This is a genomic window from Marinobacter shengliensis, from assembly GCF_003007715.1.
GTDB lineage: Bacteria > Pseudomonadota > Gammaproteobacteria > Pseudomonadales > Oleiphilaceae > Marinobacter > Marinobacter shengliensis.
This window is the reverse complement of record NZ_PXNO01000023.1, coordinates 569,646-684,988: the sequence shown is the minus strand read 5'-3', so window position 1 is coordinate 684,988 and position 115,343 is coordinate 569,646. Positions and strand designations below refer to the sequence as shown.

General features: G+C 54.9%; 103 protein-coding genes (1 of these 103 only partly in view). 29 read left to right on the top strand and 74 right to left on the bottom strand.

The annotated features are described in order from the left end of the window. The 27 genes from C7H10_RS12415 to C7H10_RS12285 all read right to left on the bottom strand — a co-directional run. Window positions 1-650, bottom strand: the 5' portion of a protein-coding gene (locus C7H10_RS12415) for a hypothetical protein (protein WP_106695107.1). 475 nt of this gene lie to the left of the window's left edge; 650 of the gene's 1,125 nt are visible here — the first part of the coding sequence; its start codon is at window positions 648-650; its stop codon lies beyond the left edge, outside the window. 1 nt (window position 651) lies between these two features. Then, on the bottom strand, window positions 652-1,527 hold the full coding sequence (locus tag C7H10_RS12410) for a hypothetical protein (protein ID WP_106695106.1): 876 nt from the start codon (window positions 1,525-1,527) through the stop codon (window positions 652-654). Beyond that, complete coding sequence (locus C7H10_RS12405) at window positions 1,520-2,290, bottom strand: hypothetical protein (protein ID WP_146136813.1); 771 nt, start codon at window positions 2,288-2,290, stop codon at window positions 1,520-1,522. Before C7H10_RS12405 ends, C7H10_RS12410 begins: the two co-directional genes overlap by 8 nt. Further along, the gene (gene fcl / locus C7H10_RS12400; protein WP_106695104.1) at window positions 2,277-3,236 is read right to left on the bottom strand and encodes a GDP-L-fucose synthase; all 960 of its coding nucleotides are present in this window, start codon (window positions 3,234-3,236) and stop codon (window positions 2,277-2,279) included. Before fcl ends, C7H10_RS12405 begins: the two co-directional genes overlap by 14 nt. Window position 3,237: 1 nt before the next feature. Further along, a complete protein-coding gene (gene gmd / locus C7H10_RS12395) occupies window positions 3,238-4,356 on the bottom strand; it encodes a GDP-mannose 4,6-dehydratase (protein WP_106695103.1) in 1,119 nt (372 codons plus the stop codon). Between the two features lie 169 nt (window positions 4,357-4,525). Continuing rightward, window positions 4,526-5,410, bottom strand: coding sequence for a dTDP-4-dehydrorhamnose reductase (rfbD, locus tag C7H10_RS12390; RefSeq protein ID WP_106695102.1), 885 nt, complete (start codon window positions 5,408-5,410; stop codon window positions 4,526-4,528). Further along, window positions 5,407-5,949, bottom strand: a complete 543-nt coding sequence (gene rfbC, locus C7H10_RS12385; RefSeq protein WP_106695101.1) for a dTDP-4-dehydrorhamnose 3,5-epimerase — start codon at window positions 5,947-5,949, stop codon at window positions 5,407-5,409. Before rfbC ends, rfbD begins: the two co-directional genes overlap by 4 nt. Beyond that, complete coding sequence (rfbA, locus tag C7H10_RS12380) at window positions 5,946-6,818, bottom strand: glucose-1-phosphate thymidylyltransferase RfbA (RefSeq protein WP_106695100.1); 873 nt, start codon at window positions 6,816-6,818, stop codon at window positions 5,946-5,948. The genes rfbC and rfbA overlap by 4 nt, the downstream gene beginning before the upstream one ends. Then, window positions 6,815-7,906: a dTDP-glucose 4,6-dehydratase gene (rfbB, locus tag C7H10_RS12375; RefSeq protein ID WP_106695099.1), complete on the bottom strand. Its 1,092-nt coding sequence runs from the start codon at window positions 7,904-7,906 to the stop codon at window positions 6,815-6,817. The genes rfbA and rfbB overlap by 4 nt, the downstream gene beginning before the upstream one ends. Continuing rightward, window positions 7,903-8,871 carry a glycosyltransferase family 2 protein gene (locus C7H10_RS12370; RefSeq protein WP_106695098.1) on the bottom strand — a complete coding sequence of 323 codons (969 nt, stop codon included), beginning with the start codon at window positions 8,869-8,871 and terminating at the stop codon, window positions 7,903-7,905. Before C7H10_RS12370 ends, rfbB begins: the two co-directional genes overlap by 4 nt. Before the next feature lie 6 nt (window positions 8,872-8,877). Then, window positions 8,878-9,882, bottom strand: coding sequence for an NAD-dependent epimerase/dehydratase family protein (locus C7H10_RS12365; RefSeq protein WP_167392901.1), 1,005 nt, complete (start codon window positions 9,880-9,882; stop codon window positions 8,878-8,880). Between the two features lie 58 nt (window positions 9,883-9,940). After that, window positions 9,941-11,041, bottom strand: a complete 1,101-nt coding sequence (locus C7H10_RS12360; RefSeq protein WP_146136812.1) for a DUF6418 domain-containing protein — start codon at window positions 11,039-11,041, stop codon at window positions 9,941-9,943. A 148-nt stretch (window positions 11,042-11,189) separates the two neighbouring features. Then, window positions 11,190-12,206 (bottom strand): polysialyltransferase family glycosyltransferase, encoded by a 1,017-nt coding sequence (locus C7H10_RS12355; RefSeq protein WP_146136811.1) that lies wholly within the window; start codon window positions 12,204-12,206, stop codon window positions 11,190-11,192. Between the two features lie 194 nt (window positions 12,207-12,400). After that, complete coding sequence (locus C7H10_RS12350; RefSeq protein WP_106695094.1) at window positions 12,401-13,003, bottom strand: hypothetical protein; 603 nt, start codon at window positions 13,001-13,003, stop codon at window positions 12,401-12,403. Between the two features lie 15 nt (window positions 13,004-13,018). Beyond that, on the bottom strand, window positions 13,019-14,026 hold the full coding sequence (pseI, locus tag C7H10_RS12345; RefSeq protein ID WP_106695185.1) for a pseudaminic acid synthase: 1,008 nt from the start codon (window positions 14,024-14,026) through the stop codon (window positions 13,019-13,021). A gap of 7 nt (window positions 14,027-14,033) precedes the next feature. Then, window positions 14,034-14,258 carry an acyl carrier protein gene (locus tag C7H10_RS12340; RefSeq protein ID WP_106695093.1) on the bottom strand — a complete coding sequence of 75 codons (225 nt, stop codon included), beginning with the start codon at window positions 14,256-14,258 and terminating at the stop codon, window positions 14,034-14,036. A gap of 37 nt (window positions 14,259-14,295) precedes the next feature. Continuing rightward, entirely contained in the window at window positions 14,296-15,228 is a 933-nt protein-coding gene (locus C7H10_RS12335) for a ketoacyl-ACP synthase III (RefSeq protein WP_106695092.1), read from the bottom strand. 39 nt (window positions 15,229-15,267) lie between these two features. After that, window positions 15,268-15,918, bottom strand: coding sequence for a PglD-related sugar-binding protein (locus C7H10_RS12330; protein WP_106695091.1), 651 nt, complete (start codon window positions 15,916-15,918; stop codon window positions 15,268-15,270). After that, window positions 15,911-17,065 carry a UDP-2,4-diacetamido-2,4,6-trideoxy-beta-L-altropyranose hydrolase gene (gene pseG, locus C7H10_RS12325; RefSeq protein WP_106695090.1) on the bottom strand — a complete coding sequence of 385 codons (1,155 nt, stop codon included), beginning with the start codon at window positions 17,063-17,065 and terminating at the stop codon, window positions 15,911-15,913. The genes C7H10_RS12330 and pseG overlap by 8 nt, the downstream gene beginning before the upstream one ends. Beyond that, window positions 17,062-17,751, bottom strand: a complete 690-nt coding sequence (gene pseF / locus C7H10_RS12320; RefSeq protein WP_106695089.1) for a pseudaminic acid cytidylyltransferase — start codon at window positions 17,749-17,751, stop codon at window positions 17,062-17,064. The genes pseG and pseF overlap by 4 nt, the downstream gene beginning before the upstream one ends. Beyond that, a complete protein-coding gene (gene pseC / locus C7H10_RS12315; RefSeq protein ID WP_106695088.1) occupies window positions 17,748-18,920 on the bottom strand; it encodes a UDP-4-amino-4,6-dideoxy-N-acetyl-beta-L-altrosamine transaminase in 1,173 nt (390 codons plus the stop codon). The genes pseF and pseC overlap by 4 nt, the downstream gene beginning before the upstream one ends. A gap of 2 nt (window positions 18,921-18,922) precedes the next feature. Beyond that, complete coding sequence (gene pseB, locus C7H10_RS12310) at window positions 18,923-19,921, bottom strand: UDP-N-acetylglucosamine 4,6-dehydratase (inverting) (RefSeq protein WP_106695087.1); 999 nt, start codon at window positions 19,919-19,921, stop codon at window positions 18,923-18,925. A gap of 40 nt (window positions 19,922-19,961) precedes the next feature. Next, complete coding sequence (locus C7H10_RS12305; RefSeq protein WP_106695086.1) at window positions 19,962-21,203, bottom strand: lipopolysaccharide biosynthesis protein; 1,242 nt, start codon at window positions 21,201-21,203, stop codon at window positions 19,962-19,964. Continuing rightward, the gene (locus C7H10_RS12300) at window positions 21,200-22,171 is read right to left on the bottom strand and encodes a Wzz/FepE/Etk N-terminal domain-containing protein (RefSeq protein WP_106695085.1); all 972 of its coding nucleotides are present in this window, start codon (window positions 22,169-22,171) and stop codon (window positions 21,200-21,202) included. The genes C7H10_RS12305 and C7H10_RS12300 overlap by 4 nt, the downstream gene beginning before the upstream one ends. Before the next feature lie 177 nt (window positions 22,172-22,348). After that, window positions 22,349-24,904, bottom strand: a complete 2,556-nt coding sequence (locus C7H10_RS12295) for an SLBB domain-containing protein (RefSeq protein WP_106695184.1) — start codon at window positions 24,902-24,904, stop codon at window positions 22,349-22,351. Window positions 24,905-24,939: 35 nt separating this feature from the next. Further along, window positions 24,940-26,445 (bottom strand): capsule assembly Wzi family protein, encoded by a 1,506-nt coding sequence (locus C7H10_RS12290; protein WP_244178273.1) that lies wholly within the window; start codon window positions 26,443-26,445, stop codon window positions 24,940-24,942. Then, entirely contained in the window at window positions 26,442-27,821 is a 1,380-nt protein-coding gene (locus C7H10_RS12285; RefSeq protein WP_106695183.1) for an undecaprenyl-phosphate glucose phosphotransferase, read from the bottom strand. The genes C7H10_RS12290 and C7H10_RS12285 overlap by 4 nt, the downstream gene beginning before the upstream one ends. Before the next feature lie 990 nt (window positions 27,822-28,811). On the opposite strand from C7H10_RS12285, the gene C7H10_RS12280 reads away from it, so the two are divergent. The 3 genes from C7H10_RS12280 to C7H10_RS12270 all read left to right on the top strand — a co-directional run bounded on the left by C7H10_RS12280 (window position 28,812) and on the right by C7H10_RS12270 (window position 31,932). Continuing rightward, window positions 28,812-29,699, top strand: a complete 888-nt coding sequence (locus C7H10_RS12280) for an EAL domain-containing protein (RefSeq protein WP_106695083.1) — start codon at window positions 28,812-28,814, stop codon at window positions 29,697-29,699. Between the two features lie 90 nt (window positions 29,700-29,789). Next, a complete protein-coding gene (locus C7H10_RS12275; protein ID WP_244178272.1) occupies window positions 29,790-30,875 on the top strand; it encodes a hypothetical protein in 1,086 nt (361 codons plus the stop codon). A gap of 49 nt (window positions 30,876-30,924) precedes the next feature. Further along, window positions 30,925-31,932, top strand: a complete 1,008-nt coding sequence (locus C7H10_RS12270; protein WP_106695082.1) for a putative solute-binding protein — start codon at window positions 30,925-30,927, stop codon at window positions 31,930-31,932. 67 nt (window positions 31,933-31,999) lie between these two features. Here the strand turns inward: C7H10_RS12270 and C7H10_RS12265 are convergent, their stop codons facing one another. The 16 genes from C7H10_RS12265 to C7H10_RS12190 all read right to left on the bottom strand — a co-directional run bounded on the left by C7H10_RS12265 (window position 32,000) and on the right by C7H10_RS12190 (window position 47,347). Then, a complete protein-coding gene (locus C7H10_RS12265) occupies window positions 32,000-32,284 on the bottom strand; it encodes a hypothetical protein (RefSeq protein WP_106695081.1) in 285 nt (94 codons plus the stop codon). 91 nt (window positions 32,285-32,375) lie between these two features. Next, window positions 32,376-32,774, bottom strand: a complete 399-nt coding sequence (locus C7H10_RS12260; protein WP_106695080.1) for a hypothetical protein — start codon at window positions 32,772-32,774, stop codon at window positions 32,376-32,378. A gap of 14 nt (window positions 32,775-32,788) precedes the next feature. Beyond that, the gene (locus tag C7H10_RS12255) at window positions 32,789-33,157 is read right to left on the bottom strand and encodes an STAS domain-containing protein (RefSeq protein ID WP_058089941.1); all 369 of its coding nucleotides are present in this window, start codon (window positions 33,155-33,157) and stop codon (window positions 32,789-32,791) included. Then, window positions 33,148-33,573 carry an ATP-binding protein gene (locus C7H10_RS12250; protein ID WP_106695079.1) on the bottom strand — a complete coding sequence of 142 codons (426 nt, stop codon included), beginning with the start codon at window positions 33,571-33,573 and terminating at the stop codon, window positions 33,148-33,150. Before C7H10_RS12250 ends, C7H10_RS12255 begins: the two co-directional genes overlap by 10 nt. Beyond that, window positions 33,515-35,926 (bottom strand): SpoIIE family protein phosphatase, encoded by a 2,412-nt coding sequence (locus tag C7H10_RS12245; protein ID WP_106695078.1) that lies wholly within the window; start codon window positions 35,924-35,926, stop codon window positions 33,515-33,517. Before C7H10_RS12245 ends, C7H10_RS12250 begins: the two co-directional genes overlap by 59 nt. Before the next feature lie 26 nt (window positions 35,927-35,952). Next, window positions 35,953-37,812: a pilus assembly protein TadG-related protein gene (locus tag C7H10_RS12240; RefSeq protein WP_106695077.1), complete on the bottom strand. Its 1,860-nt coding sequence runs from the start codon at window positions 37,810-37,812 to the stop codon at window positions 35,953-35,955. Beyond that, window positions 37,805-38,677 carry a tetratricopeptide repeat protein gene (locus tag C7H10_RS12235; protein ID WP_106695076.1) on the bottom strand — a complete coding sequence of 291 codons (873 nt, stop codon included), beginning with the start codon at window positions 38,675-38,677 and terminating at the stop codon, window positions 37,805-37,807. The genes C7H10_RS12240 and C7H10_RS12235 overlap by 8 nt, the downstream gene beginning before the upstream one ends. 71 nt (window positions 38,678-38,748) lie before the next feature. Further along, window positions 38,749-39,621, bottom strand: a complete 873-nt coding sequence (locus C7H10_RS12230) for a type II secretion system F family protein (protein WP_106695075.1) — start codon at window positions 39,619-39,621, stop codon at window positions 38,749-38,751. Then, a complete protein-coding gene (locus C7H10_RS12225; RefSeq protein ID WP_106695074.1) occupies window positions 39,614-40,528 on the bottom strand; it encodes a type II secretion system F family protein in 915 nt (304 codons plus the stop codon). The genes C7H10_RS12230 and C7H10_RS12225 overlap by 8 nt, the downstream gene beginning before the upstream one ends. Beyond that, the gene (locus C7H10_RS12220) at window positions 40,525-41,724 is read right to left on the bottom strand and encodes a TadA family conjugal transfer-associated ATPase (protein ID WP_106695073.1); all 1,200 of its coding nucleotides are present in this window, start codon (window positions 41,722-41,724) and stop codon (window positions 40,525-40,527) included. Before C7H10_RS12220 ends, C7H10_RS12225 begins: the two co-directional genes overlap by 4 nt. 11 nt (window positions 41,725-41,735) lie before the next feature. Further along, entirely contained in the window at window positions 41,736-42,911 is a 1,176-nt protein-coding gene (locus C7H10_RS12215) for a CpaE/TadZ family protein (protein WP_106695072.1), read from the bottom strand. A 13-nt stretch (window positions 42,912-42,924) separates the two neighbouring features. Next, window positions 42,925-44,121, bottom strand: coding sequence for a type II and III secretion system protein family protein (locus C7H10_RS12210; protein ID WP_106695071.1), 1,197 nt, complete (start codon window positions 44,119-44,121; stop codon window positions 42,925-42,927). Further along, window positions 44,111-45,007, bottom strand: coding sequence for a Flp pilus assembly protein CpaB (cpaB, locus tag C7H10_RS12205; RefSeq protein ID WP_106695070.1), 897 nt, complete (start codon window positions 45,005-45,007; stop codon window positions 44,111-44,113). Before cpaB ends, C7H10_RS12210 begins: the two co-directional genes overlap by 11 nt. Before the next feature lie 58 nt (window positions 45,008-45,065). Beyond that, a complete protein-coding gene (locus C7H10_RS12200) occupies window positions 45,066-45,506 on the bottom strand; it encodes a TadE/TadG family type IV pilus assembly protein (protein ID WP_106695069.1) in 441 nt (146 codons plus the stop codon). Window positions 45,507-45,554: 48 nt separating this feature from the next. After that, window positions 45,555-45,776, bottom strand: a complete 222-nt coding sequence (locus C7H10_RS12195; protein ID WP_106695068.1) for a hypothetical protein — start codon at window positions 45,774-45,776, stop codon at window positions 45,555-45,557. A 203-nt stretch (window positions 45,777-45,979) separates the two neighbouring features. Continuing rightward, entirely contained in the window at window positions 45,980-47,347 is a 1,368-nt protein-coding gene (locus C7H10_RS12190; protein ID WP_106695067.1) for a hypothetical protein, read from the bottom strand. 220 nt (window positions 47,348-47,567) lie between these two features. Between C7H10_RS12190 and C7H10_RS12185 the strand changes: the two genes are divergently transcribed. The 4 genes from C7H10_RS12185 (at window position 47,568) to C7H10_RS12170 (ending at window position 53,305) form a co-directional block, all read left to right on the top strand. Continuing rightward, window positions 47,568-48,164 carry a hypothetical protein gene (locus tag C7H10_RS12185; protein WP_061331476.1) on the top strand — a complete coding sequence of 199 codons (597 nt, stop codon included), beginning with the start codon at window positions 47,568-47,570 and terminating at the stop codon, window positions 48,162-48,164. Between the two features lie 174 nt (window positions 48,165-48,338). Beyond that, on the top strand, window positions 48,339-49,430 hold the full coding sequence (locus C7H10_RS12180) for an OmpA family protein (RefSeq protein ID WP_106695066.1): 1,092 nt from the start codon (window positions 48,339-48,341) through the stop codon (window positions 49,428-49,430). Between the two features lie 15 nt (window positions 49,431-49,445). Then, window positions 49,446-51,536 carry an Ig-like domain-containing domain gene (locus C7H10_RS12175; protein ID WP_106695065.1) on the top strand — a complete coding sequence of 697 codons (2,091 nt, stop codon included), beginning with the start codon at window positions 49,446-49,448 and terminating at the stop codon, window positions 51,534-51,536. Window positions 51,537-51,748: 212 nt separating this feature from the next. Continuing rightward, complete coding sequence (locus C7H10_RS12170) at window positions 51,749-53,305, top strand: methyl-accepting chemotaxis protein (protein WP_106695064.1); 1,557 nt, start codon at window positions 51,749-51,751, stop codon at window positions 53,303-53,305. 62 nt (window positions 53,306-53,367) lie between these two features. Here the strand turns inward: C7H10_RS12170 and C7H10_RS12165 are convergent, their stop codons facing one another. The 8 genes from C7H10_RS12165 to cysQ all read right to left on the bottom strand — a co-directional run bounded on the left by C7H10_RS12165 (window position 53,368) and on the right by cysQ (window position 68,640). Then, complete coding sequence (locus C7H10_RS12165; protein WP_106695063.1) at window positions 53,368-56,340, bottom strand: parallel beta-helix domain-containing protein; 2,973 nt, start codon at window positions 56,338-56,340, stop codon at window positions 53,368-53,370. An 84-nt stretch (window positions 56,341-56,424) separates the two neighbouring features. After that, window positions 56,425-58,902: an amidohydrolase family protein gene (locus C7H10_RS12160; RefSeq protein ID WP_244178271.1), complete on the bottom strand. Its 2,478-nt coding sequence runs from the start codon at window positions 58,900-58,902 to the stop codon at window positions 56,425-56,427. A gap of 209 nt (window positions 58,903-59,111) precedes the next feature. Then, window positions 59,112-60,476 carry a DUF1329 domain-containing protein gene (locus C7H10_RS12155; RefSeq protein ID WP_106695062.1) on the bottom strand — a complete coding sequence of 455 codons (1,365 nt, stop codon included), beginning with the start codon at window positions 60,474-60,476 and terminating at the stop codon, window positions 59,112-59,114. 26 nt (window positions 60,477-60,502) lie between these two features. Further along, complete coding sequence (locus C7H10_RS12150) at window positions 60,503-62,410, bottom strand: DUF1302 domain-containing protein (protein WP_106695061.1); 1,908 nt, start codon at window positions 62,408-62,410, stop codon at window positions 60,503-60,505. Between the two features lie 101 nt (window positions 62,411-62,511). Then, complete coding sequence (locus tag C7H10_RS12145) at window positions 62,512-65,634, bottom strand: hypothetical protein (RefSeq protein WP_106695060.1); 3,123 nt, start codon at window positions 65,632-65,634, stop codon at window positions 62,512-62,514. A 234-nt stretch (window positions 65,635-65,868) separates the two neighbouring features. After that, window positions 65,869-67,140, bottom strand: coding sequence for a GGDEF domain-containing protein (locus C7H10_RS12140; RefSeq protein ID WP_106695059.1), 1,272 nt, complete (start codon window positions 67,138-67,140; stop codon window positions 65,869-65,871). A 180-nt stretch (window positions 67,141-67,320) separates the two neighbouring features. Next, window positions 67,321-67,800 (bottom strand): transcription/translation regulatory transformer protein RfaH, encoded by a 480-nt coding sequence (gene rfaH, locus C7H10_RS12135; protein ID WP_061331484.1) that lies wholly within the window; start codon window positions 67,798-67,800, stop codon window positions 67,321-67,323. Window positions 67,801-67,872: 72 nt separating this feature from the next. Continuing rightward, window positions 67,873-68,640, bottom strand: a complete 768-nt coding sequence (cysQ, locus tag C7H10_RS12130) for a 3'(2'),5'-bisphosphate nucleotidase CysQ (protein ID WP_061331485.1) — start codon at window positions 68,638-68,640, stop codon at window positions 67,873-67,875. Between the two features lie 165 nt (window positions 68,641-68,805). Here cysQ and C7H10_RS12125 point away from each other — a divergent pair, with 165 nt between their 5' ends. Next, entirely contained in the window at window positions 68,806-69,456 is a 651-nt protein-coding gene (locus C7H10_RS12125) for a transposase (protein ID WP_244178270.1), read from the top strand. 60 nt (window positions 69,457-69,516) lie between these two features. Here C7H10_RS12125 and C7H10_RS12120 read toward each other — a convergent pair whose 3' ends face one another. The 3 genes from C7H10_RS12120 to rlmE form a co-directional block, all read right to left on the bottom strand. Further along, on the bottom strand, window positions 69,517-70,878 hold the full coding sequence (locus tag C7H10_RS12120; protein ID WP_106695057.1) for an MBL fold metallo-hydrolase RNA specificity domain-containing protein: 1,362 nt from the start codon (window positions 70,876-70,878) through the stop codon (window positions 69,517-69,519). A gap of 228 nt (window positions 70,879-71,106) precedes the next feature. After that, on the bottom strand, window positions 71,107-71,745 hold the full coding sequence (locus C7H10_RS12115) for a c-type cytochrome (protein ID WP_106695056.1): 639 nt from the start codon (window positions 71,743-71,745) through the stop codon (window positions 71,107-71,109). A gap of 150 nt (window positions 71,746-71,895) precedes the next feature. Continuing rightward, a complete protein-coding gene (rlmE, locus tag C7H10_RS12110) occupies window positions 71,896-72,534 on the bottom strand; it encodes a 23S rRNA (uridine(2552)-2'-O)-methyltransferase RlmE (protein WP_106695055.1) in 639 nt (212 codons plus the stop codon). A 170-nt stretch (window positions 72,535-72,704) separates the two neighbouring features. Between rlmE and C7H10_RS12105 the strand changes: the two genes are divergently transcribed. The 7 genes from C7H10_RS12105 (at window position 72,705) to ppnP (ending at window position 77,977) form a co-directional block, all read left to right on the top strand. Next, window positions 72,705-74,342: an NAD(P)/FAD-dependent oxidoreductase gene (locus tag C7H10_RS12105; protein ID WP_106695054.1), complete on the top strand. Its 1,638-nt coding sequence runs from the start codon at window positions 72,705-72,707 to the stop codon at window positions 74,340-74,342. Continuing rightward, complete coding sequence (locus C7H10_RS12100) at window positions 74,339-75,109, top strand: TrmH family RNA methyltransferase (RefSeq protein ID WP_106695053.1); 771 nt, start codon at window positions 74,339-74,341, stop codon at window positions 75,107-75,109. Before C7H10_RS12105 ends, C7H10_RS12100 begins: the two co-directional genes overlap by 4 nt. After that, window positions 75,106-75,456 (top strand): hypothetical protein, encoded by a 351-nt coding sequence (locus C7H10_RS12095; RefSeq protein ID WP_106695052.1) that lies wholly within the window; start codon window positions 75,106-75,108, stop codon window positions 75,454-75,456. The genes C7H10_RS12100 and C7H10_RS12095 overlap by 4 nt, the downstream gene beginning before the upstream one ends. Window positions 75,457-75,701: 245 nt before the next feature. Beyond that, window positions 75,702-76,031 carry a nucleotidyltransferase domain-containing protein gene (locus C7H10_RS12090; protein ID WP_106695051.1) on the top strand — a complete coding sequence of 110 codons (330 nt, stop codon included), beginning with the start codon at window positions 75,702-75,704 and terminating at the stop codon, window positions 76,029-76,031. A 348-nt stretch (window positions 76,032-76,379) separates the two neighbouring features. After that, window positions 76,380-77,138, top strand: a complete 759-nt coding sequence (locus C7H10_RS12085) for a hypothetical protein (RefSeq protein ID WP_106695050.1) — start codon at window positions 76,380-76,382, stop codon at window positions 77,136-77,138. A gap of 154 nt (window positions 77,139-77,292) precedes the next feature. Further along, window positions 77,293-77,679: a glutaredoxin family protein gene (locus C7H10_RS12080; RefSeq protein WP_106695049.1), complete on the top strand. Its 387-nt coding sequence runs from the start codon at window positions 77,293-77,295 to the stop codon at window positions 77,677-77,679. A gap of 16 nt (window positions 77,680-77,695) precedes the next feature. After that, entirely contained in the window at window positions 77,696-77,977 is a 282-nt protein-coding gene (ppnP, locus tag C7H10_RS12075) for a pyrimidine/purine nucleoside phosphorylase (protein ID WP_106695048.1), read from the top strand. 65 nt (window positions 77,978-78,042) lie between these two features. Here ppnP and C7H10_RS12070 read toward each other — a convergent pair whose 3' ends face one another. Then, the gene (locus tag C7H10_RS12070; protein WP_106695047.1) at window positions 78,043-78,435 is read right to left on the bottom strand and encodes a DUF1622 domain-containing protein; all 393 of its coding nucleotides are present in this window, start codon (window positions 78,433-78,435) and stop codon (window positions 78,043-78,045) included. A gap of 196 nt (window positions 78,436-78,631) precedes the next feature. Here C7H10_RS12070 and C7H10_RS12065 point away from each other — a divergent pair, with 196 nt between their 5' ends. Further along, window positions 78,632-78,976, top strand: coding sequence for a hypothetical protein (locus C7H10_RS12065; protein ID WP_106695046.1), 345 nt, complete (start codon window positions 78,632-78,634; stop codon window positions 78,974-78,976). 55 nt (window positions 78,977-79,031) lie between these two features. On the opposite strand, the gene C7H10_RS12060 is transcribed toward C7H10_RS12065, so the two are convergent. The 3 genes from C7H10_RS12060 to C7H10_RS12050 all read right to left on the bottom strand — a co-directional run bounded on the left by C7H10_RS12060 (window position 79,032) and on the right by C7H10_RS12050 (window position 81,979). Further along, window positions 79,032-79,475, bottom strand: coding sequence for a pilin (locus C7H10_RS12060; RefSeq protein ID WP_106695045.1), 444 nt, complete (start codon window positions 79,473-79,475; stop codon window positions 79,032-79,034). A gap of 284 nt (window positions 79,476-79,759) precedes the next feature. After that, the gene (locus C7H10_RS12055) at window positions 79,760-81,220 is read right to left on the bottom strand and encodes an O-antigen ligase family protein (RefSeq protein ID WP_167392900.1); all 1,461 of its coding nucleotides are present in this window, start codon (window positions 81,218-81,220) and stop codon (window positions 79,760-79,762) included. 285 nt (window positions 81,221-81,505) lie between these two features. After that, window positions 81,506-81,979: a pilin gene (locus C7H10_RS12050; protein ID WP_106695180.1), complete on the bottom strand. Its 474-nt coding sequence runs from the start codon at window positions 81,977-81,979 to the stop codon at window positions 81,506-81,508. Window positions 81,980-82,384: 405 nt separating this feature from the next. Here C7H10_RS12050 and pilB point away from each other — a divergent pair, with 405 nt between their 5' ends. The 12 genes from pilB to C7H10_RS11990 all read left to right on the top strand — a co-directional run bounded on the left by pilB (window position 82,385) and on the right by C7H10_RS11990 (window position 96,351). After that, window positions 82,385-84,097 carry a type IV-A pilus assembly ATPase PilB gene (gene pilB / locus C7H10_RS12045; RefSeq protein WP_106695043.1) on the top strand — a complete coding sequence of 571 codons (1,713 nt, stop codon included), beginning with the start codon at window positions 82,385-82,387 and terminating at the stop codon, window positions 84,095-84,097. Window positions 84,098-84,099: 2 nt separating this feature from the next. Then, the gene (locus C7H10_RS12040; protein WP_106695042.1) at window positions 84,100-85,320 is read left to right on the top strand and encodes a type II secretion system F family protein; all 1,221 of its coding nucleotides are present in this window, start codon (window positions 84,100-84,102) and stop codon (window positions 85,318-85,320) included. A 73-nt stretch (window positions 85,321-85,393) separates the two neighbouring features. After that, window positions 85,394-86,269, top strand: coding sequence for a prepilin peptidase (locus C7H10_RS12035; protein WP_106695041.1), 876 nt, complete (start codon window positions 85,394-85,396; stop codon window positions 86,267-86,269). Window positions 86,270-86,272: 3 nt separating this feature from the next. After that, window positions 86,273-86,878, top strand: coding sequence for a dephospho-CoA kinase (coaE, locus tag C7H10_RS12030; RefSeq protein WP_106695040.1), 606 nt, complete (start codon window positions 86,273-86,275; stop codon window positions 86,876-86,878). Window positions 86,879-86,960: 82 nt separating this feature from the next. After that, window positions 86,961-87,959 (top strand): hypothetical protein, encoded by a 999-nt coding sequence (locus C7H10_RS12025; protein WP_244178269.1) that lies wholly within the window; start codon window positions 86,961-86,963, stop codon window positions 87,957-87,959. Window position 87,960: 1 nt separating this feature from the next. Next, complete coding sequence (gene tsaA, locus C7H10_RS12020) at window positions 87,961-88,710, top strand: tRNA (N6-threonylcarbamoyladenosine(37)-N6)-methyltransferase TrmO (RefSeq protein WP_106695038.1); 750 nt, start codon at window positions 87,961-87,963, stop codon at window positions 88,708-88,710. Window positions 88,711-88,753: 43 nt separating this feature from the next. Next, the gene (locus C7H10_RS12015; RefSeq protein WP_106695037.1) at window positions 88,754-91,108 is read left to right on the top strand and encodes a response regulator; all 2,355 of its coding nucleotides are present in this window, start codon (window positions 88,754-88,756) and stop codon (window positions 91,106-91,108) included. Window positions 91,109-91,142: 34 nt separating this feature from the next. Next, the gene (gene yacG, locus C7H10_RS12010) at window positions 91,143-91,331 is read left to right on the top strand and encodes a DNA gyrase inhibitor YacG (protein ID WP_058089895.1); all 189 of its coding nucleotides are present in this window, start codon (window positions 91,143-91,145) and stop codon (window positions 91,329-91,331) included. Window positions 91,332-91,497: 166 nt separating this feature from the next. Then, window positions 91,498-92,064 (top strand): YfaZ family outer membrane protein, encoded by a 567-nt coding sequence (locus C7H10_RS12005; RefSeq protein WP_058089894.1) that lies wholly within the window; start codon window positions 91,498-91,500, stop codon window positions 92,062-92,064. 129 nt (window positions 92,065-92,193) lie between these two features. Beyond that, on the top strand, window positions 92,194-94,413 hold the full coding sequence (locus tag C7H10_RS12000) for a hypothetical protein (protein WP_106695036.1): 2,220 nt from the start codon (window positions 92,194-92,196) through the stop codon (window positions 94,411-94,413). An 85-nt stretch (window positions 94,414-94,498) separates the two neighbouring features. Continuing rightward, on the top strand, window positions 94,499-95,422 hold the full coding sequence (locus tag C7H10_RS11995) for a glucosaminidase domain-containing protein (RefSeq protein ID WP_106695035.1): 924 nt from the start codon (window positions 94,499-94,501) through the stop codon (window positions 95,420-95,422). 32 nt (window positions 95,423-95,454) lie between these two features. Beyond that, window positions 95,455-96,351: an acyltransferase gene (locus C7H10_RS11990; protein ID WP_106695034.1), complete on the top strand. Its 897-nt coding sequence runs from the start codon at window positions 95,455-95,457 to the stop codon at window positions 96,349-96,351. On the opposite strand, the gene C7H10_RS11985 is transcribed toward C7H10_RS11990, so the two are convergent. The 5 genes from C7H10_RS11985 to zapE form a co-directional block, all read right to left on the bottom strand. Next, window positions 96,352-99,027 carry a helix-turn-helix transcriptional regulator gene (locus tag C7H10_RS11985; protein ID WP_244178268.1) on the bottom strand — a complete coding sequence of 892 codons (2,676 nt, stop codon included), beginning with the start codon at window positions 99,025-99,027 and terminating at the stop codon, window positions 96,352-96,354. A gap of 272 nt (window positions 99,028-99,299) precedes the next feature. Beyond that, window positions 99,300-100,661, bottom strand: coding sequence for a DUF1329 domain-containing protein (locus C7H10_RS11980; protein ID WP_106695032.1), 1,362 nt, complete (start codon window positions 100,659-100,661; stop codon window positions 99,300-99,302). A 33-nt stretch (window positions 100,662-100,694) separates the two neighbouring features. After that, a complete protein-coding gene (locus C7H10_RS11975; RefSeq protein ID WP_106695031.1) occupies window positions 100,695-102,587 on the bottom strand; it encodes a DUF1302 domain-containing protein in 1,893 nt (630 codons plus the stop codon). Between the two features lie 220 nt (window positions 102,588-102,807). Beyond that, window positions 102,808-103,992, bottom strand: a complete 1,185-nt coding sequence (locus C7H10_RS11970) for a thiolase family protein (RefSeq protein ID WP_106695030.1) — start codon at window positions 103,990-103,992, stop codon at window positions 102,808-102,810. Window positions 103,993-104,236: 244 nt separating this feature from the next. Continuing rightward, entirely contained in the window at window positions 104,237-105,334 is a 1,098-nt protein-coding gene (gene zapE, locus C7H10_RS11965; protein ID WP_208622834.1) for a cell division protein ZapE, read from the bottom strand. A gap of 277 nt (window positions 105,335-105,611) precedes the next feature. Here zapE and C7H10_RS11960 point away from each other — a divergent pair, with 277 nt between their 5' ends. Further along, window positions 105,612-106,049, top strand: a complete 438-nt coding sequence (locus C7H10_RS11960; RefSeq protein ID WP_058092005.1) for a Z-ring associated ZapG family protein — start codon at window positions 105,612-105,614, stop codon at window positions 106,047-106,049. 224 nt (window positions 106,050-106,273) lie between these two features. Here C7H10_RS11960 and C7H10_RS11955 read toward each other — a convergent pair whose 3' ends face one another. The 11 genes from C7H10_RS11955 to C7H10_RS11905 all read right to left on the bottom strand — a co-directional run bounded on the left by C7H10_RS11955 (window position 106,274) and on the right by C7H10_RS11905 (window position 115,154). Then, entirely contained in the window at window positions 106,274-107,017 is a 744-nt protein-coding gene (locus tag C7H10_RS11955; RefSeq protein WP_106695028.1) for a Nif3-like dinuclear metal center hexameric protein, read from the bottom strand. A gap of 215 nt (window positions 107,018-107,232) precedes the next feature. Continuing rightward, a complete protein-coding gene (gene hisC, locus C7H10_RS11950) occupies window positions 107,233-108,294 on the bottom strand; it encodes a histidinol-phosphate transaminase (RefSeq protein WP_106695027.1) in 1,062 nt (353 codons plus the stop codon). Beyond that, window positions 108,287-109,591, bottom strand: a complete 1,305-nt coding sequence (hisD, locus tag C7H10_RS11945; RefSeq protein ID WP_106695026.1) for a histidinol dehydrogenase — start codon at window positions 109,589-109,591, stop codon at window positions 108,287-108,289. The genes hisC and hisD overlap by 8 nt, the downstream gene beginning before the upstream one ends. A 236-nt stretch (window positions 109,592-109,827) precedes the next feature. Then, window positions 109,828-110,475: an ATP phosphoribosyltransferase gene (gene hisG, locus C7H10_RS11940; protein WP_106695025.1), complete on the bottom strand. Its 648-nt coding sequence runs from the start codon at window positions 110,473-110,475 to the stop codon at window positions 109,828-109,830. 26 nt (window positions 110,476-110,501) lie between these two features. Continuing rightward, complete coding sequence (murA, locus tag C7H10_RS11935; RefSeq protein WP_106695024.1) at window positions 110,502-111,764, bottom strand: UDP-N-acetylglucosamine 1-carboxyvinyltransferase; 1,263 nt, start codon at window positions 111,762-111,764, stop codon at window positions 110,502-110,504. A 19-nt stretch (window positions 111,765-111,783) separates the two neighbouring features. Beyond that, window positions 111,784-112,032: a BolA family protein gene (locus C7H10_RS11930; protein WP_061331522.1), complete on the bottom strand. Its 249-nt coding sequence runs from the start codon at window positions 112,030-112,032 to the stop codon at window positions 111,784-111,786. Between the two features lie 60 nt (window positions 112,033-112,092). Further along, on the bottom strand, window positions 112,093-112,410 hold the full coding sequence (locus C7H10_RS11925; protein WP_106695023.1) for an STAS domain-containing protein: 318 nt from the start codon (window positions 112,408-112,410) through the stop codon (window positions 112,093-112,095). Beyond that, window positions 112,407-113,060, bottom strand: a complete 654-nt coding sequence (locus C7H10_RS11920; protein WP_106695022.1) for an MlaC/ttg2D family ABC transporter substrate-binding protein — start codon at window positions 113,058-113,060, stop codon at window positions 112,407-112,409. The genes C7H10_RS11925 and C7H10_RS11920 overlap by 4 nt, the downstream gene beginning before the upstream one ends. 31 nt (window positions 113,061-113,091) lie before the next feature. Next, on the bottom strand, window positions 113,092-113,541 hold the full coding sequence (gene mlaD, locus C7H10_RS11915; protein ID WP_061331525.1) for an outer membrane lipid asymmetry maintenance protein MlaD: 450 nt from the start codon (window positions 113,539-113,541) through the stop codon (window positions 113,092-113,094). 21 nt (window positions 113,542-113,562) lie between these two features. Continuing rightward, the gene (gene mlaE, locus C7H10_RS11910; RefSeq protein ID WP_058092015.1) at window positions 113,563-114,345 is read right to left on the bottom strand and encodes a lipid asymmetry maintenance ABC transporter permease subunit MlaE; all 783 of its coding nucleotides are present in this window, start codon (window positions 114,343-114,345) and stop codon (window positions 113,563-113,565) included. Then, window positions 114,342-115,154: an ABC transporter ATP-binding protein gene (locus C7H10_RS11905; protein WP_106695021.1), complete on the bottom strand. Its 813-nt coding sequence runs from the start codon at window positions 115,152-115,154 to the stop codon at window positions 114,342-114,344. The genes mlaE and C7H10_RS11905 overlap by 4 nt, the downstream gene beginning before the upstream one ends. Window positions 115,155-115,343: the final 189 nt, after the last annotated feature.

The following is a 115,343-nucleotide window of genomic DNA, read 5'->3' as shown; positions in this document are numbered from 1 at the left end:
TACTTCCAACAGAAGAACAGGACAAAAACAACCACCAGCATCAATGCGACAATATTTGACCTTCCATAAAGCGGGATCGTAATCAGGGCAGACAAAATCACAAGCAGAATACTAGGACGAACATCCTTCTCATAACATATCCATAGATAGCCACCTAGCAAAGCTAAAACCACTGCACCTACTATATTTCTACTGTAACCAGAAAAAAGATGATTAAATTCGCTGGGGCCAAAACCGAGAACAAGCCAACAAAAATACAAATACATCAAGTAGATCAGCAACGGAAATTTATAGGCGACGCCGCCGAGGTTAAAATCCCTTATAACCACAGCCATCGCCAGCCCACCTGTCAGAAAAAATCCGGCGATCAGTGAACTACCCCCTGAGCGATCGAGGGCGACAAGCCCCATCAGAAAAATAAACAAGACATAAATAACGTGAAATAATTTAAGATTGCTCGAGAAGCAAACAAAAAAAAGAAAAAACGAAAAAGAAAGTGAAGCAAGAACGAGCCGAATATAGAAAAAACCCGAGAACAGTGCCAGGAACAGCAGTAGCGTATAAACAAGCACCGCTACCATTAAGATTTGTCGAACTAACGTAGTAGATGATGAGACGCTCGGCACCTCAGGCCAATCCATCGCAGACATGCTAAACAGAGTCACTTCTACCCATTCTCGGGAATGCGTCTATGAAAGAGCCCGGAGTCTGGTTAAAAACCTTGACACCCAGAGACGCCGACAACTCGCCGATTACTCGGTAACTTTTATGTACCAGGCGGTAACTCTCAAAGATTTCCTCCATGGAAAAATGCTGACCAGTAAGCCGGTCTTTGTATAATGGTGACAGGCTTGGATCCTTATCATAGAAATGACTATCTTTTATGTATAACAAATTATCATCAGCAACGTGAAGATTCTGATGCCAGGAGTGATCGGCGCCATCGATCACCACATGATTGTGACCATTCAGAATTGACAAATAAATGGCAGCAATCAAAACATTATTAGCACGTGGCATCAATATCTGGCGTTTCATTAATCCCAAAAAAGGAAATCTAAAATACGATTTCAAACCAACATCTCTAAAAAAGACAACTCTTATGGAAGTATTCCGGAATAACTCAATCAAAACCCGGCCCATAGGATAGAATCTAATGGGAACATAAAGATTCATTTCCCAATCAACCGTCTCCACCATCTTTAGGAATAAGCTATTCCCCGACTTCAGATCGGTATCAAGTGAATTAAAATAATTCGGATCGAATATCACATACTGTGATGGCTTACATAAAATAAAGGCATCTTGAAAGGCGAAATTATTCACACAATAAACATCATGAGTGCTGCCGATAGATGCCCAGTCGGCAGATGCAACAAAATCTTGCAGTGAGGGCCCATTCCCCAGTATCAGCGCCTTTTTATGGCGAGAGAAACGACTACGCCGACTATAGAACAGATTATTTCTGGCAATAAAACTCCAAAAATAGACAGGCCAGTAACTCAGGTGGCGTCTCAGTTTACTCATTGCAACCTACCGCATCCATTTCGCGCCTGACTCGCGCCAGAAAGTCCACAAACAACGTCAAGATCATCGCAGCCAATAGGGAGGCCAGAACAATCACTGCAAATTTTATAATTTTAGGCAGGCCCTCCGGCTCCGTTCCAGGCCTCGCCAACGTCAGGACCGTTGCTTCGTCCAGCGATTGCACCTGCTCAAGAAGCATCGAACGCCGCTCAATGAGGGAGGCCAGCACCGCATCACCTCCGGAACCACCAGGAGTCTCCTTTATGCCCTGCTCCACTGCTTCAATTTGGAGATCTAACCTTTCCTCAACCCGTTGCAGTGCCTTCAAGTGATCGCTGATCAAACCGGAAACAGCCGTCTCATGAACTTCACGAACAAGAACTTCACCCGACCTGGGAACAGTAGTTGATAACGCAATCAGATCATCCGAGCCAACGCCGTACACCGACACTTTCAGTTTCTCTCCGCGCGAACCCTCGAGCGCAGCAATCGCATCAGGAATATGATCTCGCTCCAGGCGCATTATCGATGCCTGAAGCGGCTCAACCGGTCTAGCCTGCGACACCATTGCAGGCTTTATCAGTGTTAGGTAACTGAATTTTTCCTCGCTCAAACCTACAAGCAAACCTCCTGCCACCAACGGCAACAGAAAGCTAGACAGAAACAAATACTTCCAAAGAAAGAACGCCTGAAAAATCGCAACCAGACTGATTGCCTCTATGTCACCCGACTTAAAACCCTGATCCGCTCTAGACATTTTCACGGTACCACTTGTAAGCGCTTCGCAACCCATCCTCCAGCTCGATGCTTGCCCTCCACCCCAACGCCTTCAACCGGCTCACATCCATTAACTTTCTCGGCGTACCATCCGGCTTGCTGCTATCAAACACAAGCCTTCCCGAGAATCCGGTTACCCTGGCAACCGTCTCTGCCAGTTCCCGGATGGTGCAATCCACACCGGTGCCCACATTGATGTGTGAAAGCATTGGCTCGGTGTTGCTGGTGTAGGTTTCGTAGTCCAGCTCCATCACGTGCACACTGGCCGCAGCCATGTCATCCACATGCAAGAACTCACGCATAGGTTTGCCGCTGCCCCAGATAACCACTTCCTCATCGCCCGCTTTCACTGCTTCATGAAAGCGCCGCAACAAAGCCGGGATCACATGGCTGTTCTCCGGGTGAAAGTTATCATTCGGGCCATACAAGTTGGTGGGCATTACGCTGCGGTAGTCCCGGCCGTATTGCCGGTTGTAACTCTCGCACAGCTTGATGCCGGCAATTTTAGCAATCGCATAGGGCTCGTTGGTGGGCTCAAGAACGCCCGTCAGCAGCGCGTCCTCACGCATCGGTTGCTCCGCAAACTTTGGGTAGATGCAGGATGAGCCCAGAAACAACACCTTCTGCACACCCGCCTGGTGAGCTGCGTTAATAAGATTGGCTTCAATCATCAGGTTTTCATAGATGAATTCCGCCGGGTAAGTGTTGTTTGCGTGAATACCCCCAACCTTGGCAGCGGCAATGTAAACCTGCTCTGGCTGATGCTCGGCAAACCAGGCCTGCACGGCCGCCTGATCAAGCAGATTCAGTTGATCACGGCTGGCGGTAAGAATATCCGTATAGCCCAACGACTCAAGGCGACGCACAACGGCAGAACCCACCATACCCCGATGCCCAGCTACAAATACCCTCTGATTACGCAGTTCAGACATCTCAGTTCTCCACCGATACCGGCACGTCATGGCCATGGGCCTTGAGCAGTGCGTGGCGCCTAGCCGCTTGCAGGTCCTCCTGAACCATCTCGGCACACATCTCCTGAACCGTGATCTCTGGCACCCAGCCAAGCGTTTCCTTCGCCTTGGTTGGATCCCCAAGCAAGGTTTCCACCTCAGCGGGGCGGAAATAACGGGGGTCTACCCGAACCACTACGTCTCCTGGGTTAACCGCCGGCGCAGAATCACCGGAGACAGACACAACCGTTGCTGTTTCCTCTACGCCTTCACCGTCAAAACGAAGGTCAATACCCAACTCAGCCGCAGACCACTGGATAAACTCCCGAACCGAATACTGAACGCCGGTCGCGATAACAAAATCTTCCGGCTGATCCTGCTGCAGCATCATCCACTGCATGCGCACGTAATCCTTTGCATGCCCCCAATCCCGAAGCGCATCCAGATTACCCATGTACAAGCAGCTCTCCAGCCCCTGGGCAATATTGGCCAGGCCGCGGGTGATCTTCCGGGTAACAAAGGTTTCACCGCGCCGCGGTGATTCATGATTAAACAGTACGCCATTACAGGCGTACATACCGTAGGCTTCCCGATAATTCACGGTAATCCAATAGGCGTAGAGTTTGGCAACGGCATAGGGGGAGCGGGGATAGAACGGTGTGGTTTCTTTTTGGGGAATTTCCTGCACCAGGCCGTAAAGCTCAGAGGTGGAAGCCTGATAAAAGCGAGTTTTCTTCTCCAACCCCAGCAAACGAATTGCCTCTAACAGGCGCAAGGTACCCATGGCATCCACATCTGCGGTGTATTCCGGCGACTCAAAACTTACCGCCACGTGGGACTGCGCCCCCAGGTTATACACCTCGTCTGGCTGGACTTCCTGCAAAATCCTCGTGAGGTTGGAAGAATCCGTCAGGTCACCGTAATGCAACACAAATCGTTGATTATCAGTGTGGGGATCTTGATAGATATGGTCTACACGCTGGGTATTAAACAACGAGGCCCTGCGCTTGATACCGTGAACCTCGTAGCCCTTTTCCAGCAAAAACTCTGCGAGGTAGGAACCATCCTGGCCGGTAACACCGGTAATCAACGCCTTCTTCATTGTGCGACCCTAGAAATTTTACAAACAACAAAACAGAAACGGGCCTTCGCTCCGCACGAAAGCCCGCTTGCTCGGAGATTGGCGCAAGTTTACGCCAAGCGCCTGATTATTTCAGTAACCATCACGTAACGTCACCTTTGGACAGGTTCGCCTCTCACGCACTGCAATGTTATTGCACCGCGGAGTCGTCCGTCTGAAGTACTTTGCTACAAACAGCTCTTAGAGCGCCGCACCAGCTTCCTTCTCGAATTCCCACCCTCGCCTCAAGCAGCCCTCCATCGAGAACAGAAAAAGCGGGACGCTTTGCAGGCGTTGGGAAATCAGAGGTGGGTATTGGGTCTAACACTGGGATCTGAAAGTCAGCCTTTAGATCAACGCAGGTCTCGAAAATTTTCCGGGCAAACTCATACCAACTGCAGTGTTTACCTCCAGAAAAATGGTAAGTGCCGCTCAGAGGTGGGTTTTCCGCGACAGCCCGCAACGCCGCGGCCAGATCCCCGGCATAGGTAGGCGTTCCGATCTGATCTTTCACAATTGCCAGACTGTCGCGCTCATTCCCTAGCCTCACCATTGTCTTCAGGAAATTACTACCGTACTCACTAAAAATCCAAGCTGCGCGGACGATGACATAGCGCTTCGCCTTCTCCGCTTCTTTCTCACCGGCCAACTTGGATTTTCCATAAACGCCCATCGGATTGACGGAATCAATCTCTCGATAGGGGCGAGTTGATGCGCCATCGAATACATAATCCGTGGACACATGAATCAGAAAAGCGCCAATCTTATTGACCGCCGAAGCTAAATTAGCGACAGCCTCTGCGTTCACTTTGAACGCTAGATCCGGTTCTACTTCCGCTTTATCAACCGAAGTATAAGCCGCAGCGTTAATTATTGCGTCGGGCTCATGAGCAAGAACAAAGCTCTCAACTAAATCGGAATTTGTAATATCGAGATCACTTCGGCCTGCGGCAATAACCTCATGGCCAGATTCTTTAAAACTATCTTGCAAACACTTTCCCAACTGCCCGCACGCACCCGTTATCAAAACTCTCATGAACTACAAAACTCCCGAAAACTAGGGGCCTTCGCATCTTTCTCAGATAGCTTGAGCTCAAGATCCATAGGCCATTTTATCCCTATATCTGGATCATCCCATGCAATCGCGCCTTCATCTGTCGGGTCATAGTAATCGGTGCATTTGTACTCAAAGTCTGCAATCTCACTGACAACAATAAAGCCATGGGCGAAGCCAGGAGGCACCCAGAACTGGCGCTTGTTATCACCACTCAGATAAACACCTTCCCACTGGCCAAAGGTGGGCGAATCACGGCGAAGGTCTACTGCGACATCAAATACTTCACCACTCACCACCCTCACCAGCTTTCCCTGAGGCTTCGTGATTTGAAAGTGCAAGCCACGTAAAACGCCCTTACCAGATCGGGAGTGATTATCTTGCACAAACGGCAAACTGATATTTGCCTCCTTGGCGTATCGCTCCGCCTGAAAAGTCTCAAGAAAAAAGCCCCGATGGTCTCCAAACACCCGGGGCTCTATCACCACACAGTCCTTCAGGCTTGTGGGAATAACTTTCATATTCGCTCCTCTGCCAACCTCAAGAGATACTGTCCGTAACCAGTTTTGGCCAATCTGTGTCCTTGCTGAGCAAGCCAACTCTTAGGCAGCCAGCCGTTGCGAAACGCAATTTCCTCCAGGCACGCAATCTTCAGCCCCTGACGGTGTTCAACTGTCTGCACAAAATGGCCCGCCTCCATTAGAGAATCATGGGTGCCAGTATCCAGCCAGGCGAAGCCGCGACCAAGCACGCTCACATTCAAATCTCCGCGCTCGAGATATACATTATTTACATCGGTGATCTCAAACTCACCACGACTGGAAGGACGTACTTGCTTGGCAATAGCTACAACATCGTTATCGTAAAAATAGAGACCTGTAACCGCGTAATTCGACTTTGGCCGCTGTGGCTTTTCCTCAATCGACAATGCCGTACCACTGTCATCAAACTCCACTACCCCGAAGCGTTCAGGATCAGTTACATGGTAACCGAATACCGTAGCTCCGGATTCGCGACTTGCCGCCTCACGCAACATGTGACTGAAACCAAACCCATGAAAAATATTGTCGCCAAGGATCAAACAAACACTGTCATTGCCTATAAACTCCTCGGCTATAACAAATGCCTGAGCGAGCCCGTCAGGAGACGACTGTTCGGCGTAACTCAGGGAAATACCGAACTCAGAGCCATCACCCAACAGCTTGGAAAAATTGGGCAGATCCTCAGGAGTAGAAATGACCAGGATTTCTCGAATTCCCGCCAGCATCAAAACCGATAGCGGATAATAGATCATGGGCTTGTCGTAAACCGGAAGCAGTTGTTTCGAAACACCGCGAGTAATGGGGTGCAACCGAGAGCCTGAACCGCCTGCTAGAACTATCCCTTTCATGCTTTCTCTCCCAGACGTCCTAGTTGATACTCACCACTCAATACCCTCTGCCACCAATCCGGGTTATCCAGATACCACTGCACCGTTTTTCGAATACCGGTTTCAAAAGATTCTTCCGGCACCCAACCGAGTTCCCGCTGGATTTTACTGGCATCAATTGCATACCGCGCATCGTGCCCGGGCCTGTCCTCCACGAAGGTAATCAAATTCCTGTAATGGGCCACCTGAGACGTGGGACGCCACTTAAGGTGCTGGTAGCTACCCGGAGGAGCCATTTCCTGCAACAAATCACAAATGGTTTCCACAACTTCCAAATTTCTCTTTTCGTTATGGCCGCCGATATTATATGTCTCGCCAACCCGGCCTTCAGAGGCAACTTTAACCAAGGCCCTAGCGTGGTCTTCAACATAGAGCCAATCTCGAACCTGCGAGCCATCCCCATAAACCGGCAGCGGCCGACCGGACAAAGCATTTAAAATCATGTGCGGAATAAGCTTTTCCGGAAAGTGGTAAGGTCCATAGTTGTTAGAGCAATTAGTAATCACAACTGGCAAACCGTAGGTTCTGTGCCACGCTCTAACCAAGTGATCCGAGCTAGCTTTAGAGGCAGAGTAAGGGGAACTTGGCGCATACGCCGTTTTTTCGCTGAATAAATCCTTCGAACCAACCAGATCTCCATATACTTCGTCTGTAGAGATATGATGGAAACGAAAGTCTGTCTTTTCAGGTTCGCCAAGGGTTAGCCAATAACGACGAGCGGCCTCGAGTAACGTGAATGTACCGATTATGTTAGTTTGGATAAAATCAGAGGGACCATCAATAGAGCGGTCAACATGACTCTCAGCTGCCAAATGCATAACATGAGTTGGACGGAATTCGCGCAAAACGTGCTCGAGAAACTCGGAATTGCATATATCAGCTTTATAAAAGTAGTAGCGTGACGAAGAGTAAACACCGCTCAAGGACTCTGAGTTACCTGCATAGGTAAGCTTATCAAGATTAGCAAATTTGAATTGCGTGTATTGATTTAAGTACCGTATTACCGCTGAACCGATAAAGCCTGAACCCCCTGTAACTAAAACTCTCATCCTTTCTTCTCCGCAAAGGGACCATTCCAATACCCTTTGTACATCCCTATTCTCCTCTTAATAGCTATTGGGAACTTATCTTCATGCTGCCCAAACTTATAGGCAAAAAGTTTTAGTAAATTCCGAATTAATGCTGCCGGCCATAAATAGATTTTCGACACCCCCAGAAACCTTAACTCAGACTTCGCAAATTTGACTCCCTCGCCACCAGCGCCGCCAAATTCTTCACGAATCCAAGGCTCGCGTGCATGAAAAACTCCCATATCGAAATATCGGCGGAATTCTTCAAGAGCTGTATAATTGTGAGAATGACGGCAGCATGCATCTCCCGCGTATACCACTTTAAATCCTTCTAGAAGCATCTTCGCTGCAACAAACATATCTTCCGCAAATATGACGTGTTTTGGGAACCCTCCGACTGCTCGTAACAAGTCTCCTCTATATGCAGCAAAGGAATTGGACATAAATGCTGCCTTAATACCAAGACGTCGAATATCCGCCTTGGATTTAACCTGCGTCACTGAGGGATAGTTAAACAGCCTCGCATGCTCGGCCAATGGACTTGCATCGTGATGCGGCAGTTGTCGGCCGCAGACGGCTGCAACCAACGGATCGCTAAACGCTGAAAGTATTCTTTTTAGGGCGTCTTTATCCTCTAAATAAGCATCTTGGGTAAGAAAAACGTATACATCATACTCTGGAAAGTCATCAACCATTTTTTGACGGGTTCCCCCATGGTTGAATTCAGCACCAGGAATTATCAGAAGGTGCTTAATCTCTCCTTGAGACCTCAGTGCTTCAGCAAATTCACTAGTTCCATCAGTCGAACTAGAGTCAACTACCAGAAGATCGAAACATTCAGTCTGCAGGCTCAAACTATCAAACAAGCGCTTAAAGTCTTCCCTACCATTATATGTAGGAACAATACAAGCGACGCGCAGTGCTTTAGATACATTATCAATCATAGAATTTTAGTCCCATTCCTCAGAGCATTCTTTCTTCCAATCTTCAAATGCGGTGCGCAGTGTATAATTATATGGGTATCCCTTATCCACCAGGTACCTAGGAGCAACATTATTTGAGCGAATAAGCTTTCTAATACGAACTGGGCTAAAGGGGTGATTAATCCTAAAAGGCTTGGCCAGAAACTCAATTAAATAGGAAAAAAATAAAAGAGGTTTATAGGGGACAGCAGGAACCCATCGCTCTACACCAGCAACCGCACAAATAGTATCAACATACTCTTTAATCGATGGACCAGGGTTCATACTCATGTTAAAAGTGCTGACACGCTCACCATGTTTATCTTGGTTATCGAGTACCCAAATAATGGCACTACAAAGCTCTTTAACGTACGTCCCGGCCTTTCGCGTATTTTGATTCGCCATATAAAAAAAGTATCGCCCCAAAACCGCTTTTATGAGACGTGAAACGTTGCCCCCTTCACCTGGGCCAAAAACCACCCCCGGCCGGACGATGACCAATTTTCGATCAAGATCAGCTTTAGCTTGCCAAATAAGATGAATCTTTTCTGCTACTAGTTTTGAGGCGCCATAATGTGTCACGGGCACAGGTAAAGATTGCTCCGTTTTTTCTTCCTCACCCGGGCCGTATGGTGAAATGGAGCTGCTAAAGATCAAATTATTACATTCAACCTGTTCTGCAAACTCACATATATTTTCCGCACCAAGCAGATTAGTTTGGAAATACTCGTAATCTTGATGACCGGGCTCACGATGAATTGCAGCGAAATTAGCAATCAACACCACTCTTTCATCAGGTCTCCACTGTATGTTTTTCCGAACATCTGCGTAGACGTACTCAATGCGGGATTCCTTCTCAAATAAATTTCTCCTATAAGCACTAAATTTTTGATCTGGGCGTTCATTATCGAGCACGTAAACCTTACTTATCGCATCATTTTCGAGGATGAATTTAGAGAAAAAAAGACCAATGAACCCCGAACCTCCAAACACAACACAGCAATCCAAAATGCCACCTCCAAGATCGCGATTTCGAATGAACCACGAAATTCTAATGAATTGTTTTAAAAATCTTTCTAAATGCCACCGCCAGTACTGGCCACATACCTAAAAAGACGATCAACACAAAAAATTTTGGGTTCAAAATAGACGCGAGCGAGCCCATAGAAATGAACGAAGCGAACATAACCAAAACATTACTGACAAAAAAATAACCGACTAACCTTTTTTGCTTAAGCGAAAAAAACCATAATTTTGAGATAAGCCCAAAAACCATAAAGGAGAAAAAAGCAATAAAAAAAGCCAGAATAGAAAAATAGTAGGCAATGGCAGCATAAAACCCGAAGGTAAAGTTGACTCCTCGCTCAATCATTTCAGGAGCCAAGACCGGAGAAACCTTCAACATCAGATTCTGCATTGCATTAACAAATTGTGGAAAATTCAATAGGTCGGAATGGATCCACGAAATTTCACTTAAAACCCCCCAAAACATGTGACCCTGCATTCCGAAAACTCTGTATAGAATTAAGCCAAAAGGACCGCCAAAGTCCTCAGCCAAACTATAATTCGAATAATGATAGTAAACTACCGACATAAGGAAAATAAATGCAAGCATTACTTTCAAAAAATAGGACTTCAAAAAATGACCAAGCGAATAGCTTGAATATCTAAGGGAAAGTGTTGGCAAAGCAAAGAATATTATACCCAATAGCGGACCGCCAAACTTTTGACCAATCAAAACCAAGTACAACTCATAGAACAAAAATACGATCACCACAAGATATTTTCGGTTCAAATGGGCTAGCAGATATCCTAAGACAATTGGAATGTGAATAGAAACCACCCCAAAAATCTTAAGAAAGAACCAAATCTTGGTATTTTCCATGTATCCAAATCTATCAACATATCCGCTCGATAATAAGGGCGGCGTATCGGAGATAAAAATATTTACATATAGAAGCACAACAAAGGAAAAGCAAAAAAAGAGGGCGAGCTTGTTAACTTGGCACGTATTAAATCCAACATTCGGAGCCACATACCTAGAAACGTCAATTTTCTCCGAGCAGAGCACTCCCAGAGAGGAAACAAATATCATTACGGAAAGAAAGACATGTCCATTATGATAAAATGAATAAACTTGCTGCTCAATCAAATATACTTCATTCGCCGATATGTAAATTACTGAAATTCCGGCCAAGTGTATAGCCAACAAATAATACGAGATAATAAGGTAAAACGAAGCCCTTAGCCGCATGAGCATTAGAATTGATGACACAAGAAATAGACATGAAATCAATATTTCAAGTTCTCTCAAAAAACGTCACCCCTTGCCGCTTCATTAATTCAATGACGGCTTCTAAGTTTGTCGGAACCTCGCTCTTGATCAGTCCATAGCTAAATATTTCTGCTGAAGAATGCAAAGACTTTATATTTAACATGGCGCTACTATAATCACCCAACACATAAGCTGGGCGATATTTTACGAAAATATTTTCCGCGCAATCCACATCTCCTACGAAGCTTTCCACTTCAAAGCTATTTCGAAAAAAATTGGACAAAAGACTTTTTTTGCAACGCGGATGGGTTTTCAGTATTACGCGGCTAACAGATCTTTCCAAGCAAAAGTTTTTGAGTTTCTTTGTTAGAACTTCTAAATCTCCATTTGCATAATTGGCAGGTTCTAAGATCATTGCAACGCCGTAATTTAAATAATCATCTACAGCCAAGTCATCATCAACAAATAGAGTATACTTATCAAAACTAAAACCCTGCTCTCTCATACTCGAAGGGACGATTACGTTCTTAAAATTAGCAATTGATTTATCATTTATTACTTTTCCGACCTTTTTGAACCTATGGAAATAAAGAATAGATTTCAGCTTGTTTAGGAAGATAGCCCGCTTTAAATTATACTGCCCCCAAGACACAGACCTAAAATTTAGGATCCCATCGTACAAATAAAAAACTCGAACATTTTTACAACGGAAATATAAAATATTGGCGACAAAATTAACAAAGTGCGGCGTATACAGCTCCAGAAAATGAGCGGTAAAACACTTTCTCAAACCTCTTAGTATACTCAAATAGTTAAAAATGAAATTAAATCTTCCGATAATAATTGCGCCTTCAATGTCTGTAGCATAGACACTAAAAACGACACATGGTTCGCTGCTATCTGATTTAATTTTTTTTGCTAAATTTTCTTGGGCCTTGCCCAATACCAAAATAGCTTTCATTTTAATTTCCAGTTCTGAATCAATGGAACAGGCGAGCACATCATCACGGAAACCTTTCACGCCACGACTTTGATCGCTCACTGAGTTTCTGCAATGGCTATCTACCCGGTGCTGACTAAACGTTTATCGGAGATAGCGTCCCTACCATGATCATTCTATAGGTAGATTGTCTAAACTGAGATACAGCCGGGGTTCGAGAATGGAATAAGTTGGTCCACTAAAATTTGCATCTTACTTCGAATACTGGTCACCTCGGAGACCCGTGAAAAGATTCATTAAGCAACAATAAACCGAATCTCACCAACATGTTTGTCATCAAGAATAATACGGTTACGGCTGAAACGATTCGTAATGTTCTGGTAATTCTCAATCTGGATCGATTTACACCTCTCAGGTAGCCGCTCCTGCAGCATGATTTGACCAAACACCCACTTTCCTGAGGCGAGAGGAAGCTGTGTGTTGTGGAACTTTTTGGTGAGCGCTACGAGGTTCTCTATCATTGAAAAAGCAGAATTAAACTGTCGTGTAATCTTTTCTTCCCCAATCTGCGCGCCGTCGCAAAGAGTGTCCTCGTCAAACTCATACCGATCAGATACAGAATCGCCTTGCTCAGTCACCCAGAATTTAACATCGGAGTCATTCTCAGTATCGTGCCAGCGACCTTGGCTGATCACTTGGGCATTGGAGGTGCCAGGAGGAGAAAACTGTATGGCGCATTGCTTATCGCCGAACGAACGGAACGACATGTCCCTTAAGTAACCCGCCTTTCGGCTCTCCATGAATTCTGACACAGTCTGAAACAAGTCCGTACCGTGGATATAGGTACGTTCGCCTTTGAACCTGAACTCGGGTAATGCTGTGAAATCAGACAACTTCAAACCTCACTCATGTCTCTATTCGAAATCTTCGAACCGGGCCGGGCTTCCCGCCGGTATATCTCTTATCGCGCGTTTGCCAATAAACTGACTTATGGCATCGGGTTCTACACCGTGTCCAGGCCGCACAGAGCGAAGCGTTTCCTGAGCAACCACCTGGCCTTTCGACATTGCTGTGCTCGTAAACAACGAACGCCGACGAAGTTTATCCTCTTCGGCTACATCGTATGAAACCTCACCCAGGGTTTCCTCGGCGTCACGAACATGCCGGACCATTTCAGCGAACTCTGTTGGGTCCAACGAAAAGGCTGCATCCAACGTTTCCTGGCTTTTGTCCAGTACAACGTGCTTTTCGATAAAGCTGGCGCCTAACACCACTGAAGCCACGGGTACGATAAAGCCAAGAGTATGATCGGAGACACCAACGGATACGCCAAAGCGATTAGCCATATCCGGAATGGTTTTCAGGTTGGCGATATTCAGAGGAGCCGGGTAGCTGGATGTACATTTCAGTAGGGTCACATCTTTATTGCCTACCTCAAAACAGGCGTCTACAGCCTTCTGAATATCGGCTATCTCACCAAGACCTGTTGATATGATCATGGGCTTGCCCTGAGAGGCGGCCTTTCTTATTAGCGGAAGATCGTTGATCTCCATTGATGCGATTTTATATCTGGGTACATCCATGGAGCTCAGGAAATCGACTGCTTCATGATCGAATGGCGACGAAAAGAATTCAATTCCGCGCTTTTGGCAAGCTTCCTGTATCTTCCAGTGCCAATCGTAGGGTAAGGAACCTTCGCTGTAGATTTCCCAAAGGGTTTTTCCTTTCCAGAGGCCAGCCTTTCTCGGGCCGAAAAATTCATTGTTGATATTCATGCACAATGATTCTGGCCGGAAGGTTTGCACCTTGATGGCATCGGCTCCCGCCGATGCAAATGCATCGACGGTTTCAAGTGCCAACCCAAGGTCGTTGCCATGGTTAGCGGATAGTTCCGCTACGATTAGCGCCTTTGGTTTTTCCATCTTGCGCTCAATCTGCATAGAACTGGATGATTGCCTCAATCGTCTTCATCTTGTCGATATCTTCATCCGGGATTTTCTTGCCACCAATATCCTCAAGCTCAAGGAACAGATTAAAATAATCCAGGCTATCGACACCGTGGTCTCCAAGGTTATCTTTGGGACCAATTGCGCTCACATCCACATCAATTCCTGCGGCTTCAATTGCGTCTTTGACTTGCTGCTCGGTAATCATTTAAGTCCTCTCTTCAATGGCTACAATGGTTAATGACTCAATTAGTATTTTTGGTAAGCAGCGCGGTTCCCCAGGAGAATCCTACGCCAAATCCACTAATAATAACTTTCTTACAATCTGAACCCAGTACATGCTTCTCTAGCAACAGTGGAATACTGGAGGAAACCGTATTGCCGGTGCTTCCGATATCCCGAATGAATTTTTGCTGACTTCCTTTAAACCTTCGGGAAATCGCATCAACTATGGCATAGCTGCCCTGATGAATGCAGAAGGCATCAACCTGACTGTCCTCAAGCTCGGCTTTTTCCAGAAGCGCCTTGATGTTTGGCGCAACATTTTTCGCCGCAAAGTCAAAAACCTGCCGACCATTCATGGTTAAACAAGAGCCACTTGTTTTGAGGGCTCCTTCTCCTTCCCCATCGGTTCCAAAAAGGGCAGGACCAATGTTCCAGGCAGGAGAATTGCCCAACCAGGTAGCCGTCGCTGCATCACCAAAAAGCAGAGCCGTGTTCTTATCATCCGGATCAATAATTTTTGAGTAAGGATCAGCGGTTACCAATATTCCATTTTTCAAACCCGCAGATTCCATAAATCCTTTGAGAATGTGCAACCCATAAACGTACCCCGAACATCCAAGGGATACATCAAAAGCCGCAATACTTTTCGGCAACCCCAATTTTTGCTGAACGATGGCGGATGTATGAGGTAGCCCCTCACCGTCGCCATTCTGGGTGACTATAATCAGTGCATCAACTGAGCTTTTCTCAAAGCCCTCGGAAGCTTCAATAAGGCGCTCTATTGCCTTAACAGCTAGATCCGAAGTTTCCTCGGTGTCATCTTTCCGGGGTAGTTTTAGAGCGCCAATTTTTTTCGTGATGAATTCTGATGATTCCCCAAACGCTTCCACTCTCTGGAGGTTGTCCAAAGCATATTCTGGAATGAAGGATGCAACGTTCTTGATTCCTATCATTTTAATTATCCTATCGAATGCAAGGAGATTTTCAGGGTATTATTTCACTCTTCTGGCTGGATTACCGATCCAGACAGTGCGTGCTTCGATGTCTTTCAGTGCTACGCTTCCAGCGCTCAAAACCCCAAACTCGCCGACCGAGACGCTGTCTCGAACCACGGAATTCGGAGCCACGTGGGCGCCCTTGGCCACTTTGGAATATCCACAAAGCGTGCAGTTCGGCCCGATATCGACAAAGTCCGACACTTCAGCGTCATGGCCCAGATTCGCTCCTGCTCTCACGATAGAATTGCTCCCTATAGAGCTACCAGGCTGGCACGTCACATGCGAACATATGACACTGCCTTTACCCACCGAGACGCCAGAGCCAACTACTGCTGTCGGATGAATCAGGGTGGCGAGTCTGGCTTCAGGAACCTCTAGCGCAGACAGAAGCTCACTCCGCTCCTCCATTTTACCAACGGTAAGTAATGCGAAAACGATCTTAACGTCTGGATCCAGGGCATTCCATTCACTGGGGCGCCCTATAACTTTGTACTCACCGATAAGACTTCCTATCGGTTCGTGATCATTAAGAAAACCCGCCACTTCAATATCGTGGCCAGCTTTTGCCATATCCTCAACCACTTGAGCAATAACACGACCGTTACCGCTGCCACCAATAATTGCGATTCTTTTAATCTCACTCATGCTTGCTGCCTTTCATAACTCTTAACCAGCCATCCGTTTTGGGCCAGTCTGACATGACCTTGAATGCATTTTTTGACATCGTGCGTAAAGCTGCGGGATTTTGGGAAAGCTCTTGCAGGGCTTTAATCAGTTCGAATTCATAGCCCCCATCTCGTGATTTTACTGAAACGACCGCACCCTGCGCCTCAAGCCTTTCTATTGGCTTTTCCTGGTTCTGGGCCAGAGGCACTACTATCGCTGGTAGGCCCAGCAAACACCGCTCCCATAGCATGATGCCTCCGCCACCTATTGCGACGCTCGCATCCAACATCAGCTGTGAAAGGTCGTTCAAGCCAACATGTAAATGGAAGTTTGGCTTGTTCAAGAAAAGTGCTTCCAGTCTGGTTAAGGATGGAAGACTGGCTGGGACCGCGACATCAACTTCAATTCCGGGATTCGTACTCTGGCTTACCCAAGTAAACGAGGCGTTCACGGTGCGGCAGACAAGATCTTCTGGGTCAGTTCCACCAAAACACACCAAGACCTTATTCGGAGGGCCTTGTCTAACAGTGGCTTTATTTCTTGCGGATTCAAATGCTTGGGATAACGGCAGGCAAGACGGACCAGCGAACACGACACAGTGCTGAGGAAGCAGATCTGCCCACTTTTCTACGGGGTTTTCGTGTATCTGGGGGTCGAGCAACACATCTGCGTAATGCGCCGAATTTGCCTGACCGTCAATCGCCAAAACCTTACAATTCGTCTTGCTTGCAAACGCCACCTGCCAGGGTTTTCGAATCAGCATATGGTCGGTAACAACCCAGGCTATCTGTACTCCCGGATATTGGTGAGCAAATGTGTCCGCGCTTTCCTCAGCATCGCCCGCCATCCTTTCAAAGTCGGCTGTCGCGAAGTCGGAACGAAACACGCTAAAAGCCAAACTTTCTTTCTCAGGCAGCAGAACGAGAGCAAAACCAGCCTGCTCTATGACGTGGGTGATGGCGCCTGCTATTTCTCGGCAAATGAAAACCGGCTTGAAACCATTCGCCACCAGGAAGGCTGCCAATGACATACAGCGGCGGACATGGCCAGACCCGATTTCATGCCCACTATCCACGCGGATGGCAACCGTGGGTGCCAGCCGAAGCGTCTCGCTATCCCTCATCATTGGCCGAGCGCTTTAAAAATCAGCTCAGCGACGGCCCAATCTTCTTTGGTATCTATGTCGTGAACCCGGGTGCCAGGGAGCACATAGGCTATCCCCTCGACAGACATTGGGTCTTCGAAGTCCAAAAAGGCTCCAGTCCTCCCCCAATAAAACTGCCCAGCGTCATGGTAAGCCTCTTCAAGATCCTGCGACCTTGTATATCGATGTTCTGGCCACAGCCGTTCGACTCGACCGGCGTCATTAACTCGAAAGCCTCTTTGGATGGGGTAGGCAAACCGACCGGCTGAGAAGACAAATTTTGCGGTGCCTTGGTCCAGCATATCAAAAGCCGATCTCAAGTCGCCTGCCTGTATGAAGGGAGCGGTTGCATAAATGCAGCATACGCAATCGGGCATGCCCCAGCGGGAAGCGGCCTCTTCAATAGCGTGGTTTATCACCGGTCTTGTGGCAGTGTGATCGTCTGCCAGTTCCTGGGGCCGGAAAAAAGGTACTTCAGCCCCATATTGTTGAGCAACCTCAGCAATTTCACGGTCATCGGTTGACACAATCACATGATCGAAGCACTTAGATTCAAGAGCAGCTTCGATCGACCAGGCGATCATGGGTTTTCCGCAGAATTCTTTGATATTTTTGCGAGGAATGCGTTTACTCCCCCCACGGGCTGGAATGACTGCCAACCGTTTCATTTTTCTTCCTTTATATTCAAGACCGACTTCAATACCCTCACTACTTCGTCCTGCTGCTCATCCGTCATTCCCTGAAACATTGGCAGGCTGATCGCCTCACTGTAATACGCCATTGCCTCAGGAAAATCCCCTGCAGTGAATCCCATCGCCTCATAATATGGCTGGGTATGCACGGGAATGTAATGCAAATTTACACCAATGCCCTGTTCCCGGAGAGATTCGAAAACCTCTCGGTGGCTTTTGTTGATCGTTCCCAGGTGCAGGCGAATCACGTACAGGTGCAAGCCGGAATAACTCTCAGGATGCTGCCAGGGCGTAGTTACGGGTAGACCGGCCAGTAAGTGGTCGTAGCGTTTTGCCAGTTCGTGTCGGCGAGCCACAAACGTATCCAATCGGTCCATTTGACTATCGCCAAGAGCTGCTTGCAGTTCGGTCATTCGGTAATTGAAACCCAGCTCGATCTGCTGATAGTACCAGGGCCCGTCTGGCTCATGGGTCATCAAATTCGAGTCCCGGGTAATGCCATGGCTGCGCAAAAGGTTCATGCGGCTTGCCAGCTCATCAGAGTTGGTGACCGCCATGCCGCCTTCCGCGGTGGTGATGATTTTTACAGGGTGAAAGCTGAATATGGTGATGTCGCTGTAGCGGCCATTGCCGATAAACTCTCCCTGATACTTGCCGCCAATCGCGTGGGAGGCGTCTTCTATAATGCGAACGCCATACTGCCGGGCAAGCTTGTGAATCGATTCCATCTCACAGGGTTGCCCGCAGAGGTGAACTGCTACGAGCACTTTGGGTAGGCGGTTTTCCTGACTGGCCCGTTCCAGTTTTTCCGCCAACTTTTCAGGACACAGGTTGTACGTCTGCGGATCAATGTCAACGAAATCCACTTTTGCGCCGCAATACAGGCCACAATTTGCAGAGGCCACAAAGGTTATCGGCGTGGTCCACAGCCAATCTCCCTTCTCCAGGCCCAAAGCGAGACAGGCGAGGTGTAATGCCGAGGTCGCACTATTAACGGCCAACGCATGTTTTGCGCCTACATGGTTCGCCACCTTGGCCTCGAAATCAGGCACTTTGGGGCCCTGAGTCAGAAAGTCTGACTGCAGCACCTCCACCACCGCGTCAATATCGGCCTGGCTGATATCCTGCTTGCCGTAGGGAATCATAGTCAGATCTTACCGATTTCGTTGTAGTGTCGATCAATCCAGGCTTTTAACTCTTCTTCTTCCATCCACTCGGTGTTGTTGTCACTGGAATAGATAAAACCCTCCGGTACTTTCTTACCGTCTTTGATCCGGCTTTCGCAGTTTCCCCAATTATTAATGTTGGGCAGGATCTTGAAGTGCTCCGGATACTCATAGGTAAAGTAGGAGTCCTCGGCGCCAATCATCTGCTCGTGAAGTTTCTCGCCAGGGCGAATGCCGACTACTTCCTGCTTTGCCTCTGGCGCAACCACTCGAGCCAGATCCGTTACCTTCATGGAAGGAATTTTCTTTACGTAGATCTCACCACCAACCATATCTTCGAAAGCGTGCCATACAAGCTCTACACCCTCTTCCAGGCTAATCATGAACCGGGTCATACGTGGGTCAGTAATAGGAAGAACACCCGTGTCTTTAACAGACATGAAGAACGGGACGACCGATCCGCGGGAGCCCATCACGTTGCCGTAACGAACCACGGAGAACTTGGTTTTGTGCCCGCCAGCGTAAGAGTTGCCAGCTACAAAAAGTTTATCAGAAGCCAGTTTAGTGGCTCCGTATAGGTTGATAGGGCTGCTGGCCTTGTCTGTAGACAGCGCCACTACACCTTTGATGCCTTTGTCGATGGCGGCATCGATCAGATTCATGGCACCGTGAATGTTGGTTTTAACGCACTCAAAAGGATTGTACTCTGCGGTCGGCACAATTTTGGTGGCGGCGGCATGCACTACGTAATCGACACCATCCAGTGCCCGGTAGAGGCGGTCCCTGTCACGCACATCGCCGATGAAGAAACGCAGACGATCGTCGCCCTGGAACAACTTGGCCATTTCCCACTGCTTCATTTCATCCCGGGAAAATACAATGATTTTCTTGGGGTTGTATTTTTCCAGGGTCATTGGAATGAATTTGTGGCCGAAGGAACCTGTGCCGCCGGTGACGAGGATGGTGGAGTTTTCAAGCATAGTCACTTTCTCTAGATTTCACTTTAATGAACGAATGGTATCACCGCCAATTGGGGGGTGTTAATCGGTAAAACTGCAAGCCTTTCCAAACAAGGATGAAGCCAAAGCCAGCGATTAATCCCACTGGAACGGCCAAATCGGGCGTAACCGGAGCAAACAATGCAGTGGTTATGATGAAGACAATTAACCCGGCTAGATGACTGACGATGATAGGCTTATCGTGCCCCCGTGCAAAGAGGCCGTAATGGGGCACCATACTCATTACAAACAGAGAATTTGCCAACAATAGCCAGCCAAAAAGATACTGATATTCAAGATACAGAGGCCTGCCCAACCAACGGAGTAAAGGGTCAAGAATAACCCAGGCTACCAGTGAAAAGACCAGTACAAGGGTGGTTGTTTGTTTAACCATCTGCCGGAATTTTTTACGAAATGTACTGGCGTCATCGTCTGCATTGGCCGCGATAAGTGATGGATACAAAAACGTAAACACACCCGCATCCATAAAGCCTAGGAGCGCGTTGCACATACCTATAAACAGCACATAGGCGCCGAGTACATCCAGTCCTACCAGTGCTTCGAACCAATACTTGTCGACAGTATAAAAGGCTCGAAGTGCAAGTGTTGCCACAAGCATGGGGAGTGCTATTCGGATGCCTTTTCGTATCCATTGCCAATCTACGGAATGACTCCATCCGCCCATGCCACTTCTGGCAACCACCACAAAGCCTGTAACCAGTGCCGAAGAGGCCCCGACGATCCATGCGGCCAAGACAGTTTCCAGAGAACGATATTCAACCTCTACACCCATTAGGGCGATCACAGCCAGGCACCAGGCTCCGGCCCGTAAAAACAGAATCCAGCTAGCTACAAGTTGCCGGGATAGCATGACCAACAGACGATTAAGTTCTTGTGTTAGGTGCTCAAGAACGAGTAAACACAGAAACCACGGCAACAACCGCCAAGGCAATAATTCGAATACAAACAGAGTTAGAGTCAGCGGCAGGAAGACTGAATAAAGCAAGCCCCATAAAGCTGCCTGGCTCTTCAGCAATCGTCCTCTAAATCCCCACTCGGTTTTTAATATCTCTCTGTTCGCGTATACATAAAAGTCCATGCCGAGGAAAAACAAGGCATAGCTAATTGTGACTGTTAGCAGGCCGTACAACCCAAGGTCTGAAGGCTCAAGGTAACGCGCTAGCAGAAAGATAAGGAAAAATTTACTTGCTAACGTAGTACCTCGAAGACCGATATTCGTTAGCCGAATAAAAATTTGCTTCATTGCGTATCAGGGCTGCTGGCATCTACCCTCTTGAGCGACATGTTTTCAGCACTGCCGATAAACGCCCTGACAAACACAATGAATACGCCGACCATGCCGCCAAGAAGCGTTGCAATGACACAAATGAGTGCTCGCTTAGGCTCACTCTTTTCTTCCGGAACCACCGCCGGGTCTACGGTACGGAACACATATTCCCGTTGAGCATTGGCAAGCATTACTGTGCGGGTTTCGTTTTCGATGAGTTGGTAAAACACCTGCTGCATGCCGGCGATGTTGGTTTCCTTGAGTTTGGCGTCCAGGTAGGCAATGCTCGCTTCTGCTTCTTCAACATCCTGTTCTCGCATGTGCTCATTAATATCGTGCACCAACCATTGCGCCCACTGCTGCGCCGCGCGGGGTGAGTAGTGTTTTACACTCACAGTTATCATTCCGGTGTCTTTGGCCTCGCTCACACTGAGGTGGTCTTCTCTGAAGGCCTTTACCAAATCCCAGTTGGTGGGCTCCTGGCTCTTACCTTTCCGGTTTGGCAACCATTCTCCCGTATTCGGGTTGTAGACATCTGTGTCGTAAATCCATTCATCGCTTTCCTCTCGCCAACCTTTGACGGCATGCAAAGGAATCACCAGGTTATGGCGGTGGATGAAGGATGTGAGGAAGGCCCGTGACTGTAGCACCTCTTTGGCAATAACAGTCCGATTGGAGTTTCCTCCACCCAGGCTGATACCCGCCAGGCTGGCCAGGCCACCTAGCTGGCCATTAATACCACCCATTTTGCTTTCATCGTTGGCTGGGGCCAGGAGGACGCTTGACTGGTAGATGTCGGGTTTGTATAGGGCGTAGGCTATGCCTGCGGCGGCGAAGACGAATGTTAAACCCAGGATAAGCCATTTTCCTTGCCATAGGGTGGCGAAGAGTTCTCGGAGGTCTATTTCGTCGTCTGGGTAATGTGTTGTGGTTTGTTCGGCCACGGATATTGTTCCTTGGTTTAGCTTGGGTGCCTGGTGGGTCAGACCCCGTTCGGGGTCAGACCCTGGCCAATCCGGCCACTTGTATTGTGCCTTGGTTTGGCTTGGGTGCCTGATGGGTCAGACCCCATTCGGGGTCAGACCCTTGGCCGTCGGCGCTAGCCGTCGATCTTGGCCGCTTTACAGGTTGCCTACGGCGGCGGCGCCCAGGGCGATTTGGTAGACGATCTGGCTTACGTTGGTCCAGAGTTCCAGTTGGTTCAGGCGGTCTACGTCTATCGGCATGATGACGGTATCGCCGGGCTCTAGTTGCTGGCTTCTGCCGCCGAACCAGCGGCTGCGCTGGGGAAGTGTCACTGAGCCGTCGGCTTTTACTATGTAGACTCGGCTTTCGTCTGCCTGGCGGGTTGGGCCGCCGGAGCGTTCTAAATAGTCATCCACGGTCAGGCCGGCCTGGTGCAGGTGGCTGGTGGGGAATTGTACTTCGCCGAATACGGAAACGGACTGCGGGATGATGGGTACTGTTAGCCGGTCGCCGTCTTGCAGGCGGATGGCCTGGTAGTTTTCGTTTTCCAGGACAGCGGCCAGGTCTATGACCATTCGGCCAATTGGGCGGCTGCTTTGTACTTCTTCCAGCAGGTCTTGTACTTGCTGGACTCGCTCGGCGTTCTGGCCACCGAAGCTGTCGCCTTGCAGCTGCACGCCAAGCAAATCACCTTGCAGTCGTTCTTCGGCTTCACGCAGTCGCTGGGCTTCCAGTTGGCGGAGTTTTTCACGGGTGAATACGGCGCCGCGGGGGAAGGCGTTGCTAGTTACGCCCCCTGCCCTTTGCAGTACGTCTTTCAGGGTTTCGCCATCGCGGAAGGTGTATTCGCCGGGGTAGCGCACTTCACCGGCCAGTGTGATGGTGCGGGTCTTGGCGAAGTCCGGGATGGATTTGATCAGGATGGTGTCGCGGCTTTGCAAGCTGACGTCTGCGTTGCCCGCCATGGCGTCTGCCAGGTTTACGTTGAGGATGTTGGTCTGGCCGATGCCATCGTCATCGGTGGTGTAACGGGCCACTTCGGCTTGATATAGAGAGGCGGAATCTTTCAACCCGCCAGCAACAAATACGGCATCCGCCAGGCTACGGGTGGCAGGCATGGGGTATTCGCCGGGGTAGCGCACTGGGCCACTGATGCGGATGGTCTGTTGGGGGCTACCGGGCCGGGCCTGGGCTTTCAGGCGCTGGAGAACCGGTGCGAACAGGCGTTCCCGGGTGAAGTTCTCCGGGCCCTGTTCTGACGCGCCTTTCTCAGCGTTAGCTAATGCCCCGTTCTCACTCTCATTTTCTGGTTTCTGCTGCAAATCCACTTTGCCTGCATCTGAAAACAGGAACAGGCGGTCTCGCTCTTCCAGTACCAGGTCGTGCTCGCCGCCCGGGCTTCGCACCGCTTCTCTGAGACGGAGGTTAAGCACGGAAATGGTGTCGTCTTTGGGGTTGGTACGAACGACAGCGGCGTATTGCTTGTCTGCGACCGGGAGCAGATCGGCATCCAGGTTGCGGATTATGGAACTCACGCGCATACCCGGCATCCAGGCGAATTTACCAACACGGGTGGCTGCGCCTTTTACTTCCACGTATTGGCCGGTGATGTCTGAGATAGACGGTATGCGAACACGGTCGCCCGCTTGTACGCGTGTGTTCTGGCCCTGTTGGGCGGTGTAGTCTGCCTCTGCGATGATGCGCAGGAAATCCTGGTTGGTACGCTCGATGTTAACTCGCTGGGGATAGGCTTGCGGGGTTAGGCCGCCGGCCATACGCACCAGGTCGGCCAGGGTGTTGTCTCCTTTGAGTTCATAAAGTGCCGGGCGGTATACCTCGCCGTCTATGCCGGCGCGTTTGCCTACGGGTGGGATGAAGATGACATCGCCCGGCTGCAAGCGGTTGTCTGCGCTGCTGTCGCCTTTGAGGAGCAGGTCGTACAGGTCCAGGGTGCCTACGAGTTTGCCGTTGCGTTTGTGTTGTACGTTACGCAGGGAGCCGTTCTGCTTTACCCCGCCGGAGACATACAGGGCGTTGGTGATGGTAGACAGGGAGCTGACGGTGTAGGAGCCGGGGTTGCGGGCTTCACCCAGAACGAACACCCGCATGCTGCGCAGTTCGCCCAGGGTAATGGAGGCTTCTACGCCGATGTACTGTTCAGATACCCGCTTGCGGATTTGTTGGCGGGCTTCGTCGAAGCTCAGGCCTGCCACGGTGACCGGGCCGGAATCCGGGAAGCTGATGGTGCCATCGCGGCTGATGGGCAGTTCCAGATTCTGGTTCTGATTGCCCCACATTTGTATGCGCAGTACGTCGCCCGGGCCCAGGGTGTAATCGGAGGGGACGGGGATTTCTGTGACCGGTGCGAAAGTGGTGGGGCTGCCAGCGAAGAGGTCGTATCCGTAGGGCTTGAGGCCGCCGTTTTTGGCGGTTTGTTTGTCTTGCTGTTCTTTTTGTTCGCGAGCCCGGTCACGTTCTTCATCGGTGATGGTGGTTACCGGCTCTACTACGTTGACCTGTTCCGGACGCTGGGTGGTGCGTTGGGCGCCGGTAAGACTGCCAAGATCCACACCATATTGACGTGCCAATGCTTCTTGTTGAGCCTGGGGTAGACGCTTGAATTGCTCGATCTGGGCTTGGCTGGGAGCCTGGGCACCAGCCGCCAAAGGGAACAGTATCGCGAGTGCCAGTAACAGCTTTTTCAAATTCACTTGGGCTGATTCCATTTGTTTGTGTGCGAAGTCGATCAAAAGCGGTAAGTCCAGCTTGCTGCAGCAGACCACTGGTCTTGTTCACCGCCTAGCAGCCGGATTTTTTTGTCCGTGGCTTGAACATTCAGGTTCAACCAACCGTTCATGAATTCTGTTCCATACCCTGCGCTGGCTATAACAACTTTTTGCGCGCCATCTGGCACAAAGTAGGCGATCTTGTTATCGGGCTGAACAACTCGATTTCTGCCATCTTTGTTCAGGTTGGCGTGGCTGAGTGAGAAGCTAAGGTCGCTGCCATTATTCATGAAATGAAACAGCCCTACTGTGAGGGTTTCCGAATCGCCATCAAATGTTGAGGCCATGTTTCTGCCCAAGTACTGGTAGCCTGTTCTGTATCGGCCATGACTGTAGGCATAATCGGGAATGGTACTGCCAAAAAGATCGTCGGCCAGAGTGTTGGCATACTCAACAAACCACTGTTGGTCAGCGCTCATTAACTGAGTAGTCCAATCTGTCCCGAACAACCAGGACTTCCGGGAGGGCATGTAACCAGCCTCGTCTTCTCCCATCATCTCTACATAAAAACTCATGGTTTGCTCACCAACTGGGAAACCATAGCGAATATCAATGGCACCCAACTGGTTACCCGGGTCTGAGCCGTCATAGGCGTTATCGTCACCGATGAAAGCATCCCAGAAGGTAGAGAGGCTCTGAGAATAACCTTCTCCGCCAAACATAATAGCCCGCGAGAAGCCTATATCCAGCCCGGTTATGGGCCTTAAGGCCAACCGCATTCCTACCAGGCGTGTTTCAGGAACGACACGCTCTTTTTCCATCTGCCCCGCAAAGACGGTGAGATTCCAGGGGCCAATCCAGCTAAGCCAAGGGTGCTCTGGTGCGGCTGTATCGGCTCGGTTCACGAACACCGCTGGCATTGGCCTGGCATTTGTAGAGAGGAGCAAAGACGATTGCCAACCTGGCCCCCACCAGCGATCAATGGCACCAACTCCGACCACCCAGTTTCCAACAACGCCAGCCACATAGGAGCCGTCTGCACGGAAATCCTTATCATCTGACGGGTTGGCGGCGTATTGAGGCGATAATCCCATGGCCAGGTATTCACCTTGCCACTGAACCGTCAGGGCTACCTCACCCTCTTCCCTCGGTTTTTGTTGGAAACCTCTCACAAAACCAGGCTCAGAAGTGCCCCCAACCATGATTTCTGAGCGGAACCCGGAGCGCCCCTGTTCTGTTCGTTCGAAACGCAAATAGGCATTTTGGGAACCGGTAGCGGGAAGGTCGCTGGAAACGCCAGTCGTTATCCCACTATCTATGTCATTCCACATAATCGGCCAGGTCGTTACACCCCGCTCGTAATGGCCACGATCTGCCAGTTTCTGAACGGCGTGCCTGGCTCTCAAATCGCCCGGTTCAAGCCATGGTGCGGCATTCAGTGCTGATGACGCTATAAGCGCAGGTACAAAGACGGTTAAACGACGGTTCCGAAGGGATTTCATTAAAATTTTTCCGCTTGTGCTCAATAGATGTTCTTAGACAGCAGCGTAAATGGTGTTTTGAGCAGGATTTTGATATCCAACCAAAGACTCCAGTGGTTGATGTATTCCAGGTCCAACTCCACTCGTTTTTGCATTTTATCGATCGTATCGGTTTCACCACGATAACCGCTGATCTGGGCAAGCCCGGTAATACCGGGTTTAATACGATGACGAGCCATGTACGCAAGAATCTTATCTGAGTAGTAGTCGTTATGAGCTACAGCATGCGGACGTGGGCCAACTAAAGACATGTCTCCGCGTAAGACGTTGAATAGTTGAGGCAATTCATCGAGAGATGAACGGCGAAGAAAGCGCCCAACTCTGGTTACTCTCGGGTCTTCCTTCTGCGCCTGTTTAACCTGAGCATCATTGTGAACCTTCATCGAACGAAATTTCAGGACGTTAATAATATTTCCGTTCCAACCATGGCGTTTTTGCTTGAAGAGGATCGGGCCTGGGGAGGATATTCTAACCGCCATTGCGCAAGCCAAAAGAACCGGGCTGGCCAGAACGATGCCAAGCAAGGCAACCGTTCGGTCCATGAACGATTTCATCAAAGCACTGCCTGGATACGAGGTTAGAGGGCTCTCGTTAAGATGAATTGCTGCGAGCCCGCCAAGATTGTGGATACTGTGATTGAGCAGCTTCAGGTTTGCGAAGTCAGGTACCCATATGACGTCGACATTGGCGTCCAGCAAATCTACATACAGCCCTTCTATCTGATCAGTTTCCCTGGCGGGAAGCGCTATGTAGACCCGATCTACCTTACTTTCCTGAAGCAAGGCGCGCAGCTGGCTTACCACTCCCAGTGTCGGAAAGTAGGTTGTTTTCGCCAGATCAGATTCCTGATCGTCATCGAGCGCAACAATACCAAGCATTTGTTCTTTGCGCTCGTATCGGAGCTTGGTGGCCAGATTGAATGCCAGTTGGCCAGAACCAATGACAATCGAAGCCGTTGACGCACTCAGCTTATCTTCAAACTTTCTCGCGAGTCTATGCAGTGACAGGTACGCGACTGCCTGTAAGGCAAATCCACCACTTATCCACTGAAGAACCACTTCTCGTGAATATACTTCAGTCGTTTTGGTGACGAATCCAATAAAAATCAGCGTGCCAGTCAGAGTCGCCCACACTGCCGCCAATCGGGCAATTCCTACCAAATAGCCATTGCGGGTGCTGTACAAACGGAACAAGGCACAAAGCGGCACCGCAAGAAGCGCAGAAATAACAGCCAGGATCCGGTACGCGGAGGAAACGTCACCGGACTTATCCAATGTTAGTGCCACCAGCAATCCCACCTGGATAACAGTAGCAATAAACCATTGTCCCCAGAATATTAACTGGACGGGCGCACTCGCCATTGGGGCGAGAGGGTATTCGTGGCGCGGTTTACTGAGTTTCACACCGGCGATCGATTGAGCGTTAAATTTTGGGCGAGACAGATCGTTCATCTATATCCAAACGCTGACGTTGGTGGCTCTGGCTGAGAGAAGTGCACGGTCAAACACGCTACCGCCCCACCGACCAGGGCCCAGTGTTTTGAGGTCATAGGATTCTAATTATCTGGAGACAAGGATAGAACGAAATAAGCGGGAGGAGAGTTCCTAACGCGATCCTTGTCAGGTTGTTTATGGTGTATTTCAGAAGTGTGACGATTCTACGGGATGCTGGGTTACACGCAAGTGACAAAAAGGCTGACTGAGTATTTTGTGGACAGATTTGGGGGTTAAAGTTTGTGAAATATTCCGGAATGCAAGTAACTTGGTCACATTTTCAGCGACTTATCTAAGGGTCTGTCCCCGTATGGGGACTGACCCATTTTGGACCCATGGGCTCTAGTTTGGTGGCAGGGACGGGCAAAAGGGGGGCAGTCCGCATTTGGGGACAGACCCTTGCCCATGGGTTCTTGTTTGGTGCAATAGACGGGCAAAGGTGGGTCAGTCCCCATGCGGGGACAGACCCTTGGGACAGACCCATAAAAACCAAAAAAAAGCCCGCGGCAGTGGCGGGCAAACAGAACAAGCGACTTCAGTCTCGGTCAGGTCGGCAACACGCTTTACGGAGTACAGCTTTGCAGCGTTCCGAGACTGAGCGAACCAAAGCGTTCGGAGGAGGACTACGATTGGGGCCGGAAACCCCGCTTTAGTTCGCATTTATTATGCTATACGATGCTTTTGCGTTTTTCATCCTTTTCGGTGGATTTTTATGGAATAACGTCAGCGGTTTCTATTTCAGCGGGGCTGATTGGCCAAGCCGCCCACTGTCGTGTGCCATTTACGCCATAACCCTGGCCTGTTCTGCACCTGTATAGTCAGAATACGCAACCTCATTCGATAAAAAGAAGGTGTGTCATGCCGGAATGCGCGGTTTCTGAGCTCGGTAAGATTGATCCTGCAACACGGATTCGGGATGTTATTCGGTCTGTGGGTTTTGACCTGGTGTTTCAGCCCAAGGTGGCGTTCAGCCATGGCAAGCTGGGTGGTATTGAGGTGCTGGTGCGGTGGCCAGAGGTGGTGTCTGGCCGGCAGGCACCGGATCAGTTTGTGCCCCTGGCGGAACAGCACGGGCTGGCCCCGATGCTGGACCTCCACGTTCTGGAGCGCACGCTTCGAACCTGGCGTTCCTGGTCTGCCCTTACCCGCCTTTGCTGGAGCCCTTTCCCTATTTCGGTGAATGTCTCTGCCATGAGCGTTCAGGATGAAGACTTCCTGCGCTCGGTTACCTGGCTGCTGGCAGAATCACCCCGGCCCAAGCTGATGTTTGAGCTGACCGAAACCGCGCCTTTCCATAACCCGTTGGCAGCGGCGCAAACGCTGGAAGCGCTCTCAGGCCACGGTATTCAGGTATCGCTGGATGATTTCTGCACCGGCTTCAACAACCACGAACGCCTGGGCACGCTGCCGGTGGCGGAACTGAAGATCGACCGGGAAGATACCGCCAAACTCGACACGGTTGCCGGCATTCGCCATGTGGGGCAGATGATTGAGCAGGCCAAGGCCGCAGGGCTGACGGTAACGGCGGAAGGTATCGAATGCCGGGACCAATGGAAGACGCTGCGCACCCTGGGTTGCGATTACGGCCAGGGCTACTGGCTGTGCCCGCCCCTGAGCGCTTCAGATGCGGTGGAGTTCGTGCAGGGCTACACCCCAAGCCGGTTGCTGACGGCCACCAACGAGGAACACAGCGCCCTCGAGGCCGTTGATCTTGCCCCGGGACTTGTCCATAATTTGCCAAAATGAATTAAGCATGAATTAGTCCATTCGATTAATTTAATGTAAGAAAACCGATAAAAGACCAACACATCCAACAATTACAACAAGAGGCAGCCCATGACAAAGGCCTTGATCCATCGCTTACGTGAACGTAGCGCCCAGGCGCTGGGTGCATTCTCCGCTGGCAAAACGGTTCTGCTTGCCGGCGCCGCCCTTACCCTGGCCGGCTGCTCGGCCAACCCGGTATACACCACCACGGGCATTGTGCTCTCCAATTACGCGGAGGGCGAAGCCACTCCCTATGTGCTGGAAATGAAAGACCCGGAGATGGCCTGTGCACTGGGGTTGTCACTGGACCCGCTGGTGTATTCCTTCTCCCGCGTGACTTCCCCACCCGACACCACCGGCTCTTTGCTGATGCTGCTGGCGGCGAACTGTTCTGAATACAACGCCATGGAGGCGGAGATCGCGTACCTTCGCGCTGACCACGAGGGCAATGTGAACGAAGCGCGGGATGCGCGCGAACAGGTCAAGCGGCTGAACGCGGAAATTGCCCACCGCCGCCTGCTGGCGTTTGAGCGTGCCATGGCCGCCTATAAGTTTGACCCGGGCGCCGAGCCGGTTGAATGCCCGTTCCTGTTTGATGACCAGGATGAACTGACCTTTCTGATGGGCCTGGTAACGGGCATGCAGGCCATTGTGAACGATGCCAACTCCGGCGCTATGGCAGGCATTCCGCGCAACATTGCGCCGCAAGCCGAGCGGGCCGTGCGCTGTGTAGAGAATGACAAGTGGGGCGGCGTGCCCAATGCGGTGCGGGCCCTCGTTTGGCTGTTGCTGCCGGATACCCGCCCGCCGATGTCCCCAGACCCATGGCAGGTACTGGAACACAGCCGGGAGCTGGGTTTTGATCGGGGCTTCCGGGTAGCCAGTGCATTGGAAGTGGTGGCAGCGGAAACCTTTGGTCGGCCGGATGTGCTGGAAGAAGCAATCCGTGCAGCCGCCGATGCGGAATCGGATATGGAGGTGTCCTCGGCCTACCGATTGCTGGATAGCGTCGCGCACCGGGTGTTGCTGCATTCCTCTGATAAACACTGGGCCGCCAACTATGGCTACCGAACACCGTCCAACTCATTTGGTAGCCTATCGCCGGTATCGTCCAACCGATCAACACAAACAATGGATCTGGACGACCTCCTATAAGGTCGCCCCTGACTGAAAACAAAGACAATGTCTGACGGGAGTAATAACCATGCGTAAGTTTATCGGAGCTCTGGCACTCACTTGTGCCGCCCCGCTGGCCTCGGCCAACACCATGTCTGTTTGCGTGTTCGATGTCATCGGTGCCAACGGCGATGTGTTCAACGTGATGAAGGATTATGCCCTGGAGATGCGTTCTCTGGGGGTTAACCTGCAACTGAAGCCCTATACCGATGAAGGCGTGGCGGTGGGCGATTTCAACGCCGGCCAATGCGATGCGGTGGCCGCCACAGACCTGCGCACCCGGCCATTCAACAAGTTTACCGGCTCGATCAGTGCGGTGGGTGCCCTGCCCACCTACGACAACCTGGAAACCCTGCTGGCTACCCTGGCTCAGCCCCGGGCAGCAGATTTGATGAAGAGCGATGGCTACGAGGTGCTGGGTATTTTTCCGGTGGGTGCCGGTTACCTGTTTGTGAATGACCGCTCCATCAACACCGCTGGCGCCCTGGCGGGCAAGCGGATGGCCACCCTGGACTACCAGAAAGACGCCATCCACATGGTGAACTACGTGAAGGCCACCGTGGTGCCATCCGACATCACCAATTTTGCCGGTAAGTTCAACAACGGCTCGGTAGACACCGCCTACGCGCCAGCCTTCGCCTATGAGGCCCTGGAACTGTACAAAGGTATTGAGCCCAACGGCGGCGTGGTGGACTACCCGCTGGCGCAGCTGACGGTACAACTGATTGCCCGTGAGGGCGTGGTGGATGGCGACACCGCCCAGAAGGCCCGGGAAGCGGCCTGGGACATGTACCCGCAGGTGATGAACCTGATCAAAAGCCAGGAAGCGGCCATTCCGGATGAAAAATGGATCAAGATCCCCGATGAGGACATTGTGGGTTATCAGGAAATGTTCCGGGAGAACCGCCTGGAGATGCGGGATGGCGTAAACCGCGCCCCATCTGTCTACGACCCGCGCATGCTCAAACTGATGGCCAACATCCGCTGCGCAAGCAATCCGGGTGCGGCTGAGTGTACGGCGGATAACCGGGAATAAACTTTTGGGGTCAGACCCCAGGACATTTGATGAGGTGAAATGTCCGGGGGTCTGACCCCAATTTGGTTTACGAGGTGGTTTTGGCGCGTTGGCTGGTGGTGGCGGTTTTGGTTTCGCCCTGATCGCGTTTGATCAACTGCTCTGCGCTGATGTCTGACAAGGCCAGTGAGCCGTGGCATACCGCAGCTACCTGGCGGCTGAATTCCTGCGTCATGTAACGTTCAGACGTTTGCGCCTCGGCTTCACCAGAGCGTGCCCTGAGCTCACGACCACTGAGTAGCTGTACGGTCATTCCGTTCTCTGCCATGGCTCGGACGGCGTTTAGGTAGGCGTTCTGGTATTCCTGGCGCATGATGTTCTCCACTGTCTCAAATTAACCATTTGAGTTGCGTTGATTCTTTCAATAAATACATACGTCCTTTCTGTATTATCAGCTTAGTATATTAGCCTACTTTGGCTAATTCGCTGACCATTGTCACATAATCCTCATAATACTTTACAGGAGTAATCCACTCCCGTCGTATCAGACCTTCGTCTGAGGCTATGTCATCGCGCAGGCAGGAGATCAGGATGTAGCCGTAGGTTTTGTAGAAGGCTTTGATTTCATGGCCCTGATGCACATCCGCAGATGACTGCCAGTCGGCATAGACCACGTATTCTTCGCCATCCAGCTCGAACGAGACCATCTGGGGCGAGGCCTTGCCAAAGGATTCGTTCAGGAATACGGCATTATTGGGCGCACCGCCGGAAGCCGGCAGGCCGTAGAGGAACCAGATCACGTTGGCGACATCACCGCTCTGATCTCTCTGGATTGCGACTGTTCCGTCCAGAACAATAGCCATAGCGTCTCCTTGTGTTACAACTCTTCGCGCCGTTGAATAGCTTCCAGGTATTCGTCCATCTCAGCCTGATCACCAAACACGGTGAGGTCGGGCATGATTTTGACGATTTCGAACACCTTTTTCACCCCTTTACTCATCTGGCTGACACTTACCTGCCCCTTTCGGGCTTTCATCAGTTTCAGGGTTTTGAAGATAACCCGCAAACCGGCGGAGCTGATAAAGCTGACACCGGCCATGTTGAAGGCCACCAGCCGGGTGGTTGGGGTGATGGCTTCAGCCAGACGTTCGTCCAGCTGCGGTGCGGTGTCGCTGTCCAGCGAGCCTTGAAGCTCAAAGCTCAACGCCTCATCCGAGGTGTACTGCTCGATAATGGTCAAAGGCATGGGTCATCTTCCCTGGGCAATGTGGTGTCGAGTGCTACCGTGAGCTTATTGGTGCCATTCTCGTAGCGATAGTTCATCTCGTCGCTCAGTTGCGACATGATGGCCAACCCCAAACCACCGATGGGGCGGGCCTCCACAGGCTGTTCGCCAGGGGGGCTCGATTGCGTTGGGTCGAACCCCGGGCCAGCGTATTCAAATTCCAGTTTTACCTTGCCATCATCACACACTACCTCAAGAAACCACTGACAGCTGTCAATTTTTGTAGCGACATGCTCTTTAATATTGGCATGAAATTCATCAATGATGGTGTAGCAGTCACTCACCCTGTCGTTATCCAGGCAATGCTCGCCGTAGTGATCACGAACTTTTTGCAGGATGCTTGCTATCGTCTCTGTGGACTGGATGGATAGTGCCATGGTGTTGTATTGTCAGTAAGGTTATGTCGTCGGATTGTGGTGCACCACTGGCAAAGGATAGCAGCTGTTCGCGCATGTAGCCGAGCAGCCCCTCGGGCTGGTTGAACGCCCGGTACCCCAGGTTCAGTAACCGCTCTTCACCAAACTCCTGCCCTTCCCTGTCAAACGCTTCGGTTACGCCATCGCTGTACAGGGTAATGCTCTGATCTGGCCGGATGCTGGCACTCTCTACGTCGTAGTCCACATCCTCATAGACGCCGAAAGGCGCGGCAGGGTTCCCTGGCCACAGTTTCGGGCTGGTTTTGCCATCCACAAACATGGGCTCGTTGTGGCCGGCATTGAGCCATTGGATTTCACCAGAGCCAAGCTCCAGCACGCCCATGATCATGGTCACGAACATACAGGCTTCGTTAGAGCGGCACAGTTCGTTGTTCAGGGCCCGGGCGATGGCGGCCAGATCACCATCCAGCGAGCGGGCCAGGAAATTCAGCAGGCTGACGGTTCTGGCCATGAACAGCGCCGCCGGCGCGCCTTTGTCTGAGACATCGCCCACGGCAATCAGCAGCTTGCCGCTGGGCAGGCGAATCAATTCGTACAGGTCGCCGCCAACGGCGCGGGCCGGTTGCAGCCAGGCTTCGATGGTCCAGTTGCGATAGGTTTCCCGGAAATGCCCGCCCCCGGGCACCATGGACATCTGGATGGAGCGGGCCACCGACAGTTCCACTTCCAGCTTCTTGCGCTCCCGCTGTTCGTTTTCCATGTCGCTGGCCAGGGAATGCACCAGCCGACGGTTCAGTAACACCGTGCGCACCATGGAGCCAATCACCTGCAGGTGGTCGATGGTGGCCTGGGCGATGTACATGTAGCGGGACTGAACCGTCAGGAAGCCGATAAAGCTGTCTTCACCCTGTTCATCATTCAGCGCTGTGAGCAGTATGGGCTTGGGTTCCACGCCTAACCGGATGCGATCGTAAATGGCATCTTGTGGGGTGATGTATTCTGCCGCGGTGTCTGCCAGCATGTTGGCAACCACCTTTCCAGCGATGGGCTGAATGGTGGCGCCGGGGTTATCAGCGCGGCTGGTGTCTGGGGTGTTGTGATGAATAGTGGCCAGGCAGGCGAAGGTTTCGTCATCCCCGGAGCGCTCCCACAATGCCAGGGCACCGAGTTCGTAGTGGCTGACAATGCGGTGCATCAGGTACCGAAGCTTTGGTTCAAACTCGTCGCCACTGGGCAGGTTGACCAGATCAACCCCCAGTTGCCGGATAAACCGTTCACTGGCGGCGGCCGCTTCCATTGCTTTCTGCCACTGTTTTCGCTCAATGGCCAGGCCGGTGAGCGAGACAATGGAGGCCAGGTCTTCCAACTGCTGTTCATCCGGATTGCGGGGGTGATGGCTGAATACGGTAACAACGCCCAGCAATTCGTCCCGCTGGCTGACAATCGGCTCAGACCAGGACGCCAGCAGGCCGAGATCTGCCACCACTCGGGTGTAACCCTGCCAACGGTGGTCGTCCAAAACCGATTCACACAATGTTCTGTGGCGGGTGTAGGCGGCGGTACCGATGGAAGTGCTGCCGTAACGGGCGGGTATAACGGGTAACTGTTCCCGGAAGTCCTTGGCCAAGCCCCCCTTGCCCAGCGGCGTGAGCGAGTCCCGCTGTTGGTCGTACCGGGTGATCAGGCAGCGGGTGTCTTGCAGGCGAATCTCGGCCAGTTTGCACAGGCTGTCGGCCAGGTTTTCCATGGGCGCACTGCTGTTGATGCCGGTGAGAATGCCATTGCGGAGTTTGTCCGCTGCCTGGTTCATTTTGTAGGCGTGAATGTTGTTGGCGCTGAGAGTGCGCGCCGGGCGGCCTTCGAAGACGGTGTTGCTGATGTAGCAGTCCATCCAGATGTTCTGACGGGCAGCGGTGCTGAACAACCATTCCCGGCGCAGAAACCCGGAGGCCTTGAGCTGGCTGATCCAGCTTTCAAAGTCGAGTAGCGAGTACGGGCTGGGCTGCCAGGCATCCGGGCGCATAAGCACGGTGTCTGAAAGCTCCTCGACGGAATCACAGCCAAACAGATCAAGGGCCTGGCGGTTGGCAAACAACAGGGTGAGTGTGATGCGGTCAAACACCAGGATGGCGGCTGAGCCCTGGTCCAGCATGGCCCGGGTGTCAGACATCGACGACCGCAGGCGGCGCTGGGCGTCGTCATTCGCCCGGGCCAGTGCCTGCTCCCGCTGTCTGCTTTGCTTGCGGGCGTGTTGGTGCCACAACGCGACGGCACCAAGCGCAACGGCCAGCACAACAACCAGCAGCAGTTCTGGTTGCAGTAATCTTTCCGGCAACGCTGTCCCGTCAAACATCTTTACAGCTCTTTGATTGCACAGGTTTATTCGTCAAAGACTACATTCTCTACCAATTGCGAGCCAGTTTGTTCCGCCCCCAGTACCCGCAGTTGCATGCCGCCGAGGTCTGCGCCCAGGGCGGAGAGCAGTGGTGACACCAGACTGGTGACGACGCCTTCAAGAACGGTGGAGAGCAGGTTGGTGAACGGGGTCAGAAGCGCATCGCTCAGCTCATCAAGAATGTCCTGTTCGCCACTGGAGGCAGAGCCGGCACAGTTGAGTAATGACAGGTTATTGACCGCAACGTCGACGTTATCGATACCGCCAGTGGACGATAAACCAGCGGTTTCACACACACCTCCCGGGCAATACAGGTTATAGGTTTCCAGACTTTCGTAAGACGCGCTGGAACCGATATCGACATCCGCTTCTGCGCTCAGGCAGACATCCATATCCACTACCGTTACCAGGCCAAGAAACTTGGCTTCTACATCCAGTATGGGGGCATAGATGGGCTCTGGCACAAATTGCTGGGTTACCGGGTCTATGGCCCCGGATTCGGCGTTCGCTACCCCACCCTGCATTCGGAAGTCAAAGCTGGTGGTGTTGCTGTTCCCCTTGGCGCACTCCGCGCCCTCGAACACTGCTTCGCCACCGCCAACGCGCACGGCGAGTGGGATCTGGATGGCGTCGTCGCCGCCGCCCAGAAGTTTTACGTCCAACGAACCCAGTGACATCAGGTTGAGCCAGTAGGTCACGGTATTGACCAACGATGAACTCAAATCCACTGCAATTCGCGCATCCAGGGCAATATCCGCTGCCGCTACCTGGGTCATCCATTGTCCGTTACTGTCTTGCCGGGCCGGCCCGATAACGATTTTCGGTGGTTCATCCACCCACAGGCCAAGTGCCACGTCCAGGTCTGCAAGCAGGCTTTCGGAACCCACCAGGCTGTTCAGTAGCGGAGAGTCTGACGCGTTCAGATCCAGGGATAGCAACCCGCTACCCGCCTGGTTGGCCGCACGTACACTGTTCATTACCAGGCTGATCACGAAATCGTAGACAGGAACAGTAGTCTGCCGCGGAGGTGGGGGCTCTGCCAATACTTCAAAGATTGCAGACGCGTTCAGGCCGCCAAGGCCAACGGCGCCCGCCAGGTCGTCCACCACCCGGCCAGCCGGGGTCGCGGTGCCACCGGCAAGCGTTACCACGGCGTCCAGAACATCCAGCAGCGGTTCGTCGACCAGATCGGTCAGATCGTCCACACCAAGAGCGGCCAACAGATCCCCGAGGCCGATCAAGGTATTCTCAAGGCTATTCAGCGCCGTTGCATCCAGACTGTAACCGGGCATACCCAGCACGCTGCCAATCAGCATACCCAGCAGACCATCCTCCACCGTGGCGGTTGAACCGGCGGCACTCAGGGTGGCGTAGACCTCTTTGCGGGCAACGGCATCGGCGGAAATGGTGATGGGTGGGAACAGTTTCTGCGGCAGCAGGAAAGAAACGGGCTCGGTGCGGGTATAGCGCACCAGCGTGGCGTTGGTCTGGGCCATTTCCGTACCCGGGTTGCGGCTGGCGAACCGCATGGGGCTGGTGGCGGTTTCACCGGGGCGCAGCACGCCGGGGAGGATTTCCAGATCGCTCGCCTCGCCGTCAAAGCCTGACGCTTCGGCCGCCAGCAGGGCGCGTTGCTGCATGGAAGCCCAGGTAGCGTCTGTACCGCCACAGGCCTGGGCTTCATCAGCCGCTGCGGTGGCGGCGGAGTTCACAATAGACTGCATTTGAGACTGCATCATCAGCAGTCGGGAGCCGTCGATCAGCAGGGTCACGAAGATGAACACCAATGCCAGTAGCAACGGTGTTGCAAAAATCAGTACGCCCTGCTGCCGACTCTTATTCATCGCGGGTAGACTCACCTATGCGTTGCGGTATCGGTTGCTGGAAGGACTCTTTGAGTCTTTCCAGGGTCTGGATAACGACCGGTTCGCTCAGCTCACCGCCCCTGGCAGGCTGTTCAGATTGGGCTTCCAGAATCCGGGAAACCGTTGAGTCCGATTGTTGCTCAAAAGATAGGCCGGCCAATTGGCTCGCCTGACGTTTGCCTGCGGCAATGTGTTCTTCGGTCAGGCCGATCTGCTGCTGCAACTGCTTGATCGCCGCATCGCCACCGTTCAGGTAATAGGCGGCAATCAGGTTCTGCCGGGTAGATGGCCTGCCCCGCGACAGCTCGTAGGCGGTGCGCAATTCAAACGCCGCGCGGTCGTAGCGGCCGGCGCGCATCAGGGCGTAGCCCAGGTCGTTACGGATATCGGCATTGGCCGGTGCCTGGAATTTGGCCTTGGTCAGCAAATCGATCGCTTCAAGGGTGTTGTCTTTTTTCACCTGTACCACACCCAGGCCATGCAGTGCCTGGTAGGAATTGCATTCGTCCACGATGGCCCGGAACACTTCCTCGGAATAATCCAGCTGGTCTACCTGCCCCAGTAGCTGAGCCCAGCGCAGCCAATGGGCCTGGGTGTCGAACGACAGCCCTTCCAGCCTGGCCAGTGCTGCATAGTATTGGCGGTCTTCCATGGCGGCATCGATGGCGTCCAACTCTACCCGGTGCTCTGGCTGCGACACCTCGGAGCAGTTGATCAGGTAAACCCCGTTATCCAGCGAACCGCTCGTTTTGGCTGGCCCGGTGCTGCCTGTGCCCGTGGTGGCCATGGAGGAACAACCCGCCAGCGCCAGGCCCAAACCTATAACGCCCAGCTTCGCTGCCATTCCTTGCCATTTGCCTGATGTGTTTACTACCCGCATGGTCAGAGTTCACCTTTTGTTGTCACGGTTATGCGCTATCGCTGGAATGCATCAAGTATCGACAGTACTGCCGGCCCGCCGATTAACATGAACAGAGACGGCAGCATGAAGATCATCATGATGATGGTCATTCGGGCGCCAATCTTGTTGGTTTCTTCTTTCAGTTTGCTGCGTTCTTCGTGCTGGGCTTCTTCCACTATCTGGTCCAGCCCGCCGGCTACCTTGGAGCCCAGGGTGCCGGACTGTTTCATCAGGGCCACGTAATGGCGCAACACGGTGAGATTTCGGTTTCGGCCCAGTTCGTCCAGGGCGGCGGTGCGGTCTGCCCCGCTTTCCATAACGCGGTTGAACCGGTCAATGCGGTGAATCAGTCGGGGCATGAGATCCCGAGCCTGATGGGAGATCAGCTTCAGGGAGCGCTCTGGGCTCAGGCCGGCCTCCAGCAGCATTCGGGTCATGTGGCAGAGTTCGATGGCTTCGCGGTTCTGCAGTTTTTCGGCGTCTTCACCGGCACTGCGGGCAAAGCGCCTGGGTAGGTAGAAGGCTGCCAGCAGTACCAGGGCGGCCATGACGAACTCCAGCCACCAGAAGGCGGCAGCGGCAACACCGAATGGCACCAACCAGCACCAGAACAGATAATGTTGACGGGCCTGGAGGGGCGTTTTGCCGGTGGCGTCCAGGGCCGGTTCCAGTTCCCGGAAATCCGATGCGAAGAGTTTTCTGTCGACCAGCCACATCAGAAATTCGCTGTAGGGGGATTCCGCCTGCCCGGTGTCCATGGCAATTCGCTCACGGCGCAAACGGGCGCTCACCCGGGCTTTGAGAGCCCAGCGCGGTGCCCCGTAAACACCGGCAATCACCGCTAATACCGCCAGCACGGCCGCCAGAATCAGGGCAAGATCAGCCACGGCCTACCCCCCTGATCAGGTTCCAGATCATCACTATGCCCAACAGTTGCAGGCCGCCAGACACCATTAACAGGGTATGCCCCACCTCCGAGTGCAGCAGTTTCTCGGAGAACTGTTCGTTCAGCACCACCATGTACACCGCCAGGCCCGGCGGCATGATGGCGAAGACAATGGCGGTAAACCGGGTTTCCGCTGTGGCAGCCATGAACTCCCGGCGCAGCTCCTGCTGGGAGCGAATGGCCTTGGCCACTTCAAACAGCACCGGTTTAACCGAAGAACCAAAGCGGGAGGAAGTTCTCAAAGCAATGGCGATCTGGGTAAAGGCAGGAATCTGGTAGAAGCTGGCAAAGGCGTCCAGTACCAGTGTGTAATCCCGGCCCTGGCTGACGGCGTTTTTAAGCCGGAACACCATGGGGTCGAACACCGGGGAGGCATCACCGAAGGCGTTGACGATGCTTTGTTCCACGGAGCGGCCGACGGAAATGGAGCGTAGCATGCCATCCAGAATACCCGGCAGCTCCTCAAAAATCTGCCGGCGCTGACGTTCGAATTTTACCCGCCAGGTGGTCACCAGGGCAGTGATCACAAAAAACAGTGATACCAGCACTTCGACAAGCCCCTGCAAGATAAATACGGCCAACAGTGTTGCCAGTAGAATGATCGCCTGCAGCAGGATTCTGGCACCGGATACCCGAAAACCCGCCCGTAGCAGCACGCTTTGCAGTGGCCCGAGGTCAATCACCGATGGCTTTTGCTCCACTCTTACTTCCGGAGCCAGGCGCCGGGCCGTGCGTTTTTTGATGTCATCGGCGGCCAGCAGGCGGCTCAGGGTGAGCTGCAGCATGATCACCAGCACCGCGGCCACACCGGCCAGCAGGCACAGCAGCCAGATCAGCTGGGTATTCACGGGGCAACCCCGGTATCTTCCGGCGCCAGCCAGTCCAGTTCGCTGGAGCGGTACAGGGTTTCCATGCGGTAGGGGTCGTCTTTGGTGGGACGCAGGGCCACCACTTCGCTCACCAGACGGCGGCCATTGGGCAGGCGGGTGAGCTGAACCACCACATCCAGGGATGAGCCAATCAACCGGGCGATGGCCCGTTCGCCGGCGTCGTAGCCGTTCACCGCCAGCAGGGTTTCAATACGAATCAGCGCATCTTTGGCGGAATTGGAGTGGATGGTACTCATGGAGCCTTCGTGGCCGGTGTTCATGGCTTGCAGCAGCTCGATGATTTCTCCGGAACGCACCTCCCCCACGATCACCCTGTCTGGCCGCATACGCAGGGCGTTGACGATCAGGTCCCGGGCGGTGACGCGGCCGGTGCCTTCGGTGTTGGCCGGGCGGGTTTCCAGGCGCACGATGTGCGGATGGTTCAGCTGCAGCTCGGCGGAATCCTCAATGGTGACGATGCGCTCGTCTTTGGGAATGAATTCGCTGAGCAGGTTCAGGATGGTGGTTTTACCGGTGCCGGTACCGCCGCTGACCAGCAGGTTGCGGCGGGATTCCACAATACCCGCCAGCAGGTCCAGACATTCACGAGTCATGGAGCCCATATTGACCAGCTGGTTGGCGGTCAGATGTTTGCTGGAGAACTTTCGGATAGACATGGACGGCCCATCCAGGGCGATAGGCGGAATGATGGCATTTACCCGGGAGCCGTCCGGCAGGCGGGCATCCACCATGGGGCTGCTTTCGTCCAGCCGGCGCCCGAGGGGGGCCAGAATGCGGCGAATGATGCGCAGCACGTGGTCATCATCAATAAACCGAACCTGCACTTTTTGCAGCACGCCGGCAATTTCCACGAACACACTGCGGGCGCCGTTGATCAGGATGTCGTTTACCTGGTCATCCGCCAGCAGCGGCTCCAGCGGGCCAAAGCCCACCACTTCGTCCACCATTTCCCGCACCAGCATGGTCTGGTCGGCCATGGCCAGCGGGATGCGGTTGACGGACACGTACTGGTCCACCGTGGACTGGATAAACCGGTGAAGCTGCTGGGCGTCTATCCGTTCAACTTCGATACCCTCTTCGTCCAGGCGTTCCACCACATGGGTGTGAACGTTCTTTTTCAGGTTCTGGTAATCGTCGTCAATACGGGTCGCCATAATCCGCCCTCTTAAACCGCTGCGCGTTTAAAGGTGAATTTGCGGCGGGTTTCCCCTGTTGCACAGCAGGTGCGTATGAAGCCCCCCATGTTCCTGTGGTAGGTGCTCTTGTGCAGCATGTTGGCCATTGGCAGCCCGGCATTCATGGCGTCCAGGCGGAAGCGCCATTCCATCGGCAGCACAAGGTCGCATTTCTGATCGAGTGTTTTCTCAATGTCGGAAAGCGATAGGCTGGCTCTTCTGTGATACCCGTCGACCGCAATATAACGGGAACATTCCGGAGCAACCCACTCCTTGATCTCCTGCAGTAATGTTTCTGTCGCCTGTACCTGATCAACCACCGGATGGGTAACCACGATGATGCGATTAACGTTGGCGCCAATGGCCCGGAGCCATTCCCCGGTGTGGGCGGGGTCAACACGGATCACCATATGATCGAACAGGGTGGCCAGCTGGCTGATGGTGATGTACAGGTCTGCGGCGGCGTCTCCTTTGAGCAGTTCGCTGCTGATATCGCCAGACAAGAGCCTCAGGCCGTCCCGGTATTCCTCCAGGGCGGTTTCCACCAGCGAACGGTCGATGCTGTCGCCACGGCTGATCAGCTCGTCCAGGGTCAGGCGGCTGAGGTTGTCGAAATAGAAGGTGCGGTTGGCCTCGGAGTTGGAATCCATGGCCAGGATGCTCTTGCCGGCCTGGTATTCGTTCAGTTCCGCCACGAAGTTCTGGCAGAAGAAGCGGGTATCCACAATGCTGGACGCAGACACCACCAGGGTGATGTCGCCCCGGCCGGCACTGGGTGCGGCCGTTGGCGCCTGGGCGGCGGAATCGGCTATGCGCCGGATTCGATCGCGGGCGGTATCGGCGTCCACGCCGGTCACCAGGCAATCCCGGGCACCGGCACGCATGATGCTGAGCAGCAGGTCCTGGGACAGCCGATGGGCAACCCCAATCAGCTGTGAGTTCGGGCAGGCTTTCTGAATGGCGGCAAACACCTTCAGGGCCCGGTTGGCGTCGTTCTCATCGATGGCCACCAGCACCACCGGTGCCCCGGTTGCCTGCACCAGACGGCTGACACGAGACAGATCCGTGGAGCTGAGGCATTCCAGATTCCACTCGGATTCGAGCACTCGCTCAAGCCAGACGCGGGCACCTACATCATCGGCTACGCAGATTATGGATTCGCTCATGGGTACCCTTCCCTTACCAGCTCAGGCCGCTTTCGATCGGCTCGCCTGCACTGCGACTATTAATCACCATGTCCAGCCAGCCGGTGCTGCTGTACTCATACTCTTTACCGAAGTTGCGAACATCCGCCGGCAGCTTTCGCTGCGGGCTAACCAGCCTGGGGGTGACCACCATGATCAGCTCCTTGTCTTCGGAGGCGATGCGGTCTGACCGGAAGAAGGCGCCCAGAATGGGGATGTTGCCCAGGCCCGGCAGTCGGTCGCTGGTATTGGTAGTGGAGCGGCTAACCAGGCCACTGATGATAAAGCTCTCGCCGGAGGCCATGGAGACCATGGTTTCGGTCCGGCGGATACGCAGGCCGGGCACTGAAACACCGGCCGTGGACACGCCGGAGGAGAAATCCAGTTCACTGACTTCCGGCGCCACTTTCAGGATGATCTGATCTTCATTGACCACAGTGGGTGTGAGCGCCAGGCTGACGCCGAACTCTTTGAATTCAATCTGGATATCGCCGTCCCGGGAGGACACCGGAATGGGAAACTCACCACCGGAGAGAAAGGTGGCTGTCTGGCCACTGAGGCTGACCAGCGAGGGTTCCGCCAGGGTGTAGGCAAAACCGCCGGATTCCAGGGCGTTGATGATGCTGAGTGAGCTTGAACCAAAGCTGAACAGATTGAAGCCTTCGGCGCCCACGCCCGGAACACCGGCTGCGGAAGCACCGGGGAAGCCCCGGGTGGCACCGCTGCCCGGCGGGGCGATGGTGACGCTGTTGTTACCGCCATTGAACAGTCGCGAGTAATAAACGCCCAGGGTATTGAGCTCGGAGCGATTCACTTCCACCACGCGAATATCGGTTTGCACCTGCATGGGCAGCGGGTTTTTTGACCCCAGAACATCGGACACCTGGAAGTTGGTCTGCCGAGGGTTCGCTTCACCTTTCAACCAGGCTCGTACAATGGCGGAACCTTGCGCTTCAGCGGTGACCAACACCTCCTGTTTACCGGTGGCGGTGACAGACACCACGTCTGGATTGGACACGGAGAGCTTTTCCAGCGGTTTCATAAAGGTGAGCACGTGCTGTTCCCCCGGAGCCACGGATACCCGGTCGGCATCGGCTATCGCTGGAGTAGCAATCAAGAACAACGCGGCACCCAAAGCGGTGGCGAACGCCCTGGCCGTTGGCTTCAGGCGGGAACAGAGATCAGCGTACATAGACACTCCTTGTGCCGGAACCTTCGTAAATCTTGACCTCTTGGCCGGGGTTTCTGGCAGGCGCCTGTCGGGGTTGCTGCGCAGGGGCAGGCTTGGGTTTGGCACTGGGGCGGATGTCTGTAAGCAGGCTGATCTGCTGTTCTTCCGCCGCTTTGCCGGCGATGTCATCCAGCGCTTCTTCGCCAGTGGCTTTCAGCTCTGGTCTGGCGGCAACAAAGCTCAGTCGCGATTCCGAAGCAGCGAGGACAAGTCGGGCCACCTCTGCCTGAGGTACCGACAGCACCATGGTCTGGTTGCGGCGCTGGGCGTCGTCACTGGCGTCACTGCCAGGTTCCAGGGCACCGCGTACTGCGAGCACCTCGACATTGCGCATCAGGCGGGTGGTGCCGGTATCGGTTCCGCCAGAACCCTTGAAGGTCGCGTAAATATCCACCTGGTCGCCCGGCTGGATCAGCCCACCGACGCTGGACAGAGCGTTCAGTTCAAAAGCCATGGCGCGAGCGCCGTCGGCCAGGGACAATTGCAGCGGCGTGCCCGAATCAATGCTGGATTGCGACAGCAGCATGCCCGTTTTAAGCGGTCTGTTGAGGGCCGTTCCAAACGGGGCCTGATCTGGCGGGAGTGCGTTTTCCAGGGCCGCCGGCAGCTCAAACTCCTGGAACTGTTCCTGCGCGAGCACGGTGCCGGCTTCCAGGTCCTCAATGGCGACCAGATAGCGGAAAACCGGTGCCGCCTCTTTCTCCTCTACCGCCTGGGCCGGCGCATGTTCCGCTGACGGGGTGGCTACGGGTGTTTCAGGAGATTGCATGAGCCCGTAGAGGGCAAGGCCGATGGCGGCCAGTGCCAGAACCAGGGAGGGCGCTGCGTATACGAACTTTGACCTCATTCAGCCTGTCCTTATTGTTCGCAATGAGAGTTGCCGCGCAGGGGCAAGGTTTGTCACGTCAAAACGCAATGGCGGAGCGGGCGGTCAGCTGACTGGGCATGGGAGGAAACGCACCAATGCCCGCAAACCGCACCTGGGGCATGAAGGAAGAGTCACCCGCATCTGCCACCAGCACACACTCCAGCAGCTGCACACCACCATGGTTAACCACACCGCATTCGCGGGTAGCAATGTGGTCGGCTGCCGCCGCCGGCAACCGGCCACTGAGCGCTGCAAGCACTTCGCTGCTGTAGGCTACGGCGTTATCTGAAAAGGTGCTGTACTCACGCCGGTCGAGCGAGAATACGGCTGATGCGGCGCGGTCGACTGCTACCTGCATCTGGTACTTGTTATAGAAGAGTACCCCGTATCCCGCCGCCCCATAGATAATTGCAAGAATCATGGGGAAGACCAGCAGAAACTCCAGAGCAATAACGCCTTTTTCTTTTTTTATAGTCATAAGGCACCTGTGCAAATCAATACTTGTACTGCACAAACAAGTTGTTGATCAGTTGGCGTCTACTTGATCCTGAGCGTTGCCAAGCAGGGAGTTGAAAGTATCAACTATTTTACTGCCAATGCCGCCTTCGTCGCCGGCGGTTGCGATGACCACCCCCAGAATAATGACAATGACCGCCCCAAGCATCAGATACTCCAGCGAGGAAGCACCCTTCTGACGAGAACCGGCGAACGGTTTAGAAAGCAGGTTCGAGATATTGTAATTTTTCATGACCAGGCCTCTTTATATAACAAAACAGCATTTATTTGTTTTCCGAATGAATCCAGCTTCTAGTTTATGCGTACAGAATAACTGGGCGCATTCGATCATAGTTCCGTGATCACAATTTCATCCTAACTGCATTATTCGGACTTGACACCTTTATAACTGAAAAGGTTTGTAAAGTTATTTGCCCGAAATGCCAAGTTTCAAGGCTATTTGTGCCAACGGCCATCCCGCCAGAACTGCCCGAGGTCCAGCCCACGGGCGATAACCTCCTCCTCTACACACTCACGCATGGCCCGGTAGATTGGTTCCCCTTTCTGCCTTTGCTGCCAGAAAACGGTGGCAAGGCGGCGGGCGAAGAATGGACAAGCGGCCTCTGGCTCCGCAAATTCATAGCTCATTACCCTGGATGCCCCGAACAAAGGCGCCAGCTGGCTCAGCTTGAAGTCCGGATCTTCCTGCTGGATGGCATCGAAAATGTCACGACCAGAGGCCGGTACCGGCATGAACAGATCGATATCGTCCGGGTAGCGGAACAGATAACGCAGGAGAATAGAGGTAGGGGCATCGATACGCTGGTTCGCCCGCTGGCGGAATCGATAGAAGGCTTTTACCTGAATACCAAATACCCAGTATGCCTCGGCACTGGTGAGGCCAAAGCTTTCCCGGAACAATGAGAAGGGGCTGTCACTGCGACCCAGAATCGGGCGTTGGGCGCGGCTATAGGAGGCCAGTTTCTGGTCAGACACCTCTTCGGTGTTGGTCCATTTACCTTTCTCGATCGCCTGCTCAGGACTGGTATCCCGTGAGGCGGCCTCGTCTTTCAGAATGCCAAGGTATTGATCGTTGAACCAGACCTGAAAGCGCTGATTCACGTCGTTTTCGAAGTTCAGCAGCAGTTCATCATTCATCCAGTCCGTTAGTGAATCCCGCTCGCGGAGCAGGGCCCAGCCATTCAGGTTCTTTGCGGTGGCCAGGACATCAGCGGGCACTTCTGGGGTTTTGCTGGCCAATGCCGCGAGTGCGTCTGCGAATGCACGGGCATACTTTGCCACCACCAGTCGCTGCAGGCGAATGATGGGCAAACCGGCCCCTTGGGAGCCGTCAGCGCTCTCTGACAGCAGTTTGTAGGAAGAAATATACGAGCGGCCAAACAAAGGCGCAAAGCCCGCCTTGTTGGGTGTTCTGCCATCCGCCCCCGGCATAAACGGCTGCAGCAGGGAAAACACTTCCGGGTGGGAGGGGCGCAACGGAATGGGTACCCACTCCGGGTGTTTCAGCAGCAACCGCACCAAAATGGCCTGGCTTGGCCGCAATCCGGGAAGTTCGGCCACCGCGTCGTCGTCATCGGCCAGGCCCAGGGTTTCATCGGGCGTTACGTCTCGCCCGACCGTTTCGATAGAGCTTTTCGCTCGCTTAAGCTGACTCAACCGATTCAACGGGACGTTCATCAGCATGGCCAGATCAAGATCACGGACTTCGCCGCCACCAAGGTAGCTCTCCAGCACTGCTTTGAGGCTCATCAGGGATTGGCCGTTGATCGGTTTTGACGGGTGAGTGAGTTCGCTTCTTGCCATGCTTTGCCTTTATCCTTTAATACTCATTGATAATATCCACACTGAATCACAAATGGCACGCTTTCGTTTTTGTATAATATTTTTTCAATGTTACCATACGAAGCTGAACAGTCTGGGTGCTTCTGATGGACATTGAGCAAACGCTCTGAGGTGCAGAAAATAGTGCGCTGACCATTACCCAGGCTTTCATCATGCTGATTTTCCGGAGTGTAAAGCCACCGTGTCTGCCATTGGTACCAAAACGTTCTTCTTCTACGAGGGCGAACAGCAACCTGCAGAATACACCATCTGCCAACCTGACTATTTTCAGGGGCCGGATTTTCAGCTTCCCCGTAAAGGCATTACCCTCCTCTATGGCAACAAGGGCCCTGGCAGTCTGATCGGCGCTGCCGTTCGTGAAAGCGCATCGACAGGCCTGGGCGTCTGCTTTGCCGATATCAAAGTCGATATTGGCGATTGGGACAGCAATAAGCAGAAGCTGTCTACCTTCAACGCTTGCCGCTTCCTCAACTTGCCCCTGCGGGCCAACCGGGAAGTGCTGGACGACGTTAACCGGTTATGGAACCAGTGGCTGGACGCAGAATGCGCTCCCCGTGAGGATTTCCCCCGCAAGCCTTCCAACCGGATGGACCTGCTGGACAAACTGGTGGAGCTGGCCCCATATCGGGAGTTAACGGCCATTGCCTATGACGCCGTCACCCGCTTCGGTACCGCCAAGTTCGTCACCATCTATAACCTGGACGCCATTCTGGACGACCAGATTACCGTGATCCCACCGCAGACAACGCTTCGCTTCTCCTTGCCCGAAAACGCCTGACCCCTTCCCTGCTGCACCACTGCATAAAAGGCCATTAAGCCGCCCCCTACCCCTGCGCAAAGCAAGCCGCTCGGGCCAAAGTGTCAATTAACGTGAAATTGTGTAATCTTTTGTTTGCGTATCGCATAATACAACTTATACTGATTTTGCATTGAGATCACAAGGAGATAATCCATGCAACGACGCATTCTGGCTCTGGCTGCACTGTTCGGTGCCGCCCTTGCGCCCGGCCTGGCCGCCGCTTCTGAAAACTTTCCGATCAGTTACACCACGTTGGGACTGGAGGGCAGCTATGTCGACTCCGGCAACTCCCGCAATAAATCCGCGGTGGAGGATAACCTGGCCAATTACTGGGAGGGTGGCCTCAACATTACCCACCAGTTCAACCCCAATTTCAGTTTGTTCGGCCAGGCCAGTTACGCCGAGCCGGAAACCCGCGTAAACAATGTCGATATTGAACTGTGGCGCTTTTCATTGGGTGGCCGCATTCACCCCGGCAAATTCCGCCTGGGTGGCTGGCGCCCGTTCGCCGGCGGCGGCTACAGCAACACCAACCTGGATATTGATGGTGGTGGCAGCAAGAACGAAGACAGCCTCTACCTGGAAGGTGGCCTGCAGCGCATGCTCGCGCCCCGCTTTATGTTTGAGGCCGGCGTGCGCGCCCGTACCGAGCTGGAAGACGGCTATTTGGACGGCCAGTACTTTGCCGGCATTCACTACCTGTTCAACCGCAAGTTCCCCGCGGCACCCAGTGCTGAGATTGCGCCCCGGCGCGAGCCGGTGATTGCACCGCCCAAAGACTCCGACGGCGACGGCGTGATTGACGAACTGGACAAGTGCCCGAACACCCCGCAAGGCGCCCTGGTGGATGCCGACGGCTGCCCGAAAGAGCTGACCCGGGAAATTCGCGAAACCCTTTACGTTGAGTTTGAGCTGGACAAAACCGAAGTACGCGAAGCCTTCTACCCGGACATCGAAAAGCTGGCCAAGGTGATGAAGCAATACCCCACCTCCACGATCTTGTTGGAAGGCCACACCGACAGCACCGGTTCCGCCAGCTACAACCAGCGACTGTCCAAGAGCCGCGCCGATGCGGTGATGAAGGTGCTGATCAACGAATTCGGCATTATGCGCAACCGGATTACCACATCGGGTATGGGCGAATCCCAACCCGTTGCTTCGAACGACACACCGGAAGGTCGTGCACAGAACCGCCGAGTGGAGGCCGTTGTCTCCGGCGAGCACACCGAAATCATGAAGAAATAAGCAGAGGACGCGATCATGACTATTTCAAAACGCACTTTGACAGCATTGGGCATTGCCTCTTCACTGGCCTTGGCAGGCTGCGGCGGCAGTGGTGAAGGCCCGGGTGATCCGAGAGTCTCCGTACCTCAGGACCCGACGCGGGACCAGACTGAGCAGGCGCAGTTCTGCGCATCCTCAAGCAGCACTTTTGCGGTGACGGAATTCGTACCGGCAGATGGCGCAAGCGATGTGGCGCTGAACAGCAACGTACGAATCACCTTTAACGCCAATATTGACCCAGCCAGTGTGGCGGCCCACGTTCGCTTGCTGAACGGCGTCAATCAGGTGGCGCTTGAAGAGGGCAGCCCCCGGGTGATGGGCAAGTCTGTGGTGCTGAACCCACAGGGCAATCTGAGCGCCAATACCGAGCACACCATTGAAGCTTTGTCTGGCCTGCAAGCCGATTGCCCGGATAACGACACCGCCAAAACCCTGGGCACCAAAAATGCCGCCAGCTTTACCACCGGCGACGTTACTCAAGAAAACACCACCAGCCCGACCGTGGCGGCTTCCAGCCCACAGAATGGCGAAACCATGGCGTCGCCTGATACTCGCATTTTCATGGAGTTCAGTGAGCCGGTTGACCCTACTACCGTTAATGAGGAGACCTTTGTTGTTCAGGAACTGGACGATAACGGCAATGTTGTAGGCGTGGTCTCCGGCGCCATTGGTGTGGTTGGCAACTCCGTTGAGTTTACGCCTGATCAGAACCTGGCTGGGCAAACCTACTATCGCGTCATTACCACCAACGGCATTACCGATCTTGCCGGCAATGGTGCGGAATCGACGGATTCGGTTGTGTTCCGAACCGGTGGGCTCGTGCTGGCCCTGAATGAAGGCGTGATCAACCAGATCCCGCTGCTGGGCGCGGCCCTGAATGAACTGGGCGGAACCCTGCTGGACCCGCTGGCATTCGGCGATTCGGAGGATGGCCTTAACAGCCTGGACAACGCGCTCATTCTGAAGCTGCCGCTGATTGAGGGCCTGTCTGAAATTCTGAACGGCGGCACCCAGCTTGGTGGAATGTCGACCACGAACGTGGATGGCGTTGATTTTCTGAACTTCCTGACGGGGGTGGTCGCGGTTTGTGATCCGAAATCGGTAAACAACGGAGAGCCCGGCGTTAACTGCACCCTGGCACTGGATCTGGGCTTGGGCCAAAGCCAGATCACTGCTCTGGCGGACGCCTTCACTGGAGGCAACCCGGAACAGGTTCCGGACCTGCTGCTGGGGCTGTTTGAGGGTCTGGCATCTGGCGATCTAAGCACGGTTCCGCCGGAGCTGGCTGATCTGTTCGAAGAGAACGACCGTGGTTTGCTGCAGCTTCGCCTGGTGGATGACAACGGCCTGCCGTTGCCAGAACCTCTGGAAGACGGCCTGCTGACTGTTTTGGATGCCGTTGCACAAATCCCGGTGTTGGGCGAACTGACCAACCAACAGGATGCCAAGGCAATGGCCGATATTGGCCTGCTGCAGGGCTCCCTGGTGAGGGTTGACCTTGGCGGCCTGGCTTCCATCACCGTTCTGGACGGCTTCGAAACCTTCGTTGGCCCCAACGGCGTTCTTAACCTGGGTGGCGCCCTGTTTGACACCCTGCTGGCACTGGCACTGGCACCGGAAGACGGCGGAAGCGGCGGCATGCCCAACCCTGAGGATCTTCCCCTGATTGGCGAACTGATTAGCCTGCTGGATGCCGGCGGCTTCCCAGACGGCGGAGAATTCGGACTGGCGGATGAGTTCATCGAAAGACTGCAAAATCTGTTCGAGATGGACACACCTTTTGAGCCGGAAGACCTGCCCCTGCTGGGTGACCTCCTCACCCTGCTGGACCCGGCAAACTTCGGCGACGGTGACCTGCCAGTGATTGGTGACTTGATCGAGCAACTGATGGCTCTGGGCGACAATCAAGGCGACCTGGATAGCCTGCCCCTGGTTGGCGATCTGATTAACCTGTTCTCCAATCCGGAAGATGCGCTGAGCGACCTCGCGAGCCTGTTCGACCCAAGCAACCTGACCGAACTGCCGGAAACCTTCGCAGGCCTGTTCGGCGACTTCTTCAACTTCTAATCCCACCTTTGGGGTCAGACCCCCGGACATTTGGCACCATCAAATGTCTTGGGGTCTGACCCCATTGTTTGTTTTTTGATCACACCAATTGATCTCCGTCTATTACGGTCGCTGCACAATTTCTTACAATTTAGTCCTACGGAAGACTCAAGCAGTGCCGTTATTGTTATTGGGAATTACCTTATAACTAAAGTGCGCTTTGCGGAGTGCTTATGCGAAAGAACCTTCCTGTTACCAATACTGAGCGCACCTTCTCGCCCAGCCAGAAGTTGATTTCTTCCACCGACCTGAAAGGCAAGATCCGGCACTGTAATAAAGCGTTCGTTGACGTCAGTGGCTTCAACCGTGAAGAGCTGATTGGCCAGCCCCACAATATTGTTCGCCACCCGGATATGCCGCCCGAGGCCTATGCCGAGATGTGGGGGTGTCTGAAAGCCGGCAAGCCCTGGATGGGATTGGTGAAGAATCGATGCAAAAACGGCGATTTTTACTGGGTGAGCGCCTACGTCACACCAGTGACGGAGAACGGGGAGGTCATCGGGTACGAGTCGGTTCGCTCTTGCCCCGCCCGGGAGGATGTGGCCCGGGCCGAGAAACTGTACGCCAGTATTCGGGCGGGTAAGCCGGCACTGAAACTTCGGGGCTATGCATCCGCTATTCCGCATATCCTTGTCGGCACTGCGCTGGTTGCTGCGGCCCTCCTCTACGGTGCCGGGCAGGTTGCCGGGGCCACGGGCTTACTGGCATTTGTCCTGGTTGGGCGGCATGTCTGGGCAACGGTGTCGCAATCGAATCTGATCACCTCCGTAATGGAACAAATGGGCAAGACCTTCACCAGCGATCTGGCGGCCCGGAGTTACACCGATGAAAAGCTTGGCCTGGGCCGGCTGAAAGTGGCGGTGATGGCGCAGAAGGCGCACCTGGACGCGGTGCTAACCCGGCTGGAGGATTCATCTGCTGCGATGAGGTCGCACACCACGCGGGACCTTGAAATTGCCTACGACACCCAGCAAACCATGCAGAAACAGCAGCAGGAAACCGAACAGGTGGCGGCTGCCATCCATGAAATGTCGGTGACTATCGGTGAGGTTTCACAGAACGTGCAACTGACTGCCGACAAGGCGGACAACGCCCGCCAGGCGTCGGATCAGGGTGTTGCCACCATCAACTCTACCCGGGCCGCCATCGAGAATTTGAAGCAGACCGTACACAACATCGGCCAATCGGTTAACGATCTGGCCCAGCAAACCCACCGGATTGCCTCTGCCGCGAAAATTATCGAAGACATCGCCGAACAGACCAACCTGCTTGCCCTGAATGCCGCCATCGAGGCAGCACGGGCTGGTGAACACGGCCGGGGCTTTGCGGTGGTGGCCGATGAAGTGCGCAACCTGGCCCGCCGAACCCGGGAATCGACCAAGGAGATTCATGGTGTGGTTTCCGAACTCATTGGCAAATCCGAGCAATCGGTGCAGGTCGTCGAAACCGGCGTGACAGCCGCTGATAATGGCCTGGAAAAGATGCTCGAAGCCCAGGCAAGCCTGTCAGACATAGCCGAGTATGTTGTAACTATCGCTGAAATGGCCCTGCAGATGGCCACCGCCGTTGAAGAACAGGCGCAGGTGTCTGATCAGATCAACGAACAGGTAGAACGCATCTCAAATATGGCGGAACAGAACCTGGTCAAGGGCGAGGAATCCACCCAAAGCGTGCGCGAGATGGGCGACATCGCTAAAGACCTGCACGAGCTGGTCGTCCGCTTCAAATAAAAGTTGGGGTCAGACCCCAGGACATTTGAGGGTGCGAAATGTCCGGGGGTCTGACCCCAATTTCAGGGGGTGATGGTCTGGAAGATGCCGGAGCCGCCGCAGGCTTCGGCGTTTTCGTAGCCGGAGTCCACAACCTGGCCGATCCAGTAGTTCAGCAGTTCGACGGCCTCGGTGTGGCTGACGCTCTTGGCGATGGGCGGCATTTTGCGCTGGGGGTCGCTGGCGTCTTCCACTCGGCAGGAGACGATGGAGCGCCCTGGATCACCTGGTACGACGACATGTTGCCGGCCGCAGGAGCCGCCGCCGGTGGCGGTGGGTTTCTTGCAGATGCCATAGCCGGCGTCGATCTTGCGGTAGTGGTCCAGGTAGTAGCCGGTGTTGGAGGCGGCGCCTTTGTCGTTGTGGCAGTGCTGGCAATTCACTTCCAGATAGGCCCGCAGGCGGGCTTCCACGTCTTCATCCGAGCCACTGGCCGCGCCGCTGTCGCCCGGTACGTTCCAATGGGGCAAGCGTTCGATGTTGGTCGCCACGCCACGGCCATCAACCTGCAGCGCCGGTGCGTTCGCCAGCAAGCCCTGGTCCTTCCAGTACTGCAATTGGTTCACCCGGGGGAAGCCGCCCTGCCCTGCGGTGCCCATGAACTCCGATTCCGGCCGGTAAGCCCGGTTCAGGTTACGGGGTTTGGGGCCGATGGGTGCTGCGCCCGCTTCCTGGTCGTCGTTAGAGTGGCAGGTGATGCACTGGTTCTGGTTGGGAATGGCGTAGCTGTCTGTGGACCCTGCCAGCAGTTTGCCGGTGTGCTGGTCTTGATAGTGCCAGCTCACGCTGCGGGTTTCGCCACCGGGGACCAGCTTCGCTACTTTCTGGCCATTGGCATCCGTTGTCCAGCTGTAGGTGGGTCCACTCCAGACCGCCTTGCCACTCTGGGAGGTGCGCTTGATTAACAGGCGGGTTTCCACCAGTTCCTCTGTACCCTTGCTTTCGTCGGTGAAGGCGAAGGTTTTGGCGATCACAGTGCCATTCGGGAAGTGAATGGTGCCGTTCAGGTTACCGCCGTTCTGGCCATCCACATACAACGCTTTGGTGCCAGGTGGGATGAATGCGACCCGGTACTTGGTGGCGTAGTCTGAGAACAGCTTGGAATTGAGGACAAACGGCACACCGCCTTCGTGGGGCATGCTCCGGGGATCCTGCGCGTCTGCAAACAGGTTGTACTGGTCCAGTCTGGGGCAATCCACGGCCAGGGCGTCGCGGTTGATCTGGCCGTTGGCCACTGGCGCTTCACACAGCTGATTGATGAATTCTTCAGAAGGTGCCGGATCTATGCCGCCGCTGCGCTCAAACGGGGGAATGGTCACCCTGGGCAGGCTGGCCAGGGTACGGCCGAAGCGGGCCTGGCAGTCGTGTACGCTCATATCCGAATCGGCAAAGAATTCAGTCGGGCCGGTGAGGATGTCGCTCAGGCTCTGCCAGGAGAGCAGGGATGGGTCTGGGTCCATTGCCGCAAATAACAGCTCCAGGCCGCGGGTGCCGTGGAAGTTCATGTAGGCAAGGCTGTCGCTGGAAAACTCGTTGCTGTGAATACAGGCGCCCCATTCCGGCAGTTTACGGTCGCCCTGGTTGTCAAATTTGTAGGCGTTGTACAGGCACTCGGGGTTCGGGTGCTCGTTGGTATGAATCGGCTTGCCATTGGCTTTTTTCGGCACTGGCTGGCCGTTGGCATCCACCGGGTAGGGACAATCTGCGTTCAAGTCATCCAGCAGGCCATCCCAGACAATATGGGCGCCCTTCCCCGGCCGGTTGATGTTCTTGATTCCGATGAGCGTAGGCAGCACGGTTTCCACCTCGCCCTCCACCAGCACTTTTTCCAGGTTGGGCGGCGGCAGATCGTAGCCGGAGTTCTTCATTACGTTGTTGTGAATGTGCAGGCCTTCGGTGTACGGGTCCAGCTTTTTGTCTGAGGTTTTGCCCTTGCCGTCGATCAGCTCGTAGCTGGTGTAGATGATCGCTGCGGTGCTGTTGTCTTCGAAGAGGTTGTTGTATATCTCGATGTTGTCGTAACCCAGGGTAATGAACCCGGTGCCCCGGGGCACGGCAGAGACGATGCCGCTGGGGGCAAAGTTGTAGGTGTTGTTGTTACGGGAGATGTTATTCAGCATCACCGAGGTGTCGCCGTACTGGGTGATGTTTTCCAGGTCGTAGATCAGGAAGCCGCCGGTGTTGCATTCCGCCAGGTTGTTGTCGTATTCCCCGCCCTGCACGTTTTCGATCTCAAAACCCATGACGTTATAGGCGGCGCGGCTGTTGCGGATGATGGCGTTATTGGTCTGGCCTACGTAGATGCCGGCGTCTGAGGCGCCGATGGATTCGGAGTTATCCACCAGAATGTTTTCCGACTCCACGGGGTAGATCCCGTAACGACCGCTGGAGGCACTGGGTACGTAATCCGGCGCCGGGTCGCCCTCGTTGAATGGCGGGTTGGTGCACTCCACGTGCAGCCGGCTGGCGACGTTTTCCCCGGTGATCGGCTCACCGCCACCGGACCAGATAGCGCGGACGTTCAACAGGGTGCCCCATTTGACGCCCTTCAGCTTGAAGGCATCGCCCGGGGAATCCAGGATGGTGAGGTCCTTCACGGTAATGCCCCTTACATTCAACGCTTCCAGACCGGTCACGTTGTCGCTGTTGCGGAAATTCAGCACGGTCTCATCCTTGCCGCAACCGCGAATCTCCACGTCTTCCGTGGCCTGGATCAGCAGGCCGTGGTAAAGCTCGAAATAGCCACAACCGAATTCCAGGCTATCGCCGGGGCGCAGCTGAATCATCGCCGCCACCATGTCTTCCGTGGCCTGTTCACCGGGCGCCACCTGGAACACCCGGCCTTCACTGAACCTTGGCGGTTGCTCCGTTTCCTGGCCCGGCCGGTTGGCATCGGCCCGGTCATTACCCGATGAGCCGCCGAAACAACCGGACAACAGCAGCATTGCGCTGATCCCCAGCACCGCAAAACCTGACGTTCTCAGTCTCTGTATCATGGCAATTATCCTTCTTCTTATATTTTTGGGGTCAGACCCCAAGACATTTGGTGGTGCGAAATGTCCGGGGGTCTGACCCCAATTTCATAGCGGGGCGTTTTCGATGCGTTCCCACATGCGCAGGTAGGCTTCGGCCGAGGTGAAGAGCTGGTTGACGGCGTCGTCGATCAGCTCTTGCGGGCGGTTGGAGTGGAGCATCATGTCGGCGATCTGGTCTGGGTAGAGGCCGTAGTGGGCCACGCCGCGGCCGTCGTAGAGGCCGAATTCACGGTCGCCGGTTTTCTGTTTGTGGAAGATGACGCGGCCATCGACTGAGGTGAACGGGTACAGCCTGGCTTCGTCTTCGGCGCTGCCGGGGTTGTTGGCCAGCTGGGCGATGCCGTTGACGTCGGAGGCGAAGCCAGCGCCGCCGAAGGGCCCGACTTTCTGGTCATCCGGGCGGGGCCGGTTGCCATCCTGCACCAGTCTGTCGACCCAGTTTTCGCGGACGCCACCGAAGGAGGCGGTAATGCCGCCCTGAGCGGCGATACGGTCGCGAAGGGCTTCGGTGCCACCCCAGCCGCCGTGGCTGTTGATCACCGGGTATCCCAGTTTCTGAGTGATGTCGAGGATACGGGCGGCGGCTTTGCGGCTGATGTGGTCGGTTTCGATCATCATCTTGCGGCGTACCAGTTCCTGGATGAGGAAATCGCCCAGGTCTGTCAGGCCGCGGCGGTTACACAGGTGCCCGGTGCCCTGGCGTGGGTCCAGGGCTTTGAGTTCTTCCGGTGTTTCCGGGAATCGGTCGCCCAGGTAATCGATCTGGAACAGGAGCTGGTCCAGGATGCCAAAAGCCTGCATGTCGGCATTTTGATCGGTTTCGTCACCGACGTATTCGGTACCTTCCGGGCACTCTTCAAACTCGATGGGGTGGCCGGTTTCCAGCAGGTTGCCGCCATACAGCACGGCGCCAATGCCAACCCCGGAGGAAAGGTCCGGCAGATGGCCGCCGAAGGCGTTGTCGAATTTGTGCACCGGGAACATGTTGCGAACCCCCAGCTGATAGAGCTGGTCCAGCCGTTCGACGATGTCTTGCGCGGTGCATTCCGGCACGCCCATGAACTCTCCGCAGCGCATGACTTTTGACATCTCGATGCCCAGCACCACGGCCATCTTGCCCTCGCCAATCACTTCCCTCGCCTGCGCCGGGCTGGTGACAATCTGGAACCAGCCTTCACCCGGGCCGCCGTGCTGAGCGTCTATGTAGTTCTGCATTTCATACATGCGCTGGATCTGCAGCAGGATGGCTTCCATGGGGTCGCAGTCGTTCTGTTTCTGGGGGTTGATACCGCAGAGCACTTCGTTATGCACCAGGTGGTTGACCAGGATTTTCATGCCGGAGTAATGGGCGCGTTCCAACCACCGGTAGTAACTCTGGTGGTGTTGCAGGGAGTTGTAACGGGGCCAGTCGTTGAAGGTGGGCCAGCCCTGGGTATCGTGAGGGCCGCTGCCACTGGTGACCAACTCCACAAAGCCGGTGGTGCCCCAGGGGCCATGGGCTACTTCGCAGTTCTCCAGGGCGTGGGTAACGCCAAACTTGTGGAACGGCGCGCCGTAGTTAACCCGGCCGCCAATGAATTCATAGGCGGAAATATGGGAGTGAGTGTCCACGTACCCGAAGATATCGTCGTTATCGATGCCTTTGATGTTTTTGAAGCGGTCGACCTCTTTCAGGTACACCGCCGGGCCGCGCTTGTCGGCCACGTCCAGGCTGAGGTCGGCTTCCGGGTAATCTGCGCACCCCTGTGCTGGCTCAAACGTGAAGGCATTGCCGGTATCACGCAACGACGGTGACGACAGGGTTAAACCGTCTTCCGAGGCGCCCAACATCAACCCGGTGATGGCAGAGGTGAGCGTATACTCACTGTCTTGCAGCTTGTTGACTTTCCACACCGCCAGATCGTTCGGGCTATCCACCGTGGCCAGCGCGGGGCGCACGTCTGTATTGGCCAACTGGTCCCCGGTGTATTCCAGGCTTTCACCCAGCTCCCGCAGCAACCCACCCAGTGGGGCAATCGGGTCTAACAATAAATTAGTGGTATCTCCCAACCCGGCCACCAGATAGCTCAGCTCGCCAATGAACATGCCCGCGGTATCCAGAAATTCGCCACCGGGGTCACTGATGCCCAGCAGTTCGAACTGCCCGGCTTGGCCGGCTTCGCGCTGATAATCGGACATCAGCAGGTAGGCACCAAGCTCGGTCGGCCGCAGATAGAACCGGGCGGCCCGGCTGGGGTCGCTGGTCACTCCATAGGCCTGCCCCGAGCTCTCGGAAATAAACCGGCCATCGGCCTGCAAGTTGTAACAACCGTTGGCGAAGGCAAAGCGGGTATTTTCATAGGCGTAGGGCTTTGTGGTCCGGTCTGGAGACGGCGGGGTGGGGTTGCCTGGGCTTGGTCGCTGTTCGCTGTTTTGCGCGATGTCCGAAGCAGATTCGTCACCGCCACCACAAGCGGACAACAGAAGTATTGAGCTTGCACAAACCGCAGAAACCAGCAGGCGCTGGCGCGCTGAAATGGCCACGTTATGTCTCCTTTACGGGCTTTAAGCCCTTTTTGTTTTAATATCGCACTACACAACTTATGCTTAATTATTGAACAAAAACAACAAGGAGTCACGTCTTACAAAGAGGCATTGCGGGCCAATCTTTTAAACGCAGGAACGGCTGATAAACAGAAGGGGTAGAGCCCGCCCCGGCTGGGGCGGGCGGAGGTTATAACAAAGAGAGGCTATTAACGAACACCCGCACGGCGCAGGGCAGCGGGAGTGTAGTCATTGGAGCGAGCGTTAACACCATAGGTGTAAGGGTCGCTTTCTTCGTTGGTCAGACCCATCACCAGGTAGCGACCAGACATCAGATCGTAGAGGGTTTCGGCAGCGTAGGCCGGTACGTTGATGTCGTAGCCCTGAACGTGGTGGGACTCGGCAACGCGCCACAGGTCGCCACGGCCGTCATAGTGATCTACCACGGCAATCTGCCAGGAATCTTCGTCTACATAGAAGTCCCGCTTGGCATAGATGTGGCGTTCTCCATCTTTCAGGGTGGCGCGCACGTGCCACACACGGTGCAGCTCGTAACGAGTGACCGACGGGTTGATGTGGCCCGGCTGAATAATGTCCTTGTAGCTCAGGTCGCGAGACGCCAGGCGGTAGGAGTTGTACGGGATGTACATTTCCTTTTTACCCACCAGTTCCCAGTTGTAGCGGTCTGGTGCGCCGTTGAACAGGTCCAGGTTATCAGAGGTACGCTGGCCATCTGCTGCGGTACCCGGGCCGTCATAGGCCACCTGCGGTGCCCGGCGAACCCGACGCTGGCCGGAGTTGTACAGCCATGCCCGGCGCCCTTCTTTCACTTGATCCAGGGTTTCGTGAACCAGCAATACGTTACCCGCCAGGCGAGACGGTGCGGTGATCACCTGCTTGAAGTAAAACAGGACGTTGTCGTCCATGCCCGGTTTGTAGTCGGCCAGTTCGACCCGATCAGTCAGGTGCTCAGTGAATTTCACCGGGCTGAAATCGCCGTTGGCCTGGGGCGTTACCTGTGCCACGTTACGAATGATGGAACCACCGCGGTAACGGGTGATGTGGTTAAAAATCACCTCCTGGCCCTTCTGGGGGATCGGGAACGGCACACCTCGCTCATAGTTCTGCAGACCGTTGCCATCCGGTGTGAGGGATACGGTGGTGGCGTTTTCCTTCGCCAGGTCCATCAATTCCTGTGGATAGGTGGACGTACGGCGGGTTTCATACACCGGAATCGAGAAGGTGCTGTAGGTTTTGATCATCGCCACCTGGCCGGGGGACAGGTTGTCTGCGTATTGGTCCACGTTGCTCTGATCAATCACGAACTTCACTTCGTCGTTCGGGAACGGGTCTGGGTAAATACCCTGCTGAGGCTGATTGACGCCGGGGTCGGTCAAACCACCATCCCAGGCCGGGATGTCGCCGCCGTTACCGGCCTTTTCAGCGCCAATTGGCGTTAACTCGTTACCCAGCTTGGCCGCTTCGGATTCAGATACCGCAGCCATCGCTGTAGAAACTCCGAACAGGGATAGCGCAATGGCGCCGGCGATGAGGTGTCTCTTGTGGGTTTTCATGGTTGATACTCCTGTTATTTTAGCCATCAGAATGAGTAGGAGATGCTGGCCGCGATGAAGTCGCGATCCGAGATTTCGTTGTATTTGCCACCAAAGAAGTTGGTGTAGCTGATCGAGCCGGAGTAGCGGTTCTGGTAATCCGCATCCAGGCCGATACTCACGGACTTGTTGCCTTCCTTGAAGTTGCCGCCCGGGTCTGGCGCGTAGCCTTTCACGTCATGGGACAAAACCAGCTTCGGCAGCAGGTTGATGCCGGCAAAGGCGTTGGAGTAGTCCAGCGCAAACAGTGCCCGGTACCCCCAGGAGAAGGATGTGGTGAAGCCGTCGCCACCACAGTTGGTGGGGTTAATGTTCAGGCGAGTGGTTTCATCGCCCGGGCCCTGGCTACAGAAATCACCGGTGAAGGATTCGCCGTCGAGCGGGACGGGGCCTACCCCAAAAATACCGGAGCGACCGTAGCGAGCTTCGCTTTTATCGGGCAGGTCATGCACGTAGGTGGCGCCAATCTCGGCAACGGTGATGAAACGACCTGCTCCAAGCACCCGGTCCACGAAGTGGATGAACGTAGCCTGAGCCTGTGAGACATCGTAACGATCAAAGCCATCGACCGGTTTACCGGCGTAGTTAAAATCCGGATCGCTGGCCTGAACACGCTGCTCCAGTTTGCTGACCACCTGACCATCGGGCCCTCTCTGCTGAACACCGCCGTAGATCAGCTCGAAGGTATTCCACTGAATCGGCATGTTCGGCCGGAAGCTGTATTCAGCCCCCAACGAGGTGCCGGTCGGTAGCGTGGTGTTGATACTCACGCCAAACAGATCGATGCCTTTGGGGTAGTCGATGTAGTAGCTCGGGAATCGGGAGAACGGCAAGTCCGGATCGTTGATCTGGCCAGCCTCCGGTGACTCGGGGTTATTCACGATACCGCTGATGTAGGGCAAACGGCTGTGATAACGGATGTAGTAGAAGCCGAGTTCGGAATCCAGGGCCGGCACGAACCAACGCACGGCAACACCGAACTGGTCTTTGTCGCCGGGTTCAACATCGCCCTCCCTTGGGGATACAAACCCCTCTTCAAAGGCCTGGGCGTCTGGTACCTGACCGGCCAGCAGAACCGGTCCGCAACCGTCTGCGGCAACGTCTGCAGAGGAGAAGAAGGTACCGCAATCGTCGATCTTGAACGGTTCCCACTCCAGTTGCAGATAGGCTTCAATGTTGATATCGGGTGTGATGCCAACCGAGGTGTAGATCATGTTCACCGGCAGCAGTACGTCCTTCAGCTCGGCACCGGGGCTGCGGAACGCTGGAACATCAATAGGGTTGGTGGCATTGATACCGCCGAGAATAAATGTACTTTCACCCCAACTAACAACCTGCCGCCCTACCCGGGCCGAGACGGGCACGTTACCTGCGTACCAGTCTGTAAAGATGTATGCGTCCAGAAGATCGACCCCGGCCGCATTGTCTTTGGCTTCGGGGTTCAGCTCGCGACGCTGACCCACCGGGTCAACCGCACGCTTGTTATCCTTCAGCTCGTAATCGTAGTAGTAGGAGCCGCGCACCAACGCACCGACACGTGTCAGGTAATCGCTGTTTGGCCGGTAATCCAGAAACAGTTCAGAGCGACCACGAAGGATCTGGGAGTACGGGTCGCCCTTCTTGAAGTTCAGGTTGCCGTCATCGAAGTTGTTGGAGGACGCCCCTGTATTGCTGAAGGCAAACTCCGGGCCGAGGTTACCCTGGGAGATCAGGTCTGGATCCTGGTCTTCCAGACGGATACCGATACCGGCTGTCAGGGTAGTGCTGAATGTTGCATCTATGCCGTACAGGTTAAAGTCGATGGCCGATGCTGGCGAGGCCAGCATGGCGGCAATGGCGGCCGCCAGGCCCGAGTTTCTCTTCTTGAAACGGCTACTTTGTTTTGTTGTTGTCATGATACTGCTCCCGTGTTTGGGCTGCCCCGGCGCCGATCCGCCGGGGCTTTGAATCACTGTTGATACTGATTGTTTGATCTGGTGTTTTCGGCGATGGCACATCAGCCACCCAGGAGGCCACCAATGCCATCCAGCAGGCCGCCGCCCTCTTCGCCAACATCTTCGGATTCATCAGGCTCTGCACCACCGTCGGTCTGGCCGTCACACTCCGGGTCACCCGGCGCGTTGCCTACATCCTGGACAACGCAATCATTGGTTACGTTGACGGTAAAGCTCGCCTCTGCGTTGGTTTTGGAACGGAACAGAGCCACCAGCTGCGCTGCCATTTCATCGAACACCGCACTGGAACTGAATGGATCAGCGCCCTTCTGGCCGGCCGAGATCGGGTTACCGTGGGAGCCTTCCAGGTAGCGAGTGATGATTGGCCGGGTGCCGTCGTCATCCGCGCTGTCGATGCTCACCGCACCCATGAACCGGGCCATGGGGTCGGTACCAGCCAAAGGTGCTGGCAAGCTGTTAATCTGGAAACCAGAATCAGTGACTAGTTCCAGCGGCCCGAGATCGTAAAGCTCGGCATCTGCAGCATTTGGAATGGTGCCGTCGGATGGACGGTCCGCATCGCCATCAATGCCCACGATGGAGGTGACCAAGGTGGCGCTGTTACCTGAGGATTCAAACAACGGGGCGAAAGCCGTGGGATCGGTTGAATCCAGCAACGCCTGGAAGACGTTGAAGTAGATATTCAACTCGGTACGACCTTGGGCAAGGAGGCCGTCAGACGCAGCATCCAGGCCCGGCAGCAGTACCGGCGCAATGGTGTTACGGGAGTTTTCCGCAATCCGGGTGAACTGGCCGCCGGTATTGAAGAACACTGACGCCAGAATCGGATTCAGGTCCGGGTTGTCCCTGGCCGCAAGGTTGTTGATGACCGGGTACGGCACGCCACCCATGCCGCTCAGGGAATGGCTGATGAAGTACACACGATCTGTGTTGATATTCACACCATTCGAGCAGTCACCCGCAGCGGCACAGGCATCGATGGCATCTTCAATTGCGGGCAATAACGCGTTGACATGCAGCAGGTCAAGAGCGCCCTGGCGCATGTTGTCGCGGGTATTAGCGTAGTTGGTAAAGTTCAGGAACAGGCTGCCGGACTCTGGATCCGTTACCTGGTCTGCCGGCACGGCCTGCATCGCTTCGTTGGCCGTGAAGCCAAAGTGGCGTTCGGTGGCATCCGGAGAGGCATTTGGCTGCATGCCAATTTCGACCATACCCGGGGTTTGTTCCGGGTTGTCTTCATCCCTGGCGCTGGTGGCAGCCTCGCCAAACACGCCGTTCAGCGGCATATCGATGCCAACGGTCACAAAACAATCGGCACTGTTGCTGGGTGCGCCACCGCTGTCCGCCAGGCACAGCAAACCCGCAGCGGTTGCCATCGGAAGGATGGCTGAGCGGTCCTGAGTGGCCGCGTGCTGATAGATAATCACCGGATAACCGGCTGCGGGACCAGCCCCAAAGGCAGGATCAGGCGTTCCTACAATGATCGGAATTTTGGTGTCGGCCTGCTTCTGCGCAAACGGGAAGCGGTAGCTGACCCGGTTAGATTCAGCCTGGGGCAACTCGGGGTTCTCACTGAAATCTGCCGGCAGCCAGGAGCCTGTCTGCAAAGGTGAACCGTCAGCGCCGTCAGGGAGCTGCTGATAGTACGGCAAGGTGATTTCACCTTCATAAACCTGCAGGTTCACGTTGATTTCGGTAAGGAACAGGTCTGCAGCCGTTTGCTCAAGGGCCGGATTGACCTCACCACCGTCTTTTTGGCTGAAGAAACGAACCGGGGAGGGTTCTTCCGCTCCTGGGGCCCTGGGAATGGGAGTGATAGCGGCAATCTGTTCTGCCAGTTCCGCAGCTCTTTGAGAGAAATCTACCGTTTCTTCAACGGCTTGGGTGGCAGCCGCCTGCAGGGTAAAGGCCAGTTGCCGGTCAACAGCTTCATCGGCGACCAGATCGGTGTATCGGAGCTGGATACCGTTTTCATTGGCAATGGTCAGGATCTCCGCCAGCTCTTCATCGTACAAACGGAAACTGGTATCCGTCAGCAAGCTGAACATGCGCTGGTTGATCTGCTGATCCTGTTCCTCCGTGCCCGCAAGCTCCTGACCAGAGAAATTAAAACCGCCCGCGAAGACCTGCCCGAGAACAGATTTCTTGCGTTCGGTCATCAAGCTCTGCCTCAACCAGGCAGCCGGTGCGGCATTGGCCAGAAGTACATCTTCAACCGCCGTTGTGGTGAAGCTGATCGCAAAGGTCACATCACTAAATGAGGAGGCCTCCGCTCCGCTGCCTCCAAACTCACGCTTGAAATTAAAGAATTCGCTGCCCCAGGCCCTGGCGGGCAACATGGAATCCCGGAATGGCTGAAGTGCCGGGTTACTGAGGACAAATTCCGGATTGGATGCGGTCTCGAAGCGATTTTCTCTAACCAGCGGGTCGCCATCCTTATCCACAATCTTGTTACCCAGAACCACCGCGTACTTGGTTTTCGGCTTCAGCGGCTTGATAGGCAACAGGCGAATGGCATTGTTCTGGGAACCGCCAGCAGCTCCGGCCGGTCCGTTCGCATCCACGGTAATGATTTCTACGCGGAAGTTTTCTTCCAGCAGGCTCTGATAAATCTCATCTGCAGCGGCAGTGTCGCCTTCTGCTTCCAGACGTTTGGCCAGGCGGTAGCGATCGGCGGCAACAATGCCGCCGACTTCGCGGGACTGCTGGAACACGCTGTCGCCGGAGGGGAACTCGATTTCCAGCACGTAGATGTTCTGATCCGGGTTGGGCACCACCTCGCCATCGATCTCAACGAAGTTGCGGGCGTCCAGTGTCTGGTTCGGGTCCAGGCTGTCGCTGATCTTGATATCGAACGGTGCGAGGATGGAGTTGCCGTCCACAAAACCCAAACCGGTAGTGACCGGGTTGGCGGGGTCGGTGCCATTGAGCATGGTGCCGTCCAACTCCGGGTTCAGGAAGAACAGCGGATCGCTGGGCAGCGGAAATGCGGTTTCCAGCGGCCGGAAAATGGGCCGAGTTCCCTCAGAAATAGTGTTCGGGTTGCTGATGTTGTACGCGGGATTTGCGTTCTTGTCAGTTTTCCCGCCGCTGTCCAGGCACCCGGTGAGTGCAGTACTGGCGGCGAGGGCGGTGACGAGTGCTCTGTGTTTGAATCTAGCCATTGTGACCATCTCTCCTGCTTATTTTTGTATTTCTGGCAAGACAGACTCCTTTCTACCAAGCCTTTTCACTGAAAAGTCTATCGCATAATATAACGCATTCCAACCTTTTTGATTCAAATACACACCAGCTATGGCGACATAACTACCTTATAATACACTTTATGCTTTATTCTCAGATGGTTAAGAAGAAGGAATGAACAAAGATTCAATACTTGGCGGATGGAGATTGTCTGGTCAGGCGACTTTAGACTGCGCCAACACCCGGTTTCGGCCCGCCTTCTTAGCTTTATACAGAGCTTCATCGGCGCGTTTAACCAGGCTTTGGGCGGTATCGTGGGGGGTGAATTCGGCAACACCCAGACTGATGGTGACAGAACGGCCCACCTCAAAATGGGCGGATTCCACCGCTTTTCGAACGTTTTCAGCAACCACCATGGCACTGTCGAGGGTGGTTTCTGACAGGATCACCAGAAACTCTTCTCCACCCCAACGGCCTAATACATCGGTTGATCGTATCGCCCCGGCTGAGAGCCGGGATACTTCCTGCAGTACCAGATCGCCCACGTCGTGGCCGTAGGTATCATTGAAAGACTTGAAATGGTCGATATCAAATAGCACGACAGACAAGGGGTTGCGGTAGCGCTGGGAACGCTCAATTTCCTTTACCAGGGACTCTTCGGCAAAGCCCCGATTGGTCAGGCCTGTGAGCTTATCGGTTCTGGCCTGGCTGAGAATACCGTTCAGGTAACTGTGGCGCTCCAGAATGATGGAGGTGACAAACAGGTAGTTTGCAATTCTGTTGCTGTCCGGCAGTGGGAATCCTTCGTTGAAGCTCAGGATATCGAAGGTGCCCAGTACACTACCGTCCACTTTTTTGATGGGAAAGGAATGCCAGGCCTGGACGGCTTCCGGTAATCGGGTAGCCGGGGGCTGATCCCGGTGTTTTTGTGCGGCGGGCTCCCGCCTGACCACCACGTGTTCGCCCAGCAAGGCCGATGTAGCGTGCGGGGCACTTCCATGTATCAGCCTTGCTTCGCTGAACTGCCGGGCAACCGCCTCCTTGATTCCCTGGTGCCAGGCAAGTTTGAGTGTTTTGGTGTTCTGGTCCAGCACGGAAATGCCGAAGGCCATCCAGAGAGTCGACTCCGGGCTCGGGTGAAGTAGTTCGAAGGCTTTTTCGAGGCCCTTTGGCAGATCGCCCTCGTTGAGGATCGATTTGATAATGCGGTTTTCCTGCTCGGCGGGGGTCACCGCAAGCGAGGAGTCTGGGGCGCTGGCGATAGAGGCCGAGTCGCAAAGGTCATCCAGTGCCGAAGCCACTTCACTGTGCTCATTGCTTAATTGCGCTACACGTGCATTCAACCGCTTCAATTGCTGGTTGGAAGTGGTTCTCAGTGTTCTGATATCGGCCCTGAGCTTTACCACGCTGGCAAGCAGTGCAACTGCAAGCACGAGAACAGACAGACCGATCAACATTGAAAACGGCTGATCCAGATATTCGGCCAAGCGTGATCACCATCCTTTGATTACGTCTTACCCCGAGTGCCATTAAAGCATCGCGGTTGCCGACAACACATCGACTAATCAACATGCTGCCTTTAGCCCACTGCCTGATTCAGTATGGTTTATGTAATGATAGAAAGAGAAATGTGAATTCGCGTAATAGCGCACACTTTCCTTTGGTCGCTAGCGACGGATAACGGAAACCGGCACCTTTACCTGCTGCTGTTTCTGCATGAAAGTGATCAGAACGATGGCCCGCTCCTCACCATCGTAGGCCTGAAAGATAGCGCTGATACCCTTGAACGGCCCTTCGTCCAGCTCAACCGGCTGGCCCGGCTTGATACCGCCCTGCTCAGCGACTTTATCCAGGCTGACTTTGATGTGCTCAATTACCTCATCGGCGATGGCGGCCGGCTTGTTGGCAAATCCCACGATACGAGCAACCCCCCGCGTGGAGCGAAGCTTCGACCACATGGGATCGGTCTGCTCCAGGTTCACAAACAGGTAACCGGGAAACAGCGGCTCCAGCTTCCTGGTCCGCTTGCCGGCCCGAATTTTCTCCACCTCAATCTTCGGGTAGAAACAGGCCACCTCCTGATTCTGCAAATGCTGCAGCGCCCGATCCCCCTGCGCTGGCTTGTGTTGTAAAGCATACCAAGTCATGAAAAATCCATCTTTGGGGTCAGACCCCAGAACATTTGATCAGGTGAAATGTCTTGGGGTCTGACCCCAACTTCAAAAATACCAGCTACCCGCTGCAATGAAATGCGGATTCAGCACATCTTCCTTGCCGTACTTCAGGGGTTCGCCCTGGGGTGTTTGCACGTTGCCGCCAGCGGCCAGGAGGATGGCGTGAGCGGCGGCGGTGTCCCATTCGCTGGTAGGCCCCATACGGGGGTAGATGTCGGCATGGCCCTCCGCTATGCGGCAGAACTTCAGGGAACTGCCCGCCTGCACGGTTTCGTGGTCACCAAGGCTATCGATAAAGGTGCGGGTTTCCTCATTCAGGTGGTTTTTACTAGCCACCACCCGCAAGGTTTCCCGGGGTTCCACTACGCGAATGCGGTGTATGCGGCCAGTGCGATCCCGCATGCTGGCACCTTCACCTTTGATGCCCCAGAAGGCTTCTTTCAGTGCCGGCGCTGTGACCACGCCCATCACCGGTTCGCCGTCTTCGATCATGGCGATGTTGACGGTGAACTCACCGGTGCGCTGGGTGAAATCCTTGGTGCCGTCGATGGGGTCAATCAACCAGAAACGGCGCCAGTGCTTGCGCTCTTCCCAGGGAATCTCCGCGCCTTCTTCCGACAGGACCGGTATATCCCGTGTGAGGTTGCGCAGCCCCTTCACGATAATGTCGTGGCTGGCCGTGTCGGCCGCGGTGATGGGTGACTGATCTTCCTTGTAACTCACCTTGAAGTCAGACTGGTAAATATGCAGTACCTTCTCGCTGGCTTCATCAGCAATTCTGATCACTTCCGGAAGAATCGAGCTGTAATACATGTTTGCATCCTGCTGGCCGTATCTACCGCAATAATAGCAAATTTTGGGGTCAGACCCCCGGACATTTGATGGGGCGAAATGTCTTGGGGTCTGACCCCAACTTGAATTTTTGGGCAGGTTGCGGCAGATTGTTGCGGTTACAAATCAATTCACAAGGACTGTGAGATGCCCCGCCGACCACGGATTTGTCCGGCCGGGATGCCCCAGCATGTTATTCAGCGGGGGAATAACCGGCAGGAATGTTTTCAGGATCTGGCCGATCGCGCCACTTACGCGACCTATCTTTCCCGCTATCAACGCGAATTTCAGGTGGATATTCACGCCTGGGTGCTGATGAGCAACCATACCCATCTGTTAGTGACGCCCAACGCCGAGGGCGCTCTTTCGAGCCTTATGAAGGCGGTTGGTCAGCGCTATGCCCAGTATTACAACCACAAGTACGACCGCACCGGAACCTTGTGGGAGGGGCGGTTCAAGTCTTGCCTCGTTGATACCGACCAGTACTTTCTGCAATGCCAGCGGTATATCGAACTGAACCCGGTGAAGGCGGGCATGGTGGAGTATGCCGGCGACTATCAATGGTCAAGCTATAACTGCCATGCCTACGGGATGCGCTCGGGCATGCATACGCCGCACGACTGCTACCTGAACTTCCAACCCGATGCCGAGCGGCGCTTCACCAGCTACCGCTCGTTCGTCGCCAGTCCCAGCCCTGACGGAATGGATGAGCAGATTCACTATGCGGCAATCTCCGGCAAGCCGCTCGGTTCTGAAGAATTTCGGGAGCGGATCAAGGCGACATTCGGAGAGTTCTAATTTGGGGTCAGACCCCAGGACATTTGGTGAGGTGAAATGTCCGGGGGTCTGACCCCAATTTTATATTTCGACTTCTTCGAAGAGTTCGGGCACTTCGGCGGGCCAGCCGAATTTCTCGGTGATGCGTTTGCGCATGGTGTCGCTGGCGACGGGTTCGCCGTGGGTGACGTAGACTTTTTCCGGCTTCAGGGTGCCCTGCTCCAGCCAGGCCAGGATTTCGTTATAGTCGCCGTGGGCGCTCATGGAATCGAGGTTGTGAATTTCCGCTTTCACTGGCCAGTATTCGCCGTGGATTTTGACGGATTCGGCACCGCTTACGAGTGCATCGCCACGGGTGCCCGGCGCCTGGAAGCCGGCGAATACCACGCTGTTGCGAGGATTGGGTAGCAGGGTTTTCAGGTGGTGCAGCACGCGGCCACCGGAGGCCATGCCACTGGCGGAGACAATCACGCAGGGGTAGCGCACGGCGTCCAGCTCAATGGATTCCTCAACGGTGCGGACGAATTCGGTTTTTTCATCCATCAGTTCGCACTGGGCGCGGTTGAGTTTGTGTTCTTTGTGGTGCTGGCAGAATATCTCCGTGGCTTTGATGGCCATCGGGCTGTTCAGGTACACCGGCAGTTTCGGGATCTTGCCCTGCCCCATCAGTTTGTGGATAACGTACAGAAGCATCTGGGCGCGGCCCACCGCAAATGCGGGCATCAGGACAATGCCGCCACGGCCGGCCGTCTTGGTGATGATGTCGGCCATATCACCTTCCGGGTCTGATTCCCCGTGGGCGCGGTCGCCGTAGGTGGACTCGCACACCAGAACATCTGCATGTTGCAACGGCTCTGGTGGTCGCATAATAAGGTCGTTCTGGCGACCCACATCACCGCTGAACACCACCGTGCGGGCGGCACCTTTGTGGTGAACGTGCACGCAGGATGAGCCCAGGATGTGCCCCGCCGGAGTGAAACTCACTTCAAAGCCTTTCACGGGTTCGAACTTCTCGTGGTAGTGCAGCGACTCGAAGTGTTTGAGAGCTTCCCGGGCGTCTTTTTCGGTGAACAGCGGCTCGGGCTTTTCGTGCTTGGAGAATTTCTTCCGGAACGCGTACTTGGCATCTTCTTCCTGCAGGAAGCCGGCGTCTGGCAGCAGCACTTTGCACAGCTCGTGAGTTGCCTTGGTGCAGTAGATTTTGCCCTTGAATCCGTTTTTTACCAGTGCCGGCAGGTAGCCGGAGTGGTCAATGTGGGCGTGGGTGAGCACCACGGCATCGATGGTTGACGGGTCTACCGGAAACGTCGCCCAGTTGCGCCGCCGCAAGATTTTTACCCCCTGATACATGCCGCAATCCACCAGCAGGCGGTGGTTTTCATCGGAGAGCAGATAGCGGGAGCCGGTGACGGTGCCTGTGCCGCCGAGGAAGCGAAGTTTCATAGGCGTGTAAATCCTTGTCGGGTGGATACTATTTCCAGCTTAGCGCAAAAATACTAAAGGGTCTGTTCTTGGGGTCTGTCCCCAGCGGGGACTGACCCACTTTTGCCCGTCTGTTGCACAGAACCTGAGCCCATGGGTTCCAAAATGGGTCAGTCCCCGTTCGGGGACAGACCCCTGGGAGATGGGCCGCGGTAAAAGTGGGTCAGCCCCCATGCGGGGACAGACCCTTCAAAGGCCTTGCAGATAGGCGGCAAGGGCCTGGATATCTGTTTCGGACAGCACAGCGGAAATACCAATCATAGGGGACGTGTGCTTTGTTGGATCCATGCCCTGGAAGCGTTTCAGCGCCTGCGTGACGTATTCCGCAGGCTGGCCGGCCAGGCGGGGCATGTCGCGGAAGCCTTCGGCGGTTTGGCCATGGCAGGCGGCGCACCTTTGCTCGTAGAATCGGCCACCTTTCTCCGCAAGGCGAGGATCGCCGCCAGGGCGTGGCTGGGCTATTTGTTCGCTGTAATACACGGCGATATTGATGCGCTCTTCGACGGTGAGGGTTTTCGCCAGCTGAGACATCACGTAATCCTCACGGGCACCGCTGCCGAATTTCTCGAACTGCTCAAACAGATACAAAGGGTGCTGGGCTGCCAGGTTGGGAATGTAGTCGCGTTTACTGTTGCCGTCGCGGCCATGGCAATAGCCGCAGAAGCGGATGCGTTCTTCGCCGGCATCGTAGCTGGCTTGCCGGCGCTCATCGTCGGCGACAATGTCTTCCAGTTGGGCCAAGGCACTGTAGACGGAGGTGGCGCCGGCCCAGGGTGTGAGTGCCAGTAATGCGATAAAGACCAGGAGTTGTATTGAGCGATTTTGCATTCGTAGTGCCCAGACAAGTGTGAATGGGCACAGGATAACGATGGGGCTGCGGTGTGATCTTGCGAAAGATCAATTTATTCGGCGTTTGGGGTCTGACCCATTTTGGAACCCATGGGCTCAGGCTTAGTGCAACAGACGGGCAAAGGTGGGTCAGTCCCCGTTCGGGGACAGACCCTTAAAACCCTTACCAACCAGATAAACCTCACGCGAGCGGGCTCTTGAGGAGTCGGGTTTTCTGACAACGACTTTGGCAAAGACCTCCCGCATGGCTTTGACGTAGTCGTCGTAGCCTTCGCCGTGGAAGACTTTGGCGACGAAGCTGCCTTTGGGTTTGAGGATCTGGCAGGCCATGTCCAGGGCGAGTTCCACCAGGTACATGGAGGCAGCCTGGTCGGCAGCGTTAACGCCGCTGATGTTGGGGGCCATGTCTGAGATGACCACATCGGCCCTGGCGCCATCCAGCGTGGCCATGATTTGATCAAATACTTCCTGCTCGGTGAAGTCACCCTGGATAAATTCGACGCCGGCGATGGGGTCCATATGCAGGATGTCGGAGGCCACGACCCGGCCTTTGTGGCCAACCAGCTTGGCCGCCACCTGGGACCAGCCGCCGGGCGCGGAGCCCAGGTCCACCACCAGATTGGTGGGCTGGATTAGCCGGTCTTTCTCGTTGATTTCAAGCAGCTTGTAACTGGCACGGGAACGGTAGCCGTCCTGTTGTGCTTGTTTCACAAAGGGGTCGTTAACGTGCTCTTCGAGCCAGCGGTTACTGCTTTTGGAACGGGCCATGGTTTGCCATCTGCGTTACTGCGGAAAAAGGGCATTGTACGCTGCCACCGGCGTTGCCGCAAAAGCACGGGCGCCTGACAAGTACCCATCTCCAAAGTACAATGGCGGCCATTCTGACTTTCACTCCAACCCTAATCCGCCGGGCAGTCGCCGGGCGGCCTGGACACACCATGATTCGCGTTACCGAACTGGCTTTACCCCTTGACCACCCCGAGGCTGCACTGAAAGCCGCCCTGCTGCAGCGCCTTAAACTGAAGAACGATGAGCTGCTGGATTTCACCGTCTTCAAGCGCAGCTACGACGCCCGCAAGAAGAACACCGAAATCAAGTTTGTTTACATCATTGATCTGGAAGTGCAAGACGAGGCTGCCGTGCTTGCCCGTTTTGCCGACGACAACCACGTTCGCCCGGCGCCAGATACCGCCTATTACCCGGTAGCGCAGGCGCCTGCTGGTTTGGAACAGCGGCCGGTTGTGGTCGGCCTTGGCCCCTGCGGTTTGTTTGCGGCTTTGTTGCTGGCGCAGATGGGGTTCAGGCCAATTGTGTTGGAACGGGGCAAGGATGTGCGCCGGCGCACCAAAGACACCTGGGCTTTGTGGCGCAAGAAGCAGCTTTCGCCGGAATCCAACGTGCAGTTTGGCGAGGGCGGCGCCGGGCTGTTTTCCGATGGCAAACTGTATAGCCAGATCAAAGATCCCAAGTTCTACGGCCGCAAGGTGATGGCGGAGTTCGTGAAGGCGGGCGCGCCGGAAGAAATTCTGTACGTGAGCAAGCCCCATATCGGCACCTTCCGGCTGACTGGCGTGGTGTCAAAAATGCGCGAGGAGATCATTCGCCTGGGTGGCGAGATTCGCTTCGAACAGAAAGTCACCGACCTGCTGGTGGACAATGGCCAGGTGAAAGGGGTGGAACTGGCCAGTGGCGAACAGCTGATGAGCCGGCATGTGGTGATGGCACTGGGGCACAGCGCCCGGGAGACGTTCCGCATGCTGCACCAGCGCGGGGTGTTCCTGGAAGCCAAGCCTTTCGCCATCGGGTTTCGGATTGAGCACCCGCAAAGTCTGATCGACCACGCGCGGCTGGGCAAATACGCCGGCCACCCGGCACTGGGCGCAGCGGATTACAAGCTGGTGTACCACGCCAGCAACGGTCGCGCGGTGTACAGTTTCTGCATGTGCCCGGGCGGCACCGTAGTGGCGGCCACTTCCGAACCGGGGCGAGTGGTTACTAACGGCATGAGCCAGTATTCCCGCAACGAACGCAACGCCAACTCCGGCATCGTGGTGAATATCGACCCCGAGCAAGACTTTCCAGGTGGCCCGCTGGCCGGCGTCGACCTGCAGGAGCAACTGGAAGCCAATGCCTACAAGCTGGGCGGCAGTGATTACTGCGCACCGGGCCAATTGGCGGGTGATTTCATCGCGGGTAAGCCGTCTGACAAACTCGGCGAGGTGGTTCCGTCCTACAAACCCGGTATTCGCCTGGGCGATTTGGCCCCTTCCCTGCCCCCCTACGCCATCGACGCCATCCGCGAAGCGTTGCCCGCCTTCGGCCGGCAGATACGCGGTTTCGATCGGGCCGATGCGGTGTTGACCGGCATTGAAACCCGCACCTCCTCCCCCGTGCGCATCACCCGCGACCGGGACACCCTGCAAAGCCTGAACACCCGCGGCCTGTACCCGGCCGGAGAAGGCGCAGGCTATGCCGGCGGTATCTTATCTGCCGGGGTGGATGGCATCAAAGTGGCCGAAGCAGTTGCCAAAGCCATGATGGCTGAGCTGGACACCGCTGGGAGCAATCCATCGTGAAGCTGGACGACATCAAGAAGCTGCACCAGAAAAAATACCGCCAGGCCTTCGGGCATTTTCTGGTAGAGGGGGAGCATCTGGTACTGGAATTGGATAAAGCACGTGAGCAGGCCCCTTCCACCTGGGGACAAGCGCAGCTCTATGTCACCAGCGCCTACGAACACTGGAAAAGCCCGTGGCCGAAGCACCTGATCAGCGACCGGCAAATGGTCCAACTGACCGACACCAAAACGCCCCAGGGGATTCTGGCCGTGGTACCAATGCCGCCGGCGCCAGCGGCAAGCTCCATGCCCGGTGAAAAAGCCGTTTACCTGCACGAAGTACAGGACCCCGGCAATCTGGGCACCATCTTGCGCACCCTGGCCTGGTTCGGCGGCATGCGCTGCCTGCTCAGCCCCGGCAGTGTAGACCCGTTCAATCCGAAAGTGGTCCGAGCCAGCATGGGGGCGATTTTTCACGTGCCGATTGAAACCGAGGTTTCACTGGACACTCTCGTCCGCCGTTATCCTCGCATCGCCTGCCTGGACATTGGCGGTGAAGCCATCGCCAATCCCGCTTTTGCAGAACACGACTGCTACCTGTTCGGCAACGAAGCCCGCGGCGTGCCGCAGGAAGCTTTGAAAGAGCTAGCTGCCCAGCGCTTCACCATTCCCGGCGCCGCAAAGATCGAATCCCTGAATCTGGCTTCTGCGGTAAATATGGCGGTTTATGAGCTGAACCGGGGCACCATCACCAACGTTGCATCCCCCTTCAAGGCAAATCAATGATTCGTAAATACGTGATCGGAACCCTTTCCCTCGGAGTATTCCTGGCCTTCATCCTGGCCATGGTGCTGATGGTGCAATTGCACCGCTACGGTATCGCCGTGGATGTCGCCCGCCTCGAAAACCTGCAAGCCTGGTCTGGCGACGACGAACAGCGACAGGCGCAGATGCAGAGATACTTCGAATATTGCATCGACAACCACCGAGACCCGGAAGACAAGCGTAGCCCGGAGCATATTCGCTCTTTGTACCAATGTGCCGAAGAGCACGGCTCCCCCGAGATCGCCCAGGTGGTGAGGCAAGCACCCAATACCGTAGAAGCCCCAGCACCCCTGCGCTGGTTCTGGTAATTCAGGTTGGGGTCAGACCCCAGGACATTTGATGGGGTGAAATGTCTTGGGGTCTGACCCCATGCTATTCTGACGGATACGCGAGATAAGGGAGAATCAAAGGTGACAGAGCAAGATGTCCGCTGGGTACAGCGTTTCAGTAATTTTAAAAAGGCATTCGGCCAGTTGGACTCTGCTGTGAAGCTGTGCCAGACGCGTGACCTGTCTGACCTTGAAAGGCAGGATGGACCAAGAGGCAGAGAAGTATGACCTTGCGTGAAGAAACGTCTTCGCAAGCAGATCAATTCGGCTTACCGAGCCGCGTTATTAACAGCCTCAAAGCGCTCTTCGAAAAATACTCTGAAATAGAACAAGTGACTCTTTATGGCTCCCGCGCCAAGGGCAATTATCGCCATAACTCGGATATCGATTTAATGCTCACCGCGCCAACACTCTCCTGGCGGAGGTTCAATAACTTGGAACTGGAGATTGATGATCTGCTACTGCCTTGGAAAGTCGATCTGGCTTTGGAACATCAGGTAGAGAACCAAGACCTGCTTGAGCACGTTGCACGGGTTGGCGTGCGAGTTTTGTGAACCCTTCATTCCTTCATGATTCGCACGGCATCGTATACAAAAACCGACACTGCTCGCTGGGCAAGCATGAGCACCTTGTCGCGGTTTGGCTTCATCGACCAATGCAAATCTTTTGGAAAAGAAGGCTGGCGCCCGCTCATGACTGGAACCTCAAGTAGCCAATGTACAGAAAACGCACCTTTGTTGGACGTTCCAGTGTTACGTGATTGCCGGTATCAAAACAAGTTAGCCTTGGCTAAGCGGACGGAACGTCGGGTTTCCCGTGAAGTTGGGGGCAGACCCCGGAACATTTCAGGTCACCAAATGTCTTGGGGTCTGACCCCAAATTTTGAGCGGGATCTAATCGTTATGGCACGCCCCTTTCTTTTTGCCCTCTCAATGGCCGTAAGCGCTTTTCTATCGACACCGGCCGCAGCTGATGAAACACGTGACTGGACGTTAACGGTCGAAACCGGGCCCGTCTGGCTTTCCCGCAACGATGTTCAGATACCGAACGACAGCTCAGGAGATCGCTTTGACCTGCTGAAACTGACTGGCCAGGGAGCCGACCCGTATTTGCGGGTGCATTTGGCCTACCAGCTATCTGACAAGCATTCTGTCAGTCTTCTTTATGCCCCATTACGCACTTATGGCCACGGTGAGCTGCCCGACGATGTGCGCTTTGCCGGCGAGACGTTTGAGGCAGGAAGCAGCGTAAAGGGGGTATATAAGTTCAACACCTACCGGCTGGGCTGGCGATATCACTGGCCAGAGCATGGCGACTGGAAACTAAGCGCGGGGGCCACGCTGCTAGTGCGCGATGCCAATGTTCGACTCAGCCAGGGCACCACAAGCGCCGATGACCCAGACCTTGGCGTAGTACCACTGCTGTCTTTCCGGGCCCGCCGGGCTTTTGCTCAGCGCTGGGCTTCGGAGTTTGACGTGGAGGGCCTTGGCGCGCCCCAGGGCCGGGCGATTGATGCCGCCGTGGCCGTAACCTATCAACTGTCACCGCAACTGGAAGGCCGGCTCGGCTACCGAACCTTGGAAGGCGGAGCAGATAACGACAGCGTATACACCTTTGCCTGGGCCCACTATGGCTTGCTGGGATTAAGCTACCGCTTTTAGAGGTGCGCGGTTGGCCATCCCAATTTGGGGTCAGACCCCAGAACATTTGGTGGGGTGAAATGTCTTGGGGTCTGACCCCAGATGATCAGCCGTGGTATCCTTGCCGCCCTGTTTCCAGCACATCCGCTCATGTCCAAATAGCTTAGGTTTTATTATGCGAATGATTATCCGCGCTTTTTTCCGCCTGCTGCGGCTGGTTCTAACACCGTTTATGTTGCTTTCGGAGAAGCTCAGTACACCGAAGGCCATCAGCCGTTCGCCTGAGCAGCGAGCAGAGATTGATAAGGCCACCGAAAACCTGGCGCTCTACCAGTTCCGGGCCTGTCCGTTTTGCATAAAAGTACGTAAAGAGATCGCCCGGCTGGGGTTGAATATCGAACTGCGTGACGCACAACATGACCCAGCGCATCGTGAGGATCTTTTGAATGGCGGCGGCGCCGTTAAAGTGCCATGTCTGCTGATCACCGATGACCAGGGTGAGAAGCAATGGATGTATGAGTCTGGCGATATCAATGCCTGGCTAAACCGGCAGTTTGGATAAATAAGGGGTAATGACCATGTTAAACGTAAACGAATACTTCGACGGCAAAGTAAAATCCATTGCCTTCCAAGGCGAGTCTCTGCCTGCAACCGTAGGTGTGATCAGTTCCGGTGAGTACGAGTTCGGCACCAGTAAAAAAGAAGTGATGACTGTTGTCAGCGGCGCATTAACCGTTCAGCTTCCAGATAGCGATAGCTGGACCCGCTACGGGGCCGGCGATGCCTTTGAAGTAGCGGCCAACACCAGCTTCAAGGTAAAGGCTGACGTAGATACCGCCTATTTCTGCACCTACGAATAACAACATTGGGGTCAGACCCCAGAACATTTGGCGGGGGTGAAATGTCTTGGGGTCTGACCCCAAATTCACTCACCCTCGCCGTTATGATCGGATAAACGGCCAGATTGTGCCGACTGGTGAGTTCGTTCCATTTCCCGCTCCAGAAAGTAGCTCAGTACTACCCTGATCAGTACAACAGCACCGAGCATGGCAATGTGCTCCCAAGCGGGTGATATAACGCTTTTGATGATGTCTGCACCGATAAAAATATCCAGCGCCAACAGAAGATGAGCACCCAGGCGTTCCCGAATACGGGCAGTTTTTCTCACCAGCTTCGCGTGAGCACCCCTGTGGCCAGCCAGCAGCGTGAGGAAACGAATGACAGCCTCCGCAACACCCCAGACAACAACAGCTACACCCAGCAGGCTTATCAGGTAGAACAACGTCGTCACGATACGGACAGTCAGGTCTTCGAGCATGAAGTCTCCACGTCTCTGGGCATGGCATTCTATTCAGTCAACAGCAAGTAGCTCAGATTGTAGTTGGTGTAACAGGTTATCGCCGTAAAAGTTGGAACGGCGACTGTTTGGCTCGCTAACTTACGGCCTGACTGATTTCAGTGATATGTTTAATAGCTATTGAGACGGAAATCAGAACGAGCGAACAGACAACACCATGAAACACAACCGCGCCAGAGCCTATATCCGCAATCGCATTGTATTCCTTTGCATCATTCTACTGATTGCCGTTTTCACCGCCCGTTTTCTGTTCCCCCAAGGTGAACCTGTCGTTCAGCGTGTGCAGGGGATCATTATTGAAATCAATCAGGGCGAAGGCGAGAGTCTGAGGACAGGAACCTCGACAACTCTTACAACCGCGAGAGTCCTGCTTCCTGATGGTTCTGAGACACGAGTAATGGTCAGCGGGGCCAGCCTTCAGCCCGGGCAGAGAATCCAACTGATTGAACAGCGATTTCCCGATGGGACTCTGCGCTACAGCTACCCCCGGGCAGAGTTATAATAGCCAGTACAGAGGGAGGCAGTTGTTCATGATTATCATGGGGCTGCCCACAACTTCAGAGCACGGTGCAATTTGCAGGTGTATAGCTGGCGCGCCATTGGCTAGCGGCTGATTTATCGATAACACAGCGCCATTCGCCGGCCACAGTGCGCTCGAATCGGAGAATGACACCTGCCAGGTTCGGGTGTGCATTGCCCCCCATGGTCACTTGCAGGTGACCAGATCCGTCAGCATTCAAGGTACCTATTTCGGTAACAATATCACCTGTGGTCAGGTTTGACGGGCTATAACCGAGAGACTGGTTATTGATACCAGAAGTACCCGTTGTGTTGGACTCGAATCCTGAGCGATAGGCGCCAAGTTCGCTAACCGCCCGCCCGATTTGACTTTTTACCACATACCCCTGATACGCCGGAATAGCAGCCGCCGCCAAAATGCCGATGATCGCAACAACGATCATTAACTCAATAAGGGTGAAGCCTTTGGTGTGTTTTGGCATTACTCTGTCTCACTGAGTGGTCACTGGGACATGCTCAGCAAGATGGGGGCCATGTTTGATGATCTGAGTCAGTATGGCTGCTGTCAGCAAGAAAAAATTTACGATTGTTGTTAGCTGCACGTTGACTACCCAGCTGCCGGGAAGGCACCGTCAACGTCAAAGCTGGTGGGACTTCACGGTGCATCTGATCTCTCAGAACTAAGCCCGTAGGCAAAAGTCTCTTGCGAATCGCTCTCAAGACTACCAGTAACTTGATTTCAAGTAGCTGGCGACTGGCAAACGCCTCACTCCGACCGAGGAAAATTTCCATGGAACCAGAATCGTGGCTGTATGCCACCACCAACTTCTTCAAAGTACGTCTGCTCGTCCAAGCGCATATCTTCAAAGTAAGCCCAGACCTGATTCATCCAAAGCAACCAAAGAGTCATTAGCGCCAGGCCTATGAGCAATGCAAAAACTTTTCGAAAACCTGAAGGCCGTTCAGGTTCAGACGCCCCACAGCTAGAGGATCGTGTTGGGATGATCAACGCCCAGAATGCGATAAGAACGAACAATCCAACTATCATTGATCCTGGCGCTACAAACACGGCAGATACGCCCGCATGAAACAAAGCTGCAGAAACAGAAGCCGTTACGCCTATCAGCAGAAAGGTATGTTCATCGTTATTTCCACGAAACAGTTCAGAGCGTTTTATCCAGAAATAACGAACTGCTTGAGCAACAACCAGCCCCAACAGGGCAATCAAAACCCAGCCATACTCGGCAGCCCACATGAGATACATATTATGTGGATGCCCAAAGTGCCGACTCTGGGAGTATCCATCGGTCAATATCTCATGAGTCAACCACGACTGGGGCCCCAAACCAAACGGAAAATTTTGAAGGCTCATTGAAAAGGCTTCAATAAATAAAGGAATCCGCCCTGAACTGTCCGCCTTGATACTCCGGATTTGAATGTCGTCTGCTATTAACGTTGGAATAGCGACTGATAATAGCCCCCAAATGACAAAGCCAACCAACACCCCCCCAAAAAAGACGTTTAACCAAGGTAAAGCGCGACGTCCAAATAGAATCAACACGAGAACTGCCCCGAAAGCAATTCCGAGTGCAGATCCTCGAGAAGTTGACAGAATCAGTATCCACCACCAGAGGCCTGCACCAAGTACGCTCACTGTTCGCCAAATACGATGTTGCTTTGACCGCCCGACAAGTATCGCCAATGGCATAAGAGGAATGCACCAGGTTGCAATGTGACTCCAGTAACGGATATTGCCAAAGCCCCAAGGAATAAAATTCACCAAATCGGTTTCCCCATCGAATAGGGCAAATAGATATATATTGATTGTAGCCAAGCCATATGCGCTGCAAGTGGCTACGACAATTAGCACCAAATCCCGACCGACGTTCTCATTAGAGCCTGTCCAAGAAGCCCACGCACCACTTACAACTGTGGCAAAGAAAAAGAACGCATACATTCCTGGCTCAACCCAAACGTATAACTGACCTCGAAAGGGAAGGGAAAGAACAAAAAAACTGCCGCATAGCAAAGTGATTGGGACTAAAACGCGCAAACTCTTACAAATAGAAGAATAGCGATTCAATACAAGGAAGGCCGAGGAGATAATAACGAGCAAACCGGAAAGCGCCAAAAGCAGAAAACGCTGATCCGCATAACCACCAAACGGGGCTGGAGTGAAATCAATGAACAGAACTGCCCCGAACCCCAAAAGTGCGGCTGTCGCCAATGTCCATCGTGAGATTGAGCCAGAAGAGTACATTGCATAATTACCTGATGGATTAACGTACTAATAAAAAGCGCCGGACCCGCATTTGCAAGAATTGAACTACTTTCATATGACGCTTTTGCGTCTGGAGCTTTACGCTGAGTTGGTATGCGGCTTGCGCGTAATCAGGACTGAGGTAGATACATGCATAAATGAAAAAGGCCCGAAGGTATAGACCCCCGAGCCTCTTGGCCACCCAAGGCAGGTTGTTTCTTTTGACCTACCCTGTTCGGCTTTCAGAATTACTTAGCTGTGCGGACAGGCCGTAGGTGCGTAGCTGTTTTTCCAGCCCTGTGCGGCGGTGCCACCGGTCATACCACAGGTCCAAGCACCGTTTGCGTTACGAGACAAGGTGATAGTTACACCCGCCACGTTGGCACCGGCATCGCCCCCAAGCTCAACAGCCACGGTCGGGGTCGCTGTGCCACCGTTCTGAACGTCAACTTGTGCCTTGCCCGTGCCATCTACAAGGTTAGAAGTGGTCCAGCCCAGGTCTTCTTCACCGACGCCTGGTGTGTCGGCAGACACGATCGTACGCCCCTGGAGAATTGCAGCCTCTGCCCCAGACCTCAGAGAATTAAGCTCTGAAACAACGCGAGTTACCTGCGAGCGAGCGGTGTAATCCTGATACTGCGGAATAGCAATAGCCGCCAAAATACCAATAATCGCCACAACGATCATCAGTTCGATCAGGGTGAAACCCTTCTGACCATGACTCATTTTGATTTCTTGCATGTTATCGACCTCTAGAGTTGTCGTTTCTTTTTCAAAGCTCTGACCGCCAGGCATATTTCCCGTCAGCCGCGCTGAGCCTGAAACAGGCTAAGCAGCCAGCGTGCCAATTGCAAGATAATGTTAAAAATGGGCGTGCATTCAGGGCGTTGCAACCCTTTGTGATACGCATCACATAAGGCAAGCCTATAAAAACCCCGCCCGATCACGTCCAGGAGTGACGTTTTTTGTCACCCACCCCTAACACAAACCGACCAGCACATTTCAACGACATGTCTTTGAGAAAGATCAAACCTGAGACCTACCCCGCTTTCCAAACCCCGGCCATGCATCTAAACTCTGTGTTCATAAAGACGAGTTTCAGCCACTTACAAGACTTTCCTCAGAGCATTTATGGCGAACAGCAACCGAAACGTGACCCTGACAGGCTTGGCCCGTCGATTTGTGGATGACGGGCTTCTGGATGAAGATACCGCCAAGGATGCATTCCTACAGGCTTCCCAGAACCGCATTCCACTGATCACCTACCTCACCCAGAACCACCTTGCAGACAGTTCCAAACTGGCGTTCTCCGCCGCCATGGAGTTCGGGGTTTCCGTTCTGGATCTGGACTCTTTCCTGCCGGAAATGATGCCGGAGAAGGTGGTTGACGAAAAACTGGTTCGCAAGCACAACGCCCTGCCGCTTTATAAGCGTGGCAACCGGCTGTTCATTGCGGTGTCAGACCCCACGAATATTCAGGCACTGGATGAGATCAAATTCAACACGGGGCTGAGTACTGACGCGATTCTGGTGGATGACGCCAAGCTACGTGCCGCCATCGACAAGTACCTCGAATCCCAGGACACCAGCATGGGTGACCTGGACGATGCTGACCTCGAAGGTGTTGAGACGGAAGGCGGTGATCAGGACGACGATGGCGCTGTCAGTACCGCGGAAGTGGATGACGCCCCCATCGTCAAATACGTCAACAAGATGCTGCTTGATGCCATTCGCGGCGGCGCTTCCGATATCCACTTCGAGCCCTATGAAAAGATTTACCGGGTGCGCTACAGAACCGACGGCATCCTGAAAGAGATATCCCGCCCATCTATCAAGCTCGCACCGAAGATCTCTGCCCGGGTAAAGATTATGGCGCAACTGGACATATCGGAGCGCCGAATCCCCCAGGATGGCCGGATAAAAATGAAGCTATCCAAAACTAAGGCCATCGATTTCCGGGTAAATACTCTGCCCACCCTTTGGGGCGAAAAGATTGTTCTACGAATTCTGGACCCGAGCCAGGCCAAGCTGGGCATCGACGTGCTGGGTTACGAGGAAGACCAGAAGCAACTGTATATGGATGCACTGGCGCAGCCCCAGGGCATGATTCTGGTCACCGGGCCGACCGGTTCTGGCAAGACGGTATCGCTCTATACCGGCCTGAACATTCTGAACACTCCAGGCATCAACATTTCTACAGCAGAAGACCCGGCGGAAATTAACCTGGAAGGCATCAACCAGGTTAACGTGAACACCAAAGTGGGCCTGGGATTTGCCGAAGCGCTTCGAGCCTTCCTGCGGCAAGATCCGGATGTGATCATGGTGGGTGAGATCCGGGATCTGGAAACCGCCAACATCGCGATCAAGGCGGCACAAACCGGACACCTGGTCCTGTCTACCCTGCACACCAACAGCGCTGCAGAAACCCTGACCCGGATGATGAACATGGGGGTGCCTGCGTTCAACATAGCCACTTCCGTGAGCCTGATCATCGCCCAGCGCCTTGGCCGGCGGCTGTGCAGCTGCAAGCAGCCGGCAGACATCCCAAAAGACGTGCTTTTGAAGGAAGGGTTCACACAAGAACAAATTGATACAGGCTTTACGTTGTACCGCCCCAAGGGCTGTGATAAATGCTCTAGTGGATACAAAGGCCGCGTCGGTATTTACGAAGTGGTGAAGATTACTGAAGAACTGGCGAGCATGATTATGGAAGAAGCCAGTTCGATAAAAATTGCAAAACAAGCGCAGGCAGAAGGCTTCCGAAACCTGAGGCAATCCGCCCTTTTGAAAGTGATGGAAGGGGTGACCAGCCTTGAGGAAGCCAACCGCGTGACGAAGGATTAAGCATGGCAGAAAAAGCGCAGAAGCTGGAATCGTACGTTTGGGAAGGCAAAGACCGGAAGGGCAACAAGACCAAGGGCGAGCTAACTGGCTCTAACCTGGCCTTGGTAAAAGCCCAACTGCGGAAGCAGGGCATTATCCCGGATAAGGTCAAGAAGAAGCCCAAGCCGTTATTTGGTGGCAGCAAGAAGATCACACCGTTTGATATTGCGATGCTTACCCGCCAACTGGCCACGATGATGAAGGCCGGCGTTCCCTTGGTGCAGAGTTTCGACATTGTGGCTGACGGCCTTGAAAATAAGGGTCTGCAGGAACTGGTGATGAGTATCCGGAACGATATCTCCTCCGGCACCGGGTTTGCTTCTGCCCTGCGCAAGCACCCAAGACATTTTGACGACCTCTACTGCAACCTGGTGGATTCCGGTGAAAAGGCCGGTGCGCTTGAGCAGATGCTGGACAGGATAGCCACCTATCTCGAGAAGACGGAGTTGCTCAAGAAAAAAGTCAAAAAGGCCATGACTTATCCGATTGCGGTTATTGTGGTTGCTATTGTGGTAACTGCCATATTGCTGGTTAAGGTGGTTCCCCAGTTCGAGAGCTTGTTCCAGGGCTTCGGGGCTGACTTGCCGGTATTCACTCAAATGGTAGTAAGGCTATCCGAATGGCTGCAGACCTGGTGGTTTGTTGTGCTGCTTGGCATTGTGGGTACCATTTTCCTATTCAAAGAATCCAAACGACGCTCCCAGAAATTTTCTGACATAGTGGACAAATATGTCCTCAAGCTGCCAGTTGTTGGCGAAATCCTGGACAAATCCGCCGTCGCCAAGTTCGGCCGAGTGCTCTCTACCACCTTCGCCGCCGGTGTTCCATTGGTGGACGCACTGGACTCCGTTGCCGGAGCGACCGGTAACGCGGTATACCGGGATGCCATCATGAGAATCAAAAACGATGTCTCAAGTGGCACCCAACTGCAAACAACCATGAAACAGCAGGACATTTTCCCGGTGATGGCGGTGCAGCTCACCGCCATCGGGGAAGAATCCGGTAACCTGGACGAAATGCTGCGCAAAGTCGCCGAGCACTACGAAGCCGTGGTTGACGATATGGTTGACAACCTGACTGCTCTGATGGAGCCCATGATTATGGCGGTTCTGGGTGTACTGGTAGGCGGCTTGATCATCGCCATGTACCTGCCAATCTTCCAAATGGGCCAGGTTGTTGGCTAAGCACCCGCCCTTTCCTGCTCCCCGCCCTTTCCGGGGAGCAGGCACTCAATCAATCTTATCAATGAGTTTTTGAATGCCCTCTCTAGACCAATTCCTCTCCACCCCCTGGCTCCTATACCTAACCGTCACCCTATTCTCCCTCTGCATCGGCAGCTTCCTGAACGTAGTCATCTTACGCCTGCCAAAAATGATGCAGCAGGAATGGCGTTGCCAGTGTGAAGAGTTTCTGGAGGTACCGGAAAAGCAGCGCAAGCAGGCCCCCCCCCTTTCCCTCTCCAAACCAGCCTCCACCTGCCCATCCTGCGGTCATCAGATTCGGGCCTGGGAGAATATTCCAGTGATCAGTTGGCTAGTACTGCGGGGCAAGTGCTCCTCTTGTGGAACGTCGATTTCACCGCGCTACCCGATTATTGAAGCCATCACCGCGATCTTCTCAGTGGTGACCATCGCTTTGCTGGGGCCGACGGAAGCGGCGCTTTGGGCCTTGCTGCTGGTTTGGGCCCTGGTGGCGCTGACGATGATCGATTTCGACACGCAGTTGCTACCAGATAGCATTACCCTGCCCCTGATGTGGCTCGGCCTGGTGTTGAACTATTTTGGCGTGCTGACAGACTTTAACAGTGCCTTCTGGGGTGCAGTGGCAGGGTACTTATCGCTTTGGTCAGTGTATTGGCTGTTCAAGCTGGTAACTGGCAAAGAAGGTATGGGGCATGGGGATTTCAAGCTGCTGGCGGCCCTGGGTGCCTGGCTGGGGTGGCAGTTGTTGCCGGCGGTGATTTTGCTGTCGTCCCTGGTGGGGGCGGTGGTTGGTATTGCGCTGATGGTGTTCAAAAAGCATGGGCGTGAGGTGCCGATTCCGTTTGGGCCTTATCTGGCGGCGGCTGGGTTACTTTGTTTGTGGTTTGGGGCCGAGATTCAGGCGATTTGGTTTGGTTTTTTGGGAGTTTGATGCTTGAAGATCGTTGGGTTAACTGGCGGGATTGGTTCCGGGAAGTCTACGGTAGTGCGTATCTTTGGGGATTTAGGTGTGCACTGGGTGGATGCGGATGATGTGGCTCGGGAGGTGGTTGAGCCTGGAACGGCTGGGTTGGCCGCGATTGCTGAGCACTTTGGCCGCGACATTCTGCAGGCGGACGGCGCACTGGACAGGGCTGCGCTTCGCCAGCGGGTGTTTGAGAACCCAGAAGAGAGAAACTGGCTCGAACGCCTGTTACATCCGGTCATTCGCGAGGAGCTAGTCAGGCAACTGCAATCACCAGAAGCCCCCCATTCCCAGCCTTATGTTCTGCTGGTTTCGCCATTACTCCTGGAAACCGACCAACATGAACTGGTGGATCGCGTGGTGGTGGTTGATGTGCCCGAACACATTCAGATTGAACGCACCATGGCCCGGGACGATAATAGCCGGGTTCAGGTAGAGCGCATTATGGCTGCGCAGATGGCCAGGGATGAGCGGCGTTCACGGGCAGACGCTGTTATCGACAACAACCGCCCTTTACAGGATGTGGAGCGCCAGGTTTGTGAATTGCATAATCGGTTCCTGTTTGAGTTTCGTTAAGGAGCCCCGGCCGAGACATCTGGCCGCCCCGCTTTTACTTTATACGTTGCTGGTCTCATCGCTCGCTCATGCTGCAGAGCCCGTGTTTACGGTAAGAGATTCCGCCATTCCGGATGTGCTGGCACCGGAATCACTCCCGTATTCGTTCTACACGTTTGAACCCGATGAATACTGGGCGGAACCAGAGGATTCCTGGTGGATGAACTTCAGTAACTGGGTCATCCGCCAGGAACGCATTCATGGCACCACAGTCCAGAACTTTGGCGCCTGGGCTGATCGCACCTTGTCTGGCTCGACCCAGTCGCTACCAAATAACGAGAGCTATCTGAGAATCGGGTTTGCGGCAGAATCCGAGTACAGTGATCCGGCGCAATTCAAACCGGAGCTGAGGTTCCGGCTGGATGTTCCCACCACCCAGCAAAAGCTGCGCCTGGTCATTGAGAGCGAAAGCGATGAACTGATCCCTCTTGGTGAACGGGAACGGGACAGGCAGCTCACAGAGCCCGACCGTACCGATACGGAAACCACCGGCGCCCTGCGTTTCCTTTCACAGGTGGGCGACGCCATCAACCTGTCCACCGATGTGGGCGGCCGCCTGAGATTGCCACCGGAAATGTTCTGGCGAACCACCGCCAGCAAGGGCTGGCAACTGGATGATGCCTGGGCGCTGAATGTACAGCAGCGGCTATACTACTACCACACCCGTGGATGGGGCGCGCGGTCATGGTTCGGCGCAGACCGGTCACTTGGCAACGGCTGGCATTTCTACACGTCATCGGAGCTCGAGTGGTTGCACCAGGACCGCAAGTTTGAGGCAGCACAAATCTTCAGTACGCGTAAACGGCTCAGCCATCGTTCCGTCCTCACCCCCAGGCTGGGGGCCCTTGGTGAAAGTCAGCCATCGTGGCGAACCACGTCCTACTTTGCCGATCTCACATGGCGTTATCGCTTGTACGAAGATTGGCTGTTTGCGGAACTGATTCCAGCCCTGGAGTTTCCCAGAGACGAGGGTTTCAAAGATCAGGCCTCGGTGGTGTTCCGTATCGAAATGTACTTCTCAGGAACCATTGACCGGCAATGATATGACCAGACCACGCCACAAATCCCGACCGGCAGACCAGGCTCTCACCCTCACCCCCATTGCCATTACCCACTCTTGCTTCAAAGACAAGTTCGGGGTGCCACGCCAACCGGGGCTTACGCGCCATGCCCATGCTGATCTGCTGATCCAGAGCCCGTTTGACCGGGAGGACGCCTTTCGGGGCCTGGAAACCGCCAGTCATCTGTGGCTTACGTTTCAGTTCCACGAGGCCATTCGTGCCGAGTGGCGGCCGGTGGTTCGCCCCCCACGGCTAGGCGGTAACAAAAAGATCGGCGTCTTCGCCAGTCGCTCGCCTTTCAGGCCTAACAGCCTTGGTTTGTCAGTGGTCAGGAACGAAGGGTTGATTCGCAAAAACGGGCAGTTGGTTCTGCGCATTAGCGACCACGACCTGATCGAAGGCACGCCAATATTAGATATCAAACCCTATTTGCCGTTTGCCGATTCGGTGCCGGAGGCTTCGCTCGGCTGGGCAGAATCCGCGCCCACCGAGCGTGCCGACGTGGTATTCAGCCTTGAGGCTACCGCGCAGCTGGCAACCCTGCCGGTAGAGGAGTATCCGGATGTGAGGGCGCTGATCGAAGACGTTGTGAGTTATGACCCCAGGCCATCATTTCGCCGCGGACGAGATGAAGAGCGCATCTACGGTGCCAACCTTTATGACCTGAATGTGCGTTTTCGTTTTGTGAACGATGATTCAAAGATACGTGTGGAAGTGATATCCGTCTGTTAAACTGCTGCTGGTGATTTTGTAGTCGACACAGGGAACTTGTGCCTTGCTTTCCAACCGGTTTTTAAAGCGTTTAGGTGTTCGCCCGCTGGCTCTCCGCTTGCTGGGGTGGGTGCTGCTTTACAGCCTGATTCTGTCTCTGGTGGCGACCGGCGTGCAGATGATTGGCGAGTTTGATCGCCAGAAAACGGAACTTCAGTCGAGCCAGGAGCGGGCTGTTGAGCTGATATCCGGCAGCATGGGCACCAACCTTTGGGTAATGAACTTCAGCGAGGTGGCCAACAGTCTCGACGACATGCGGGCCATGCCGTCGGTGCAGTATGCCCGTGTCATCACCACCACGGGTGAGGAATTCAGCACTGGCCAGTATCCGGAAGGCCGGGTGATTTCCCAGACATTTCCCCTTGAGTTCAATCGATCCACGTTTGACCAGCCCCGCCGGGTTGGGGAACTGACGGTTGTTTCCTCCGTTGAGCAAATCTACGAGAGCGTTCGGGACCAGGCTCTGATGAACCTGTTGTTCCAGTCACTGGTGGTGATGCTGGGCACTCTGGGCCTGTTGTTGATCGTTCGGGTAACCTTGTCCCGGCACCTGGAAACCATGGCTGATTACGCCGCCAAGCTAAACCTCGATGCCCTGGTTGACCCACTTCAGTTACGCCGAAAGCCGCCCCGCCGGCCGGATGAGCTGTCAGAGCTTGAGCAGGCACTCAACAAGATGCGCCTGCAGATCCTGGAAGACACCCGCTCACTGCGTCAGACCACGATCAAAACCCAGGGCGAGCGCGATGAAGCCATTCGGGCCAACCATGCCAAAAACCAGTTTCTGGCCAATGTCAGCCACGAGTTGCGCATTCCGCTGCAGTCGGTGCTGGGGTACGCCAACCTGCTGACCGACACCCCTCTGGACCAGGAACAGCGGGAGTATGTCAGCACCCTGCTTAACGCGTCTGAAAGCCTGTCGGCCATTATCAATGACCTGCTGGATATCTCCAGTATGGAAGCCGGCAAGCTGGAACTGGAAGCCATTCCGTTCGACCTCAGGGAAACCCTCAACGATCTGATCCACATGCTGGGCTCCCGGGCGAGGGAAAAAGGCCTGGCTCTTGAAATGCGGGTTGATGAAAACCTGCCCTGGGCTATGATCGGCGACCCGGTGCGGCTGCGGCAGATATTGCTCAATCTGCTCTCCAATGCCATCAAGTTTACCGATTCCGGCCATGTGCTGATCAGCATAGAAGTACTTGGGCGGAAAGAGGGCAATGTTCGCTTACGCCTTGCGGTTGAAGATACCGGCGTCGGCATTAACCCCGAAGACATCCCCCTGGTGTATGAACCCTATGTGCAGCTGGGCCAACGGTTCCAGCGGCAACTGCCCGGTGCGGGATTGGGGTTGACGATCTGCCGCCAGCTTGTTGATCTGATGGGGGGCTCCATGGATCTGGAAAGCCGCCCTGGGCAGGGCTCCACGTTCTGGGTGGAGCTGACCCTGCAGGCGGCCGGAGATGCCTCAACCCGTATTCGGCCAGACTCCCATATGGTCCGGGGGCGAAAGATCCTGGTGGTGGATTCTTACGAGCTGTCACGCAAGATCACACTGGAAATGCTGTCCCGATATGAGGTTCAGATCGAGGCAGTGAAAGCCGCCGGTGAGGCCCTGACCTCGCTACGCCAGGCCTTCGATGCCGGCGACCCATACCACGCCATCATCCTTGATGGTTTTGTGCCGGATATGGACAGCGATTTGTTATGCCGGCAGATTCGCAGTAACCCGCAATGGGCCGACATGCGGCTACTGATTCTCTCATCCAATCCTCAGCGCGGTGATGCCGAACATTTTCGGCAGGCCGGGGCTGACGCTTTCCTGAGCAAATCGCTGCGGGAATCTTATCTGATCCCCATCCTCAACCAACTGTTTCTGGACGTGGAGAAACAGGAACGCCGCTTCCTGACTCGCTTTTCGCTGCAGGCAATAACCGATGTCACGGTCAAACAGCGGCAGATTCCCTGCGGGCGAATGCGGGTACTCCTGGTTGAAGACAACCCGGTGAACCGTACCCTCACCCGCCGGCTGCTGGAAAAACTCGGCTGTGAGGTGATGACTGCCAACGACGGCCAGGCGGCGTCTGCCCTGTGGCAATGGCATCAGTTTGACCTGGTGTTCATGGATTGCGTTATGCCTCGCATGGATGGTTTTGAAGCCACCAGACGGCTGCGTCGCTGGGAAGAAGATCATCACCGGGCCAGGGTGCCCGTGGTTGCGCTAACCGCCAGCGCGATGGAAGAAGACGAGGAACGCTGCCGGGCGGCGGGCATGGATGCGTTTGTTGCCAAACCTGTCAACCTTGAAATGCTGCGGGCAGTACTGGAACAATACTGCCAGGCCGCTGCTGAATCCTGAGCACCGGCATGTTACCTATAGCCCGGATTCTGATATGAATGTTGAATGCCCCACTTGCAAAAAGTCTGTCGAATGGACGGAAACCAACCCATTTCGGCCTTTCTGTTCCGAACGATGCAAACTGATTGACCTTGGCGCCTGGGCCAATGAGGAATATCGGGTGCCGGCGGAGAACGTTTCTCCCGATGACCTCGACCAGATCGACGAAGCCACCCGGCACTGAATCAGCTAGGCCACATCAGCCCGACTGACTACCCTTTCCAACGGCTTACGGGCATTTAAGTTGTGATGCGGTTGGCAGGTCGTTACCATCCTCTCAGTCATAACTATCGCTGATGCCGGCAGTTCCGGCCGGTCTGAACTCAAACGACAGCAATAAAGGTGTAAACATGAAAGTAACCCGCATCTCCGCTCTGGCGCTTTCTCTGGCAGCCGCCCCTGTGTTCGCCGCTGATCTGGACCTGAGCCTGACCAATAACTCGGCGAAGGGCCAGGTCAACTTTTTCGGTGCTCAGAACGATATTCAGCTGGGTGCAGGCTACACCTACCGTGACAGCCGCCGCCATATCGGCAACCTCGACTTTCACGCGCAAGGCCGTACGTCCATTGGCAACCTGCCAACCACTGCCGGTGTAGGCCTCAAAGGTGTCTTTTATGATGAGCGCCGCCGCAATGTGGATGGCGGCGCCGTCGGTCTGGGCGGTTTTGCCACCGTGAATGTGCCAGACGTACCAGGCCTGTCGTTCAGCGGTAGCCTCCACTACGCCCCAACCATTCTTTCGTTCGGAGATTCCGACGACATGACCAGCCTGGAACTGCGCGGAAGCTACCGTGTGATTCGCAATGCTGAGGTGTTCGCCGGTTACCGCTACCTGAACACCGAGCTGGACTTTGCCGGCTCACCAGACATCAACCTGGATGAAGGTGTGCTGGCCGGTATCAAGATTTTCTTCTAACTGCCCCACACCGATACCGAATCCGTTACCCGGCCTGCTCGCCGGGTAACGGATTCGTGCTACTCCTCACGCTCTCCCCCGCTTTTTGTTGCTAGGCTTCCCGGATACTTACTCAACGGATTGTCTGGCATGAGATTGAACCTCCCCACCCTTCTGGCCGCCACCCTGATACTCACCGCCTGCAGCGGCGACAGCGCTATTGATGGTGTCAAGGAGATCCCCAACCGGTTCGGCAATGCCGTCAATGCCCTGGACGATTTCAGCCCTGGCAGCACCGGCGACTCCAACAACGCCCGCGGGCTGAGACCGAACGAAGTCCGGGTTACCATGGAAGTGCCGGCCAGCCTTGCCCCGCAGGGTGAACCCACACGCAGGAATCTGCGGATTGTGGTGCCCGACCGTGTCGAGGTTTACCGTACGGACTATACCCTCAGGAAAGACCTTGGCACTGTACGTTTTTCAACTGCCACGGACGATGATGGTTACCTGATCATTGCGTTTGAGGATGGGGTCCCCATCGGCCCCGATGTTGTTATCGAAGCCTCCTATCGCGGCACAACGCTCAAAGCCCTCGCCGCCGACTCGGACCGGGATGTGAAGGTAAACCCGTTTTCCCATTACCTGGTTGTCGAGGGCCTGGGGAATTACGATGCCGTCGATTTTCAAACGGTCATGAATTGTGTCAACAGCAGCATTTGTCTGAATAAGTATGTCTGGGGCACGGTCGCGGACCAGGTGCATGACTTCGAGATCGATATCGGCACCAATGCAAGTATTGCCAGCGCCCTCGACCGGCTGGATAACCGGGCCGACTTCAAAGCCTACGTGGCTGCCATGGCAGATTATGCCCTGCTCGGCCAGGATAATTCAGACACCGTCCGCGCCAGTTCCGCCGATTACAATTCGGTCTTCCTGGGGCTGGAGCTCGGCCAGACCTTCCGGGAATCCAATGCGTTCGGCGCCGGCCAATGGGGTGTCCGTACCGCCCAGGAAGAGGCGCTCACCGCCACCGGAAGCGCCTATCTTTACCCAGCGCTCACGCTCACATCCTTTGAAGCGTTCAACATCAATGTCACCTCTTTGGCCACCGACATTCCGTACGATCGGCAAACACTCATTCACGGTACTGACAACGGCGGTTCCCAGACATTCTTCAATCGGAGTTCGGATCTTTGGGCGCGCAACAGCCATTCAAGCGCTCCCGGGGCGGCCACACTCACCCCACCCCGAAGCGATGCTCAGAACGGTGATGCGATCAACCCCGCCCGGTTGCTGGCAGGCCGCGCCCTGTACCAGAGTGTGACTGGCCGCGACAGCAGCAGAATCACGGGTTGGACCCGAAATCCCTATCATCTGGATGCTTTCACCTCCGCGCCGGCAGAGCCGGATAGCAGCCCGGACCGCGTGCTCACCAGCTATTTCTCGGCCGGCAAAGCCATTGAGCTTCAGGAAGAGGGAGGCAAACTCAAACGCCAGGACACGTTGGAAGACCACTACCTTTCTGTGTTTGAGCTCCACCTGGAGCGCAGCAGCGATTTCAGCCTGTCCACACTGGCAGAGCAACGCTATAACCTGGTGTATATCGCACCCCGATTCGGCAATGAAGATGACCCACTGGTTTTCGAAACCGGGCACGGCACCTGGGACACCCAAACCCCTGATGGCAACCGGCTGGCAGCTGAGGCGACGCTTGCTCAGTTCCGGGTTGTCCGGGCCAGTAATGGCCAAGTGCGCGCAGAGGCGAGTTCCGGAACCGGTGACTGGAATCTGGCTAACCGATTGTCTCGCCTGAGCCAGTCAGACCGGTATATGGGCAGGTTGACCCTTTATGAAGACCAGCCCGGCGAAGAGTTTGAAACACCGGACATGGGCCTGGGCGCCAGCACCCCGGACGGCTCACTGATGGCCTTCAATCTGGATGACAGTTACCTTGGCGACGGCCTGGTGATTGCCGGCAAGGCTCCCACTGACCCACTGGTGCCGGCCCTCTACAGGCTTCAGGGTGTTATCGTCTCTATGAACGATAACACCAGCCGAATGCATCAGATCCATAACGGTTCACTAGAGTTACATGATGATGGCAACGCAACCCTGACTGCAAAAGGTGTCCAGATTGACCACGACATCCCATCCAGTAACGTCTCAGAGCCAAGGCAAGCCAGCCTGGACTCCTCACTCGGCGTCACCGCAACGGAAGACGGCGAGATCACCCTTAGCGGCGGCGAACTCACACTCGCGGGATTCTACACAGGAACAGGTGACCAGATATTTCTGACCTTGCGGGATAACACCGGCCCCGAGTTTCAGACCGGATTACTGATAGCCACGGTGATCCCGGAATCGGACTAACAGAACCAATACTCAGGACGCTCTCGTATAACCTGTTATAATTTCTGCCATATCGCCTGACATACCCATAAAGACGAGAGGTTTTATGACTGCAGTTACCCGGGCGCTGATGCTGTTTGTTCCTTTGGTTCTGTTTGCTACTGCTGGCGCCCTGTATGTTCCACCCGGCAGTTCTGGTGGAGATGACGATGACGAAGTGATTCTGGCATCGCTTCCCCGCCTCCCAGCCTGGGCACAGGACGACCTGCCCGACTTTTCGGTCTATCGTGATGCCACCGAACGTAAAGTCGCGTTCTTCTCGTTCCTTTACCCGCGGATTGTTCTTGCCAACTCCCGCATTCTGCTTGAACGGGAATACCTTGAGTCGCTTGCCAGCAAAGCCGAGCTCTCAAACCGGGAAGAACGATGGCTGACCGATCAGGCGCAGCGCCTGAGAGTTGACGCCCCAACAGGGAGCAATGAGCAATTTGCACTTTTAAGAAAGCGCCTGGATGTTATTCCGCCATCGCTGATTCTTGCACAGGCGGCCAATGAATCCGCCTGGGGCACTTCCCGCTTTGCCACTGAGGGTAACAACCTGTTCGGTCAGTGGTGCTTCAGCAAAGGCTGTGGTCTTGTACCCCTGAGTCGTGTTGAGGGAGCCAGCCATGAAGTGGCCAAGTTCTCCTCGCCCTATCAGTCTGTTCGCTCGTATATCCAGAACCTGAACCGGCACCCCACCTACCAGCTGGTCCGAGACCTCCGGTTGCAGAACCGCCAGGCGGAACAGCCACTTTCCGGGCTGGCAATGGCGGAAGGCCTGCTTGGCTATTCCGAACGGGGTGAGGAGTATATAAAAGAGATTCGCTCCATGATTCGCTACAACAATCTTGAGTTCTATGATCAAGAATTCAGGAATTTGTTGGGAGAGCGCACCCCCGCCAAGTTCAAACAACTGGCCTCAACAGATGCCGATACTGCGCTGCTTCCCGGCGCAGAAGGCGCCTTGGCCAGCCCGTTTGAAGGCTGACATTAAAATCTGAACCTACAGAGATAGTGCCCATGCTCAATTTCCTGCCCGCCCCATTGAAAGGGGTTCTGGTGGTTCTGCTTATCCTGCTGAATACCATTATTTTCCTTCCGTTCCTGCTGCTGTTCGCCATCATCAAACTGGTGATCCCGGTCACGGCCGTGCGCAAGGTCTGCACGGTGATCGTCAATGGCATCGCCTGGTATTGGATAGGCTTCAATAACACACTGGTAAAACTGTTCCACAAAGTTGAATGGGACGTTCGGGGCGCTCAGGAACTCAGCCGCAAGCACTGGTACTTCGTGACCTGTAACCACCAGAGCTGGACAGACATCCCCGCCATCCAGTACGTGCTGAATAGCAAGATCCCCTTGCTCAAGTTTTTTCTCAAGAAGCAATTGATTTGGGTACCCCTGCTGGGCGTTGCCTGGTGGGCGCTGGATTTTCCGTTCATGCATCGCCATACCAAAGAGCAGATCGCCAAACGTCCGGAACTGAAAGGCAAAGACATCGCAGCCACCCGAGCGGCCTGTGAGAAATTTCGCTACACGCCAGTGACCATCTTCAACTTTATGGAAGGCACCCGCTTTACACCAGAAAAACAGGCCCGCCAGAATTCACCCTATAAAAACCTGCTGAAACCCCGCGCCGGTGGAACGGCGTTTGTATTTGGCGCCATGGGCGAGATGATTCACACCATGCTGGATGTGACCATCGTGTACCCCAACGGCAAGCCGGGCATCTGGGACTACCTGTGCGGCAGGGTAGACAAGATCATTATCGACATTCGCACCCGGGAGGTACCCGAGCGATTTCTGGGCATGGATTACGAGGGTAACCGGGAATTGCGCGTGGACTTCCAGCGTTGGGTAAGCGGGATATGGGCGGAGAAAGATGCCCGGATTGAGGAGCTAAAAGCGGGGGGCTGATTACAGCAGCCCCAACTCCCTGGCACGAACAATCGCCTGGGTTCTGGACTTCACTTCCAGCTTGGCATTGATTCTGCGGGCATGGGTTTTCACGGTATGCAGGGAGATGTGCAGCTTGTCTGCGATTTCCTGGTTTGACAGGCCCTTGGCAATCAACTCCAGAACACCCTGCTCCCGGTCACTGATTGGCTCCGCGAGCGCATCGGCAACCACCACCGCGCCCTCGATACTAAACAGTTCACCCAACGCACTGGTAAAGGGGCATTTCTCCAACCCCCTGAAGGTCTTTTCCATGAGGGGGCGTAGCTCCTGCATCAGTTCTGCGAAAGGACTGATGAAGTGCTCCCTGGCGGCCTCCCGAACGACGCTTTCCAGCTGTCGCCTGCCAGCAGGCAGCCCTTTTTCTTCCGTCAGGAGCACCGCATCGAGCAGGCCCGCATGAAGCAGAAGCCCCCAGGGTAAGGTGTCTTCGTACCGGTGATACACAGCAGAGAGATGTTCCCTGGCCCGAATCAGGTCGCCGTTCACCAGATCAATCCGCACCTGCAAACAGTCCAGCAAGCCCGGAATCATCGGGAACAGTTCAGGAACACAGCCGTCCTTACGGAAAGGTGCCAGCTTTGTCATCGCCTGAGAGGCGCTCTCAGGTTGACCGCAGGCCAACCAACAGCTCGCCTTCAGCGCTTCAAGTACCGGCAGGTAAACAGACTCGTCAACCTGCCAGGAATGCATGGTTCGTTCGGCACGGCCAATCCATACAAAAGCGTCATCCATACGGCCCTGAGCCCGACACATCAGAACCCTCAACGCCATAGCCAGCAGCAGCCCCAGATCACGAGTTTGCTCCGCATGCCGGGCACAGCTCACCAACAGGCGATCGGCCTCTTTCAGACGTCCTTTATGCCAGAGCACCAGAACCAGATTCAGTTGTAACCGTGTTTCCCCAATCCGGGCGGGCCGACTGAGCTCTTGCATGGCGGTATCCAGCCCGGTTCGCAAAAGCTGTTCTGCATGGCCCAGAGCACCCTTGCCCAGCTCAATTCTGGCGTGAGCATAGACTGCCAGTGCTTCAGAACCAGAGTCGCCAGCTTCCCGAGCCAACTTTGCAGCGGTTCGATTGGCATCCCGCGCTGCCTGAAAGTACCCACCAGCGCATAACGCACTGGACCTGACAATTTGAGTCACCAGTTGCGCCTGGGTAGACAAGCCTCCCGTCGCCAGCGCCTTGTCAGCCATCTCAAGCGCAGGTGCCACAAAGCCCTCACCACGAAGGATAAACGCTTTAAGGGCGTATATTCGGGCTTCCTGTTCTCTTAGATCTGACACACTGAACGATTCGAGCAACTCTCGCGCCTGGCGGAATTGGCCACCAATCGCATGAACCCAGCCGTAGACGATTCGCAGCCTGGCACTCCGCTCCAGCAACTGGGCAGGCAGGCTTCGTCGCAGCGTCAGCAACGACGCCGTGTCTTGCCCCAACAGCAGCGCCTCGGTGCCCTCGGACGCGATGCGTATGACTTCATCATTTTCGCCCGCCAGCAAGGCGTACTTGAGCGCCTCCGGAAACTGCTCCCGTTGCCCAAACCAACGGCTTGCCATCAACATACGGGTGGCATAACCGCCCATCACGGGCGCCTGTAACCAGGCTTGGAGCAATGGGTTCAAACGATACCAACGCCCCCTCCCCGGCACCTGCTTTAATGGCAATCCGCGTTCCGCCGCCGACGATGGCGGCATATCCGGCTCTGCGGTGGTGCCCTCCAGTGTCAGGAACAGCTCATCTGAACAGCTTTCGAGCTCCGCCATCACTCGCAAACTGCGAACCTGTGACTGCGCCAACGGCGCAAGCACGGTGCTCTTGATAAACCGTTCCACGGACTCGGTTTCGTGAACCGGCTTTCTTTCATCGCCACGAGCGAGCTCACGAAGGTACAGGGCCAATGGGGTTGGCCAGCCTTCCGTCAGGTTGTACAGGTGGTCGATGGCCACACTGGTAATCAGGCGTTCATCACGTGCTTGCTGAAAAAACTCGAACGTTTCCGACCGGGAGAACTCGAGGCGATCCACAGAAAAGTGCTGGTAGACACCCTGCAGATCCAGCGTGTGGCTTTCAAACGGCAGGGGTAAACGTGATGCCATCACCACCGCCAGGTTGCCAGGAATGTTCGTAGCCAGTTGATGGAGTAATCCCACCACAGCCGGGTTCGTCAGATGATGAAGATTATCCAGAACCAGTACATCCCGATTGGACTCCTTCTTTCGGGCTTTGGTGACCAGAAGAACAGAAAGATGATCCTGGAAAGTACCGCCATTTGGCGCTGAGACGTCAGACAGACCAAGGGCCGTGGCCAACAGTGAGAGAAAACGAGAAGGGGCGTTGTCACCGCCGTTAAGTGTAACCCAACGAATACTGGCATCCGGCGCAGCATTGAGCGCGCTGACCAGGGAGTGGGTTTTGCCATAACCACTGGGCGCCTCCAGAAACAACAGATGCCCTGGCGACATAGCGGCCAGGATCTGCTGGTCCAGCTCTGACCGGATTAGCCTGGAGACAGGAATTGCCGGCATCTGAAGCCTTTGCTCCAGAAGGTCTCGCACAAGCTCTCCATGCGCAAGGCCATTGTTGGCGGACTGAAATTCATCGTTGGCTGCACAGCCATCATTATAGGATTTCACGCACTGCCCCATTTAAAACCGGCTTCCTGCTATCAACAGGCCGGCGTAAAAAGAATCTTCTTTTCACGGATTATGGCTTGGCGTCCTGCATCGGGTACGCCTTTAGTATGAGTTGCTTGGAAGAAGGTTAAACCAAAGGTGGGGTGAGCTGCAAAATTTTGACGTGTAAAAAGTTTGTCAGTGGCGAATTTTTAACACCAAAAGTTCGGTTGCCACTACAAAAAACGGCGGGCCAATGGCCCGCCGTTTTTAACTACTGCTATACCTGTCCGTTACCGGGTACCTGCCCGGCGCAGGGCGGCCGGCGTGTAATCCCGGGAATAGCGCTCTACCCCGAAGCTGTATGGGTTGCTTTCTTCGTTGGTCAGCCCCAGTGCAAGGTAGCGGCCAGACAACAGGTCATACAGTACTTCGAGGGCGTACCAAGGCACGTCCTGGTCGTAGAACTGCATGGAATGGGCTTCCGCGACACGCCAAAGCTCACCACGACCATCATAATGATCGATCACAGCTGCCTGCCAGGTGTCCTCATCGATGTAGAAGTCGCGCTGTGCGTACACATGGCGCTCACCATCTTTCAGCGTCGCACGCACATGCCATACTCGGTGTAACTCATATCGAGTCAGATTCTGGTTGATATGGCCCGCTTTGATGATGTCATCGTAGCTGAGGTTACGGTCAACCAGCTCGTAGGAGTTGTACGGAATGTACATCTCTTTCTTGCCAAGCAGTTCCCAGTTATAGCGATCCGGAGCACCGTTGAACATGTCGAGGTTGTCAGAGGTACGCATGCCGTCAGACGCTGTACCCGGCCCGTCGTAGGCCACCTGGGGGGCGCGACGAACACGGCGTTGACCAGCATTGTAAACCCAGGCCCGGCGAGGCTCCTTCACCTGATCCAGAGTTTCATGTACCAGCAGTACGTTACCCGCCAGGCGGGCCGGCGCGGTAATCGCCTGCTTGAAGTAGAACAGTACGTTATCGTCCTGGCCAGGCTCATAGTCCGCCAGGTAACGGTTCCAGGTCAGTTCGTCCTGGAACTGAACCACCGAGTATGCCCCGTTGGCAGTAGGCGTCACCTGGCCAATGTTGCGCTGAACCGAGCCACCACGGTACCGGGTGATGTGGTTCCAGATTACTTCCAGCCCATTTTGCGGGATCGGGAACGGCGTTGCATTCTCGTAATTTCCGATACCGTTACCGTTCTGAATCAACTCGGAACGAGTCGCATTCTTCACCGTTTCATCCATGATGTTCTGGGGATAGACCGCCGTACGGTGAGTCGGGTAGACCGGCATTTTATAGTTCGGATACTGGCGGATCATGGCGATCTGACCCGGCGACAGCTTGTCTGCATACTGATCCACATTACTCTGATCGATCACAAACTTCGGCTGTTCACCCGCAAACGGATCAACATAGATGCCATCATTATTGTAGCCGGCAGGAGGCGTAGTCAGCCCGCCAGTCCATGCTGGAATATCACCACCGTTACCGGCGCGCTCTGCGCCCATCGGTGTCAGCGTGTCGCCGAGTTTGGCTGCTTCTTCAGCAGAAACCGCGCCCCAGGCCTGGCCCGCAAAGAGACTTGCAGTCAGTACGCCTGTGACCAGTAGTTTCTTGTTCAGTTTCATTTAAATTACCTCGTTAAACGAATTCGGTCCGGTTCAGAATGAGTAAGAGACGCTAGCACTCACGAAATCACGGTCGGTCAACTCGTTATACGGCTTGCCACCGAAAAAGTTTGTGTAACCAATGTTGCCGGTGATTTTGTTCTGGTAAACCGCTTCCAGAGACAGGCCGATGGATTTGTTGCCCTCGTTAAAGGCTCCACCGGGCTGCGGTGCATAACCTTTCACGTCATGACTCCACGCCAGCTGGGGAGACAGGTTGATGCCTGCAAAAACGTTGGGGTAGTCCCACACCAGGCGGGAACGGTAGCCCCAGGAGAAGGACGTGGTGAACCCTTCGTTGTTACAGTAGTTGGTGTTGAGGTTTGCGCCAAGCGCACAAAAGTCCGCACCGGAATCCAGCGGGAGAGCGCCAATACCAAAGGTACCAGAACGACCGTATCGAGCCTCTGATGTGTCGGGAAGGTCGTGCACATAGGTTGCACCAAACTCGGTGATCAGAGACATGCGGCTTGCGCCCATCACCTGATCGAAGAACTTGATCAGAGTGAACTGAGCCTGAGACACCTTGAATCGGTCATAACCTTCTGCTGGCTTACCGGCCAGGTTGGCATTATTGGATTCTTCGAGACGCTGACGCTCCAGGCCACTCAGCACTTCGCCATTCGGCCCACGCTGCTGAAGACCACCAAAGATCAGCTCAAACGCATTCCACTGCAGCGGCACATTGTCCCGGAAGCTGTACTCTGCACCCAATGACCAACCACCCGGGGTGGTAGTGTTAACACTGATGCCGTAGAGATTGATGTTCTCCGGGTATTCAATGAAGTAGCTCGGGAAGTTGGAGTTCGGCAGATTCGGATCGTTCTGCTGGGTGGCACTCGGAGACGACGGGTTGTTCACGAGGCCGCTCACGTATGGCAAACGGCTGTTGTACTTGATGTAGTAGAAACCAAACTCAGAGTCGTTCAGTGCTGGTACGTACCAACGCAGCGCCACACCAAACTGGTCTTTGGAATCTGCTTCTTTATCGGGCAGACGCGGTGCAACAAAGCCCTGCGCTAACGCCTGGGAGTCAGGCAGTTGGCCAGCCAACAATATCGGGCCGCAACCGTCAGCGGCAAAGTCGTTGGTTGAGAAGAATGTGCCACAGTCATCCGGGCGAACCGGATCCCAGTCAGCCTGAACGAAGGCTTCTACAGTGATAGAATCAGTAAGACCCGCAGACACATAGAACATTTCCACCGGCAACAGAGCATCTTTCAGCTCGGCGCCCGGGGCGCGGAAGGCAGGAACGTCAATCGGGTTAATGGTATTGATACCACCCTGGATAAACGTACTTTCACCCCAGCTAACCACTTGCTTACCATAACGGGCACTGACAGGCATATTGCCGAAGTACCAATCAGTAAAAATGTAAGCATCCAGAATTTCTCCACCTGATGCGTTGGCCTTGGCGCGGTCGTTAAGCTCACGCTGCTGCCCGACATCGTCAGTCGCCCGACCTTCGTCTTTCAATTCGAAGTCATACCAGTAACGGCCACGTACCAGACCACCCACACGAGTCAGCACATTGCTGTCTACAGCGTAATCGAGGAACAGTTCACTGTTACCCTTAACAATCTTTGAGTAGGTATCGCCTTTGTCAAAGTTCAGGTTACCGTCGTCGTAGTTGTTGGTGGACGCACCGATATTGGCAAGCGGCTGACCCGGCGTGTACTCGGGGCCCAGGTTACCCTGAGCAATCAGACGTTTATCCTGGCTCTGAGTTCTCCAACCCACACCAGCTGACAACGTGGTATTGAACTGCGCTTCAACATCTCCCACATAAAAGGAGATAGCAGAGGCCGGGGCGGACACGCCGGCGGCTATGGCGACGGCAAGCGGTAACTTGGTCCAACGCTGCCACGGTTGAGTTTTTCTTGTCATTGGAAGGCTACTCCGTTGTTGTTCTGAGTCGCTGCTCGGTTGTTCTGATTTTGGTGTCTTGGCGGCTGTGCATACAGTGCCCTGATGCTTGCACTATAGCTAAGGCCTTTGGGGGCTTTGATCAGTCAAAAGTATGATTTTGCTGTCACTCTCCGTTTAGCCATGTTTTCGCACTCCCTCACTATAGACAAGATTCGGGAGTGCAACCACTTTGACTGTGTTACAGAACTTCGATGGCCATGGCGGTGGCTTCCCCCCCTCCAATACACAGTGCGGCAACGCCTTTTTTCTTGCCGTAGTGCTTCAATGAATGCATCAGCGTGACCAGCAGACGGGAGCCGGTGGAGCCGACCGGATGGCCCTGGGCGCAGGCGCCACCATGCACATTCACCTTGGCCGGGTCCAGGCCGAGCTCTTTAATCGGCATCATGGCAACCATGGCGAAGGCCTCGTTGATTTCGAACAGGTCAACCTCGTCTTTGGTCCAGCCGGTTTTCTCAAACAGCTTTTCAATGGCTCCCACCGGGGCGCAGGTGAACTCGCTCGGGTGCTGGGACTGGGTGCTGTGGGCCACGATACGGGCCATCGGCTTCAGACCGCGTTTTTCAGCTTCGGACTCACGCATCAGAACCAGAGCGGAGGAGCCGTCGGAGATAGAAGAAGCATTTGCTGCGGTCACGGTACCGTCTTTCGCAAATGCCGGGCGCAGGGTCGGAATTTTCTCAATGTTGGCAGCGTGTGGCTGCTCGTCATCTTCGACAACCACCTCACCTTTACGGGTTTTGACGGTAACCGGAATGATCTCGTCTTTCAGCAAGCCTTCCTCAATCGCTTTCTTGGCGCGGGTCAGGGACTGGATGGCGTACTCATCCATGTCTTCCCGGCTGTAGCCTTTCTTGTCTGCCATTTCCTGAGCAAAGGAACCCATCAGGCGACCGGTTTCCGCATCTTCCAGACCGTCCAGGAACATATGATCCTGCGGAGCCTGCCCGGGCCCCATACGGTAGCCCTGGCGGGCGCCAAGCAGCACGTAGGGTGCATTGGACATGCTTTCCATGCCCCCGGCGACCATGATGTCGTTGGTGCCTGCCTTGATCAGGTCATGGGCCAGCATGGCCGCTTTCATGCCGGAGCCACAAAGCTTGTTGATGGTGGTGGCACCGGTGCTGTCGGGCAAGCCAGCCTTACGCATGGCCTGGCGGGCCGGGCCCTGTTTGAGACCGGCAGGCAGCACGTTACCCATGATGACTTCCTGGATATCCGCAGGCTGCAGGCCAGCGCGCTTGACCGCTTCGGCGATGGAGATGGCGCCCAGTTCAGGGGCTGAGACCGGGGCGAGACTGCCCATAAATCCGCCCATGGGAGTGCGTACGCCGCTTACGATAACTACGTTGTCTTGGCTCATTTGTGACCTCTCTTGGTAACGGGTCTGTCCCCGGGTGGGGACTGGCCCTCTTTTATGGAGTTGGGTTCTAAAGTGGGTCAGTCCCCTGCGGGGACAGACCCTGTAACCGCACTGATTTTTGGAGTTGGGTTCTAAAGTGGGTCAGTCCCCGTTCGGGGACAGACCCTGTAACCGCACTGATTTTTGGAGCTGGAGTCCAAAATGGGTCAGTCCCCGTTCGGGGACAGACCCTTTGGGACAGACCCTAGGGCTTATGGGGTGCTTCCAGGTATTCCCGGGACTGCATTTCAAGCAGGCGGGATTCGGTGCGCTCGAATTCGAAGCTCAGGCGGCCGCCGGTGTAGAGCTCGGTGATCGGAGCGGCTGCCGAGATGATGACTTTGACGTTACGGTCGTAGAACTCGTCAATCATATTGATAAATCGACGCGCCTGGTCGTCATTGTTTTTACCCAGCTGTGGCACATTGCTGATGATGATGGCGTGGAACTGACGCGCCATTTCGATGTAGTCGTTCTGGCTCCGCGGGCCGTCACACACGGATTTAAAATCGAACCACACCACGTCATCTGCGTGGGCCTCGGCCGGAATTTTGCGTCCGTTGATTTCCATGGTTTTGCTGTGCTTGCCCGCCTCGACGGCAAGGGCATCAAAGCTGGTGCGCAGGCTGACATCGGCCTGATCGTCCAGCGGGGAATGGTAAAGCTCAGCCTGTTCAAGGGTTCTCAACCGGTAATCCACGCCGCCGTCGACGTTCACCACTTCGGTATGTTTCTTCACCAGCTCTATAGCGGGGAGGAAACGGGCCCGTTGCAAGCCATCCTTGTAGAGGCCGTCTGGCACGATATTCGATGTGCATACCAGGGTAACACCGCGGCCAAACAGTCCATCCATCAGCGTGGCGAGAATCATTGCATCGCCGATATCGGAGACGAAGAACTCATCGAAGCAGATAACACGGGTTTCATCGGCAAACTTTTTGGCCACCCTGTCCAGTGGATTTTTCTCCCCCTTCAGCTGCTTAAGCTCGTTGTGAACCCGCTGCATGAAGCGATGAAAATGCACCCGCATCTTGCGGTCAAACGGCAACGCCTCGTAGAAAGTGTCCATCAGATAGGTCTTTCCACGGCCCACACCGCCCCAGAAATAGAGCCCCTTGACCGGATCTTCCTTGCCTTTCTTCAGTTTACGGCGCAGTTTTGCCAGACCTTTGTGGCGTTCACTTTCGGCATCCACCAGTTTGTCGTACAGTGCCTGAAGGCGACGGACGGCATCTTCCTGGGCCGGGTCTTTGTGAAAGTCCGGGCGTTCAAGATCCTTTTGGTAACGCTCCCAAGGGCTCAGGTTCGCGACGGTTTCAGAAGACATGGCTGCTGTCATCAGGGTTTCCCGGGATTGTAATGGTGTTGGATTTTCGGCGCGGTATTGTCGCTTATTTCGCACTTTTTCGCCACGCCAGGCGGCGTGCTAGTGTCCCGCCTGGCTAATTCCATAGCCAGACGGGACACCAGGGCAATACGACGATTCGCTCAGTGCTTGGCCATGGGCTCAATCAGTCAGGGGAGTTATACTCTTTGAATGAGGATTAGCTCACTCGCATGCAACGAAAGGACGTTTTTATATGACAAACCTGATTCTGGCGGCGGTAGCCGCGTTGGTGGTTGGCATTGTCATCGGGATTCTGGTGGGCCGTTCAGGCCAGGGAGCAACGCTCCGGCAGCGCCGGGCAGAGCAGCAAATTGAAGAATTGCGCAGTGAGTTTACTCGCTATCAGGCACAGGTGAATGAGCATTTCATGGAGTCTGCCCATTTGCTGCGCCGGTTTAATGATGCCTATCGCGATGTAAATCAGCATATGGCCCGTGGCGCGAACCGGCTTTGCAATGATGAAGACTGGCTGGAAGAGCTGGGACAGGATGGCTCGGGTCGGCTGGAGCACGGCAGCGATGAAAACTCAGAGCCGCCACGGGATTATGCGCCGAAGGCTGATCCTGAGGACAAAGGCACACTGGCCGAGGATTATGGTCTGAATGCGGATGGTACCAAGCGGTCTGCTTGATTACCGAGATTTCCAAGCCCGGCACAAGCCATCAGTAATGGGGCCTGGTTGGGCTGGGGATGGCTTTCCAAAAACCGCTACGAGCACATCCATGTGCGCTTCTCTCAGGCCATCCATGGCCTTCGAAATTTTTGGAAAGCCATCCCCAGCCCAACCACCAGATTCCTCAGCGAGCCTCTACCCTGCTTACGATGACTCTATTCTCCGGTGATGCCGCCGAACAACTAGACCGGATTATCACAGTCAATAAACTGGTGTTTCACTCCAAACTCCCTGGCTAGCGCCTCCCCCAACGCCTGCACACCATAGCGTTCTGTGGCGTGGTGGCCCGCTGCAAAGTAATGGATTCCACACTCTCTGGCAGTGTGAGTGGTTGGCTCGGAAATTTCTCCGCTGATGTAAGCATCAACCCCTGCGTTCAACGCGGCATTTATAAAACCTTGAGCTGCGCCGGTGCACCAGGCTACGGTTTTGATTTTCTCTGGGCCGTCCCCCACATGAAGGGGCTGCCGGTGAAGGGCTCTGGCGATGTGGAGACCAAACGTTTCCGGAGTCATTGGTTCAGAAAGCTCGCCCTGCCAAACCAGTCCGCCGATCGGCGTGGGGTTCTGAATATTCAGGACATTGGCGAGTTGGCGGTTATTGCCGTATTCAGGGTGGTCATCGAGCGGCAAGTGGTACGCCACCAGGTTGATGTCGTTATCCAGCAGCTGCTTGATGCGGTTCTTTTTCATGCCGCGGATGGTCTGATCTTCACCTTTCCAGAAGTAGCCGTGGTGAACCAAAATCATATCGGCGTTTTGTTTCACCGCTTCGTCGATCAACGCCTGCGATGCTGTCACTCCGGAAACGATGGTCGCTACGTTCTCATTACCCTCTACTTGCAGGCCGTTCGGGGCGTAGTCCTGAAAGTTCTCCGGCTGTAGCCATTCATCAATCTTCTTTAGGATGTCTATACGGGTTGCCATAATATTGAACCTCCATGATTCGGAGTTTTCGGTATCGGCGCTTCAGGCCTTATTGCAAAGCAAGGGGCCGGAGGGGCTTTCCAAAAAACGCCTCGAGACATCCATGTGCGGCTTGGGCTCCGCCATCCATGGCTCCGCACATTTTTGGAAAGCCCCTCCGGCCCCTCGCTCCAGACTTTATGCGCGCCGATTCCTCGTTCAGCCCCGGCGAAAGCCTAGAGGAAATCCAGCCCCTTGATCAAAGCATTGTTTTGTTCAGCGGTGCCAATAGTAATTCGCAGGAAGTCGCCAATGCGCGGCTTGTTGAAGTGACGAACGATAATACCTTGCTCTCTGAGCTTGGAGGCGATATCGGCACCTTCGTGACTCGGGTGACGGGCGAAGACGAAGTTTGCTTTTGAGGGCAGAACTTCAAAGCCAAGGCGCTCCAGTTCAGAGGTTACGCGTTCACGCTCGTCAATCACACCGCCACAACATTTCTCAAACCACTCTAGGTCCTCAAATGCGGCGATCGCGCCAACCAGAGCAAGGCGATCGAGCGGGTATGAGTTGAAGCTGTCTTTTACCCGATTCAACGCTTCGATCAACTCCTCATTACCCACGGCAAAGCCTACCCGAAGACCAGCAAGAGACCGGGCCTTGGACAGAGTCTGGCTGACCAACAGGTTCGGATATCGGTTGACCAGTGAAATAGCCGTCTCACCACCGAAGTCTACATAGGCTTCATCCACCACCACTACGTTATCCGGATTCGCCTTCAGGATTTTTTCCACATGCTCCAGCCCCAAATAACGACCAGTCGGAGCATTCGGGTTCGGGAATATGATGCCGCCGTTCGGGCGCTTGTAATCGTCCGGGTTGATTTCGAAGCTTTCAGTCAATGGGATGACATCGCTTTCGATCTGATACAGGCCGCAGTACACCGGGTAGAAGCTGTAGGTGATATCCGGGAACAGGATCGGTTTGTCGTGTTTGAGCAAGCCCTGGAAGATGTGGGCCAGAACCTCGTCTGAACCGTTACCCACGAACACCTGCTTGGCGGAAATACCGTAATCCGAATGATAAGCTGCAATCGCTTCTTTCAGCGCCTGCCCTTCCGGGTCCGGGTACAAGCGGAGGTTGTCATTCAGCTCAGACTGAATGGCGGCAATCACCTTCGGGGAGGGCCCGAAGGGGTTTTCGTTGGTGTTCAGCTTGACCAGGTTCGCCATTTTCGGCTGTTCACCCGGCACATACGGCTGCAATTCGCTGACCAGCGCGCTCCAGAACTTACTCATTGATACGGTACTCCGCTGAACGGGCGTGAGCAGTCAGTCCTTCACCGCGCGCCAGAACAGAGGCTACGCGCCCCATCCGGTCGGCACCCTCTGGGCTGAAGCCGATCAGGGAAGAGCGTTTCTGGAAATCGTAAACGCCCAGCGGCGAACTGAACCTTGCCGTGCCGCTGGTAGGCAGAACGTGGTTCGGGCCGGCACAGTAGTCACCAAGGGCTTCAGCGGTGTAACGGCCCATGAAAATAGCACCGGCGTGGCGAATGTCTTCCAGCATCGCCTGCGGATCTTCCACCGACAGTTCCAGGTGTTCCGGAGCAATCCGATTGGAGACTTCCGCCGCTTCCTTCAAATCGGCCACGTGAATCAGCGCACCACGGCCAATCATGGACGTACGGATAATCTCCTCCCGCTCCATGGTCGGCAGCAGCTTGTTGATACTGGCTTCCACCGCATCCAGGAACGCCGCATCCGGGCTGATCAGAATACTCTGGGCCTGCTCGTCGTGCTCGGCCTGGGAGAACAAATCCATCGCGATCCAGTCCGGATCTGTCTTGCCGTCGCAGATCACCAAAATCTCCGACGGGCCGGCAATCATATCAATGCCCACAACCCCGAACACTTCCCGCTTGGCTGTAGCCACAAAAATATTCCCTGGGCCCACAATCTTGTCCACTGCCGGCACAGTCTCTGTACCGTAGGCCAGCGCAGCCACAGCTTGCGCACCGCCAAGCGTAAACACCCGATCAACCCCGGCAATCGCGGCCGCCGCAAGCACCATGTCGTTCACCACGCCATCCGGCGTCGGCACCACCATGATCAACTCACCGACACCCGCCACCTTCGCCGGAATGGCATTCATCAGCACCGAAGACGGATACGCCGCCTTACCGCCGGGCACATAAAGCCCCGCCCGATCCAGCGGCGTCACCTTCTGCCCCAGAATCGTCCCGTCCTCGTCTTCATACTGCCAGGACTTCTGATCCTGCCGCTCATGATAATCCCGAACCCGCTCAGCCGCCTTCTCCAAGGCCACCCGCTGGTCCTGCGGAATCCGCTCCAACGCTTCCTGAAGACGGCTCTTGTCCATCTCCAGCTCGGCCATGGAGCCGACCTTCAACCGGTCAAACTGCTCGGTAAACTCCATAACCGCCGCATCGCCACGGGTTTTCACCTCATGCAGGATATGCCGAACCGACTCATTCACCTGATGGTCAACACTGTCATCCCACGCCAACAGCTTGGCCAGCGCACCGTCAAAGTCGCTTTGGGTTGTCGTCAGTCTGGTGATTCTGTCGTTCATCGCTTTAATCCTGCGTTGGATTGAATACTGATTTCCGTCGGATTACCCGCCAACAGTTCGGGAATGGACTGGCTAGGGACTCCACCTCGGAAGCACGCGGAAGCGCTCGGGTAGGCCCTTCCAAAAATGTGCGGAGCCATGGATGGCGGAGCCCAAGCGTCACAAGGACGTGCCGAAGGAGCGTTTTTTGGAAGGGCCTACCCGAGGGCTGACATGCACCCAAACAGAAGGAAGCCTTACTCCGAACCGCGACGGCGATCCACAGCAACCGCCATCTTCTCGATGATGGGATTAATCTGCCCATGCTTCATCTTCATAGAAGCCCGATTAACCACCAACCGCGAACTGATATGATCAATCAGCTCCCGAGGCTCCAGCCCATTGGCCTTCAGCGTATTGCCCGTATCCACAATATCGACAATCTCATCCGCCAGATCCAGAATCGGCGCCAGCTCCATTGCCCCATAGAGCTTGATAATATCCGCCTGCCGCCCCTGTGCCGCATAATAACGCCGCGCAAGATTTACGAACTTGGTGGCCACCCGGATTCGCCCGGCCGGCGGCTGCTCACCCTTCTTGCCCGCGGTCATCAGCTTGCAGCGGGAAATGTTAAGGTCCAGCGGCTCATACAGGCCTTCCCCGCCGTGCTCCATCAGCACATCCTTGCCCGTGACTCCAAGATCGGCCCCGCCATACTGCACATAAGTGGGCACATCGGTGGCACGGATAATCAGAATCCGCACGTTCGGGTCCGTGGTCGGGAACACCAGCTTGCGGGACTTCTTCACGTCGTCAACCAGTTCAATACCGGCCTCCGCCAGCAACGGCAGGGTCTCTTCGAGAATTCGTCCCTTCGACAAGGCGATGGTGATGGAATCTGTCATGGGTCTTTCCGGGTCCCGTTGGTTCATTATGCCGGCAAACGGCGAATACTTGCGCCCAGCAGCTGCAGTTTTTCTTCAATACATTCATAGCCGCGGTCTATGTGGTAAATGCGGTCTACGATGGTGTCGCCATCGGCCACCAGGCCAGCGATAACCAGGCTGGCCGAGGCTCGCAGATCCGTGGCCATAACCGGCGCGCCCGTCAGATGCCCCACACCTTTAATGATGGCGGCGTTACCTTCCAGACTGATATCCGCGCCCATGCGAATCAGCTCCTGCAGGTGCATAAAGCGGTTTTCAAAGACCGTCTCTACAATGGTCCCCGTGCCCTCGGCGACGGCGTTCATCGCTGCAAACTGGGCTTGCATATCCGTCGGAAAGGCGGGGTATGGCGCCGTTCGCAGGTTAACCGCCTTCGGGCGCTTACCCTTCATATCCAGCTCAATCCAGTCCGGCCCGGTGGTGATGTGGGCGCCAGCTTCTTCCAGCTTCAGTAATACCGCCTCAAGCAGGTCTTCGCGGGTATCTTTAACCTTCACCCGGCCACCCGTGGCGGCCGCAGCCACCAGATAGGTACCGGTTTCAATGCGATCCGGCAGCACGTTGTAGTGACAACCGTGCAGTCGCTCTACGCCATTGATCTCGATCGTGGCGGTGCCATGGCCCTTGATGTCAGCGCCCATGGCAATCAGGCACTCGGCCAGGTCAACCACTTCCGGTTCACGGGCGGCGTTTTCAAGGATGGTTTTACCCTCAGCCAGGGTTGCAGCCATCAGCAGGTTTTCGGTGCCGGTTACCGTCACCGTATCCATAAAGATATGGGCACCTTTCAGACGGCCGTTGGTCTTGGCCTTGATGTAACCATTCTCAACCTTGATATCCGCGCCCATCAGTTCCAGGCCGTGGATGTGCAGGTTGACCGGGCGGGTACCGATGGCACAACCGCCAGGCAGGGAAACTTCTGCCTCACCAAAATGCGCCACCAGCGGGCCCAGCACCAGAATAGAGGCGCGCATGGTTTTCACCAGCTCATAGGGCGCATGAAAATGCTTGATGGTGTTGGCGTGAACCTCAACACTCATCTTCTCGTCTATCAGCAGCTCGACACCCATCCGGCCAAGCAGTTCGATCATCGTTGTGATGTCGTTCAGGTGCGGCAGGTTGCCAACGGTCACCGGCTCATCCGCCAGCAGGGTGGCTGCCAGAATCGGCAGCGCCGCGTTCTTGGCACCGGAGATGCGAATCTCGCCATCCAGAGGCTTGCGCCCCCTGATCAGAAGTTTATCCACAATATCTGTCCTGTTCGGTTCAGGCGTTGGCCTGCCGCTCGGCCCACTCGCTCGGGGTGTAGGCCTTCGGGTGAAGGGCGTGAATGGTGCCGTCCATGATGTGCTGGAACAGTACCTTGTTAATCATTTGCTGCCGTTTGATGGTTGGCAGGCCTTCGAATACCTCACCCACCGCGACCACGAGGTAATGGTTGCCATCAACCTGCACCTGCACCTCGCAATCGGGCAGTGCTTGTTTTACTAGATCGGTAACCTGGGCGGCGTCCATAGGGATTCCTCGGCTGTATTGAAATCAGGGGCGGAATTGTAACCAATTCCCGGGCGCCGGTCAGCTGTGTGAGGCAAATCCGGGAATCTGATCTTTAAGATTGCTGAGCGCAGCCAGCGACAATAGGCGGTCGCTGGCGCCTTCAAAGGTAAGGGATACTTGCCGACTGAGCGCCAGCCGATGCCAGCAAAGGAGCATAGAGAGCACCACGCTGTGGGCGGTGCCCAGCCCGACAAGGTCGACCGTAAGCGAGCTCTGGGCGCCGTTGATTAGCTGTTCACCCTGTTTGCGCAACGGAATCACCGAATCGGCATCAACCGATCCGGTTACCCGAAGAGTGGCACCATCCAGAATCGCTGCAGGCGCGTCACTGGTCATGACCGGTCTATTTCCTCATCCAGGTTCAGCGACTCCACCGCATCGCTCCAACCATCGATAACCAGTTGAATCTGGCCCCGATTCGCCTCCATTTCCTGTGCAAAGCGGTCACGGAAAGCCAGACCGATATTGATACCCTCAACGATGACGTTTTCCATCATCCAGCGGCCGTCGGCATTGCGGTACATGGAATAAGTGACCGGATAGCGATTTCCTGAGGAGGTGATGACCTCCATCTGCACGGTAGCCCGATCATTGTTCTGGGCCATGATAGACGCCTCTTTCACCTGAATGGTGAAATCATCGGCCGACACCAGCGCCTGGGCATAACTGTCAAACAGGCTGCGCTTGAACTTCTCGACAAAGTCATCGCGCTGCTCTGGCGTCGACTGCCGGGCGTAGCGGCCCATTACCCGAGCCGCAATGCGACGGAAATCCACAAACTGGTCAAGGGTTTCATCCATGCTCGCGTAAAAGGCTTCCGGGTCAGATGCGTAGAGCCCCTTCTCCGCCTGAAGCTTTTTTACCAACTTCTGGGTATTGTCATCCACATACTGCCTAAGCTCTTCTTCCGGCCCTGCCCAGGCCTGGCCAAGCCCTACTGCAAACAGGGCAAATATCAGTATAAGGCGTTGTTTCAAAACAAGCATTGCAGTCTCCTGTGCGTTTATTCCCATTGCCTCAACGGCCCGAGGCGAAATTGCTGATCATCCGTTCCAGATTCATTGCAGATTGGGTGGAATAGAAGGTGTCGCCTTCTTTCAAGGATTCAAGATCCCCACCAATGGATATATCAATGTACTGCTCCCCCAGAATTCCGGATGTACGTATTACTGCTGCACTGTCCGCCGGGATATTGTCGACGTCTTTGTGAATGGACATGGTCACCCTGGCCTGAAAGGTTTCCCGGTCCAGAGTGATCGACTCAATGGTGCCTACTGTCACGCCCGCCATGGAAATCCGGCCCCGGGGCGCCAGCCCGCCGATATCGTTAAAGTTTGCGTGGAGCTTGTACGTAGCGCCAGCAGCCTTGGGGGACAAGCCACTGACCTGCAACGCCAGGAACAGCAAGGCAGCCAGACCGGCGATAATAAACAGACCGACGATAATTTCTGTTGTTCGTTGTGCCATGAGAGGCTCCCGGAATACCTGTTAGAAATTTCCAAACATGACAGCGGTCAGCACGAAATCCAGGCCGAGAACCGCCAAAGATGAATACACCACGGTTTTGGTGGTGGCTGAGCTGATCCCTGCTGAGGTGGGCACACAGTCATAACCCTGGTACACCGCGATCCAGGCGCAGACAAAACCGAACACCACACTCTTGATCAGCCCGTTGAGAACGTCATCCACAAAGTCCACTGAGGCTTGCATATTGCCCCAATATGAACCTTCGTATACACCCAACCACTCAACACCCACCAACATGCCACCCCAAACGCCAACCACCGCGAATATCATGGCCAGAATGGGTAGTGAAATAAAACCCGCCCACAACCTCGGGGCGATCACCCGCCGCAACGGGTCGACCCCCATCATTTCCATACTGGAAAGCTGCTCGGTGGCTTTCATCAACCCGATTTCGGCGGTTAACGCAGAGCCAGCACGACCAGCAAACAACAGTGCCGCCACCACCGGCGCCAGTTCACGCACCAGGGTCAATGCGATCATCTGGCCGATGGCCGCCTCTGAACCAAAATCGCTGAGAATGGTGTATCCCTGAAGACCAAGCACCATGCCGATAAACAAACCCGACACCACCACAATGGCCAGCGACAGCACACCGACTGCATACAACTGCTTTACCAGCAACGGAAAACCTACGGAAGGTTTCGGCACGCCTCCAACAACGCCTGCCAGAAACTGACAGGCCCTCCCCAGCGACGCTATAACGTCAAGCCCTGTTCGCCCCAGGGCTGCAATGCGATCCATCATGCGCCACCCCCACGAATTCCGAAATCGGATGCCGCATCGTTGTTCGGATAATGAAACGGCACCGGCCCATCGGGCTGACCTTTCAGGAACTGCTGAACCCGCTCGGAGGGGTGCGCCCTGAGTTCATCCGGGGTTCCCTCACCAATGACCTTGCCATCCGCGATGATGCACGCGTAGTGACAGATACTCAGGGATTCAGGCACGTCATGGGAAACGAGCACACTGGTCAGACCCATGGAGCTGTTCAGATCGCGAATCAATTTGACGAGAACCCCCATGGCAATGGGATCCTGCCCGGCGAAAGGCTCATCGTACATGATCAGCTCCGGGTCCAGCGCGATACTGCGGGCCAGCGCCACCCGACGAGTCATCCCGCCGGACAGCTCAGAGGGCATCAATTTGCGGGCGCCACGCAGGCCCACCGCCTCGAGCTTCATCAGCACGATATCCCGTATCATGTCTTCCGGCAGGCGGGTATGAACCCGTAAAGGGAAGGCAACGTTCTCGTACACGCTGAGATCGGTGAACAGGGCGCCGCTCTGGAACAACATGCCCATCTTTTCCCGGAGCAAATACAGTTCCTTGCGCTTGAGCTTTGGCACCTCACGACCCGCCACCACCACCTGACCGGAGTCGGGACGTAACTGGCCACCAATCAGTCGCAGCAGCGTGGTCTTCCCGGTGCCACTGGGGCCCATGATCGCGGTGATCCGCCCCTTAGGAATATCCAGCGAGACACCATCAAATATGCGCCGGCCGGAGCGGGAAAACACCACGTCGTTAAGGCTTATGTATGCAGATGACGCCATAATCCATCCTGATCAAAGAGCGCCTACATTATGACAAGCGCCGCTTCAGCTCAATGAAAAGCCGGTTAAAGCTACGTAAAATGTCTTGATGGCAATGATCAGTTTCCCTGAACGTTGGCTGCCATGTGTCTTAACAATGATATACTCACGACTCAGTCGCCCGATCACCGACGTTTGGCCGGGCAAACC

Excerpts from the sequence above, each read along its gene's own strand:
- C7H10_RS12115 (WP_106695056.1), bottom strand. The coding sequence starts at position 71,745 with ATGCAAAATCGCTCAATACAACTCCTGGTCTTTATCGCATTACTGGCA.
- mlaE (WP_058092015.1), bottom strand. The coding sequence starts at position 114,345 with ATGATGGATCGCATTGCAGCCCTGGGGCGAACAGGGCTTGACGTTATA.
- pseC (WP_106695088.1), bottom strand. The coding sequence starts at position 18,920 with ATGATTCCCTACGGCAAGCAGGATATCAGCCAGGCCGATATTGACGCG.
- C7H10_RS12145 (WP_106695060.1), bottom strand. The coding sequence starts at position 65,634 with ATGGCTAGATTCAAACACAGAGCACTCGTCACCGCCCTCGCCGCCAGT.
- C7H10_RS11930 (WP_061331522.1), bottom strand. The coding sequence starts at position 112,032 with ATGGACGCCGCCCAGGTTACCGATCTAGTAAAACAAGCACTGCCCGAT.
- C7H10_RS12280 (WP_106695083.1), top strand. The coding sequence starts at position 28,812 with ATGCCGGAATGCGCGGTTTCTGAGCTCGGTAAGATTGATCCTGCAACA.
- C7H10_RS12260 (WP_106695080.1), bottom strand. The coding sequence starts at position 32,774 with ATGGCTATTGTTCTGGACGGAACAGTCGCAATCCAGAGAGATCAGAGC.
- pseF (WP_106695089.1), bottom strand. The coding sequence starts at position 17,751 with ATGAAACGGTTGGCAGTCATTCCAGCCCGTGGGGGGAGTAAACGCATT.
- rfbD (WP_106695102.1), bottom strand. The coding sequence starts at position 5,410 with ATGAGAGTTTTGATAACGGGTGCGTGCGGGCAGTTGGGAAAGTGTTTG.
- C7H10_RS12165 (WP_106695063.1), bottom strand. The coding sequence starts at position 56,340 with ATGATACAGAGACTGAGAACGTCAGGTTTTGCGGTGCTGGGGATCAGC.
- C7H10_RS12095 (WP_106695052.1), top strand. The coding sequence starts at position 75,106 with ATGATTCGTAAATACGTGATCGGAACCCTTTCCCTCGGAGTATTCCTG.
- C7H10_RS12125 (WP_244178270.1), top strand. The coding sequence starts at position 68,806 with ATGCCCCGCCGACCACGGATTTGTCCGGCCGGGATGCCCCAGCATGTT.
- C7H10_RS12200 (WP_106695069.1), bottom strand. The coding sequence starts at position 45,506 with ATGACTATAAAAAAAGAAAAAGGCGTTATTGCTCTGGAGTTTCTGCTG.
- C7H10_RS12180 (WP_106695066.1), top strand. The coding sequence starts at position 48,339 with ATGCAACGACGCATTCTGGCTCTGGCTGCACTGTTCGGTGCCGCCCTT.
- C7H10_RS12050 (WP_106695180.1), bottom strand. The coding sequence starts at position 81,979 with ATGAGTCATGGTCAGAAGGGTTTCACCCTGATCGAACTGATGATCGTT.
- pseI (WP_106695185.1), bottom strand. The coding sequence starts at position 14,026 with ATGGAAAAACCAAAGGCGCTAATCGTAGCGGAACTATCCGCTAACCAT.
- C7H10_RS12150 (WP_106695061.1), bottom strand. The coding sequence starts at position 62,410 with ATGACAACAACAAAACAAAGTAGCCGTTTCAAGAAGAGAAACTCGGGC.
- C7H10_RS12155 (WP_106695062.1), bottom strand. The coding sequence starts at position 60,476 with ATGAAAACCCACAAGAGACACCTCATCGCCGGCGCCATTGCGCTATCC.
- C7H10_RS12370 (WP_106695098.1), bottom strand. The coding sequence starts at position 8,871 with ATGATTGATAATGTATCTAAAGCACTGCGCGTCGCTTGTATTGTTCCT.
- cysQ (WP_061331485.1), bottom strand. The coding sequence starts at position 68,640 with ATGTATTACAGCTCGATTCTTCCGGAAGTGATCAGAATTGCTGATGAA.
- hisD (WP_106695026.1), bottom strand. The coding sequence starts at position 109,591 with ATGAACGACAGAATCACCAGACTGACGACAACCCAAAGCGACTTTGAC.
- rfbB (WP_106695099.1), bottom strand. The coding sequence starts at position 7,906 with ATGAGAGTTTTAGTTACAGGGGGTTCAGGCTTTATCGGTTCAGCGGTA.
- C7H10_RS12060 (WP_106695045.1), bottom strand. The coding sequence starts at position 79,475 with ATGCCAAAACACACCAAAGGCTTCACCCTTATTGAGTTAATGATCGTT.
- mlaD (WP_061331525.1), bottom strand. The coding sequence starts at position 113,541 with ATGGCACAACGAACAACAGAAATTATCGTCGGTCTGTTTATTATCGCC.
- hisC (WP_106695027.1), bottom strand. The coding sequence starts at position 108,294 with ATGAGTAAGTTCTGGAGCGCGCTGGTCAGCGAATTGCAGCCGTATGTG.
- C7H10_RS12065 (WP_106695046.1), top strand. The coding sequence starts at position 78,632 with ATGAAACACAACCGCGCCAGAGCCTATATCCGCAATCGCATTGTATTC.
- rlmE (WP_106695055.1), bottom strand. The coding sequence starts at position 72,534 with ATGGCCCGTTCCAAAAGCAGTAACCGCTGGCTCGAAGAGCACGTTAAC.
- C7H10_RS12175 (WP_106695065.1), top strand. The coding sequence starts at position 49,446 with ATGACTATTTCAAAACGCACTTTGACAGCATTGGGCATTGCCTCTTCA.
- C7H10_RS12340 (WP_106695093.1), bottom strand. The coding sequence starts at position 14,258 with ATGATTACCGAGCAGCAAGTCAAAGACGCAATTGAAGCCGCAGGAATT.
- C7H10_RS12105 (WP_106695054.1), top strand. The coding sequence starts at position 72,705 with ATGATTCGCGTTACCGAACTGGCTTTACCCCTTGACCACCCCGAGGCT.
- C7H10_RS11960 (WP_058092005.1), top strand. The coding sequence starts at position 105,612 with ATGACAAACCTGATTCTGGCGGCGGTAGCCGCGTTGGTGGTTGGCATT.
- C7H10_RS12000 (WP_106695036.1), top strand. The coding sequence starts at position 92,194 with ATGAGATTGAACCTCCCCACCCTTCTGGCCGCCACCCTGATACTCACC.
- C7H10_RS11905 (WP_106695021.1), bottom strand. The coding sequence starts at position 115,154 with ATGGCGTCATCTGCATACATAAGCCTTAACGACGTGGTGTTTTCCCGC.
- rfaH (WP_061331484.1), bottom strand. The coding sequence starts at position 67,800 with ATGACTTGGTATGCTTTACAACACAAGCCAGCGCAGGGGGATCGGGCG.
- C7H10_RS12255 (WP_058089941.1), bottom strand. The coding sequence starts at position 33,157 with ATGCCTTTGACCATTATCGAGCAGTACACCTCGGATGAGGCGTTGAGC.
- C7H10_RS12240 (WP_106695077.1), bottom strand. The coding sequence starts at position 37,812 with ATGAATAAGAGTCGGCAGCAGGGCGTACTGATTTTTGCAACACCGTTG.
- C7H10_RS11955 (WP_106695028.1), bottom strand. The coding sequence starts at position 107,017 with ATGGCAACCCGTATAGACATCCTAAAGAAGATTGATGAATGGCTACAG.
- C7H10_RS11920 (WP_106695022.1), bottom strand. The coding sequence starts at position 113,060 with ATGCTTGTTTTGAAACAACGCCTTATACTGATATTTGCCCTGTTTGCA.
- rfbA (WP_106695100.1), bottom strand. The coding sequence starts at position 6,818 with ATGAAAGGGATAGTTCTAGCAGGCGGTTCAGGCTCTCGGTTGCACCCC.
- C7H10_RS12070 (WP_106695047.1), bottom strand. The coding sequence starts at position 78,435 with ATGCTCGAAGACCTGACTGTCCGTATCGTGACGACGTTGTTCTACCTG.
- C7H10_RS12330 (WP_106695091.1), bottom strand. The coding sequence starts at position 15,918 with ATGAGTGAGATTAAAAGAATCGCAATTATTGGTGGCAGCGGTAACGGT.
- C7H10_RS12270 (WP_106695082.1), top strand. The coding sequence starts at position 30,925 with ATGCGTAAGTTTATCGGAGCTCTGGCACTCACTTGTGCCGCCCCGCTG.
- C7H10_RS12090 (WP_106695051.1), top strand. The coding sequence starts at position 75,702 with ATGACCTTGCGTGAAGAAACGTCTTCGCAAGCAGATCAATTCGGCTTA.
- C7H10_RS12250 (WP_106695079.1), bottom strand. The coding sequence starts at position 33,573 with ATGGCACTATCCATCCAGTCCACAGAGACGATAGCAAGCATCCTGCAA.
- C7H10_RS12235 (WP_106695076.1), bottom strand. The coding sequence starts at position 38,677 with ATGGCAGCGAAGCTGGGCGTTATAGGTTTGGGCCTGGCGCTGGCGGGT.
- tsaA (WP_106695038.1), top strand. The coding sequence starts at position 87,961 with ATGACCAGACCACGCCACAAATCCCGACCGGCAGACCAGGCTCTCACC.
- pseB (WP_106695087.1), bottom strand. The coding sequence starts at position 19,921 with ATGCTTGAAAACTCCACCATCCTCGTCACCGGCGGCACAGGTTCCTTC.
- C7H10_RS12035 (WP_106695041.1), top strand. The coding sequence starts at position 85,394 with ATGCCCTCTCTAGACCAATTCCTCTCCACCCCCTGGCTCCTATACCTA.
- C7H10_RS12040 (WP_106695042.1), top strand. The coding sequence starts at position 84,100 with ATGGCAGAAAAAGCGCAGAAGCTGGAATCGTACGTTTGGGAAGGCAAA.
- pilB (WP_106695043.1), top strand. The coding sequence starts at position 82,385 with ATGGCGAACAGCAACCGAAACGTGACCCTGACAGGCTTGGCCCGTCGA.
- C7H10_RS12245 (WP_106695078.1), bottom strand. The coding sequence starts at position 35,926 with ATGTTTGACGGGACAGCGTTGCCGGAAAGATTACTGCAACCAGAACTG.
- C7H10_RS11925 (WP_106695023.1), bottom strand. The coding sequence starts at position 112,410 with ATGACCAGTGACGCGCCTGCAGCGATTCTGGATGGTGCCACTCTTCGG.
- C7H10_RS12335 (WP_106695092.1), bottom strand. The coding sequence starts at position 15,228 with ATGATAGGAATCAAGAACGTTGCATCCTTCATTCCAGAATATGCTTTG.
- C7H10_RS12210 (WP_106695071.1), bottom strand. The coding sequence starts at position 44,121 with ATGTACGCTGATCTCTGTTCCCGCCTGAAGCCAACGGCCAGGGCGTTC.
- ppnP (WP_106695048.1), top strand. The coding sequence starts at position 77,696 with ATGTTAAACGTAAACGAATACTTCGACGGCAAAGTAAAATCCATTGCC.
- C7H10_RS12220 (WP_106695073.1), bottom strand. The coding sequence starts at position 41,724 with ATGGCGACCCGTATTGACGACGATTACCAGAACCTGAAAAAGAACGTT.
- pseG (WP_106695090.1), bottom strand. The coding sequence starts at position 17,065 with ATGATGAGGGATAGCGAGACGCTTCGGCTGGCACCCACGGTTGCCATC.
- gmd (WP_106695103.1), bottom strand. The coding sequence starts at position 4,356 with ATGAAGAAGGCGTTGATTACCGGTGTTACCGGCCAGGATGGTTCCTAC.
- C7H10_RS11990 (WP_106695034.1), top strand. The coding sequence starts at position 95,455 with ATGCTCAATTTCCTGCCCGCCCCATTGAAAGGGGTTCTGGTGGTTCTG.
- C7H10_RS12285 (WP_106695183.1), bottom strand. The coding sequence starts at position 27,821 with ATGGCGAGTGCGCCCGTCCAGTTAATATTCTGGGGACAATGGTTTATT.
- C7H10_RS12195 (WP_106695068.1), bottom strand. The coding sequence starts at position 45,776 with ATGAAAAATTACAATATCTCGAACCTGCTTTCTAAACCGTTCGCCGGT.
- hisG (WP_106695025.1), bottom strand. The coding sequence starts at position 110,475 with ATGACAGATTCCATCACCATCGCCTTGTCGAAGGGACGAATTCTCGAA.
- C7H10_RS11970 (WP_106695030.1), bottom strand. The coding sequence starts at position 103,992 with ATGAGCCAAGACAACGTAGTTATCGTAAGCGGCGTACGCACTCCCATG.
- C7H10_RS12275 (WP_244178272.1), top strand. The coding sequence starts at position 29,790 with ATGACAAAGGCCTTGATCCATCGCTTACGTGAACGTAGCGCCCAGGCG.
- C7H10_RS12085 (WP_106695050.1), top strand. The coding sequence starts at position 76,380 with ATGGCACGCCCCTTTCTTTTTGCCCTCTCAATGGCCGTAAGCGCTTTT.
- cpaB (WP_106695070.1), bottom strand. The coding sequence starts at position 45,007 with ATGAGGTCAAAGTTCGTATACGCAGCGCCCTCCCTGGTTCTGGCACTG.
- C7H10_RS12265 (WP_106695081.1), bottom strand. The coding sequence starts at position 32,284 with ATGCGCCAGGAATACCAGAACGCCTACCTAAACGCCGTCCGAGCCATG.
- C7H10_RS12190 (WP_106695067.1), bottom strand. The coding sequence starts at position 47,347 with ATGGCAAGAAGCGAACTCACTCACCCGTCAAAACCGATCAACGGCCAA.
- fcl (WP_106695104.1), bottom strand. The coding sequence starts at position 3,236 with ATGTCTGAACTGCGTAATCAGAGGGTATTTGTAGCTGGGCATCGGGGT.
- C7H10_RS11980 (WP_106695032.1), bottom strand. The coding sequence starts at position 100,661 with ATGAAACTGAACAAGAAACTACTGGTCACAGGCGTACTGACTGCAAGT.
- C7H10_RS11995 (WP_106695035.1), top strand. The coding sequence starts at position 94,499 with ATGACTGCAGTTACCCGGGCGCTGATGCTGTTTGTTCCTTTGGTTCTG.
- C7H10_RS12410 (WP_106695106.1), bottom strand. The coding sequence starts at position 1,527 with ATGAGTAAACTGAGACGCCACCTGAGTTACTGGCCTGTCTATTTTTGG.
- C7H10_RS11975 (WP_106695031.1), bottom strand. The coding sequence starts at position 102,587 with ATGACAAGAAAAACTCAACCGTGGCAGCGTTGGACCAAGTTACCGCTT.
- C7H10_RS12170 (WP_106695064.1), top strand. The coding sequence starts at position 51,749 with ATGCGAAAGAACCTTCCTGTTACCAATACTGAGCGCACCTTCTCGCCC.
- C7H10_RS12080 (WP_106695049.1), top strand. The coding sequence starts at position 77,293 with ATGCGAATGATTATCCGCGCTTTTTTCCGCCTGCTGCGGCTGGTTCTA.
- C7H10_RS12215 (WP_106695072.1), bottom strand. The coding sequence starts at position 42,911 with ATGAGCGAATCCATAATCTGCGTAGCCGATGATGTAGGTGCCCGCGTC.
- C7H10_RS12005 (WP_058089894.1), top strand. The coding sequence starts at position 91,498 with ATGAAAGTAACCCGCATCTCCGCTCTGGCGCTTTCTCTGGCAGCCGCC.
- C7H10_RS12120 (WP_106695057.1), bottom strand. The coding sequence starts at position 70,878 with ATGAAACTTCGCTTCCTCGGCGGCACAGGCACCGTCACCGGCTCCCGC.
- rfbC (WP_106695101.1), bottom strand. The coding sequence starts at position 5,949 with ATGAAAGTTATTCCCACAAGCCTGAAGGACTGTGTGGTGATAGAGCCC.
- C7H10_RS12305 (WP_106695086.1), bottom strand. The coding sequence starts at position 21,203 with ATGAAGCAAATTTTTATTCGGCTAACGAATATCGGTCTTCGAGGTACT.
- yacG (WP_058089895.1), top strand. The coding sequence starts at position 91,143 with ATGAATGTTGAATGCCCCACTTGCAAAAAGTCTGTCGAATGGACGGAA.